The sequence below is a fragment of the Enterobacter sp. DSM 30060 genome (assembly GCF_013375955.1).
GTDB lineage: Bacteria > Pseudomonadota > Gammaproteobacteria > Enterobacterales > Enterobacteriaceae > Enterobacter > Enterobacter intestinihominis.
Map to the genome: position 1 here is coordinate 4,233,069 of NZ_CP056118.1, position 115,343 is coordinate 4,348,411.

Here is a 115,343-nt window from a genome sequence, read left to right on the forward strand (position 1 = left end):
CTACCGTCTTCCAGAGGATTGTTTGTTGCAAGCTTACCCTCCCGGAAGAAATAATAATTTGCTGAGATAATGATATTCTTTCTTTCTTTGAAACTTTTTATAATATTCCATCTACGCTTATTAACTTCAACGCATTCTGGTACATTACCAAACCAAAAATCATTTACGAAAGGGCATTGCTCATAAGTTAATGACATAAGCCCATGTCCTTTTTCTAAAAGTACCTTACTCAAATAAAAGTCTAAAGTACCTGCGTAACTATCACCAATTGTAACCCACGAACTATCACCGTTAGAACAGGCATCATAGGGATCTCTCAAGAAACATGACTCGCTTATTATTCCACTCCTCAAGTTCGCACCAGGGTTGCCCTTAAGCCTACGAAACTCAGGCTCTGAAAAGTTCATATATATATTTTGGGCTTGTATGGACAACCTTGATATATCCCCATTAGTTGCATGAATATAATAGGAAAAAGTCATTATCATGATAAACGATGTAGTTGCCAGTATTTTCTTGTATAAATTATAACCACCCTTCCTGAAAGGTTTTTCTATAAAATAATATGATATCACTGCGACTAATATGGAAACAAAAATCAACGCCAAGCCAGTGAAAGTGTTTATTTCATAAAATCTTATTCTATAGAAGGCAAAGATTGGTTGATGCCATAAATACAAAGAGTATGAAATCATCCCTATAAATACAACAGGCTTGATCGAAAGTGTTTTACCACAAATGTCTTTGCTGTGATGTGCGAATATTATAAAAAGACACGTACCAATCACAGGAATCAGTGTTAAAAATGAAGGATGGTCTATTTTATCACTCATGAAAGTCAGTGAAAAAATTACCATAGCCATTCCTAGAAATGATAAGTATTTATTACTTCTCCTACCTATAATTGCTACCAAACAACCAGAAAGCAATTCCCAAGATCTTGAAGGTAGCAAATAAAATGCAGCATTTATATTATATTTGGCTTGATAAACAGAAACAGCAAAAGAAATAAACCACATTAAAAATACAATCCAAATGACTCTTTTTTTGAATAATTTTAACATTAAAAAAAGAATCGCAGGAAATATTAAATAAAATTGCCATTCTACAGACAAACTCCATGTATGCAAAAGTGGTTTTAAATCACTTGACTCGGAGACATAGGCATCCTCGCCAAAAAAGTAAACGTTTGATACAAATAGAGCCGAAGCTATTAGGGTTTTACCATAAATTAAAAAGGCATCTGGAAGTAATATTCCGTATGCAGCATAAGAAGCTACAATCAGCATAGCAAATAATGCTGGAAAAATCCTTTTTGCTCTGCTGTTATAAAACCCCCAAAAACTAAAACTATTTGATGCTTCTGAATTAAGAATAATTGAAGAAATTAAGTAACCAGAAAGCACAAAAAAAACATCAACCCCTAAAAACCCTCCAGGTAAAAGGAACGCGCCATTGAAACTTAATTTGGCATGATATATTAGAACAGCAAGTACTGCAATGGTTCTCAGCCCATCTAATTCAGGTCTGTAATTTATTTTGTGTTTCATTAATTTTATGCGTAAAGTAGTGTGTGTAGTGAAACCTCACGAGTATCATTATTATTAAAGAACAGTCAAGTATTTCATATAGTTTTTGTAGGGTTTATCCCAATTCTTTAACATTTCCATAAGAACTTCTGTGCGACGTCGGTACGTAATTTAATCAAAAGCCAATCAATCAGCTCAAAAAACGCACAAATCCTCGAGGCTGAGTACCCATCTTTATTACTGAAAATCTCAAGCTCTCAGAATATTTAAAACATGAGCCCAACGTGTCCCCCCCACCAAAACAATCGCATTTATTTTTGAGCAATTATTTATAAAGTCACTTCAGTCTTAAATCATTTTAGCACCATCTATGCATATTCCATTTCACCTTTAAATAAAATTTAATTTCTCATCGCGTTTTCAAGATCATCCAGCCTTCTGAGAAGCTGCTTAACCACGGGAACAAGATAAGCGGCACCAACTTCCCCAGGATCGATAATTTTTCCATCCTCGAATGTCTTGCTTTCACCGCTTACTGGGTCAATTACGGTCAGTGCTGATACCGAGATTAACTCCGAATCGAGAGTCTCAATATTTTGTGCGCTATACCCTACCTTTATCTTTTCAGGAGCCCATTTGAAGGTATATCTAATAGGTTTTAGTCCTGATATGAAGTCAACCGCCTCCTCTTCGGTAATCTCTCTTATTATGTTTTTAACGCGCTCGTCAGAAGCTGACGGAATTATGTCACCATTTGCCGTGCTAATAACGCCAGACGAGTTTCTGAAAAGCCATCTATTTTGTTGTGAACCTGTACTTGCCAGCGCTGGCCCACTGCTACCAATGCTGTTAGCATCAATCCAGTAACCAAAGGATGCACTGGCCGCATAAGTAGATGTTGCCACAATGGATGTAGTGGCTCGCACTATGGCACCGACTGTAGTCCCGGTGTAACTTACCAGCGTACCTGTGGAATAATCGGTGTCAGTCCACAATTGGGCGCGCCCCTTCAACCCACGTATCAAAGTGATATCTTCGTTCTCTCCAGATTTTGCCGCGTAAAGATTAGTGCGAGCGATATCGGCATCAGTTGCCCCGGTTCCGCCGTCCGAAACTCCAACCGCCCCATTGCTCCGTTTCTGGACCAGTTTGCCGATCGCCGGAATGGTTACACGAGCACCGTTGATGGTAACGGTGATGTTCTGGTTTGCTGAGGTGGTGGCGAACGTCTCCCAGGCGCCGATGTTCTCGTCATAATCGTTGATCAGCTGAGACATGCTCTGCGCCAGGCCGTCGACCGAGAGACTATCAGTAACAAGAATGCCGTACTTCTGGCCGCTCAGCGCCGGAGACGCGGCGGGTGTAATCGTCAGTGACGTCGCACTGTTGATGGCCGTGATCTGAAACATCTGTACCGGGTTAGAGAGAACAAACAACGTCTGGCCAACCCGAATCTGGCTGGCCGGTGCCGTCCAGTTCGTGCCGGTGCCGGTGGCTGTATTTCCGTTAATGGCAATGGTGCCAGTGTTATAAAGCATATTTTCTCCAGGCAATAAAAAACCCCGCCGGAGCGAGGTTGATTAAAAAGACAGTTTATTCAGACGTACATATCGGGAAGAACGGGAAGATTCAACGGCGTTACAGTGTCATTACCAAAAATTGCATAACGCTCGCGCCCAAGATATTTCCCCCCTGAACTGAAGCAATGCCGTTCTGTATTTTTATTCCGAACATTCGATACACGTACATGCCATTCACTTCGTGAGCCATCAGCCCGAATCTCCCCAGCGGAACATAGCCGCTACCGATGCTCACGGCGCTTGTCGAAGGGTTCCAGAGTTGGTTCAGATATACGAATGGCCGTTTTGTGGTTGAAAACGTACAGGCACCGGCAGCATTGAAAATATTGAGGCCGGTACCAGGCTGCGGCGCTACGCCGCTGGCGAAGATAACGATGTCTATCGTACCTGTTGCGGGGGCGTCATCATTCGTGGACGGAGGGCTGAAGAACCTGACCGTATTTCCGTCGAAGTCAATCGTATTGCCGCTGTTGCAGCGTCCAAAAACGATATATTTCGACTTGTCATAACCTGCTATCGAGGGAACCGCCCAACCCCCGGTCGGAACATTAACGGTACCCTTCCAGATACACTGGCCTGACTGTGTGGCATTGGTTATCGAGGTGAAGTCTGTACTGTTGCTGATGAGCAAGCCCACCCCACTTCGCTGACCTGTCGGGAATATCTGCCATAGGCTTCCCGGAAACGTGTAAGTGCTGTCCCGTTCGCTGATGCGGTTGTCTTTCATCGTTGAGTTCTGCGTGACGCGGCCCCCCGATATGGTGACCGAGTTCATCTTATGAAGCAGCCCTGAATCAAGGTAAGCCGTAGCGTGCGGGATAAACAGCACCTGCGCCCCGGAAACATAACCAGTGATGTCCACATACTTTGCTTTCTGGTAGCCAGTATCAAAGCTGCCACCAAAAGACGGGCATCTCAGACCCGCCGTTATCTCCATGCGCTTTCCGCCGTCATTAAGTTCTATCAATAATCCTGTCGGCATCTTATGTCCATGTCCCCAGTACGATCCGGCCACCACCAGGAATGTTGACGGTTAAACCGTTGCCATTAATCACTGTTGTGTTGCCGGAGCCATTGAAAGAAAAATTACCGTTTGTGGCGTAAATCGAGCCGCGAACGGTCACGTTGTTGAACGTCGCGTAGCCTGACTTGTTGATGTGCCAGCCAACGTTCCCCGTGCCGTCCCAGGTTGTGGACTGGATGTAGCTGCCGATTTTGGTGTTGTCGATAGTCCCTTCACCAATCACAGTATTTCGGATAAAGGTCTGCCCGTTCTGGATCACGAACGGAAGCGTAACGGTCGCTCCTGCCTGGTGCGTTACCGCGAAGCGGTCAGCCAGGAAGATAACCTGCGACTGCATGCCGGAAGGCGTGTTCTCCACGCCGATCCCCATCCCCGCGGCATAATACTGTCCGTTGCTGGACATCCCGACTTTGATGCTGTACATCGCCTTCAGGTCGCCGTTGACGTTCGCAATAGCCTGCGCGTTGGTGGTGATCGCAGAAGTGTGGCCATTAACGGTCGCCGTGATGCTGTTTACCTGCGTGGCCATAGCCTGCTGGTAATCCGAGAAGGTCTGATTCAGGTTGTTGATGGATGCTTTGTTGCCGTTAACGTCCGTCTGCAGGCTCAGCAGAGAGCGCGCCGTTGCCTCCTTCTCGTTGACAATCACCTCATCAATGCGGTCCAGCTGTGCGCTGTTACCGGCGACCGTTGCGGATAACCTTTTGCGTGTGGCCACCTGCGCCAGCCCGTTCTGGATAATGGCAATAGCTGAGTTCTTCACCCCGCCCGTAATGCCGTCCATAGACACGCTAATGCTGTCGATTCGCTGGCCCAGCGCGGTATCAGCAGTCGCAACGGTCTGCTCAAGCTCTGAGAGAGAAGACGACACATCCCCAACCGTGCTGGAAAGCTCATTAACGCTGGTCTGAACCTTCCCGATGTCCTGCGCGTTTTTTGCGATTTCCTGCGCCTGCAGCTCAAGTTCGTCGTTGGCCTGTTTGATGTCGTCAGCCATGCCAGCAATTTTTTCATTGCTGTCCACCGCATTCTCGATCAGGTCTTTGAACGTATCGGAGTCTTTAATTTCCTCCAGAATCACATCTGTGATGTCGGAAACATCGATGCTGGCCTGTCCTCGTACCCATTCTATGTAACCTGATTCGTTGCCGCTGCGGTCCACCAGCTGCGCGCGGTACCAGAAAATCTGCCCAGCCTTAAGGCCCATCTGCTGATATTTGCGCTGCGGGTAAGGCACATCGGCCAGCAGCATCGCATCGTCCTCGGTACCGGTCAGGCTGTACTGAATTTCCGTCTTCAGCGTGTCGTCGGTATTCGCCGGGAATCCCCAGTTCAGCTCGATGCCGAAAACCACATTTTCAGAAGCGATGAAGCCAACCGGCTTCGGTGGGTTGCCCACTTTACCCGTCAGCGTTTTCTCTTCTGAATAGCCCCATCCGGACGAGATTTCTGCGGCATTGATTGAGCGCACGCGCACCAGGTAGCGCCCGGCATAAATCCCCGGGACGTCGAATGATGTGGTGGAGCTGCGCGGCACGTTGACCCAGTTCCCGTCGTTGCGGCGCCATTGCGCTTCATAGGCGATAGCGTTCTGCGCCTGGTCCCAGCTCACGCGCATCGTTTCGACGCTGATATTTTGCTGCACCACAGAAAACGAGCTGATCACGATGTTCGCAGGCGGCGACTGGTTGCCCGGCGGGATCACGCTCACCGGCCGCTGGTCAATGATGGCTCCGGTATCAATGCGATCGAATTTATCCGGATCGTGATTTGCACCGACGATTGTGAACGTGCCGTCATTATTATCAGTTACCGTAATAACGCGATACTGCTGTGCGTAGAGCTCATCAGACTCAATGACCCATACGGCCTCAGCCACAGGCGTTTCGCTGTAAGCGGTCGTAACGGTCACTTTATTGCCCGTAATCGACTGAATGGTGCGTGACTGAGAAACACCCGATGGAAGATTGACAATCATCCTGTCGGCTGCCGAAGCATCCGGCGCCCTGTCCAGCGTCAGCACGCGACCATTCACCGCAGAGATACGGCCGCCCAGGTCGCGCCCGGATAGATTTCGGTCCGCTATAGCGATTACATAGCCAGGCTGTGGAATGTTGCCATCTTCCCCTACATTGAAAGTCACAACGCGATCTTTGTTGTTGGTGAGGATCCCCCATCGCCCTTTCCGATTCGCTTCCGACTGACGGGTACAACCGATCGCAGTTATCTCAAGTTGATTAAACCCATAACGCGCAACCAGCGCCTGCTCAAAAACAGGCTCCATCGCATCAGAATAAGCGTTATCAGGATCAGACCAGGACACCAGCGCGTTGGTGTAACGGTTCTTTGTGGTGCTGCTGGAATAGGTAAAGCGCCCATCAATAACGTTCGCATGCGTGTATGTAAAATCAACATCTCTCGGCATGTCCGCCAGCGCCACAATCTGGTCGTCGCCCCAGTAGGTCATCCCACGGAAGATTGCAGCAAAATCACGCAGGACTGTATAAGCGTCGTTGCGTTCCTGAATATACACGTTGCAGGTATAACGTGGTTCGGTACCACTTCCGCCTTTGCCATCCGGTACCATTTGATCGCAATACTGCGCAACCTGGTAGAGCGTCCATTTATCTATGTTGGCCGTTGTAAGACGATCCCCAAGTCCGAAACGGTCGCTAACCACCAGGTCGTAGAAAATCCAGGCTGGGTTATCGGTCCAGACCCATTTAAATGTCCCAGTCCACGTACCGCTATAAGTGCGGGTGTCGGGGTCGTAAGTATCCGGAACGCGGATAACGCGGCCGCGGGGCTCGCAGGAGATCTGCGGGATTGAGCCGTTAAACTGGCTGGAATCGAATTCGATATAAAGCAGCGCTGTGTTTGGATAGCGTAATTTGGCGTCAATTACCTCGGTGAAGCTCTGCAGCATCATCGTGTCGCCGATCTTCGCACTGTTGGCATCAGACGTAATCTTACGCAGTCGGATTGTCCAGGTGCTGCCAGCCTGAGGTAAATCAATACGGTGGCTGCGCTCGTAACCTGACGTCGTTTTGCCGGTCACGCTGGTATTGAGTACCGTCTGCCATGTGCCGCCGTCCGTCTGCAGGTCAATCGCATAATTAACCGAGTAACCGACCAGATCGCCGTCGTCCTCCTGTTTGAAAAGCGATGGCCATTTCAGACGCAGGCGAACTGCTGAAAGCTGTGTATTGGTAAACGTGCGCGTCCACGCTGTAGCGCTCGATACCTCAGTTCCCACGTTGATTTCGTTTTCGGTACCGGGTATGCCCTGAATATATTTTTGCGCCTGAGTTCCAGCGCGAAAATCCCACGTAACGCCGCTGAAGTTTTGAGAGCCGTCAGCATTCTCCAAAGCCGTTCCGTCCAGGTAGATATCTTTCGCCGTCAGCTGCCCTGCAAATTCCCCCTCTCCTAGTGCAATGAGGATTTTTGCCTTTGCTACAGATTGCAGATCATCAGGCTGTTCGGTAGGGGTTCGGGAACTTGAGCTGCCGCCCTTGCGGCCTTTTATAGCGATTGCAGTTGCCATATTGCGCCCATAAAAAAAGCCACCCGAAGGTGGCCTGAAAGAAGGTATTTATTTATTGCTGATCTTCGACATAAATCCCGGCAGAAATAATCGCGCCACCGATTCGCCGGCGGCCATAAAGAAGTGGTACCGGATTTCCCTGGGCTGTCGTGTTTGTTACTCCACCAAAGGCGTAGCTGGCTTGGTTATCCGCAGATTGCTTACTGGCGAGCCCGGTTGTCTGTGGAGAAAGCATCTGGACTACGCCGCCGATCGCCATTGATGCCCCAATCCCCGCCACAGCGCCCCATCCACCAGCGAAAGCGGTACCACCAATCCCGATCGCGGCCCCTCCCGTAACGAACGCAGCAACAGCGACAAGGGCAACCCCGAGGATTGTCTGAAAAACCCCGGCTCGCTTACTGCCGATGATCACCGGCGCGATGCGGATTTCCTCTGCGCTCCTGTCCATACAGAGTTCATCGTTTATGAGGTTTCGTTTCCCACTGAATACCGCATAAGTTAAACCTCGTTGCTTACTGGTATTCAGGAAACGCTCAAATCCCGGTACGATGACGCTCAGGGCGCGGATGGCCTCTTTTGGTGAAGCTACTGATAAACGATATTCACGCCCGAAGGTAGCACCTAGCACACCATAAAGGCGAACGGTTCTGAGCTGTTCCATATCAAGTGAAATGGCCATAATTACTCCATAAAAAAACCCGCCGAAGCGGGTTTATATTTGACTGTAATTAGAATAGTTTTCGAAGGTCTACACCGTACACTGCAAGCCATGCCGCGCGAGGCCAGGACTTAACGCTACCGAAGCGAGGATCTTCCACATCGTGTGGGGTAGCGTCATTCTCCCGGCACCACTTGCGCAAAGGTTGCCATTTAAATTTTTGCCCAAGCTTCTTTTCCACGGGAATAATGGCGGCATAATTCTTACCCTCACCTACGCGCTCAGCCAGTTTATTTTTGGCTCTCACTGCTGCAGATGCTGTAGCCATCGCGGTTACTTCTCGTTTTTCAGAGATCCAAAGCTTCTCTTTTACTGCTCGGTCACGCTGCTGTGTGATGATGCGGTTTTCCTTTACCTTTGACAGCAGATCTTCCAGCGCTGCCTCATAGGTCAGTGGAATGCCAACAGAGGGGTTAGGACGAAAATACGAATCCTCAAGTCGCTCAAAGAAAGACCATGCTGCATTAGTGTCGACAATCTTAGACATGCGGGCAGAGCCCTTCTCTGTCCACAGAGTCAGAGAGCGAGTTCGCTTTTTAACAGAGTAATTATCATTTACTCTGTTCTTAAATTCCTTTAATTCTGAACCAGTTAGAATGAAGTAATGAAATCCTTCAATGAATCTGTCTTTATTATTGCTTAAGTTCATACGGATATTTACGTCATCCGTACCATAACCTGAAGCCAGCGTTTCAGTCGTAACAACACGCAAACCCTTCCATTCAATAACCGGCAGCGGCTGGGGATCGACATTTCGCTCTTGAACTGCTAAATTTAATGAAGTCATTGGTTGGTCCCTTATGACAGATTTATGGATAGCCGGCAGCTCGTAACTGTCGGCTTTTCTATTTGCATCACTGCAACGTTTCCTGACGCAGGTGTGGTAATACCCTGCTCCAGTTATCATCCTTCCATTGATGAAATTCGATATGCGCCGTTTCGCGCTTAATCAGATCACGCGCCTTGTTAATCGAACGCGGCAACTCATGCCCAATTGAGTGAAAGTGCCCGGCATGTCTATGCTCTGCCACTTTCAGCAGCGGCGTAACGCTATCGCAGGCTTTGAGCATGATGTCACCGGCCCGCCACAGCCACGCAAGAGAGCAAAGCTCATCGTCAGTGAATTGCTTAGTAATCGGCGAGTTGTGCACCTCCCGATCCAGAATATCCAACACCCATCGGCGGAACTCTTTGGCCTTATCTGTAGTGGCAAACATCGCGATTAGATGGCAACCACGGAGAGAGAACACGCGCACCGATTTCTCACGTAAGTTGTTGTTTATTCCATTGGTCTTCATTTTGATGACCATTGACATGCTGCTAGTGAACTCATCAGAATTGCGCGAGTAAATGGTAGAAACGCTCTTACTTGAAGCATATCCAAGCGCTTTGGCGATGTCTGAGGAAGTTAGCCAGATACCATCAACTATTGGTGCTGGTTGCAATGCGACGTTATGGAAAGTTAACTTATTGTTCTGTACACTATTCATGTCGATATTTCCTTCGCTGGAATTGTTCGATAAGAGGCCCAGAGTGTTAGCGCACTTCTGGGCTTCGCTATTTTTACTGGATGACAACATCGCCCTTCTCCTCAAGCTTAATCAACAACTCCATGCGATATGAAATCTCTGCCTGAATAGAACGGTGACAACGCTTGGCGGATTCACGAATATGGGAATCTACCTTCTCAACAAAACGGACCTGGCGCGGCTTGATAGTGGAAATGTTTTCAGACATTATGAACTCCTCTAGTTTTCTCTGCATAAAAACTCATATGAACTTGTAGAGATATTAGTATGAATTATTCATATGTCAATATGTCTTTAATGGTGAAATTGTGAACTTTGACTCCCTGTTTCATGAACGGGTCTCCACGCTGAGAAAATCTCTGGGTCTAACTCAGACTGAGCTTGCTAAGCAAGTAGGCATCGTGCAGCGTCAGATTGCCGCATACGAAGGTGGTGAATCTAAGCCACGTGACCCTGTTTTATTGAGGCTTGCATCAGCACTCGGAACAACTCCAGGCTGGCTTGCTTCGGGGGATGGGCAGGAACCCAATCTGAGAAATTTCATCCCATATACTTCTGTTCGGCAGATCCCGCTTTTAACCATGGGACCGTTCGCTGACAGGCTTGATGAAGTTTTAAAATCGGCTACCACATTTCACCCCTGTGGCGTGGCTGTGAGCGATAGTGCTTTCGCCCTTAAAATTGTTGGTGAGTCAATGAGAGGATCTGGAGGATTCAGTTTCCCTCCTGGATGTATTGTTACTTTCGATCCTAGCGTTGAACCACAACAAGGCAGCTTTGTTTTATATGGTTATGAAGAGGAAATGACCTTTAAACAGTACTTCTCCGATCTCTTTCAGGTGACACTTAAGGCTTTGAATAAAAACTATGGCGACCTGGTAATTAATAAAGGTAATGGCTTTGTTATAGCTACCGCTGTTTACGCTGAGGTGGATCTTATTCAAAGCCAGACGATGTTATATGGTGTTTATCAGCAAGTTGTGACAAAAGCTGATTACCCTAGCCTTCGCAAAGACTCTGATAGCCATAAAAAAAATTGAGTTCATGATACAAATTTGTATCACCAGATAGCCCACCAAAGTGGGCTCTATCGCTATCAACATGGCTAATGATTGATAGCAAACCTAATTGTTAAAGAGCACTTACTGGCGTGATGAAAACGCTGGTAGGTGCACAAAAGTAGGGAGTTAGACATGAACAAATTTGATAGAAAACTCCAGCTGGAGGTAATGAAAAAGCTTTTAGATATCTACCCAGGAAGGATTGGTGTACAAGAATTCAACTTTATCTCTAACCTCTTCAATGATGAAGAAAAAATGATTGCCAATCTCCTTTATCTTGAAGGTCATGGTCTAATCAGCAGCGGGTTAGTGGCAGGTTCAAGTTCATATTCAATCAATTTTGGTAGTCTTTCAATAACTGTCCGAGGTATAGATTTCATGCAAGATGACGGTGGACTGTCAGCCATTCTTAACGTTCAAACGATAAAGTTTCACCGGGACGCCGTCGTAGTGCTTGAAGACCTTATTGCCATATCAAATATGAACGAGGCAGAGAAGGATAAAGCCAAATCAACACTAGGTGAGTTGTCTACTGAGGCGCTAAAAACTGTAGTCCAAACAGCCACTACCGCCCTTCTTGCATTGTGATGTAGCCCACCATAGAGGGCTACATCAAAGCTTTATACCGTAAAACCTTCATTGTTCGCTCTCGCCAGTAGCCTCCGTATGGCACACGCTGGCTCAGATGACCATAAAGGTGATGCAGTAGCATGTTGCCTTCCAGCAGAATCCCCGCATGATTCCACTTATCAGCCTGAACCTGCATGATCACCATATCGCCAGGTTTTGGCGGCCCGTCGAATTCACGGAATCCGCACTCATACCAGCAATCCTGATAGAAGTTGTCCGGGTAGTCGTTTTCCCACCAGGGATAATCGACCCGGTAATCGTGAAGCTCTATCCCGTGCGTTTGCCGGTAATAGCTCATCACCAGACCCCAGCAGTCGAAGTGACCAAGCACAAACGGGCGCTCCAGAAGCGGCAGTTCTCCACGCGGCTGGATGGTTCGTAAATCCCCCTCCGGCCAGCTCACGATATGCCAGGGTAAAAGGGTTGCATCGCATTGCGCTTTATCCAGCTCGCTCGGTTGCGTCGTTGCATCCGGGTGACTGTGAGCGATGGCGATCACCTTCCCCCAGTCTTCTGCAGCTGCATAGTCTTCGGGGCAAAGTACAAAATTGTCCTCCGGCGCCGAGGCAAGATTCCGGCACGGGAAATAACGTTCAACACGGCTTTTCTGCGCCACCACGCCGCAACACTCGCGAGGATACTCAGCTGCAGCATGGGCCATAATCGCATCGATGGTTTTCTGACGCATATTAGCTCCTAATCAAAGATGTGCCAGGGAACCCACCGAACGGCAGTTCGTTGCCGTCTCCATGCCGGAGCTTACAGGCCGTAAGCGTGCCGTTGCATTCGTCCAGAGAGGGGTCACTCACCGGGTTGTTGTTTTTATCGAAATAGCGGGTTCCGGCATAGTCGCAGCCGTCGCCAGTGCGATATTTATTCCGGATACACCAGGTACACAGAGAATGAAGTTGACGTGTAGGGATCATCTTTCCCTGTAACGACATCGGGCTATCGAGTACGAATTCGATACTCTCGCCCGGAATTTCGCTGGCTTTGCTATCAATGTAAAAAACTCGTTTTCTGACCTGTTGCGGATCAGCTGTTGCGTTACCTGCAGGGAAGTTCTTCGCATCGAGATAGTGCGAATAAGTGTCATGGATAGTGACTTTCGCCTGCAGCATATCGTCATAGGCAAGGCACAGCGCTGTAATCTTGCTTTCGATATCTGCAACCGTCAGCGTTGGCTGGGCGCTATTGCCTTCTGTGGATGCTTCAATCCCTTCAATTTGATACGGCCAGGCGGCATATTCTTCCCCCTGCCACCAGATGCTTTTCGCCTCCAGCTTTGATTCATCACCACCAGCGGCGGCGATTTCCTCTTCCGTGTGCGGGAGGTTGTAGGCGTGAAATCGCAGTACATCATCCACGCCGAACGTAGAGCCATCAACTTCGATAAGCCGGACTTTGTTGCCAGGCTCAAGGCTTTGATAGTCTTCTGTGATCATGGTGCGTACGCCTGTTTGAATGTTGCGGAAATGGTCAGAGCGTTGCTGGATAAGGGCTGTGACTTGATTGAATCGGCCTCAATCCGGTAGAGCCCAGTTTCGCCAACTGGCGATGTCCAGATGAATGATTTGGTGACGTGAGAACGAAAGAACTTCAGGGCCTGAAGCATGTCCGCCTTTTTCCCCGTGAGTGTGACAGGCCATGACTGTTTTTCAGGGTTAATGCCTTCCCCGGCGATCTGCTCATAGCCGTCGCCAAAGGTTGCAGAGCGCGTTTTAAGGCTGAACGACCCTTCCATTCCTGCCTGTATCTGGGTTCGCCAAGTGAATGTTTGGATCGCCACTTATCCTCCGGGCATAAAAAACCCGCAGAAGCGGGTTATTCTCAAGTGTGCATACGAGGTATTAAAACGTTTCTATGGTCGAAATTCGGTAGACATAAGGGCCACGCTGCATTCCGTCCTCGTCAGTTTCGTTATATGTAATGACACCGTCTACATTCAGGGGGATATCAAGAATATCAATTGTTGCGGTGTTTTTTTGGATTGTTGAACCCCAATCCAGAAGAGCTAACCCATCCCCAAATTCTTCCATTACGAATGGGTAACGCTCAACTCCCCATGTCTCAAAGTTTTCTACAAAACCAAAACCGAAGGCAGCAGAGTCATAATTTAGTTTTTTGTCATTCAGGACTGGAGAAACGAATGAAATGCTTGATTTTCCATCCCCTATCCATAGGGCTGTCACTTTAATTGAAGCCATTCAAAAACCCTTAACGTATTAAGTTCAAGGAGATAATCATAACACCTCAGTATGAGAATGGTCTGTATTCTTGATACAATTACCAAAAATAGGGGTACTAGAAATGAGAGTTCCTGTTAATTATCTAGATTTCGTTGCATTCCAGATTAGCCCCCCAGGTTGCAACTGTTTGGCAATCCCAGCACGAACAGATTGATCGATGGTCTGTTTGTAAGCCCGTGAAATAGCGTCGTTGCTACCTGAAGTCTGCTGCTGAGAGTTCTGGTTTTGAACGACTACAGACGTTTGAACATTTACGCCACCAGCAGCAGGAGATTGCAGGCCATACATTGGTGCCCGACCAACGTAACCACCATCTGCATACCCTTGTGCCCCCCGCATAAGCGCATAGAGATTGCCGACACCTAATGCACTTGTCGCTTCCTTCGTAAACACAAACTCACCGCCGTGTACCACGCCTTTCGGTTGGTACTTACCACCATCACCGGTGTAGCCACCGCTATCGAATCCCGGCACCAGACCGCCACCAGAGAAACCAAAGAAGGCACCGATACCCGTTCCACCAAAGGCTGACTTCATTCCATTAACCAGAGCCAGTTGCGTCAGCATCTGGGCGATGCCCTTCAGGAGGGTAGTCAGAAAATCTGAGAAGTTAGATTTACCTGTGGTGAAGAAATCAGTCAGGGTGCTGGCCATCCCGGTGAACGCATTGCTGGTAATCGTCTGCACCTGCGAGTAAACATTGGTCGCGCTGTCCTCAAATTCAGCCCAGCCCTTTTTCGCGCCGGTCAGCCAGTCGCCACGCAACCTGTCCTCTGCATCATAGTAACCATTCGCCGCTTTCAGCTGCTTCTGATAGCCCTCGTCGTCAAGCGAACCTCCAGCATTCTTCCAGCCAGCGGCAAGCTGACTTTTCGCGAGTTCACGTTGTGCCTGACGGTCACTCATCCCGGCACCGTTCACTAATGCAGCCTGCTTCTCTGCCATCTGAGTGACGTATTTCTGCGAGGTATCCATTCGCTTGTTCAGCTGTTCCTGTGCGGTAATCTGATCACCTAACAGAGCTTTCTGCCGTGCCAATTGAAGCACCTGGTCTTTACTCGCCAGCAGGGATTTCTCCTGCTTTGTCAGTGAACGTGAACGCGAGGCCTCCTCCAGCACCTGAAATTTCGCTTCAGTCGTCCACAGATCTTTGCGCTGCTGGCTGATAGTGTCGTTCAGCCCTTTATGCTGCTGCAGCGCGCGTAACTGTGCCTGAAGCGCCAGTAATTCGGCCTGGGCAGCATCCGTGCTGCGATCGCCAGCCGATAAAGTGCCCTGCTTTCCGGTTTTGGTCTTTTTGCCAAAAGCAGCGACTCCTTCCCGATCCTTCTGGGTGGTTGCGGTACTTATCTTTCTGGTCGTATCGAGGTATTTACCTGCACTGATATCAGCCGCATCCCAGTCTTTTTTCAGCTGCGAGACGCTGTCACCATATGCGCCGGCCATTTGTTCGTTGTAGTCCTGCCATCCCTGCAAAGTATCTGTTTTCGCCCAGTCGGGAACGAGATTAATCGCGGCAGCGATAGAGGAAGAAAAAATCTGGTTCAGCTTCTGGAAAACGATCGCAACGCTGTAATAAATTGCGTTGAATTCCTTCAGTGTGTTTGATGCCAGTTCAGCTACCCACTGACCGATGCTCTGCATGGCCTCAGACGCCCAGCCCTTGATATCCAGCCACAGGCGACCAAACGGCGTCAGCGAGTCGTAAGCCTGCTCCCCACGTTTTGCCATCGTATTGCCAAACAGGTCCATAGCCTGCGTAACGGCCGCGGTCTGGTCCTTTTGCTTTATCAGATCGTTAACATGCTTAAGTTGTGAAACGGTCAGGAAATTATATTGTTCGTTGAGCCTCTGCAGCGCTTTAACAGGGTCTTTTTCTATGTCCTTATAGGCTTTGGTGATGTCCTGCGCCGAGACTATACCGGTCTGAACCGCCAGCGCCGTGGAGCCCGCTGCTTTTTCAAGTTGCTGCTGTGTCAGCGATCCCATGCCAACCAGCTCAGTCATCAAACTCTGAACGGTTCCTACAGTAGCGCCAGTAGAGGCAGCAATAGACTGGGAGGAAGCCATGATCTGGAGCGCTGACGTGCCGGCAATGTTGCCAGTCCTGATAATGGCCTTGTTGATTTCGTCGTAGGCGGTGAAGTAGTCCGATCCCGCTTTGGCCGCAATCAGAACAGCACCGGCCAGGCCACCAATGGCCACTCGGGCAGGAGTCACCATCGACAACATCGCTTTCAGAGCATTGCCTACACCGCCAAACGAGTCACGGAGCTGCCCGCCCTGCTGAATAGCAACCATATAAACCGGCATACCGGAAGCCAGTGAAGTCACAATGTCGGTCATTTGCATCGGGAGATAACGCATAGCATTGCGATATTGGCCCGCGCTGATAGCCCCAGACTTCCATGCTTCTTCCTGCTCTTTCAGCTTTGCGATCATTGGTGCAGCACGATCGGATACGCCGAGTTGGGCAGCTTTTAGCTCTAACAGTTCTGCGCGCGTTTTTCCGATTGCTGTGACCTGCTCCTCCAGCGAATCGATAAAGGTTTTGCCCGCTGCAGCTGCCCGCTGCGCTGCCTGAGCCTGCTCAATGCGAGCCCGCCCCTCTGCGGTCTCAGACTCCATTACCTGTGCCAGTTTTGCCCGCGTCGTCTCAAGCACGCTGTTGTAACGAGTAAAGTCCTCGTCTCCCACCAGCCCTTTACCGCGAAATTTCGCCAGGCTCTCCTGGATAGTGTCCAGTTCATCCAGCGCCTTGTTTACCGGGCTGATTTTATTCAGCAGGTTCTGCAGTTCCTGACGCTGCTGCTTCAGGCTTTCGCTGTTTTTCTTCTGGTTATCGATACCGGTGCGGAACGTGCTGTTCAGGTCATCCGCTTTACCTGCCGCGGCGGACGCGGTCTCCTGAAAGCGATCCAGTGCCTGGTTACCGCGCTCCAGCTCACTGGTATTCACGCGCAGGGAAATAGTGGCGATGTCGTTACTCATTCCGCCCTCTCTTTATGCATAACTTTTAGTGCGGCGCTCTCCATGATTCGGATGTCCGAAAGCGCGGTTGCCTCGTCGTCGACGTGGTGCAGGCGCATCACCCAGGGCAGCACGTTGTAATCAAGCCCTGATGCGCCTCCCATGCCCGTGCGCCACTGCGTGCTGATAGCCTGAAACACCAGGAATGAAGGCCATACATCTGGCCAGACGTCGATGTATTGATCTTCGTAGTCATCCGGCGTAAGCCCATAGGGCGCCAGGTCTGCCGCTGTGGGTTCAGGCGTATAGAATGCAGAGGCAACCGCTATCAGTTTTTTTCGCGCTGCCCCATCAGTTCGCGATAGTAGGTTTCAGGGATAGCCTTCATTGCAGCCGGATAGTTTTCCAGCAGCACCGAGAGATTTTCCGCGTTGAATGTATCGGGGAGCGCCCAGCCAGAAATAATTTCCATCAGAAAATCAGTGGCGGTTTTGCCTTCCAGTTTTTCCAGATCAGCAAGCTCTTTAAATGGCTTATGATTGAACGTGAAGGTCAGTACGCCATCCTCATCGCCGGCGCGCGGGATCGAGACGTTGGCCTTAAAAGTTGGTTTGGGCTGGAGGGTGAATTTGGTAGCCATATTTTTCCCGTAGAGTTGTGGCCCCGTGTGGGGCCCGTATTAATTTGCAGCAGTAACGGTGACATCACAGGTCGCGGTTTTCGCGCCATCGGCGGTCGTACCTGTGACAGTGGCATTGCCTTCCGCAACACCACTGACCTTGCCAGAAGCATCAACCGTTGCGATCGACTCATCTGAAGATGTCCAGATCACCGTTTTATTGGTGGCGTTAGATGGTTCGACAGTAGCGATCAGCGTGGCGGTTGCCCCTTGTTTAATGCTCAGGGTTGGCCGATCCAGGCTGACGCCGGTTACCGCTACTGTCTCAGCTTTTCCCGAGTCGACCTTGTAGAAGGTCATTGCAGGCGATTGCAGGTTCAGCACGACGCTTACCGTTTCGACTTCGTTCACCGCCGTGGCCGGCGTGTCGTCAAAAGATGCCGTGGCCGCCCAGTAACGGTTCTCCTTCGCCTTCGGCACGTACATGTACGCCGCCACAGTCTCTTCGTCTTCGTCCAGCTGGCGCAGCAGCGGATAAACCGGGAGAGTTGAGTCGTGAGCAATCGAGTAAGTCTGAGAGACAGCGGATTTATAGGTATTCAGGTTGCGCTGGCGATCATCGCTGAGGAACTGAATCTGCGTGGTGTTCTGATCACCACCAGATTTCGATACCTCAGTGATTTGTGGCAGCTCGGTCCATTCTTCAATTTTGCGAATAGAGCCGGAACCGCCACCAGCAGCATATTTGTTTTTGTTGGTGGTGTTGATGTTGCGAAGAGTGACAGCATTCTCCGCAATCGCGTCGATTTTCGCGATAACGTTATCAATACCCGACCAGTTGCAGTTCACGTGAACGATATCGCCGACCGCTATATCGTCTGCGGCGCTAACTGTGATCACCGCGTGCTCAGCATTCGTCGCGCCGGTGAAAGTAATGGCCGGGCCGTAGCCCGATGCCAGATAGACATGAGCGCCGTTAGGCAATGCAAAGCCCATAATGGTTACTCCTTTAGAAACGGGAAAACCGGCTCAAGGCCGGTCACTTGTGGGACATCACGGAGGGAATCAGTTGATAATGTCTGCCCGATAATTCAGGCTGACAGGAACGGTGTAGGACACAGGTGAAGGGACGCCGCGGAATATGGCAGGCGCGCTGCTAATCCAGCAGGTAAAGTCTTTGCCTGCAATTTCCTGCCCCTCGGGGAACAATTCAGCTACTCTGCCCGCCAGGGCAACGACGGAGGTACGGCCGGAGCCGGCTGGCGCCACGACATTAATCTGGTACACGCCTGAATAAGTCCGGCAGCGCAATCCGAGATCGATTGTTCGCGGCGTAACGGGCATATCGTGAACGGCCAGGTACATCTCATTAGCAGGAGGTGTAAACGGCACGTTATCCCATGCAACTGAAATGCCCTCGGCATCGGCCCAGGCACCCAGTCTGGCGGCCAGTGCAGATGCAATATCAGGAATCACTTAGTCACCTCCCTGACAGCTTCCTCAAAGAAGCGTTGAAACTCAGCTGCCGTTATGCGGACCATACCGCCCGGAGCCTGTGTGGAATGCCCCATTTCAAGCGGGTAGGCATAGGGCACGTTGTTGCAGAAATAAATCGCCTTCATCCCGACTTTGAAGAGCGACAGCGTGTAGTTCCCGGCCGCTTTTGTCAGATCACCTGTCTTATCAACCCGGCCTGTCTCGTCAGTCGTTGGCGCATCAAAGGTCACCTGCCAGTTACCGCGAAAGCGTCCGCCCGTATACCCCGGCGGTGCTTTGATATCCATCCCATCCACCACCCGGGCTTTTTTCTTCAGTCGCCCGGTTTTGGTCAGGTTATCGGGATTGGCCCGCTGCGCCTCGTTGTGGTCGTAAACAGCGCGATTATAGGAAACGGCTGTCTGGTTAACTTCCCACAACTCCGGGTTGCCCACTGGGGACATCAACACCAGTTGGTTAAGAATTTTGATTCCGACGGCGCGCACCACTGCTTCCTGATTCGTTTTCGCCTTATTAACGAAAGCCGTGATTTCAGCCAGGAAAGCCGCGTTCTCGCCCATGCTAAGCCCTCAGTTGCGCTTTGTAGCAGAGCACCAGCACGGCAGGTTTTGCCGGGTTCGGTTTGACAACACGGTAGGCTGTGCCGTCAATATCAACCACATCGCCGATTTCAATTTCCTGCTCTGACGTAAAAACAATCTGCACGTCGCCGTTAACGATGACCGTTCCATCAATTTCGCCTGGCGCGTATTCGGTCTTCACGCCCACAGCAGTAAAACGGACCGCTTCAGTTTTATGCTCAATGCCGCCGATAACCGTTACCGAGCCTTTACGGGTGACGTTGTACGTCACGCCGTTCTGCCTGAGCATGCGGGTCGTTCTGGCCTGCATACGTTGGTAATCTATCGCCATATCAGGCCCTCTCAGCAAATGCATTGATGGCGTAACCACGACCACCAGCGAGGTCGCCCAGCAGCGCCATAACGGCAGGATAGGACGGCGTGAAGACTTCACCATCTGAGACCGCATAGGTCATGGTGACAGCACCTTCCACACGTTCAGTTTTCACAGCGGCTTCGCGCACGCTGGAGAGTAAATCGCCGTCGATTGCCTCTACCGCCAGCATGCACTGTGCGGTTATAACCTGCCGTGGAACTTCATCCGGCGGGAAATCATGTTCATCCAGAATGACATTCACGCGTGGCCATGCCAGCGGCTGGCGTGGGTCTGTTTTTGAGCCAACCCAGTCCAGACCTTCCAGGTAATCCATGGCCTTAATCAACAACGGTGTGAGCTTGTCAGGCAGTTCAATGCCGCGTATTTCCGCAAATGAGGCAAGATCCTCTTCACTGGCGTAGCTGTTGGCATCAGGAGAGGTGATATCGGTATTGACCATCGAATCATCCTGTTTATGGGGCTTTCGCCCCATTCGTTATTCCCCGGAAGGCTCAGTGAAGGTGATCTCTTCAGTGGTTTTCGACACTCCATCTACAGTACCGGTTACCGTGAAGGTTCCAGCTGCATCTGATGTGAGTTTCACCGTTGCACCACCAGCTGATCCAGTCTGAGAACTGGCCGTGCTAAGCGCGCCACCTGTGGACGTCCACGCGACGGTTTTACCGGATACACCGGAGCCATTCAGCGTGTACTTCAGAGAAACAGTTACCGCGTCTGTGCTGTCAGCAGTTGCGGAGGTTTTATCCGCTGACAGCGTTACTCCCCCACAGCGGATTCCAGCTTAATCAGCACGCCTGCCGTAGATTTGTTGCTGGTGAAGTGTTTCTTCCAGTTGCCCGCAGTGCCGATGGCGGTCAGGTCAGGGTTATCACCTTTAGCGGTATCCCAGCTGTAGCCCAGCAGATCAACGTTCACCACGCCTTCAGCGCGATAGCCAACCGCAAGGTTTTCCTGATCGTTGATATCGTAGGAACGGAAGCCCGGCGCCTGAGACTCGGTGACGGTAACCGCACCAGCTACCAGCCCAAGGATCGCATCAGCGTCCATGGTGTCGGTCACCAGCACAGGTTTACCCAGCGTGCCTGGCTGCCCGCCGTAAACCACCACGCCCGCTTCTTCGTAGATTTTGTTGGCAATCGCCTCATCAACAATGTCGAAGTAGGTGGCAGAGTGCATCACGAAGAGCACCACACGGTTGAACTTGTCGCCGTATTTACGCAGGCCGCGCGTCAGGGTCTTTTTACCGTCGGTCTCAATATCGGCGGTTACGACCATGTCGGCGTTAGCACCAATAGCAGCCGTCAGCGCCTTCAGACCGTATTTCACGTAGCCTTCCAGCGTCGCGTCAGCCACATCAACGCCGATAACTTCGGAGAACTCATCAACGGAGCGGCCACGGCGTTTAAAGGCCTCTTCCGTGGTTTCATACGGGCCGTATTTCCACGGTGCTTTAACGGATACCGCTTCACCGGCACCGATTTTTTTTCCTGTGACTTTATCGACAGAGTTCACATTGCGCGATTCAATAGAGCCGCCCACCTTGTAGAACGCTCGCTTGCGGAAATCGCCTTCAATCAGCTCGTTATCCAGAAGGATCGCTCCGTTGGAGGACGCGTTGAAAATTGCCAAGTTGTCCTGGCGGCGCTCGAGGAAAGCGGTCTGCGCCAGATCGTCATAAATAATCAGGTCACTATTAACAGTGGTAGACATGGGTTAATCCCTTATTTCGGAAGTTTGAGGAAGGCCTGTTGGCCATGCTTGCGGATGTAGTCCGCTTTGTCGCTGGCGCTCATTTCGGAACGTTTCAGGCTGCCACCGCTGTTTGATTTGTGTCCGCCTGCGCCGGTGCCTTCGGCGCGCGGGAACAGGTGCGGAGCCGTCTCCTTAAGAGACTCCGCCCACTCAAGCGGGCTTAGTGGGGTTTTGCCGTCTTTACCGAACAGAACATCGCCATTTGCATCAACTGCTACGGCCTCGCCTTCGTCGTTGAGCTGGAATGTGCCTTTTGCACGCAGGATCAGATCGTCTGATGCTTCCGGCAGCGCGCCAGCTTTTGACGCTGCTGCACGGATTGCATCGCCCAGAACTCGATCCCGGAATTTGTTGGAGAACGCTTCGGCTTTGTCCGCGCGTTCATTTGCGGCTTTAATCTGCTTATCAACGTCAGCACGCAGACGCTCGGTGCGCTTATTGAGCACCTCATCGATTTTTCCGGCGGCAATCAGCTTTGCCTCTTCGTCGTCGGAAAAACGCTGGAGAATGCCGCGCACAGCGTCTGGATCGATACCTTCAAAGCGGGACAGGTTTTCTTTCTGCTGTTTAATGGTGCCCAGCAGTTCACTATTTTTCGTTTTGAGGCCAGTGACTTCGCTGGTCACGCGCTCATCAATCAGCTTCTGGATTTCAGGAGTGATTTCGATACCACCGCCACCGCCGCCCTCACCGCCGCTTTCAGGTGCGTAATATTTCAGAAGCATGTTTCGGATTAACATAATTTCCCCTCGGGATTTTGCCGGGCCTCGCCCATAAAAAAGCCCCGGCGGATGCCAGGGCGTGAAGTAAGATGTGATTATTAGTTGTCTGTGCCTGAGAGCTGCTTCAGACGTTCCAGGCTAATCCATTCGCCTTTGTCAGTGAACATATCAGCCAGGTCGATTTCACCCGCGCGGAACAGACGGCCACGCTCGGCACCCAGAACCTGATCCTGGCGTTGTGCCGACTGGCGTGCGAGCCATTCCAGATACGAGGTTTTCCCCGGTACCTGTCCATCCATGCTGGCACGAGTCTCCTCGTCCATCTCGTCGATATCGATGCCGAGTTCGCGCCACGATTTAAGGATCAGGGTTTCGGTAGAACGACAGCAAAAATGGATTTTCCCGGGTCCCTGCAGGTAAGGCACCTTATGCCCGACCGGTTTGTTATCCAGTGTGTAGCGCAGCAGGTCACGAATAATGCAGTCGTGGCTGGTTTTATTGTCCAGCGTAGATAGCCACTGTTTGCCTTTTACGATATCGCTGTTGGCCCTGGTGAAGCTGTTGCGTGCTGTGGCAGCCAGATGATTCACGGCTGTTTTAACGATGCTGGCGGCGTTTGCCCTGCTCATCTGCAGCGCGCCGTCGCGATAGTCTTTGTTGGCGTGACCGCGAACACTGCGTGCGATTGTTTCTACCGTGTCGCCGGCAAGATACCCCCTGCGGACGGCGTTCACTATCCGCGCCAGCCTGTCCGATTCCAGATTCTCCGCCCACTCACTCAGCAGCCTCCCTTGAAAGGGCTGCGCCATCGCCGCGGCATACACCATATCGGCGGTGATGCCCTGCAGCGGATAGTGAGACAGGACCTGTGAAGGCAGAAGTGAATCGAACAGGCTCATCTGATAACTGGCCTCGTTCTTTGCCAGCGCCACCAGCTCACTCTCGAGTCCTGCCTGCATGGTGGCTACGGCCTGATGGTTAAGATCGCGCACGCTGCCCAGTAAACTCTGCAGACGGCTAACGGTGAAGCTCTCAGGAGGCAATCTGTCGAGCGCATCGAGCAGGCGTGCCGACAGGTCTGCGTCCGTCTCGTTGAGCAACTTCACCATCCGGTTTGCCACGCCGGTGGCGTAGCGGCTTAACCAGACGGAATGTGCGATTGATTCATCGCGCAAGCTTTCGTTTACTGTTGCCATATCAGCCACCGGTCAATGTGGGGGCTTGGTTGCGAAGTGCATCAATCACTTCGTCCGGGCTGTCGGCCGGGTCGATAAGGTCAAGCTTCTGCAGTGCGCGAATCATATCGCTGTCGCGCAGAGCACCGGACTGCCAGGCGTTGACGATTGCCGTCACCATGCCCGACTCGGCAACCTTCGCTATGAATTCCTGGTTGATGGTGTAGGCTGGCTCATCGCCTTTAATTCCCAGATATTTTGCGCACCAGCCCAGCGCCAGCGTATAGGCCTCTGAAACGTTTGAAACGCAGATACCCAGCACAGAAGTTGATGCGCTCTGTTCACCGCTTGCCTGTGTTGCCGTCTTCGCCGTGGCGTTCTGCTCAATCAGCCGCGCGCCAAGCTGCACCATGTAATCGCGCTTACTGTCCATGGCCTCTTTAGCCAGCATGTTCGGCTGCGCCTGGGCATAGCCAAACGAGCCCTCCTTGGGAAGCAAAAGCGGTGATCGGGAACCAATTTTCACGCCCTTCTTCTCGAGGTGATCGCGCCAGCCGGTATCGAGCCCAGTCATGTACGGCTGCACCTGGCCACAGAACCACACGCTGTCCTCATAATCAGCGCTGTTTCGGTAATGTCCGTGGTTTATCTCTACCAGCGCAGCCAGCGGTGAATCATCAATGGTAGGATCGTTGTTCTGGGCGCCGACAAAGGTGAACGGGATTTCATCCCAGAAGTCATTTCCTTTCGGCTTAGGGTGGTACTCACTATCAACGGTGTAGGTTCCGCTTGCGGTGCCACCAGCCCGGCGCCATACGCGGCATATGAACCGCCCTTCTTCCAGCGCCAGCTCGCGGTACTGTATTTCATCCTTGTAAGCATAACCATCCGGCTCTTCTACGCATTCGCGCAGGACCACCAGCACCAGTTGATCGCGCCCGTTGATACGCTTCGTCCGCCAGTTAATGATGTTCTCTGCCGGGTAGCGGAGGATAATCGCTTCGTCGGACTCTGCAGCGTAATCGACGTAAATGCCCTCTCGCGCAACCTCCAGCACGTTCTCGGCCACCAGCTGCGACTGCTGATAGATACTGGTACCAGCCCCGTCAGCATTGTCCAACAGGTATTTGAGCTTTTCAGGACCGTTAAACGTGGGGTCCTTTCGATACGCCATCCCAAGCATGCCGATCTTTGTATTACCTGCAATGGCGTAGAACACCGCACGGCTTAGATAGTCTTCATTGCGCTTGCGATTGCGTGTGGATTTATCGGTTGGGTCGAAATAAGGCAGATACTTATTACCCGCCGCTTTTACGGCCTCAACTCCTTTGCAGAAGTCCCTGTATTTCCGCCAGGCAGCAGAAGCCGCCCGATGTTCTGGTCGAACCCAGGTGATGTCGTCGTTTGCCATATCAGAAAGTGGTGTCCATGGTGATTGAGTATGCCGGCTTCACGATCGGGTAATCCTTCACGATGAAGTACCCACCAGCATCATTGGGGTGATCGTTATCAGCTGATTTGTCCGGTTCGCCATTGGCCGCCCAGATTTGCTGCTCGAGGCTTTCGGTATAAACCGGGCAGTTTTGCACATTAACCAAATAGCGGCGCTCGCCGTTGGCGTTGCAGAACATGGCGTTCATCGAGTTGATGCGGTCTTTAACTGGCGGGTTGGCATCATCAACAATGACGCTGAACCCGGCATCGTTGAGCTGAGCGATATCGGTCTTGCTGGCGTTCTGGGATTTGCGGGAGTCGCCAGAAGCATCCGGATAGATATAAATCTCCCGGCTTTTCACGTAGCGACCATCCTCGTAGCGCCAGAACTCTTCCTGAATGCGCTTAATCATCGCTGGCGTGTCGTAGACCTTCACCAGCTCGCGAACCGCGCGCGGCAGCCCGTTACGCTTTACGTGAACAATCGCGGCCATTTTTCCCACGTTGAAGTCCATACCAATGAACAGCGGATCCCCGTCCTGAATCTCGTCAGAACAGTTATTCAGCTTACGGTTGAAGGTGTGGTAGATGGTCCCGCTGTTGAGGTTCGTGAACTTCCCTCGCAGATACGCCTGAATCAGCTCGTCAGGGTAAGAACTCAGCAGCGATGGGATGTAATCAGGCGGTAGATTCTTAGCATTGTCGAATGTGCTGGCCTGAATCAGCCCATACAGAGCATCCAGCTGGGGCTTTTCACGTACGGCCTTCACGAACTGCTGATAGACGAATTTGAACCCTTCCGGCGTGGTCGTAACGTCAATACCGTTTCGCAGCCCATCAACCTTGTAACGCATACGAGCGATGATTTTTCGCCAGGCCTGTTGCGCTTTGGCTGCCGCCATGACGTCCAGCTCATCCACCATCGCATTACCAATTTTGAAGCCAACTATCGAGCCGGGCTTCTCCATTGAGCGGCAGATTGTGGTCCCGCGGAACCGTAGCCCCTCGTAGAAGTGAACCTCTTTGTTCCCCTCGTTGATTTTGACGTTCAAGCCCCAGTCAAAGGCCACCTCTTCAATCGTCGGGTAGAAGATGTCACGGATCTGCGGGTACGTCGGCGCGAAATAACCCTGGTTGATTTTAGGGTGCTCCCACATCCCCTTACAGATGCCGCCACAACCCACCCATGTTTTACCGGAACCGAACCCGGCAACGTAGGCTTTGAATTTGTGCTGCATCGCAAGGAAGCGCGCCTGAGGAATGTTAAGTGTCGGGCTGATCCCCATCGTCTGCCCTCGCATCCACTACGTTGATATTGATCTGCACTGGGGTAGGTTCATCGTCCTCACCATCACCGGCCAGCTCTTTACGGAGTTTTTCCACCTCCAGCTGCCGACGTTCGATTTCAATCTGCTGCAGGCGCTGCGCAAACTCGCTATCGGCCAGGCCAAGGCGCTTCATAACAGCTTCAAACATGCGCTCACGGCTGATGGCTGTGATTTCAACGCCGTTCTTGCCGACCTTTACGCCGGAGTATGCGAGCCTCGAAGCAGCCGGAAGTTTGCGAGTGTCTGGGAAGTAAGGTTGACCAACACCATCGCCATTGCAGCGCGGGCATTTAGGGTTAGGCTCTCGGGTGTGGTCGTAGCCATAGCCGCCTGTGTCTTCTGGTTGCCTAGCTCCCTCCCTTCCCTCAGCCTTTGCTGTTTCCTCTTCAAACTCAACTGCATCGCGCCATTGGTAGTGATGGCCAAAGCCCCAGCAATAACGACAAGCGCCGCGGCGATACTGCGAAAGATGGTTTGCATCGAAGGTGGCAAGCTGCCACATCTGCGCGAGGACTTCATCGGCACAGCCAAGCGTGCGCGCAATGGAGGCTTTCTGCTGCTGCGCAATGGCCTGCGCAACCATAACATTTGATAACAGACGACTTGATTGCTCCTGCGCGGTCTTCTTGCTGTACCCGGCACGGATAGCAGACTGAGTGGCGTTATTGTCCTTCAGGTACTCCGCGACAAATAAGCACTGCTGAGCGGTAAGTCCATCATCATCCACCAGCTCATTTGCGCTTTTATCTTCCTGCGCAGTGCGCTTTTTTTTCTGCGCAGTTTTTTGCGCCGTTTGTGCAGAAGGTTTTTTGATATATCGACGGGCGGTAGCGTAATTCAGTCCCTGCGCTTCACACCATTCCTTTGGTGATACGCCGGTTGCGGCATGCTCGGCCAGGAACCGTCGCTGAAGCTCGCCCCAGTCCGGTTTTGCCATGAATATCATCTCAAATTGTGATACTTATCAAAAGTTATTGGGTTGAATTTATAGCGACTATCCCAATATTTTCATTGGCACTTTGCCGTTTACATTAAGGACTCAGAGAATGGCTCAATCTCCACAACAGCAAAAGAACCCTGTCTATAAAATTGGCGACCAAGTAGTTATCAAATCTGGTGGTCCAGTGATGACTATCGAAAAACCAGTCAGAAATATCGATCAGATATTTGTTGGTACGTATAAATGCCAATGGTTCGCGGGTAAAAAGTTGGATACTGGAACTTTTCCTGAAGCCTCACTCGAACCATACATCCCAAAGCCTTAAACCCGAACAAGTATTTGCTCTCTGTTAATGATGTATGCATCTGGATGCAGGCCTGTATGCAACAGAATGGATGTTTATATCAACAAGATGTTGTTGACTACCTCGTTAGAAATGGTAACGAGCAACACTTGAAGGAAAATGCAGATGGCAATCATGCACTATCACCAAAGATTATTGCTAAATTTAGGGTCGATAGCGGCAAAGATGTTGTTTGGGTAAAGCCAGATATGTATTGGAGATATCGCGTTCCCGAGGACGAACCAGGACGTGAAGCGCGTGGTTAAGACAGGGCGATAATCGCCCTTAACCAGTATTGATGCCCAAAATCATATAGATTCGAAAGCTATCAATATCAATGACATAGTTAAAATCAAGAAGAAAATACGAAGCTTATTTTGAAATTTAATTGGTCAACGCTTTATCAGTCTTTCTATTCTCAACGCCATCCTCAATATATGGCTTTGAACAACCATGGCAATATGATTCAAAATGCTCTAAATAGTAATCTATCTCACTGAATGTATAGTCTTTTTGTGGCGGATATTTAACTTCAAATCTATTATAAATGTGTGAGATTAGGCTCATTCCGTAGTCTACACAAGCCTGACATTTCTCTGCCCTCTCATCATCAGTAAAGCTACTTTTTCTCTCAGAATCAAGGGTAGCTGCTGAAGAAAAATCAGCCAGAAATTCATTATCAATTCGAATGTCTCTGTTGGCTAAGATGTTGAAAAAATCGCCAATCTGAGTAGATTTCGCACTTACCGCAAGAGAAAATTTAAGTGACTCTTTACGTTCATCGTCATCTTTTTTCATCCAAAAAGTTACGCTTAAGTCTATTATTTCATTGCACAATTTTATCAAGTGGTCTGTAATCGACTTGCTTTCTGTACGTGTGGATATCTTCTTTGCGTTGCGATACACAACCTTCCAACCAATAAAGACTGCTCCCAGGCTACTCAAACTTATAATCCAAGCATAGCTTTGAACATCACTTAAACTCATTTTGATTCCTAAATCTGAAGTGGCTACTTAGGCTTCTTTAAGTTGAGGCGTTGCCGCTTTGATAAACTTTCTAATTTGAATTTCGTAGATAGGCGTTCTTGCCTTAATAACCAGACGATTCAATATGTTAGATTTTTCCAAGTTTTCTAATCGTACCAATCCTCCAAACGCCTCTTCTAAGAATGATGAACCGATAACTAGAGCAATACCATCAAAATCAACTAACACTTGTTCAGAATCGCTACCACAAAACGCAGAGACAAGATGGTCCTTGCGGAATTTTTCACCATTGTTAGGACCATCCGACGAAAATCGCCCAAACGGTGTTTTAGAAAAATCTTTAGCAACATTAATGAATTTCATAACCCTACCCCCTGTTAGGTGTTAGTGCCCAAAGTATGATAGTGCCAGGAATTCTAGGTCTCAGTGTATCAATTCTGGCTCGAGTCTCCGATAAATCTGAATCCATTTCGTACAGACTTCCACCAGAGAACACCATAAGCTTTTCATACTTAGTAGTACCTAGCGCAATAGGACGCTTGATATCCTCTGACCCGTTACCTCGATTGGGCTCACGAAATCTTGACCTACCACTAGTTAGAGCTTCAGAAACGAGGTTTTGTTCAAGTATAAACTGTGCAACAGAATCTATCTCTTCACCTTGATAGGATTGAGCTATACCCATGCCGAGATCACATATGATGAAAACCACTCTATCCTGCTCAGGATCAAACCATGCGCATTGCCACCAGCGCTTCCCGCCCATTAACTCGACACCCTTAGTATAGAAATCATGTTCGTAAGCATGATTTCTAACGTTCAACATAGCCTCATTCATCCCCATCATGAGCAATGTTGCTTGAGTTTCATCCAAAACGGCAGCTTTCTGCAGCATTGTCATCGTCGTTGAAAGCGCCAATTCGGGGGTGACAGAGGACTGAAAATACCTCTCCTGCTGCACCAACGCATCGAGTTTTTCATGGGTATTCGCAACCAAAGCTCTTGCTAAACCTGTTCTGACTATACATCTATGCCCTTGCGGGTTCGTCTCTTTTTTAGGAAAAGTAAATCGAACGCGCAACCTTTGTCCTATAACAAAATATGCTCTATTCAACACAGCAAAAAGCAATACAGATGCTGCTGCACTTGCATATTTTATTTGAGAGAGATCAATATGCACAGCTAAACGCTTCGTATGAAGGCTATCGATGATATCCCTTATGTAGCAAAGCGAGTCTTCACGGTATGTGCTATCTGTGATGCACAGCATTTCCGGAGGAGTTAGAGTTTTGAACAATTATCGACTCCTTAATAATCTGCACTATACCTAACATGAATGCATCTTACTATGAAATCATTTATTTAAAAACAACCATTTACAGATACTGCAGCAGCTTTGACAAAATGAAAACGTTGCGTAACAATTCGAATTTGAATCATACCTGCTAAAACCTGATTTCATTGGCTCATTGCCAAATACGGTCGAGAACTTAAGTCAGACTAGCCCCAGCGGCACGATATTATCCAAAACTCCTCTCGACTGCCTTAAGGCAAGCAATAACTTCCCTTTGAGGGCTGTAATAATAAAAATGATATTTTTCAATAAATTAAGTGGCTAACACTGAATAACATCGGCAAAATCTGCCAAAAGCAGCGCAATATACTCAAACTAAACATCAGTTTAGCGAGCTTTTCCGTATCAGCAGTTCTTACCGACGCTTTCCCAATCTCGAGACGTGCATTAACCGCATGTAAGCGCCGAGCCCTCTGATTAGCTTCTTCTGTTTTACTGGTTTTAACAAAATAGTTTTCTATCATGACAACCTCCTTTTGCTAAGGAGGTCGCAGGCAGTTCTTGGGATTTGTCTGATGAATCTTTGTTGAACCCTCAGCCTAAAGCTTCTACAACACTCCGCCTCATTGCCTTTACTCTTATAAGTCAGCAAGCGCAAATTTGCGTCGGCTATAACCTATTAGCACTCACCGAAACCAGTCAGTTAAGGCATTGCTCTTTGATGTAGTCCTGCAGATAACCGATCTGCTTCGTCACTGTGACGATTCTTTCTCTGAGGGTGAAATAATCCCGTTCAGCGGAGTCAGTAAGTCGGGGGCTGGAAGCATCGCCCATGCCGCCGGTGCTGGTCGCTCTGTTCGCGGGACATCTGGCGTTGACGTGCAGCCCACACTTGCCAGTGCTAACGCAACGCTGCAGATCTTCAAGCTGAGATTTCGCATCGGCTAATTCCTTCGTGTATTTGGCATCCAGCGCAGCGACATCACGCTGCCGGGTTTGCATGTCTTTGATGCTAACGATCGCCAGGCTCAGTTGTTCGGTAGCTTTATCGCGCTGGTCTTTATAAGTGATGGCGTTATATCGAAAGTGGTTTACCGCCCAGGTCAAGGAAACCAGCAGACAGATAATGACAGCGCAGATGATTGCAGTTAACCGGCTCATTTCTGGCCCCACTCGCAGACTTCACGCTCAATCTCTCGGCGGGTGATAAGCCCCTTCCACTGTTTGCCACCGGCATACGTCCAGCGCTGCAGTTCTTTGCATGCGCCAGGAACATCACCGGAATTTAACTTCTTCAACAGCGTCGATCTGCTAAACGCTCCAGCTCCCACGTTGTAAGTGAAAGAGTAAAGTGCGGCACGAGTGGTTTCGGGAACATGGACCTTTATCAGCAGGTCGATAGATGTAGCAACTTTGCGCAGATCGGATTGCAGCAAGGCATCACATTCTTTATCGGTGTATCGGTGACCACGGCGAACGTCAGCGCCGGTGTGACCATCGCAAACAGTCCAGACACCGACGACATCCTGATAAGCGTAATAACGACGCCCTTCCAGCCCATCCGCATTACCCAGCATGACAGCTGCAATTGAGATTGCTCCGGATCCGCCAACAATGACGCCCACCAGCTTATTTCTGAGTGTCGGGTTCATCTCGGCTCCTGCTGCGGCGGTTGTCTTCGCGGATTTTGAAATAGAGATTCGTCAGATACGTCAGTACAGCGATGATGATGCCCACCAGCACGCCGATAGCGTTCCACTGCTCGGGACTGTAGGCATTCAGCATGCCGTTTAGGATGCTGCCGGCTGAAGCGCCGTAAGCAGCACCGGTGGTTAGTTTGTCCATGCGATACATACTCTCACCTCGCGTAGTTAGCGGGTGCTGTGTGTTTGAAAAGGGTCAGTCCGTCGGGACGATTAACAAGAAGGCGTGTCGATGATGGTACCCGGAGCGTGAAATCAAAAAGCCAGCGACAGGCTGGCAATCTGAGGGTAAGGCAATGAGCAGGGTATTATTTAGAAGCAAGAGACCTTTAAGCTAGCTAAACAGATGGCATTTGTGTAAAAAGATGGCATCAATCAGCAGGTGTTCATCGTGAAATACATTCGGCTAATATTAAAGCTCATAACAGTATCACTTTATGTGTTTCTGGTTGTTTTTGGCTCTGGATTTGTAGGTTCGAGTACAGCCAATGCAATTAATCTTGAGACACTTAACCTAAATTACTCATTAATAGCAAAGGACTCGGCGGTATACGCACTCTGCGCAACTGGTGCGACATTAGTTGTTCCACCTGTCCTATATTTAATCCAACATTATGTCTGGCCAGTTTTGAAGTTTATCGGCTTGAAGATTCGCTTCTTCTTCCATGGATACTAAAAGGCTCGCAGCTGGCGAAGCATCGCTTATTATTCCTTTACAGCGCTAGCTCCTCAATAATTCATAAATCGCCAGAAACAAAAAGCCCCACGGGGTTAACCGCAGGGCTTTAAACGAAGGCAATAACCCATCGTTAGAGCAAAATTACCACAGATTAGGGAAAAGTAAATAGCTCACCATAAATTCACGCCCTATTTTGTTATCTGCTTCAGCTGCGCATCAGCCCACGCCTCTTCGATATCAAACTTCGTGATGAGCTGATCGTAAAATGGCTTAACAGACTTCTTCCAGGTATCGAGACTGATTGCTTTCGTTATCTGGCACACCGCGGCGTAAGCCTCAGTGGAAGGGATACGCTCATACCCACGACCACTGCAGCGCTTACAGTCTGCCAGAACCGGAACGCCCTGCTGTTCTGTAAGAGCCTGATTAATAGCTTTCCCGCGTCCATGACAGTCATTACAGGCACAGCTAACAACCTTCTTGCCCTTACACTGAGGGCAGAGAACGCGGGCTATATCCCTGACCTGCCTACGCACCTCATACTCAGAAGGTCGAATATTCTCGACACCCATGTGCAAAGACATCTCCACGACCTTCTTCTCTTTTGCCGGAGTGTGAGACTTCATGCTGAATACCTCAGCGTCAATAAACCCTTCCCCATTGCAGCCATCGCACTGCTTCACGCTGGCGGCGCTGCGGGAATAATCCTCGAAAGCGAAGCTGGCCAACCGATGCATCACCAGTGGCTTAACCCCGGCATCCAGTTTGCGCAGCGCAGCAACCCGATCGCACTTAGTCAACGCGTACTGGGCCAGCAACTCAATCGCCCTCTCCCGGTCATTGTTGCTGATACCAATCTTCCCGAGAAAGGCGCTATAACCCAAGGCTGCCCGTTCCTGCGTCATGCCCATAGCGGCCATGATATCCGTTCCGGTTAATGAGTCTGACGCAGTAGCACGCGGAGAGTCGCTAATCATTGTCGATTTGGCGAAGTGATATTTGAGGGTGTTTTCAAGATTCATGCGGTCTCCAGCTCGGTAATGGTGAGTTCTAACTTTCCGCCCTTAACGACAGGCATTTTCACAACGCGATAGTCAATAACCTGGCAGTCGTCCAGCCAGAACCCCGCCTTGGTTAAAGCGTCGAATGCAGCCTTCTGCAGGTTATCCAGATCGCGGCGCCGGCGGTCGGGCATGTGACAATCGATACGGATTTTGAGTGGAGCGGCCGTGCGAATATTAAGCCGGGCACTTCGAATGACACTGGCAACCGCGTAGCGGTACGCTACGCCATCAGCGCTAATGTGCGTGCGCCCGCGGTTGTGCCGGTAATACCGGTTGCTGCTCGGCGGCCAGGGCAAAGTGATTTGATATGTCTTCACGTTTACCCCCACATCCGGTTTCGCCAGCGACTGTCCGGGCGCGCTGGTGTATTTGAGGTCGGCAGGAATGCACTGACAGTCCAGGTCACGTAATCCTGGTTTAGGCTGCGTTCAACTCGCACGCCGCGCGCTTTGTAACGCTTTACTAGTTCGTCGGCCTGTTCGGTGCTGCAGTCGGTATGATGGAACCAGGTCTTCTTCATCCCCATCACCCCGCGAAGCCAAGCAGCTGCGCGGCGACATTTTCGGCCTCATCGCGACTGCGGAATGAACGGGACAGGACCCAGCGCCAGAGGACATCGAGTGCAGCTTTATAGAGCTGCTGGAACTCGAGTTCGTCCATGTGGGCGAATGAGATGCTACGAGGATGTTTTTTTAGTGTTCCGTCAGGTAGCTGAATGGCATCAAAGTGCCCTGCCTCGACGATCACCCATGAGCGATAAGCATCGAAGGATTTGCACAGGCTGATTCCATTTGTGACCCGGCGGTATGCAACCAGCTCAAGATACTGCTCAGCAGCATCGATAAGCGCACCCTCATTCCCGCCATATGAAGCCAGGAACTTGGCGTAGCCGGTAATCAGCTTCCGCTCGTTACTCGAGATAGTCCCGCCGGTTGGTTCCCAGTATTCAAAACCGAGATTGAGAAGCGCGAAAAAGCGCCGGTGGAATGCTGGGTTTCGTACTCGCCTGAACTCGGCAACAAGAACATCGCCGAGTCGGGTTTTGGATTGCAGGATATCGCTGGTCTCGGGCGTAGCCGGGATCAGTATTCCTGAGTGGTGTTTTATAAGTTGTAATTCTAGCGCCATGGTTCTCTCCGTGGCGCATCAGGTATAGGTTGTTCAGGCCTATGAAAGAATAATATCAGACGGTGGTGTAACTCGGTACCCCAGCCGTTTTGCAAATTGCATAAACCCGTTGAAAGTGAAGATTTCTTCCTCTTCAAGTAACGGTCGTAATGAAACTATTCCATTTACTCGATAAACCAGATATCTCCCTTCCGCCGGGAAGCTATAGATAACTGCTTTATCGGCCCTTCTGACCACGTCGTACCATTGATCATCTGCATTAAAGGCATCTGCACAACACACTATTTCCCCCAGAGCGACTTATTGACGCGGTAAACAGTAATCGGGAACAGCCAGGGGAACGCGAACAGCGATACTCTTTGAAACTGCTCCAGTGAAATTCACACGATTAATAAAACCACTCGTCCGCGCTCTCCCAGGTCTCCTGTACGATATGTTCGACCTCTTTCTTGTCGCCTCCGAAAACAGTCAGCCCATCATTGCTGGCACGCTTAATCGTAATCTGGCAATCATCGAACTGTTTACTGAGCCTTTTGAGCAGTTCTGACTCCATGGCAGATATAGCTCCATCAGGAAGTTTCTTCATGCGATCAATGGTTAGCTCGATTTTCATTTTCCCTCCACAATGAATTACTGTATGCATGTACAGTATATTTATAAACGTATCTCACGGATTTTGCAACGTTTTATGAGATCACAATGTATCGCACGGAGAATGTGTCCCCCCAAAACAAGCAAGAGGTAACTTCTAGCGTGAAAACTTGGAGTTTCTGTGGTTTGAGTGTTTTAAAGCGGAAGCATGAATGAACATTTGGATATGTATCATGACTCACAAGCAACATGTCATGACAACTCTCTCCAGCGAGAACCTGCCTTGTAGATTCGCGCTGTGAGATTATCGTTCAAGTCCCCGTTGCATAATGTTCCCATCATTTGAATTAAAGATTTTACAGCAATTGCCGATACTACACTGGTCCTTGCTTGTGACGCGTTCAGTGTTCAGTGCTGTTTGCTTTGGCCATCCGGACTGATTACATACCGCCTCATAAAAGCCAATCCTTAATATAAAGGGAACTTATGAGATTAAAATATGCAGCACTCATACTCGCCGTTGCCATTACAGGCTGTGATGACAAAAAAGACGTGATCGGTTGTTCTTCTGAAATGACCCAGTCAGCGCTCATGGATTTATTAAAAAAATCTGCTTATGAAGGACTCTCTGAACAGGTCGACAAATATCCTGACGTCACAAATCAGACCAAACGAAGCGCCTTGGACCAGATAAAACTGGTCATCTCTGAAATCTCCACAACCTCAAGTGACACGGGTAGCACAATGAAAACGTGTGAAGGTACTGTGACAATGACCCTACCTGCGAATGAGTACGCTCAACTTTCTGATGCTTACAGAAAAAACTTTAACCGTAATCTCGATAAGCAAATGGAAAGCCTGTCTTTAGATAACAACGCAAACAGCTTTTCAAAACGCATTTCCTACACAGCACAGGCTACCGACGATCAGAAAAACGTTTTCGTAAAAGCCTCCTCTGATAATCCGATATCTGTGGGTGCCGCTGCACTTACATCGCTTTCAATCATCAACCCTATCGTTGAACAGCAGAAGATCCAACAGGCTAAGGATGCCCAGCAGAGCCAAATTGAAGCGCAACAGCAGGCTCAACTCAGGGCACAGCAACAGGCCCAGTACGAGGCAGAGCAGCAAATTGAGAGACAGACACAGCTGCAGGCACAAGAAAATGCAGAACAGCAGGCCCAACAGCAAACCACTGGGAGCCTTGATCAGTCCCGAATGGCCTTTGCGAATGCCGACTCTGATTTGAATACCGCCTGGAGCACATTAACATCGGCGAAGAAAAAAGAGTTACTGCCTTCTCAGCGCCAGTGGATCAAAACAAAGGATGCTATGTGTGGCAAAGTTTCAATGCAGGGAACTGATTCAGAAGTTAAGAAAATGGTCGACTGTCAGACGCAAATGACCCTTTCAAGGACTGCTTTCATCAGAACACAATAACTGAAGCTCCTTTCAGGCTGGTGGCCAGAAATGAGCTGGCCCCAGCGTAATGCTTGAAAATATCTGCCGTGTCCTCTGACTTTTACCATCATGACACACATGTGACACGTCATAACCAGAGAGCAACAAGCTCACCTGATGACAGTTAAGGACCTGAAGCGGGATGAGATGTCAGCTTTGTGCCATAAGCAGAAATTTTGAGCCTCAAGATTTGTTAATCAATCGAGACAACTACTTATTTATATCAATCCACATGAAATATTGTACAATGCATCATTGAATTATTACTAGATAAGCGCTATTTTGGTAAAGTGGAAGTCATAGAATACATACCGCTATTTGTTGGCGTTATAGGCTATATTTAGATTATCTAACCACTGTGGCCTCTGTTTACCAAACAGCTTGGATTTCTTTGCATGCAAGTCTGTAATATCGAGTGTAACCAAACGGAATGTATATTGCCCCCAAACTGCAGCGTATCGCGTTACGCTATCCAAGGTTATTCCAACATGAGCCCCCTTATATGGCACGAAAATTAATAATATTCGGTAACGGTCTCGGCATGGCTTTAGATCCTACTCACTTCTCCTTAGACAGGGCGTTGGCAGAAATTTGGTATCGTCCCAATTTTTTAACCGATATCCACAAGCAACTTGTCGAGCGTTGTCTTCAGCGGCAAGGTCCACCAGCAGGGGAACATGAGCTGGATACCCTTCACCAAGCAATCACATATTGTAAAGCACTCGCTCAAATTGGAGAAGGAAACGTGCATTGGCTTACTGAAGATGGCCTAAGTTTCCCCGAAATCACCGCCACTTATATCCACAAAGTTGCAACCAAGTTGCATAATTACGATGAAGGTTTGCCGCAAATATTCGAAAATGCGCTTGTGGAATTTGTAAAAACTACACGTACTCATATTGCAACATTAAACTATGACAAATTATTATACAACTCATTCATAGATAATGATATATTCAGCGGGTATGATGGGTATTTAGTTGATGGGATGTTAGGTCACGGATTTTCCTCTGCAGCGCTCGAACGGAAATATGATCGTAGGTTTGGTTATTATTTGCATTTACATGGCTCACCACTATTTATTAATCAGGGTGAAAATGTTTTAAAACTTTCACGCTCTCAACTTACGGTTGACAGGGATGAACCTAGCCAACATATTGTGTTAACTCATATAAAAAGAAAACCGTCAGTTATAGCAGCATCCAATGTTCTTTCTACGTACTGGGACTATTTGCAGTTTGCATTATTTGAGTCAGAGGAAATAATACTATTTGGTTATTCTGGTCTCGACATTCACCTAAACATGCTTATTCGGCCTTACCTAACCTCTAAGCCTTTAAGAGTAGTTGAGTGGAGCGGTGCAGGTGAACAAAACGCCCGTGAAACATACTGGAGAAGTTTGTTGGGACGGGCAGTAATTGTAACAAGGTTGGATAACATCACTGATTTTATCGATTGGTAGCGCATTGCGAAGTTTGTATCGAGAATATACGATTCTAACTTCGCAGTGCTGAAATGGATTCATTTTTACTTATGGTATATATATATATTCTGGTTATGTATTTTCACATATGGAGATATATAACAAATTTAACTGCAAGTCCATGGTGTCTGAGTTGCGGATAAAGCGACAGATAACGAGAAAAGATGAATCTAGCATAATGGATCTATAGATACCTATGAAAACAGAATTTGAAGAGAAAGATTTTGAGGCTCCTTTATACAATGAGTTAAGGTTTGGAAGTCATCGAATTGCTACTCCCGGACAAGTGTTTGAAGGAAAATTTGGAATTGATGCAGCACTGGAGGCTGAACATCCTTTATTTTGGGATTTGTTTGGTTTTCATGATGTTCCAAAGGGTGTAATACTTGAAGATCTTAGATGGGGATTCATGTGGCGTCAGCTTAGAAGAAAACGTAAATTACCCACTTTCAACACAAATTTATTGATCCAAGCAAAGCGTCCAACCCCAATGAATAGACCGTCATCTATCCTAAAAGGCTATGGTTTTTCTAGCAAGTTTTGGCGATTTGATATAACAGTACATCAGCAAGAAATTCTTGAAAGAGTATCGCGAAATTTGCGTAGAAAGGCTCTTGTTGTATACGCTTCACCTGCATTTCATTCTCTAGATGAACTTTATGAGTTTACTGAGAGTCAGTTGGTAATGGAAAATACTAATTTTGTCAAGGTTGAACGATTACATAATCATAAACAGTGGAACTACTATCAACCAGGTACAAGGGGTGTTGCGCATTCGACACCTGAGTTCATAGACGATGTTCCATTCGGCTCAATGCTTAGACAAGCAGTTGAGCTTAATAATGAAGATGGAAATGTTTCTGAAAATCTTAGTTTCCTTCATGAAAGGACAATTGAAGCATGCAAAGATATTCAGGACCACAATCCAATAGCAAGATATTATCTACGACTTCAAGACCGAATTATGGGTTTGGGGGAAATATATGAACTCAAGGAAACACTACACTATGTTTCTTTTAATTTGTTTTGCAATGTTGCGAAGTTGAGATGGCTAGTCCTATAGGGATACATTTATCTTGCAGAACAGTAGACATCCTAAATAATATATATTTTCGCGGTAAATGGCGGAATTTTAATTAAAAACCTGATGTTACTCATGACTATAAATTATTGTTGTTTTTCTGTTTTGCCCTAACCTATGGTGATTTCCGCTTAAACGAAAATCAGTCGTTAGGAGTGTTAAATTGTTTAGTGGGCATCCGTCATAACTTTGTCATTAGATTCGTACAGAACAATGAACGGATCGGTAATCTTCACAAAGTTGGGCACATCCATCCTGGAGTTAGGATTTTAGACATGCCGGTAATAATGATGTAACATTTGAAATGGCACATTCTTCCGTAGTTCCATTTCACTTGACTGACACAGTGACATTATTTGTCTTCATTGAGTATTAATCCGGCGTCCCCTTCAGAGTCCGCTCCTCGCTCTTAGCAGACCACACGACACTTCAAATGGTTCTCGTACTACTATATGCGGACATTGTTATCTCTAACATGGAAAGCTCATTCCGCTATATAGGCAGAAACCGGTGATGAGATAGATATCTCTGAGTTGTTTGAAATTTAAGGTTGTCAGGGCTACAACAGTAGCCCTGTACAAATGACAGGAGTTAAGAACCCTGATGAAATAGAACACTAATCATTGGATCTTATTCTCCCTTAATATTTAAAAAATGAGAGAATAGCTTGTCTAATTTTGTTAATTTAAAAACATTATCTAAATCATCATCGATGATATGCAAGAGTGATATGATGGATGATTGTCTTTCAGCGCTTAAGGTCAATTCACTAAGGTAGTTATAGTCTGTGGAATATTCGGACTCATCACTGAATTTAAGAAATTGGGGCATTGCATCCGGGCTGTAATCAGGTTGCCTCATTGCCCATATCATTCCAGCTAACAATGATGACTTTACAGTATAATATTCAAGACCTCGGCTAACAGATTGACGATAATCTTGGTATATATCATTATCCAATTCCCAACTCATCACAGAGAAATATAGGGCATGTACAAATTTGTTTCGAATTACAGGGTGAGGGTGGGTAACTTTAACGCTATCTAAATCCGTATATTCACCCTCAGATAATTTATAGAACACATTAAACATTGAGGTTTGGACATATAAAAGCAAAAAAGTGTTTGGTGGTGTTAAAGTATCATTTCTAACCATCATTCTCATTGTTAAGTACATGCCTTCGAGGTCTGCAAGTATCTCTCGAGCATGCTGGTCAATGTTCTTTTTGATGACACTGGGAGTTACCTCAGAATTGGAATTATTAATGTTACTTGAGTAATCTAGTTCGTGATAAGTAACCGATTCTTTTATTTCATTTTTTATCTTGTAATGACCTTGAACGTGATGTGCAAGTTCATGAAAAAATATCCACGCAATCATTAATTCAAACATTGTAAAACGGCAAATTAATTCTTCATCAGTCCACATGGCATTTCTGTTGTTAGGTATATATTTGTATAGTTCTACCATATGAGCGACCGTTTCAGAGGCTCTGACTCTTGGGGGGATACCACCTTCGAATAAAAACTCAGCATCACGAAAGGGTTCATCAAGAGCGTTGAAATGCCAATTCGAACTTTCTAGATTTTTAATGTAACCTGGATAGGTAAATGACTGAATGTAGATTTCCTGAACCATCCCAAGGTTTATTTTAATATGGGCTCGATAGCGTGAATCATGATAACTTGTACAAGCTGCATTGATACTTTCATCAAGAGGCAATTCATAAGTTAAACACCCAGAGTGTGATGAATATATATTATCATTTGCCCATATAGCTAAATCATCTAAGACCAATCGAGCTAATGGATCAATAAATTCTATTGGAGCGCAATTTCTCTCAAGTTCTTTTAACGCGCTATTCATAACCCCACCTTAAATATGTTGAAATAATTGTATTTTACCTTTTTAGGTATCGATAGTCTAGTGATGCACGGCGGGTTGTGCTGCAATATTTCAAAGATGAAAGCCTTTTAATTCCGCGATGCTATAAGCTTCACCACGAAATAATTTTCACTTTGATAAGTTATTAACAAATCCTTCATTATAAAACGAATTATTTTTATAGACACAAACCACAATTTCTTCTTATAAATTAAAATATAAAAATCTTCTTTTCGCTGGATTTTATCTTAAAAAAAGGATCATAATTCTCTATTCAGTCACACAATCTGTTCTTTACTCAAAGCGGACCATTTCATCCCTATGCCCTGCCACCAGCTTTCAAGCGAGCATATTTGGCTTTCAATAGCTCAGCAGGTGTCGGCCCCTTTGGCGATACCGGCGCCGCCAACGCCCTCCGAACGGGCGGGATCGGCTTCCCGGCCAGCACCCGCTTTTCCCACATAGCCAGAATTTCTCCAGCTTCACGCTCGAGCTCTTTCTGACACAAATGACCATCAGTTCCGCGGCGGCGCAGCTCAATGCAGATGTGGTAAAAAACCGGCTTTGGCCACGGATACTGCTCACTGCTCGGGTAGCGGAACACCAGCTTGCGCCACTTCCAGTACTCAGCCATGACGTCTGCGGTGGTGATCCCCAGTACGCAGCGCCCTTCCCTGCACCACTTGATGAACTGGCCAGGCGACGGCAGGAATGGACGCTCCTGGCGACGCACTATACGCATGCCAGCTTCAACCTGCTCCAGAGTGGTTATCCCATTTTCTTTGAAGGCCAGCACCCACTGGCGGCGGATCTCGTTCACGTCCTCCTGACTACGATTAACCAGGCTTGCCGGGAACGCAGCGGCCAGCTGAACGAATAGCCCGTTGATAATCTGCGCCACCTGCTGCGTATGCTCGCGTTCGGTGTACTGCTCAGGCATGTTGTGCGCCACACGGCAAGCCTGTTCCCGGTCAAAATTGCGAATGCTCTCGGCAAGATTTTTCATTCCAGCACCCCGTCAATCCAGTCGGTGTTATGCAGGTCAATACCGCCCCGCGATGGCTTTTCCGTTCCGGTAGCGCGTAGCCGTTTGGTAGTGAGCTGATCCCACTGCTTGCGCAGACTCGAGGGGCTCAGGATGTTGTCTTTCCAGAATTCGTCCCGGTTGGCCCACTGGAACAGGCCACAGATTTCGTAGTGAGTACGCTTGTCCTGGACGCGCATCAGCCTGATGGTGTTTGCCCATTCAGCCCAGTTGGGTTCGGATAGCGATGCGTTGACGGTGAGAAGCCTGTCGTAAATCCAGCGAGCGGCCTTGAGGTCGTCAGCGGATCCCCATGATTTACCTGCCGGGGTGTATATCCCGGCGGCAGCTTCTGGATGGCGAGAGAGAAACTTTTGAGTTTTCTGGTTTCGGGATTCGTCAGAATTCCGAGACGAGGATATTTTAATATTGTTCTTGTTATAGTCTTGGGTGTCTACCGTTTCCGGGAAGGTTTTTCCCGATTTCGGTAACACTTTTCCCGTTTTCGGGAAGACTTTTCCCGTTTTCGGTTTGTCTAAAATCCAGGCTGAAAGGTCAGTATTTATACCGACCGTTTTCATCACGCCCTGCTTTTGACTGAAGATAATTTTGCGTTCTGCGAGTGATTTGAGCGCATCAGAAACATGCGAATCACTCAGCCCTGTAAGCTCAGCAATCACCGTGTTCGTAACGCGATCCTGCTTCTTGTTCCAGCCGTAGGTAAGCCAGATCACCGCTTCAAAACACTGCCACTCCCGGCCTGACATTCTCAGACGAGGCTTGAGTTGCTGGATCTCGTTAGCGACCTTGGTATACCCGTTCGACAGGTCGGCCATACGACCTCCCGGTTGTTCGGTTCTGTGGGGGAAATTGATAATTTCAGCTGTGTTTGACATACTTAGCTCCGCAATTACACTCCGTTTTTGCACCTGAAAGTCGGTTCTGTTCGCGCAGACCGGCTTTCGCCTTTTCTGATGTCTTCACATTGCCCCCAACATGGTTGTGACCATCGCCAGCAGCGGCGCTGTGAGATCCGGATCGACTCTGAACATTTCGAAAATCCCCTCGCCTAACTCCTTCAGCTTTTCCTTCTTCGGTGCATCGAGCATCAGAGCTTGCTTCGCCTCACTCACCTCTTTTTCCAGCCTGGCCATTCGATAAGCAAACGAGTCATTCTTTACGACGCGGTCGCGGTACCGAAGCGGTAATACAGACATGATCGCGGGCACCAACCGTTCGACGTTCTTTCGGTACGATGCGGAGTCTTCTTTGTTGTCGAGCCAGCGGAACAGCTTCACGTTCCAGACATCGGCCTGGCCTGAGAAATCCACGCCATCAATTTGAAGTTCTTCCGCCGCTTCTTGGATTTGAAGTGCTACAGCTACGCGCCCTTCTGCTGCCGCCCACGCCCGGACCGCAGAGCAGAGATCACGATGAGCAATATCCTGCGCTGTAGATTCGCTTTGATGACACGGGAATATCATTGGATTAGAGGAAGCTCTGTTACTCTGTTGAAATGAAACAGTTTGCATTGTTAAGGCTCCTGTTTAGGTAAACCGTCACTTGGGTTTGGGTAGAGATCTGGGCGCAGTTCATGGGGGGTTACGCCTGTCATTTTGAAAATTGGGAAGATATAGCTTGGCGGGACGATCCCTTGGTCACGATTTTTCCAATGACTTACAGACATACTCGTCACACCAAGCGCGATGCTGAGCTTTCTGGCAGAGCCAGCGGCTTTAATTGCTTTATCGAGTGCGGACATGTGCTTCTCCTGCTAATTGGCAGCAGAAGTAAACCACAGATTTATATTACATGCAAATCCTGGATTTATTGTGTGTATAAACCAAATATTTACAATGACTCTATGAAAAAAGAAGAACCCAACCTCGTTCTGGTTGAACGCCTTACTGAGATCAATGATCGCGGCGTTACCAAAGCAGATATGGCACGGATAGCTGGAGTCACCCCTCAGGCCGTAAATGGCTGGTTCAAAAAGGGCGTGATTAGTAAGAGATCGGCACTGGCCATAGCCGACGCTGTAGGCATCTCTGTCGCCTGGTTACTCGGTGAGGACGTTGGCGAGAAAGATGGTCTGAAGCCTGACGAAAAACGCTTGCTGGAGCTTTACCGTCAGTTACCAGAAGAAGAACAGAAAAATATGTTGCGGATTGTATCGCTACGCTTGAAGGAACTTGACGAATTGTATGCTAAGTACATGGGCCGGCGTATCAAGGGTGATGATTAACGTTCTAAATCGACATAACTCATAGATCGTTATTGGCTTACGTTTTCCGATTACACATGGAGTAAACATGGACAGCTTAAAGTATGAGAAATTTTCTGATTTTGATCACAACGACCCTTTCTTTGACTCCTTAAAAGAGGATTATAAGGAGTTTCCTGACTGGCTCAGGAAGAAAGCTGATGCAAATGAATCCGCATATGTTCTTTATGATGAGCATCGCAAAATTGAAGGATTTATGTATCTCAAAGAGAATGACGATGCCGAAGATATTAAACCCAAACTGCCTGAAGGACGCCACTTAAAGATTGGGACTTTTAAGTTTGAGTCAAAAGGTACGCTCAGAGGCCAGAGATTCTTAAAAAAGGCTTTTGACCATGCCTTCTCATCAGGTTCTGATGATATGTATGTTACTGTTTTTGATAAACACGCTCATCTTATAAAATTATTTCAGACGTACGGATTTTACGTACATGGTGAAAAAGAAACTCAAAATGGTAAAGAATATGTATATGCTCGTTCTTTACATGACGTGTACGGCGATATACTTTTAGATTATCCAAGGATATTAATCGGCGACTCCAATAAATACTTGTTAGCCATTTATCCTGAATACCATACTAGGTTATTTCCAGATTCAAAATTAATAAATGAGTCCCCTGATATCGTTAAGGATATCTCTCACGCAAACAGTATTCATAAGATCTATATTTGCGGGATGCCGACCGTAAATCGCATGGCCAGAGGTGACATCATCGTAATTTACCGCACTGGTGATGGCAATGGACCTGCACATTATCGCGCCGTTGCCACAACAATTTGCGTCGTCGAATCAGTAAGAAATATAAATGACTTTAGAGATGAAGATAGTTTTGTAGAATATTGCCTTCGCTTTAGCGTCTTTTCCGAAGAAGAACTTAGAGGTTATTATAGGGATAAGCGCTATCCATATGTAATCCGCTTTTCTTATAACATATCTTTACCGAAACGCCCTAATCGTGCTACCCTAATAGATCAGGTTGGTTTAAATGGAACTCGTGGTTTTAGATGGAGTCATTTTGAACTTACCGAAGAGCAGTTTTCCAAGATCATACAGTTAGGTCACGTAAATGAAAGTTTTATTGTCCATTAAACCAGAATTCGCTGAAAAAATTTTGGACGGGACCAAGCGATTTGAATTTCGCAAAGGGATCTTCAAAAATCAAGAAATCAGTATTGTTGTGATCTATGCGACAATGCCCCTTGGTAAAGTAGTAGGCCAATTCCAGATTGAATCGATACTTTCCGGTGAGCCTGAGTCGCTTTGGAAAGAAACAAAAAAATATGCCGGCATTTCGAAGCAGTTTTTTGATAGCTACTACTCAGGAAGAGACAAGGCGTACGCAATAAAAATCGGAGAAGTTGAGCGCTATCAAGAGCCCATTCCGATTTCAGATTTAGGGTGTAACATCAAACCACCGCAATCCTATCTTTATCTACCTGCGTGAACATTCCAAGTAACCCGGCCACCGCGCCGGGATTTTTATACCCTCACCCACCAGCTCATCCGCCAAACTAACGCCCAGAACTCCCCCGTCCCGACCTTGGCGTCGGTTTTTTTTTGCCTGCGATTCGGGAGGCGCGCCACAAAATCCAGCTATATAAACCTAAGATTTACAATCAACATTAACCATTAGTTGACATCAATATAAACCAGTGATTTAATCTAACTCACCAAGACGCATCACGTTCCACCAAGGCAGGATGCCCACGAAGTAGCCGCCGACGGCATATGAACAGTCGGATGAGGTGGAGAGATTAACGCGCATCAGGTGTAAACGTTCCGCTGGCCGGCGATAAGGCAAACGAGGGTGAGAATGATTGATTTCGCACGCAAACCAGGACGGCAGCAAGCCGTAAAACTGAACTTCTTCGAGGTGATTCTTCGCCGCTTGTGCTACCTACTGGCGCAAAAGGGGAATCCAGATGTGTAACTCAAAGAAATGTGGGTACTGCGGGAAGCCGGTTAAGCCGGAGGAAGTAGTTAAAAGTACCCTTCTCTATCGCAACGGCTCACAGCTGGCGCGCAAAGAAAAAGAATACTGCTCTGAACGTTGTGCCTCGTACGACCAGATGGCCCACGAGGCATAACGTAAAAGCCGCGCAAGGCGGCCCGTACGTCCGGTGCTCCCGACCAAAGTTACACCGGAAAACTACTTAAAAAACCAAAGTTCACCCAATGGGCGCTATCTCTGGCCCGGGGATCTTACATCCAAAAAAGAGGATCTCACATGGAATTTTTCTATGTAGTGAAGGCTACGCAGAAATCTGGCAAAGAAGACGCAGTGATTTGGTTCACTGCGAAATCTGAAGCCCGTGCAAACCTGCAGCTCGATGTTGAGCTGGAAGATGCAGGTATTGAAACCGGTCGCGGTAAGGATTACGTCAAACCGGTTCGCACCGATTTCCCTGTTTACAACGATCTGCCTGAAGAAAGCACCGTGGATTACACCTGGTGCAAACGCTATACACTGCAGGACGATGGACGCACATGGCTGCCAAAGGCTGGTGCTGAGCCTACTGGCCCCGTGGACAACTTTGCCGCACCGGAAACTACCGTTAAAGTCGAAACTACCGTCGAGAGTGTCCCGCTTGAAAACCGCACTCCAGCGGTACGTTTTGCCGTCCACCTGACCAGCAACAAATACCAGTCACACATTACTAAAGAACAGCAACTGGCTGCCAGCGAAATGTCACTGGATGAAGGCAACACATATCTCCAGAACCTGCTGCTGGCGAAGAACGACATCCCTGAAGTTGCCGAACTCAGCCTGAACGCTGAGTGGAAACTGGTCCAGGCGATTAAGCAGGTATTCGCGCCAAATGAAACGCAGGAAGCTGAAATTATCGCTGCATTCATGGCTGACTGGGTGAGAGCAGATGCCAGCGATCGCAATCAGTTAGTTGAAGAGTGGAGAAGCGGAAAACTAAATCTTCTCAAATCAGAAAGCACCAGCATCGAAGACGTTGCAATTGCTCAGGATTTAAAACCTGATAACGGTATCCAGATTGACGAGAATGATGACGAAACCACGCGTTATCCAGTCGTTCGTATGCCCTTCCGCAAGCAGCTACTAGCCCAGTTCACTGGCGAAGAACTGCGCCACCACTTAACCCGCGAAGAATACGAAGGTATCAGCGCGCTGGAGATGGACACTGACAACAGCTATGTTCAGAACCTGGTGCTGGCGGCAGAAAACTGCGAAGAGGTTAAGGGTTACGATACCAAAGACCTGTGGCGCTATACCGACGCCATTCGCAAGGTGTTCAGCCAGGAGAAGCGTCACGAACTCGCTTTGGTTCTCCGATTCACCAGAATCTGGGCGGCGACTGATTACATTGACCGCGGCCCCCTGGTGCGCGAATGGGCAGATGGTAATCGCATTTCTGAAGTAGGCTCTCCTGCACCTTTAGAACCAGCAAAGCCAGAAACTACCAAATCCTATAAACGCGCGGTTGCCCAGAACATGGCGAATCTGAGCATTGAGATCGCGATAGCTCAGCTGTACCCAGATGCAGTACCGGGACAAATCAACCGTACGCAACTCCTGGCCGCCAAAGAACTAGCTGACAAAAAAGATGAGTCGCACGCCAAGGCGCTCAAGGTTCTTGGTAAAACCACCGACATCCTCGACTACGACGCCAACAGTATTTTTGGCGTTACCCGCGCTATTTCATGGTCTGGGGAAGAAAGCATAACCGAACTGCGTAGCCAGGTGCGCGAGTGGTTTACGGCGAACGGCATCTATGAAAGCGGGGAGCGCTCTAAAGGCTATCCAGAATGGAGTGAAGACTCCCGCAAGGTTCGTCATTCCACAGTGGAAGAACAAATTACATCCCGCCAACCACAGGTTGCCAGCTTTGGTGGCGGCGTGGTCTCCATCGATGGCCTGATTGGTGGAAATACCGATCCGGTCATCAATACCTCCTCAAATGAAGTCGAAAAAACGGAAAACACAGCGGAGACCACCAGCGATGTGCAGATGGAAACGGCTAAGTCAAAGAAAGACGAAGATGTTGATTCGGTACCACCGGGCAAAAGCACTGATGCAGATAATTCGCAAACAGATTCCATAGCGCCGGAAGAGCGGCAAGCAGAACCGGTAATTGAATACCCAGCTTACTTCGAGCCTGGCCGCTATGAAGGTCTGCCGAATGATGTTTATCACGCAGCAAAATGTATTAGCTCAACCCAGGTGAAAGATGCCAGGGTCAGCCTGATGTATTTCAATGCGCGCCATGTGGCTAAAACCATCCCGCGCACAGCATCCAAAGTGCTGGATATGGGAAACCTGGTGCACGCCCTTGCACTGCAGCCGGAAAACCTCGAAGCAGAGTTCAGCGTAGAACCTGAGATCCCTGAGGGTGCTTTCACCACCACCGCAACTCTGCGTGAGTTCATCGACGCGTACAACGCCAGCCTGCCGGCGCTGCTAAGCGCTGACGAGATTAAAGCGTTGCTTGAAGAACATAACGCATCCCTTTCCGCTCAAGTGCCGCTTGGCGCCAGCCTGGAAGAAACGGCTCAAAGCTATATGGCTCTCCCAGCTGAGTACCAGCGTATTGAACAAGGCCAGAAGCAAACGGCAACGGCAATGAAAGCGTGCATCAAAGAGTACAACGCCACTCTGCCCGTGCCGGTTAAAACCAGCGGCAGCCGTGATGCGTTACTTGAGCAATTAGCAATCATCAATCCAGACCTGGTGGCGCAGGAAGCGCAGAAACCGACGCCGCTGAAAGTCTCCGGCAGCAAAGCAGACATGATCCAGGCGGTTAAATCAGTTATGCCCGATGCCGTATTCGCAGACGAGCTGCTGGATGCCTGGCGCGACAACCCTGGCGAAAAGATTCTGGTTACCCGCCAGCAGCTGGCCACAGCTCGGGCAATTCAGTCCGCACTACTGGCGCACCCGACCGCCGGCATGTTGCTGACACATCCAAGCCGAGCCGTTGAAGTGAGCTATTTCGGTTTCGACGACGAAACCGGATTAGAAGTGCGTGTTCGCCCTGACCTCGAGATTGAACTGGACGGCGTGCGCATCGGTGCTGACCTGAAAACCATCAGCATGTGGAATGTGAAGCAGGAAAGCCTGCGCGCCAGGCTGCACCGGGAAATCATAGACCGTGACTATCACCTCAGCGCGGCTATGTATTGCGAGACCGCGGCGCTGGACCAGTTCTTCTGGATTTTCGTCAACAAAGACGAGAACTACCACTGGATCGCCATCATTGAGGCATCCACCGAACTGCTGGAATTGGGCATGCTCGAGTACCGCAAAACAATGCGCGCCATCGCATACGGATTCGACACGGGCGAATGGCCAGCGCCGATCACTACCGATTACACCGATGAACTGAACGACTTCGAACTGCGCCGCCTCGAAGCGCTGCGCGCTCAGGCTTAAGGGGGATTTATGCATAACACTAACGTTACCGTTGCTGACCAGAACACCGTTATTAACTCCAACGTGGCTTTGTTCGATTCCCAGTATCTGAACGCCATCAGCACGTTCGCGCAGATTATGGCGCAGGGCACTGCCACTGTTCCTAAACACCTGCAGGGCAACCAGGCCGACTGCATGGCAGTTGCGATGCAAGCGGCACAGTGGCAGATGAATCCCTTTGCCGTGGCGCAGAAGACGCACCTGATTAACGGTGTGCTCGGGTATGAAGCGCAGCTGGTTAATGCCGTCATTTCACGCAGCGGCGTGCTGGCCAGCCGTTTTGAATATGAGTGGTACGGGCCATGGGAAAAGGTTGTTGGGAAATTCCATATCCGTAAAGGCGACAAAGGCGAGTACCGCGTCCCGGGCTGGACCATGTCTGACGAGGCCGGGATCGGCATCATTATCCGCGCAACGCTTAAAGGTGAAGATCAGCCGAGAGAACTCGATTTGCTGCTGGCACAGGCACGAACCCGAAACTCTACCCTCTGGGCTGACGATCCCCGCCAGCAGATGGCGTACCTGGCAGTCAAACGCTGGGCCAGACTGTTCTGCCCGGATGTGATTCTGGGCGTTTACACCCCTGATGAACTGGATGATCGCCGAGAAGAACGAGAGGTAAACCCGGCACCGGCGCAGCACGTTAGCCTTGCAGACATTTCAGGTGACAACGTCACTTCCACTCAAACGGCTCAGGAATCAGCTCAAAATATTGATGTACTTGCTGATGATTTCCGTGACCGCATCGAGGCGGCTCAGGATGTGGATAGCGCTAAAGCTCTGCGCGCAGATATTGAAACCGTGAAAGCAACACTGGGTTCTGCCCTGTTCACTGAGCTGAAAAACAAGGCCGTGAAGCGTTATTACCTGGTTGATGCACGGAACAAAGTCGAAGCAGCCATCAATTCCTTGCCACCTTCAGATGAACCCGATGCAGCTGCGCGGTTCGCGGAAGTAGAGCGCGTTCTTGCTTCGTCGAAACGACATCTGGGCGACGAATTGCATGGTCAGTTCAGCATCACCCTGGCGGATATGAAACCGGAATACGTGGACTAACGAGATCGGGAGGGGAAACCCTCCCTCAAGGAGAAGAAATGCGACTGATTAATCGAGGCAGTAAGCAATCCCCTTTAGCTCGCCAGGCATGTGAAATCGCACTCGCAGCCCACCAGCAAAGATATGGTGATTATGGGCGCAGCAAGATGAAAGAGACTTATACGGTGAGAGTGGAAGGCGTGAAGGTCTGGGTTGAAGTGGTCAACTGCAAGGCAAGCTACGTGGCCACAGCAATGACCGGCATGCGCCGACTGCGTTCCCTGCCCGGCCAGGCAAACTGAAACTGAAATATCAACGACTACAGACCGGCATATCTATACTCATGCCGGTTACCTGAGGTGAACCATGTCGCAGGTAATTTTTAACGAAGAATGGGTTGTTGGCGCAAGACTCACAGAAAAAACAGGCCTGACCGAACGACAGATTGAGAAGTATCGCCAGGGCTGTTGGGTGGAAGGTGTCCATTTTAAACGGGTTTCTCCTTCCGGAGAAAAAACCTTGCGTGGCACAACCTGGTACAACTATCCGAGAATTAATCAGTTAATAAGGGATGCGTAAGATGGCAGCTTTGCCTACAGGTGTCGAAATCAGAAACAATAAGATTTGTATCTGGTTTATGTACCGGGGAAAGCGTTGCCGCGAAATTCTCAAAGGTTGGATTAACACCCCGGCGAACATCAAAAAAGCCGGGAACCTTCGGGCTGTGATCGTTAGCGAAATCAACCTTGGAGAGTTTGATTACCACCAGCGCTTTCCTTCATCATCCAGAGCAAAAAAAACCGTAACCACTGTTTCAGTTCAAACCTTTTCAGAGCTGTGTGAACTGTGGACGAGCATTAAAGAAACCGAAATTAGCGCGAACACGATGCGTAAGACGCGCTCACAACTCGGTACGTTAATGCACATCATCAACGGAGATACGCCTGTTTCAACTATACGCCACAGCGACATTCTGAAATACAGGAAGGAGCTGTTGAACGGTGAGACACTTTACCTGGCAAATCCCAGAAGTAACAAACAAGGACGCACTGTGCGTACCGTGAACAACTATATATCGCTTCTGTGCTCCCTTCTTCGGTTTGCACACAAATCTGGCTTTATCAGTGGCAAACCCTTTGAAGGGATCAAGAAACTACACAAAGGGAAAGTAAAACCGGATCCTTTAACGAAGCAAGAGTTTAGTTTGCTTGCGGAATCCGAGCGTGGCCAAAGCCTCAATATGTGGACGTTCGCAGTTTATACTGGTGTCCGTCATGGAGAGCTTGCAGCTCTTGCCTGGGAAGATATCGACTGGGAAAAAGGTACGGCTCATATACAGCGCAACCTTAATGCGCTAGGAATGTTCGTCCCACCAAAAACCGATGCAGGTGATCGAGTTATCACGCTATTAGAGCCAGCACTAGAGGCCTTGAAGGCACAGCGTACGCTGACTTCGTTACAGCCCAAAACCGAGATTGTTTTTCATCACCGTGAGTATGGTGCGATGGAATATCAAAACCTGCGATTTGTTTTCATGCCCAGGATGCGCAAGGGCATACAGAAGGCCTACTACTCTTTATCGAGTATCGGCTCCAGATTTAACGCAGCTGTAAAACGTGCTGGTATTCGCCGCCGGAATCCGTACCATACGCGGCATACTTTTGCCTGCTGGCTTTTATCTGCCGGCGCTAACCCGTCTTTCATAGCCAGCCAGATGGGGCATGAAAACGCGCAAATGGTTTATGAAGTCTACGGTGCGTGGATTGAAGAAATGAATGGCGAACAGGTGCTGATGCTTAACGATAAGCTCGCACGCTGAAAAATTTTTGCCCCTATTATGCCCCTATCGGCTCCGAAGGTAGTAATAAATGCAAGAAAATCAATCAAATACAAAGAAAGAGCAATACAACCTGAATAAACTGCAAAAGCGACTGCGCCGTAACGTGGGCGAAGCCATTGCAGACTTCAACATGATTGAAGAAGGCGATCGCATCATGGTCTGCCTGTCGGGCGGTAAAGACAGCTACACCATGCTGGAGATCCTGCGCAATCTACAGCAAAGCGCACCGGTGAACTTTTCCCTGGTCGCGGTTAACCTCGATCAGAAACAGCCAGGATTCCCGGAGCATATCCTGCCGGAGTACCTTGAGAACCTGGGCGTTGAGTACAAAATCGTAGAAGAGAATACCTACGGCATTGTAAAAGAGAAGATCCCTGAGGGCAAAACGACCTGCTCGCTTTGCTCACGTTTGCGTCGCGGCATTCTGTACCGCACCGCAACCGAACTGGGCGCCACCAAGATTGCGCTGGGTCATCACCGGGACGACATTCTGCAAACGCTGTTTTTGAATATGTTCTACGGCGGCAAAATGAAGGGAATGCCACCGAAGCTGATGAGTGACGACGGCAAACACATCGTGATCCGCCCACTCGCCTACTGCCGCGAGAAAGACATTGAGCGTTTCTCTCAGGCCAAAGCCTTCCCTATCATTCCGTGCAATCTGTGCGGTTCACAGCCGAACCTGCAACGTCAGGTCATTGGCGACATGCTGCGTGACTGGGATAAACGCTATCCGGGCCGCATCGAAACCATGTTCAGCGCCATGCAGAACGTGGTGCCTTCGCACCTCGCCGATGTTGAACTTTTCGATTTCAAAGGGATTAACCACGGTTCAGAGGTGGTGAATGGCGGGGATCTGGCGTTTGACCGCGAAGAGATCCCGATGCAGCCTGCTGGCTGGCAGCCAGAGGAAGAGGATGCGCAATTCGATGAACTGCGCCTGAACGTGGTGGAAGTGAAATAACCTGACTGCGTCTCAGACAGTGCTTCTGAGACGCTTTTTTCCCTTACTTCAGCAGCCGAACGCGGCAGGTTTTCCCTTTAATCTTCCCGCCCTGCAACTGTTTCCAGGCCTTATGCGCAACCGACTGGCGAACCGCTACATAGACATGTGCAGGATGGACCGTGATCTTGCCAATATCTGCCCCGTCGAGACCAATATCCCCTGTTAACGCCCCCAGAACGTCACCGGGACGCATTTTGGCTTTTTTTCCGCCGTCGATGCACAGGGTGGCCATTTCCGCCGCCAGCGGAGCGATGCTGATATTACCGGGGGCATTCACCCAGTTGAGTTTCAGTTGCAGCATTTCCGCAAGAATATTAGCGCGCTGCGCCTCTTCAGGCGCGCAGAAGCTGATGGCGAGACCGCTGTTACCCGCACGCGCGGTACGCCCGATGCGGTGGACATGCACTTCCGGATCCCATGCCAGTTCGAAATTCACCACCAGTTCAAGCGATTTAATATCCAGGCCACGAGCCGCCACATCCGTTGCAACCAGCACGCGAGCGCTGCCGTTAGCGAAACGCACCAGCGTCTGATCGCGATCGCGCTGCTCCAGATCGCCATGCAGCGATAATGCGCTCTGTCCGGCATCATTCAGGGCATCGCACACCGCCTGACAATCTTTTTTGGTATTACAGAACACCACGCAGGACGCTGGCTGGTGTTGGCTAAGCAATTTTTGCAGCAGTGGAATTTTGCCCTGCTGCGACGTCTCGAAGAACTGCTGCTCAATCGCTGGCAATGCATCGACAGTATCGATTTCAATGGTCAGCGGGTTCTTCTGCACGCGCCCGCTGATCGCCGCAATCGCCTCTGGCCAGGTGGCAGAAAAAAGCAGCGTCTGACGCGTGGCTGGCGCAAATCGGATCACTTCGTCAATCGCATCGCTGAAGCCCATATCCAGCATGCGGTCAGCTTCATCCATCACCAGCGTTTGCAGTGCATCGAGTGAAACGGTGCCTTTTTGCAGGTGATCAAGCAGACGGCCCGGCGTTGCCACAATGATATGCGGCGCGTGTTGAAGGGAATCGCGCTGCGCACCGAACGGTTGTCCGCCGCAGAGCGTTAAAATTTTAGTGTTAGGCAAAAAACGCGCCAGACGACGCAGCTCACCCGCGACCTGGTCGGCCAGCTCGCGCGTCGGGCAGAGTATCAGGGACTGGGTCTGAAACAGGGTTGCATCAATATGCTGCAACAGGCCGAGTCCAAATGCAGCCGTTTTTCCACTACCGGTTTTCGCCTGCACGCGCACATCCCGGCCTTCAAGGATAGCCGGCAGCGCGGCGGCCTGGACAGGGGTCATAGTGAGGTAGCCCAACTCATTCAGGTTAGTCAGTTGGGCTTCAGGCAGAACGTTCAGCGTGGAAAAAGCGGTCACAATATACTCTCATGGTAATGATTGCAGTCAGATGGCGCGTATCCTCGCAGATCTCCGCTAACGATGCGACAATTTAATCGGTTCTTCGTCCGGTGGCGGATCCGGCATCGGCTGCGGACGCGGGATGGGATCGGGAATTGGGGTCGGATCGGTGGGCACCGGATCGGACTGCCATGTGTTCAGGCGTTGCAGGGCAAGTAGCATACTCATCTTTTCCTCCAGATTAGGGTGCTTACCCCTAAAGGGTAGACGCAGATAAACAGGAGGCAAAAAAAAGCCGACTATGAAGTCGGCGTCGTACGAATCAATTGTGCTATGCAGTAATTCAAAAAAAGGAAGTAAGACAATATGGAGCGCAACGCCCATCGCTTGACGTTGCATTCACCTGCGGGAGTAATATTGCACCTAACATGGTCTAAGTTTATTGACTTCGCTCAATTAAAATGTCGTTTTGAAGCAGTCGCAGCATTAGAAAATGCGTAAATTTACAGCCATTTACTACGATGCAACCACCATGCAACACCCCCAATCAAAACCACTAACATGACGCAAAACGTGGTGAAGCCATAGTGATATTCACCGCCGGGGATCCCCCCAAGATTGACGCCAAACAACCCGGTTAAGAACGTACTTGGCAAAAAGACCATCGCCATCAGCGACATGGTATAGGTTCTCCTGGCTAATGACTCCTGCATTACCTGTGCTATCTCATCCGCCATGACCGCCGTTCTGGCGATACACGAATCAATTTCGTCCAGACCACGTCCCAGCCGGTCAGCAATATCCTGCATTCTGCGACGCTGATCGTCATTCATCCAGCTCATGCGTTCGCTGGCCAGTCTCGCATAGACGTCGCGCTGCGGGGTCATATAGCGGCGCATAACAATAAGCTGTTTTCGCAACAACGCCAGAAAACCACGTGGGGGAATTTGCTGATCGAGCAGGTTGTCTTCCAGATCGATGATTTTATCGTGGAGCTCTTCAATAAACTCGCTGGCATGATCGGTCAGCGCATCACATACATCCACCAGCCAGCTTCCGCAATCCGTAGGCCCCGTGCCCTCTTTCAGATCGTTAATGACGTCATCCAGCGCCAGCACTTTTCGCTGACGGGTGGAAACAATCAATCGTTCATTCATGTAGACACGCATTGCCACCAGCTGATCCGGACGCTCATCCGTACTGCCGTTTATGCAACGCAGTGTTATTAACGTCCCCTCACCCATCCGGCTGACGCGAGGTCTGAGACTTTCTCCCGCCAGCGCATCCCGAACGTTGTTGGGCAATAGCGGCGTGGACGCGAGCCACTCGGCGCTGTCCGGGTGCGTGTAGTTGAGGTGCAGCCAGCATGGGTGTTCGTTGTCGATGTGATCCTGATCTTCAAGCGGCCTTGCGCCCCCGCGCCCATCAAGTACCCATGCAAAAACCGCGTCAGGTACGTTAACTTCAGACCCTTTAATGCTCTCCACAGCGCCTCCACCGATTTATCTCTTTCGGTGTCAGTCTAGCTTTCGTCGAGGGTTAAGCAATAATTATGTGAGGCATCATCCTGAATATGCTCAGGAATTCACCACCCATTCGCGGCTTATTAACGCATTATCAGCCTGGTACTCGTTCTTCAGACGGAAATTACGTGTTCGTGTCTGAAGTTCAATCACCTGATTGCGCAACACATCTGACGAACCGTTGAGTTCTTCAACCATCGACACATTGCTCTGTGTTACGCGTTCCAGCTCTGACAATGCCAGCGTGATTTGTGAAATCCCTTTTTCTTGTTCCGATGTTGAGGCGGAAATTTCATCCATCAGTCGGCTCACGTTGCCCGAGCCGGTAACGATGTCGTGCATGTTTTTTTCAGCTTCAGAGACTACGTTAACGCCCTGCGTCACGTTATGGCTGGTGACTTCAATCAATGACTTAATATTTTTTGCCGCTTCGGCGCTACGATGCGCCAGGCTTCTGACCTCACCAGCGACCACTGAAAATCCTTTTCCATGGTCGCCCGCTCTTGCCGCTTCAACGGCGGCGTTAAGCGCCAGAATATTGGTCTGAAAAGCGATACCGTCAATCAGCGAGATAATCTCTGTCATTTTCTGGGCGCAGTCGGTAATTGATTGCATATTGTTCGCGACCTGCCCCATTAACTCTCCGCCTTTACGCGCCTGCAACGTCGCGATATTCGCCTGTTCGCTGGCTAAACGGGTATTGTCGGCATTATTTTTTGTACTTGCAGCCATCTCTTCCATGCTTGCTGCCGTTTGCACCAGCGAAGCTGACTGCTGTTCTGTTTTAACGGAAAGCTGCGCGCTGCGTGAAGAAAGCTGATCTGACAGGGTCATCGCGGTTTGCGAGGAGGCGCGGATCTCACGGACCAGCGTTGCAATGTTGCTGAAGAGACTATTAATGCCCGGGATCAGTCGTCCCGCACAGTTGTTGCCGAATTCAGGGATCGACACGCCGAGATTGCCTGACGTCACTTCTTCAATACTTTTTTTCACAGTATTGATCGGCGTCACAAGATATTTTGTCATATACGCCCAGAGTAAAATTAAGGCGATACATTGTACGATAATGACTGCAATAAAAAGCGAAAAACTCCCTGAAAATAGCGCTATAACTCCATCACTTACCAAAAACACACATAAAAGGAAATAGACAATGAAGGTTCTGACACTAATATTTCTAAGCATAGTTTTTCCTACGACTTTATATTTTTGTGGGCACTAAGGTTTATAGCATTGCCACAGTATTTTGTCCTCACGTTCGTCGTTGGTTTGTTCTTTTGCAGTTTGATTTGAGCAGTTTCGCTTAAGGCAGATAAAAAGCATGATATACGGTAAATATCCAGCTTGTAGTTTGGTTACCGCCCCCCTTAAATATTAGCGCTTACCTATTTAAGAAGGAGTACCGTAGGGCAACATTGTTTAGTCATGCTTAATAAGTTAACGTAGTTAATATATATCAACTACGTTACAGGCTGGCTTACGTTCAGGCCAGACAGTCGACTGACTGGAAAAAATAGTCCTCCGTCATGAGAACATTCTCTTTAACACTTTGATGTCCGCGACGAATATACCAGCCTGTTTCAGGCGCCATGCTTAAATGGTATATCCTCTCCCCCGATATACTGCCGGGGGCATTAATGCACATTGTCATACACCCCTTCTCTGATCCCCTGATGATCTGTTCTGGCATAATGCTGACGCTGCGATCTCCATTTCGCAGAATGACAGTCGTGATGACATAACGACATATACTGCTACTGAGGCTGTAGCCGACCGTACTCAAATCGGTGATATGCTTTTGGGATAACAGGACTTCAATACCAGAACCCTCAAACCAAACAATAATTTGCTGTGCAAGATCATCCATCCGCTGACAAAAAGCCCTGACTTCGGCTTCAGCCGTATTAATATGAATCGGTTTATTTACGTTATTCTGCTGCACTTTCTTAAAAAAACGCTCTCTTGCTGACATGTTAACTCCGTGTTTTTCGCCAGTCTTATTGTTCTTTTTTGTGCTTCAGCAGGGCGTAGCTAACAATCAACTGCTGAAGATGTTGTTCGACCTTGTTTTGCTGCGCTGCTGACCGGGGTTGCCCGGCAGGTAGAGTGGAAAGCAGACGAAGCTGCTCCTCAAGCGGTAGGGTTTGGCTAAATGACTGCGACATGGCAAAAACGTCTGATTTTAGTTCACTCACCGTCATGTACTTCCCCTTCTGTTCATCCAGTGCGTTCAGCTTGTTCGTCAACTGCTGCAACTGCGCCATACCCTGATGCCATCCATTCAGATCTAAATCTGCTAGCGCAGCGATACTCATCTGTTTCTGCCAATGTTGCGCCAGGGGTTTGGCCTCTTCCGGCCACAGCGTCAGCGCCTGCTGCACCAGACGGTCGCCGAAGCTCACTGCCCAGTCTGGTTTCAACTGTAAAAGCTGCGCTAACAGCTGTTGTGTCCTGCCAATCCCCGGTTCCGGTGACGGTGACGTTTGTTGCAGCGCCTCTAATTGCCCTGTAGATAGCCCTTGAGGTAGAGGAGCCAGAGCCGCGGCTAGCTGCGCTTGTGCCGAATCTGGCGCATGCAACATCTGCCATCCTCCTGCGACGACACTGGCTGCCACCAGCATGGTCAACATACCAGCAGCAAATGGCTTCCAGGGTTTCATCGACACCGGAGGTTCTTTAACCACCCCAACGTTCAGCACCGGCTCGGGCTCAACCACATAAACCCATTTACTACGCTCAGTCGGTTCGACGAGGTGAATTTCCGTAGCACCCAATGCGTCACCGTGCAGACTCATGTCCGTATTTTCGCTCTTTTCCAGACGCACTGCTGCGTTCTGCATCATCGTGCGCAGAGCATCAAGCTGAGTAGCATGCTTGAGTTCCATACGCTGCAAGACGTCCCCCAAAGCGCTCAGATGCTCTTCAGACTGATACAGCTGCCCTAAGTCAGCGTACGTCAGCGATAGCGTTCGTACTACCTGTTGCAGTCGCTTGCTGAGTGCACTAAGGATTTCGATTCGCGCATGGACAGGCTGTGGCCAGAGGTTTCCCCACTGGCGGGCTACCAGCGCAGCAAGTACCGCAAGCCCCTCATTCATACCGTACAATCCGGCCAGATGCGTACGGGCGAGCGTATACCAGGCAGCCGTTTGTAGCTCCACACCGTTATGCCCGAACAGTGACAGACAGAGCGTTTCCGCGTGTTGCCAGTTCACATCCGGACGTGCCGGATGGGTGAGCTTGTTCATTTCTTCGCGCAAGGCAGCGTAATCCGCAAGCGTGCGCGGATCCCCGCCGGTTTTAAGTTGGCGTTCAGAATTTATTGTCATAACTGTTTTAACCTGAGTAATAACTAGATGGCGGCTCGTGCATCGAGGTATTGCTGTTGTTTCAGATGACGGATTAATACCCTGCCCTCCGGCATAAATTCCGTACCATATCGAACTAACCCGACCCCCTTCAGCTCCGCGTCAATGGCGTAGCGAAGCTCACCGGCCTGAATCTGTTCCTGCATCACCACGTTAATTCGATTCAGGCGCGGCTCATATTTCAGCAACACGGCCGACAGTGTGGTGATCAGCTGATGGGCGGTACCGGGCATCCCCTGGAGGATTTTTGTCATATCCGGCAGGCCGTAGTCTGGCAGGTGAGCCAGCGTACCAGCGCGGCAGTTGAGGATGCGCTGCATGTTATCGAGTACTGATAAAATCACCTGATTCTGTTCGCTGACCTGGTTGAGGTTCAGGCCACCTGAGAAATTGCCGCTCAGCATTTCATACAGCGATGGCGTATTATGTCCCTTTGGCATCAGTCATCCTTCAATGGCTGTAACGTCAGGTGGTTATTCCCGGCCTCCAGAATGCGCGGCTTATCCGGATCGAGATCTTCACGTTTTAGAACCTGCTTCCAGGTATTGTTGTCCAGGTCCGGGTGACGAAACAGGCCGACTACCGCGACAAACTGCGTTTCTTCTTCCATTGGCATATCAAGATTTGTATCACCACCCGGTTTTACGACCACATCTCGGGTCGCCAGCAGGTCGGCTTTCAGGATGGTTTCGCCATCTTTCAGGAGTTGCTGGTAAACCGTTTTATCGAAGATTTTACGGTCTTTCAGTTGATAGACGCGGACTACCACCGGCTCGGAGAGTGAGTTATTTTCGCGGGAATCGGTGTTTAACGCTTCACGCGCCGTGAAATCCAGGTGCAGCATCTTAATTTTTTTGTAGAACACGGAGTTAAATGCCGATTTGGTGCCATCAGTGATGCCCTGCGTCACCCCGCACCCCGTCAGGCTGAATGCCAGCAGAGCAGGCAGCAAGCTCGCATGTTTAATTGAACTTGTACGTAACACGTCGGTTTCCTTGTTGTGATATTGCCGGCTTCAGGCCGGTGTAATAGCCCAGTTCCGTCGTAAAGGTCGGTGGGATATCGTCTGTAAACTCCCCCTCATCAGCCCCCAGCACGCCGTTCATCCCGAGCCAGAAAGGGCCTTCACCAAGCGGCGGAACGGCAAGAAGTCGGGTCCGGGTGGTCAGGGTGAGTTTTGCCTTAAAACGCCAACCGAGCCAGACACGAAGCATCACCATAAAGTCCTGATACAGCAGACCGTCCGGCTTCCAGCCCAGTGCCTCCTGTTCATTATCCGTCCTAAGCGCAACCAGCAGTTGGCTACCCGCATCCATCGCTTCGTCACCCAGTGGCGTGTTGCCGTCCAACAGAAAATCGTCATCACCGTAAAAGCCCAGTGGCTGACCAATTTCCACCGGCCGCAGGCAGTACGGGCTAACCTTCACGGTGGTTTCCGGGGCCAGCAAAGTCACCAGCGCCTGCATCCCCTCCTGCGTTTTGCCCGGTTGCTGTAGGACACCCAGCAAAGCCAGAAAACGGGATACCGGTGTGGCAATGTGGTCTGCTGTGCCGGGAATACCCAGCCCCACCAGGCCCAGCAGTGACTGCGAGATGCTGTCTGTACCACCGGGTTCAAAGGTGGCAGGATAAGAGTATTTACGCCAGATACGGTAAAACTGCGTCAGAATGCGATGGCTGAAGATATCCAGAAAACCCTGTAGTGCATCATGCCCTTCCCGACGCTGAGCGATGTCATCGAGATACGCCGTCGGCAAGGGTGAGTCGACACCGTACATTCCCATAAAGGTCGTGCGGATGAGTGGTGGCCGGCTGTCATCCTCCTCATCATATTCCACGGCTTTCATCTCACTGGCCGGAAATCCCATCCCCGGATGTGGGGCAAAGCGTACCGGATCATCTCCCGGGTGACTGGTCGAGCCCATCAGCGGCCTGCCCGGGTTACGCTTCTCCAGTAACTGGCATAAACGGTAAAAGTTCATACGATGCAGGTCGGCTTCCAGCCGTGGGCTCAGCCGGGAATACGGCGATTGTGCTTCTCTTCCCATTCCAGGCGCTCTCCGGTAGGTTGCAGGATGATAATCAGTCGGTTAAACAGATAAATGTCGGTGTAGAGCGCAAAGAAACGACTCAGCATCTCGCCAAACAGGCAGATGTCACCGCGCCCGGCAAAGCCATGGCTGTCCAGGGTCACCTCAATCTGCACGCCGCGCACCAGATAGCCCTGCTCAAAGCGTTCGGTTTCACTGTGCTTCACGTCAATGATGGCTTCCAGGCGGCGACGGTTCATCTCGCTGTCGGTCCATTCATACAGCGCCAGGGTACCGCGCAGCACGTCGGCATTATCCATCATCGACAGAAATCCGCTGCCAAGGTGACTCAGCACGCGCCAGTGGAAACGGTCCTGCGCCGGTGGGTAACAAGGTAGCGTCGGCGCGCACAGGTTGCGCACGGCAATGCTGACCGAAGTGGTTTTCATCACCGTATCAAGCACGGTGCTTTGCAGCGCACGTCGTGGCAGTTGACCGTTTGTGCCGGTGAGCGTCAGCGACAGGCTTTCGTCTTCCGGGACGGTATGATTATCAAATGCTTCGCCGCCAAGAATGAGCCAGGTGTTATGCAGGCCGGACGGACCGCGGCGCACGCGGGTGTGGTAGTAATATTCCGGTGCTTCATGACGCATCATTCCTCCCTTATGACGGAAGCTCGAAAACGGCACGTAGGTATGCTGACTCGACGACATCACCGAATCCACGGTATATATCTCGGTATGGCCATCCTGCACGCGCATCGGGCGCAGCATGTATTCGGTTTGCAGAGAATTGAGCGTCAGCGGATCGGATTCCAGCGGAAACAGGTTAATGACCGGCACGCAATTCAGGCGCAGGTGCTTTTCGGTAAAGCTGAAGTCATGCTCCCAGCGTTCCGCCAGCACCACGTCGATTTCAAACCAAGAAAGCTCAGAAGGAAAGATCACGGCCTCCAGCCCGCGCAGCCCCATGAACATAAATTTCTCGCGGAAGGTGAAGTACTCCAGCAGCAACTGGTAACCGCTGAAACTGCTGTCCCCCTTCGGCCACAGCCTGTCATCATCACCAAACCCCAGTGCGGTGAAATACCCGTCCATCGGCCTTCTGTCTACGTCACCTGGCATGCGCAGCCACAGACGCGCCGTATTCATGGTAAAAGCTTCATGCATAGCGCAGGCCAGCGGTGCGTCAGCATTGAAATAGAACGGGATCTGGCTGAGATCGACACGGCTCCAGTCAGCAAGATGGCTACAACTGAAGCGCAGGCTGATGACAGAGCGCCCGTCAGGATCAGTCGACAGGCGGGCATGCTCCAACGCCAGTGGCTGAAGGGTTATCTCTTTAGTTGTGGTGTAGCGACAACGCGTGCCTTTTTCACCGATCGGCCGCGAATTGACCTCGAAACCTCTGGCGATACGCATCGGTTCTTTCATCTCACGCCAGACAGGAGTGAACTCCACCACCGACATCGAGGGAATGGTGCGCAGGTAATGCGGCCACAACAGGCTGACCAGCCCTTCGGTCAGTTCCGGCAGATCGTCGTCAAGCTTCTCGCGCAGGCGGCCCATCAGGAAGGCAAAGCCCTCGAACAGGCGCTCCACGTACGGGTCGCGCGCGCCCGCCTTATCGAGATTGAGCATTGCAGCCTGCTCAGGGTGAGCGCGGGCAAATTCTTCGCCGGCTTCCAGCAGGTAGCGCATTTCAGCGTCGTAATAACGCAGGGTTAAATCATCCATAAGAACCTGAATAAATGTGTTTTAAAGGTATGTCAGTCGCTTTACCCGCAAAGCACCGCACAGCCTGCCGGGTCAAGCGCAATCAGGCCCGCCAGAAGCTGGTCCATCTCTGGCTGAAGCCGTGACTTATCGGTTTCGCTGCGGGCGGCTTTCATGCGCAGCAGCCTGAGGCGGCGCGATTTCACTTCAAACATCAATGCTGGCGTCCATTGCGTGAGGGTGATGGCCTGTGCTGCACCGTCAAGCTCACCCAGCAGATGAAGAGCCAGCTCATTCTTACCCTTCTGCTCCGCCACGCGGGCCATTAGCAGACGCACCAACCATTTGTCTTTTGTGGTGTCGGTGCCCGGGCGCGTTTGCAGCCAGTGGAGTGTGGCATCCAGACCATCCGTGTCAGCTTTCTCCAAAGCTTCCGGTTCAAGGGCCAGAATATCGTTGCCAGTTTCACTCAAGGCATTGACAGGCTCATCCCGCCAGTTGGACATCTCGTCCTGCACGCTCTGGTTTATCCAGTTCAGCGTGACCTCATCAGCAAAGGGTGTGCCGTCATTGAAGGCCAGCGTTTCAAGTCCGGGAAGGCGCCGCAGCAGCCCTTTCAGGTCAGCGATAATGATATCGGCCAGCACATCCTGGCCTGATTTAATCAGGGCCTGATGGATGTACCACTGCAAATCTAGCCAGAGATGATTGGCGCCACGCGAGAAAGTGCTGTCCGCTTGTTCCAGTATCTCCAGCCAGCTCTGTTGCAAATACAGCCGTTTGAGCATTGCCCGCTGGTCAGCCCTCGGCGGTTCGATGCGCGTTTTCCCTTCGGCATCCGGTGCCGGGATCGATCGCAGCGTGTCGTGACGCAGACTTTTCATCAGTCGGTGTGCGGCAAGCCAGCCATCGGGTTGCTCACGCAGATATCCCGTCAGGGTTCGGGCCTGAGCCAGCAAATCCTGACCTGACGTGATGTGGCTCAGCACTGGCGCGTCCTGTTCTGCCGCGTGAGATGCCCACTGCGCGCGTGTTTTACTGCTGGCGTTCTGGGGTATTACCGCATCCACGCCACCGGCTTTCATCAGGCGGGAACCCAGCGCGCTGTACAGGGCACTCAGATCTGGACGTGACGCTTCAGGCTCAGTTTCAAGACTGTCTCGGATGAGAAGCAACGCACCGGTCGTACGCTGGGCATCGTCGCGTACCACTTCTGGCCAGAGTAACAGGCTGTCAAGCAGACGAGAGCCTGCGAGCCACTCCAGTGCTGGTTTACGGCTTCGCTCTCGCTGTGGGTGAAGCTGCTTTCCATAGCGCGTTAGTAATCCCGCAAGTAGCTCAAGCCCTTCAGCAAACCCGGTTTCACCGTCCTGGTGCAAGCGCGCCCAACAATAGTAAGTAGCAACCCGGACATCTTTGGCCACAGTGTTCAACACCTTTTCAGCCAGCTGGCAAATCAGCCCGGTATCAATACTGGAAAGTTTATTGACCTCCTCCCGGATACGCTGGAAATCATCGTCATAACCCGGGTCTTCTCCTGTAGGATTGTTCTCACTGATCGGGGTAAGCCAGCGCTGCCAGCTTTCGGAATGTGACTGCGCCTGCTGTCGCAGCAGGGTTTCATCTGCCTGGCAGGCAACAACCAGATTCTGCAAAGCGTCCATTATTCGACTCCGTCCATGTCACTGTTTTCTGTATTGGTCATCAGCGCCTGCGCCATAGCCGCGCTATCTACGCTAAATATTTGATCTGGCAGCGTGAAGCCCCGCAGTGCCAGTAACGCCAGCGGCCCACTGCCCAGTTGTGAACGCAGTACCCACTGTAGGGTACGACCATCCGGCGCGGTAAAACTCATCATCCACTGACTGCGGTCAAGCTGCTCTCGTTTACTCTCATCCAGCCAGCGAATAAAGCCCCAGGTTCCGCTGTAATCACCAAACAGACGTGCACCCGCATTGACGGTGGTCCATGTCAGCATGGTTCCGGGCTTGTAGGTGTCACCAGGCCAGCGGAAGCTCTGCCAGTCTGCCATCTGGTTGAAGTAGTGTAGCTTTTGTCCATCAATAGTTAGTTGAGTTTCTACCACCTGCGGTACCGGACGCGCCTGTAGTTCAAAGCTGATGCCCTGACTGCCGTCGGTAAACAAGATATCCGATAGCTGGCTGAGCTGATTAATCGCCCGCAGGAAGGCTGGGTTAAAGTTCAGTCCCTGGCTGTTGACCTTATCCGGTACCCACTGGCTGCCCTCCTTATGCAGCACACCGCCGAGTTCCGTGGTCAGGAAGCGCTCAATGCGTCCGCTGTCCTTACGCACAAACTCAGCCAGCATTGGCAGAGAGGAATCACTCTTGCTGACAGCAAATGGGAAACGTCCGTCAAATGCCGTATGCCAGTTCGCCACCACGGAACGACTCCATTTGTCATTCAGGCTCGCTGCCGATGGCTGAAGCACAGTTTCCCAGGCCTGGGTCAGCGGCTGCACAAACATGGTGCTGCCAAAACCACTCCACTCTTCGCCCAGGCTTGCAGCAATCAGGCTGCCGTACTGCTGGGTGTCGGTCAGGTCCACGCTTTTGCCCTGGAATACGGTCTGCGCCAGGCTCTGCATCATTTCCTGAGGGTCAGAGGCGCTGGCGACCTGTTGCAGACGCAGACGCACACGGGTGATACGGGTAAGATACGTTTGCAGGCTCAGTGAATTGTCAGCCGACATAACGTTGCTGCCGTTGTTTTTACCCATAAGTGTTAGCAACGGTCCAAAGGTTTCATCCAGTGGGCCCTGCGGGCCTGAGGCTGACTGGTCAATTACCGGTTTGTCCTTCCCGCCTACCAGGTCTTTAGCCGATTTGATGATGGAGTCCGATAGGCCTTCACTCTTCTGGCCGGCCTGCCCCTGCCAGGCGAGGGTGTTCATCAGGGCAATCAGCGGTGACTGGCGAACATCACTCATCAGCGTCAGCTGGTCAGTGACGTCTGCAATATTGTTTGCCGGATTAAGTTGCAGGCTGTTGAGGAAGCTCAGCCAGCTACCGGCAAAGTCGGTGAAGTAGCGTTCCGTCAGACGTGCTTTCAGTGCTTCCGGCGACAGGTCTGAGGAAACGGTTTTCCGGCTGTCGCTCAGTACCCAGTCGATTTCATCGCGGCGGGAGTTTGCCGCTTTCTCAATGGCCTGCTGAATCCCTCCCTCCCAGGCCTGACGGGTGAACATGCCCGGCACCACCTCATCGGTGGTAAACAGGCGACGGGCATCGGTACCGCCAGTCATGTCCTCCAGAGACACATCGGCAAAGTTACGACGTACGGATTTGAGCATGTTCTCGTACAGCGTACTTTCCGCGTTGCGCCGTCCTATCTGCTGCAACAACACCTGGCGGCTCTGGCTGACCAGTTGCGCATCCGGTGTGGTTTTCCACAGTGGCTGCTTAGGCAGTTCGGTGATGTAGAAGGCCCACAAATCCGGTGACAGGCTTTGCCACAGGCCAGTTGAGATACCTAAACGCGTCGGCTGCACGGTTTTCATGGTTTGCGCGTAGAATGCACCATCAGCTTTATCCGGACGGGACATCATCAGCCAGGCTTTCAGCTGGTCATAACCTGGTTTCGCCATCTGTGTCCGCTGGTCGCTGTTGGGTGCCGAATTGACCAGCGCAATGAGCTTCTGCTTAAGCGCTTCATTTGCCGGATCACGTATCAGACGGTTGTTCGCCACCCCGTACCAGGGCAGCAATGCGTCAAGCAACTGCTGATCATGGTTAAGACCAAAGCGCTGATACCATGGCGCGCCGTCCTGAATATGGTGCAGCAGGCGACCGGCATCATTACGCAAAGCATGCAGGGCCGTCAGCTGGTAATCCGATACAGAAGGGTGCTCCACCAGAGCATGAGCCTGCTGTGCAACAGAAACTATTTGTGACCGGTTGACCGCAAACGACAGCAGCATCCCTCCCCCCCAGACACTGATGATGGCCATCAGTGACCAGGCCAGCGCTCGTTCCCACGGCATACCGACACGACGGCCACGTACGCGGGTGCAGTCGTCAACAATACCCTGCCAGGTTGCTGGCAGAGTCAAGGCATGACGCTGTGATCCATAATTCTCAGCGTCGGCTGTTCCCGCTGACATTCCGGCAGGTTTCTTCTCCGACAGGCTGAACATCAGACCACGCAGCGGGACGCGCTGCTGAGAAACAAAGAACCATGGCTGCAACTGCTGAGCCCAGCGGGCAATAGCACCGTCGTTCAGGTGCTGGCTCAGGCGCAGCAGGAAGTCGTGGCTGCTGTTTTCCGCGACCTGACTCATCCCCTGCGCCCGCAGGGCCGGCAGCATCAGTTCCAGCTGGCGGATTACATCATCTTCTTTTGCGCGTGGTGGAAAGCTTGCGCCTACCGCCTGCTCAGGACGCGTACCCTGCGACCAGTGACTGCTGCACAGTTGCCACAGCCAGACCGGAGCGGAATAACGCAGCAGTTCGCTGATTTTTTCCAGGCCGCGTAAATCGCTGTCGCTGATATGTGGGGTCAACTTAGGCGACTCAGGCAGTACACGGATAATCCCGTCCAGCGGGCGCCCGCGGCGTAGTTTACGCAGCGCGGTGTATTTTTCGCGGTCAGGCTCCGATGCCAGGCTGCCGCCGTAAATCAGCACGGTGCGGTTGCCTTCAAGCCACTGCTGCTGTTGCAGGCCGGGTACCAGTTGTTCAATCGCGGCTTCATCGCCGGTGATTAATAATAACCGGACTTTGCGACGCCAAAAGACTCTATAACGAAGATTAAGGTGCTGTTTTAAATCTGTATAATCTGTGATTGTTGTCATCACATCAGGATTTGTTTTAGTTTCAGCCCCCGAGGAATCCGGTGGTAAATAATTGCGTTGTTTTTTTCTTTGCTTCCTCCGCCAATAAAAAGGAGAGCAAACAGTGCCTAAAAATAAAAAACAAAACACACCACCCCATACAGACATAATTTGGCGATATGCCAGACCATACTTAAGCAAGGCATCCTGATTAATAAACAGCAAAAACGCAGTTATACCAGCAAGGCCAATAATCAAAATAAAATACCCCCAAAATCCATAACGTGCCGACTGCAATTCCTTTTTCTGGGTCATAAGTAATGTTTCCGAGTAATCAAACAAAGCAGCCTGGACTGAGGTGATGCCTGGATAATTAATAATTGATTAGCTTCAGTATTTTGAGCTGCGTCAACCAACAATGCGAGTGAAACAGGGAATGTCATTTCACCGGGAGGACCAAAAGAAAAATCAATTAAATAAAAAGGATGTTTCTCTGGAAGTTTCCACTGAAATCGATCGGCATACTGCATCAATTTTGAAGTAATATCAGCAGTTATGCCAGAAAGCCAAACATGACGTACATCACTCTTATCTATTCGATTGTATTCAAAAAGCATTTCTAAAGCTTTTTCAAGGTTATCATTATCCAGATGCATAACACGGCCTAATCCGGCAAGTACCGGTATAGCATGTCGTTTGGAAAAAGTTGATGATGATATAAGCTGAGCAGAGACCATTTCGCTGGATTGTTTCGGTATACCTGTCAACCAGCATTGGAAGCTAAGAACTAATATCAAACCATCTAAATTAACATTGTCGTGAAATTTTTCAATACACTCAACGGAATAATTCACTTCGGGAAGTAAATCCCATTGTGAAAGAATAATCTGGCTAACGTTATTTTTGTCCCAACTGGAGGGTTGTAATACATAAACAGTATGCAAATATTTCCGATAACCCGGATACTGTTGCTCCAACTGTTTGTCGATCATATCAGATAAAACACGGATGGAACCCCAGGAATGCGACAGCGGTCTAACTTTATCCGGATATGCTGGAATATCAGACAAAGGCCCAAGCAAACTCTCAGCCCCTTTGTCCTCAGGAGTAAGGATAACATTTCCAACCACTGACAACTGTTGTCGACTCCAGTGCTGCCATAATGCCTTTGTTCGTTCAGTTTCCTCTTTCCAGGCAGAAAGAGCAATGCTTGACTGTTCATAACGATTCAGCGCTGCGCCAAAAAGACATAACCATATGAAAAATGCCGGAAGCAGAAGGGAAAACTCTATTTTCTTATATTCATCACCCCCCATAAAGAAAAACCTAAAAGAGCACAAACTATTAACATAGAAATAAGAACAATCCCCCATCGCTTGTATGACAAGTTGGCAATTGTACTTTTTTCGGGTACTTTGGGGATAGGCCACATAATGTTAAGACTCAATAGTATTTTCGATGTGAGAACTAATGACTTTGCATCCACAGGCACAAGCACAGTTATTAACAACAACATTTAACCCATTTTCTGATGCTCTTGAATCTCCTTCTTTTATCTGATTGACTCCGTGTATTGGGCAAGAAACTAAATCACCGACGAGGGCAACCTGAATACCATTGATAAACATTGTCGACGACGCGGCAATAACCTTTCCACCATGAGTGGTATCATCACCCAGGCAAACAATTCCAGACATATCACTCCTCTCTATAAAATCAATTTGCAACACTATGATGACTTGTTACAAAAATATCCTTTCATTTTATTATCGATATGTTTTTAATTTCCGCCGTGTAAAAATATAAACTCAAAACGCGCCGGGACGCACGCGTACGCTACGACTGATCGTGTCCCAGAAGGCGATAATTTCCTCCTTGCTGTAGGAGGTTGGCGGCATGGAATCATTCTCCAGGGTCAGAATAAAATTGGGAGTCTTGTAGCTGGCTGTCATTTCATTGATGAACATATCAAAGCCGTAACGCGGCTCGTCCTGAGATGCCTGTAAACCTGTTGCCAGAAACTCCTGGGCCTGCAGCCCGTTAACACTAAAGGCCCCTTTTCTTTCTACATGACCACGGTACAAGTTACTCTCTATCTCACCTGCTCTCTCCAGCACCGTGTCTTTTTCTCGGGTGAGGTTATCGGTAGAAAGAATAACTCTGATATGTTCCAGTGTCTTACTTTCAAGCCCAACGGAGATATCTTCCTGTTCCCTTGCCGTCGGGTCGGTGGCAATAAACGCATGGGTGATACAGGAACCTGGTTTGGTCGGAATGACGTCATTATCCCTGCCGCTAATTCTCGCCATCAGCGTCTTCATCTGGCTGACATCACTTGCGACATAATTTTGAATTGGATCGCCATTGCGTTGTCTTTCATAACGTGAAGCTGAATCATTGACCGTTTGCTTCTGAAACTTGATAACCACACCATTGGTATAGAGATATCCTTCCAGGATGCGCATTGCGTCCGCAGCACCTCCGTTTTCATTCCGTTCAAAAATAACACCATCCATACCAGTGGGTAACGGCCAGACTTTTTTTAAAAACGGCATATCCCGGGCGTCTATGGTTTTACTGTTTTGTAGCGCCTTTTCACGTAAAGCGATTAACTGCACAAAAGCTGGGTGGTACATTTTCTTTGTCGCCAGGTAGGTTTTATATATATCCTCAGGCCTTGAAATCACCGCCGCCCAGATATTGTTATCCAGCGGTGCAGCGTCATTATAAGCTGTAAAGGAGGATGGCAGGTCGAGCATATAGCGCCCGGCGCAGTAAGGTTTCATTTCAGCGTTTATCTTGTTCATGGCTACCTGCTGTGATGACGTCAGTGTTTGTGGCGATGGGTCATAAGGGCGAAAATAATGACATACCCCAAATCCCAGTGCGAACAAAACAACAAAAATAATGACTTTCCGTTTTATTTTATCCATTGTGGAGCCTCCCTATCATTTATCCGTTATCCTTTCCGGCTGGTCAAAATGCGCCGGGACGCACGCGTACGCTACGGCTGATCGTGTCCCAGAAGGCAATAATTTCCTCCTTGCTGTAGGAGGTTGGCGGCATGCGTTGATTATCAAGGGTCAGTATAAAACCCGGAGTCTTATAACTGGCCGTCATTTCATTAATATACATTTCAAAATTATATCGTGGTTCATCGTTGTCTTCCTGCAAGCCCGTCGCCAGAAACTCCTGGACCTGCAGTCCGTTCACACTAAAGGCCCCTTTTCTTTCTATGCCGCCCCGTGAACGGGAAATATTACTTGTTATTTCTCCCATTCTGTCCAGCACCGTGTTTTCTTCACGCGTAAAGTTATCAGTGGAAACCGCAACGCGTATATTGTCGAAAGTACGACTGATGAGTCCTATGTTAATATCCTCCTGATCCCTTGCCGTCGGGTCGGTGGCAATAAACGCATGGGTGATACAGGAACCTGGTTTGGTCGGAATGACGTCATTATCCCTGCCGCTAATTCTCGCCATCAGCGTCTTCATCTGGCTGACGTCACTTGCGACATAGTTTCTGGCAGGTCGCCCCCTTCGTTGCTCATTATATACAGGGCTAGAATCATTAATGGTCTGCTTCTGAAATTTAATAACTACGCCGTTAGTATATAAATAGCCTTCCAGTATCCGCATTGCGTCCGCAACACTTTCGTTTTCATTTCTTTCAAAAATCACACCATCCATACCAGTGGGTAACGACCAGATTTTTTTAAAAAGGGCATATCCCGGGCGTCTATGGTTTTACTTTCGCGCAATTCTTTTTCCCGTCTAGCTAGCAACTGCACAAAACCTGGATGGTACATCTTCTTTGTCGCCAGGTAGGTTTTATATATATCCTCAGGCCTTGAAATCACCGCCGCCCAGATATTGTTATCCAGCGGTGCAGCGTCATTATAAGCTGTAAAGGAGGATGGCAGGTCGAGCATATAGCGCCCGGCGCAGTAAGGTTTCATTTCAGCGTTTATCTTGTTCATGGCTACCTGCTGTGATGACGTCAGTGTTTGTGGCGATGGGTCATAAGGGCGAAAATAATGACATACCCCAAATCCCAGTGCGAACAAAACAACAAAAATAATGACTTTCCGTTTTATTTTATCCATTGTGGAGCCTCCCTATCATTTATCCGTTATCCTTTCCGGCTGGTCAAAATGCGCCGGGACGCACGCGTACGCTACGGCTGATCGTGTCCCAGAAGGCAATAATTTCCTCCTTGCTGTAGGAGGTTGGCGGCATGGAATCATTCTCCAGGGTCAGAATAAAATTGGGAGTCTTGTAGCTGGCTGTCATTTCATTGATGAACATATCAAAGCCGTAACGCGGCTCGTCCTGAGATGCCTGTAAACCTGTTGCCAGAAACTCCTGGGCCTGCAGCCCGTTAACACTAAAGACCCCTTTTCTTTCCACATGGCCACGGTATAAGTTACTCTCTATCTCACCTGCTCTCTCCAGCACCGTGTCTTTTTCTCGGGTGAAGTTATCGGTGGAAAGAATAACTCTGATATGTTCCAGTGTCTTACTTTCAAGCCCAACGGAGATATCTTCCCGTTCCCTTGCCGTCGGGTCGGTGGCAATAAACGCATGGGTGATACAGGAACCTGGTTTCCTCGGAATGACGTCATTATCCCTGCCGCTAATTCTCGCCATCAGCGACTGCATCTGGCTGACATCACTTGAGACATAGTTTCTGGCGGGTCGCCCCCTTCGTTGCTCATTATATACAGGGCTAGAATCATTAATGGTCTGCTTCTGAAATTTAATAACTACGCCGTTAGTATATAAATAGCCTTCGAGTATGCGAATAAAATCTGCGGTACCCTCATTATCATTCCGTTCAAAAATAACACCATCCATACCAGTGGGTAACGGCCAGACTTTTTTTTAAAACGGCATATCCCGGGCGTCTATGGTTTTACTGTTTTGTAGCGCCTTTTCACGTAAAGCGATTAACTGCACAAAACCTGGGTGGTACATTTTCTTTGTCGCCAGGTAGGTTTTATATATATCCTCAGGCCGTGAAATCACCGCCGCCCAGATATTGTTATCCAGCGGTGCAGCATCATTATAAGCCGTAAAGGAGGATGGCAGGTCGAGCATATAGCGCCCGACGCAGTAAGGTTTCATTTCAGCGTTTATCTTGTCATAGCTACCTGCTGTGATGACGTCAGTGTTTGTGGCGATGGGTCATAAGGGCGAAAATATTGATACAATCCATATCCCGCTACAATGAAGGCGACCAGGATCATTGCTTTTTGTTTTATCTTATTCATGATAAGCAAGCCCCGTATTTTTAACCTGCTGTGCAATTCTTATAATTGATCGAAGAGTAAACCAGCGCGCATCCATGGTGTTGTCAGATTTGTATGCCCCCTCGTGGTCAACGCCCACACCGAGCTGGGCCTTTAATTTCGGAGAATTAATTACTGCCGCTCTGACCGGTACAGTGCCGTCACCGTCGTCCACAGGAGGTAATAATTCATATTTGCGGCTAACATACCCCTGGTCCGGTGTTTCCAGCGTGGTATAGCGAATGGTCTGGTTAAATTTGTCCGCCGGGTAGAATATTTCTCCCTGTTCGCTGACCAGCGAGCGGTAGGCTTCCGGGGTATGTTTTCCGCTTACGTCCTTCCAGTGTAGTTCAGCATAAGAGGGGTAATTCTTCCCGTCATTGCCATAAAAGGCATAGGTATGTTCATGGTAAAACCCATCAAGCCCCTCAATAAATTTTCTGACTTTACCATCAATAATGTCCACATATGATTGCCAGTCCTGCTCCAGTTGGACTTTATTTATATTTTTATTTTCAGTATTAATAAAGCGTTCCTCACATAACCCCCACCACACCGATCGCTGGGTATAGATTTCCCTATAGGGATTTGTCTGGGGTAAAGGCTGCTTAAGGCCTTCAACATGAAACCAACCCATACCGTATCCCTTACCAGGCAGTAGCTGTAAAGGCCCCGGCGCTTGCGCCAGCACGGCAGTCATTTCAGCGCCATTACCACCAATTACTAAACCGGTTATTCCTGCTTCACCCGCTTTCATGCGCTTATAGGCCATCGGGGCCCCCCGATCCGGCATCACCCCGTGTACAATACCCAGGATTTTTTTCTGTCCGAATTCTCCGTCCAACAATTCCGAATAGTAACGGGCAACCAGCCCTCCCATTGAGTGGGTCACCAGGATCACCTTTTCGCATTTGCGTCCGCTGGCTTTGTAATCGCCAATAATCTTTTCAATACGATCGGCTAGTGCTTGTGCAGAATCCATATTTGACTGTAGCCAGTTATAGCCCACTGCATGAACCGGAAAGAGGTACTGATAGCTTAAAGCCACTTCCTCAGTGGTCAGGGGGCTCTCACCCGTTTCGGCTCCCAAAGGTTTATCCATTAGCCTCTCACGCAAGGTCAGGCAACCATTTTTGCTGGTCTTATTTGTTAACATTATCTGGTTATCGTTCAGTGCTTCCTGGAGCCAGGGGAGGAAAGTGCCATAGCTCATCGCCCCGACTTCCCCCCAGCCCCTGTCCCTGCGCGATGAAAATAACAGCCGCTCTTCTGGGCTTTCAGTCTCGATTGTCCCGCTGGGATCAACCACGGTTTTGGTGGGATCCAGTAATTTTTTTCTTTCCTCGGCGCCCCGCACTAACCAGGATTTCATGCTCCATGTTCCATCTACTTTCCAGATAGACTTGCCGTCAGGACTCATTAAATTACTCCCCATCACCCCCGGTAAAAATACAACCGGGATGACTCTGTCCGGCATCTTATAAAGTTTGAGCCATTGCTCCTTGTCTTTCGGCGTGGCAATGGCCTTGTAGAGGGGATGACCAAACTTGTCGTATCCCAGCAGAACACAATTGCTTTCAGTGGCTTCAATCATCGGTTAGTCCTCATCCTTCAGGTTTATCTGCACTGATGCAGGATCCACCAAGTTTTGCTTCTCCCCACGGCCGTCCGCAGAAGTCTTTAACTCCTGCACGGTACCATCACTGTGCGTCAGGCTGATTTTCTGACCCGCTACGGGTGTCTCAGAATAGGGCCACAGCACTTCAGGTCCCATTTCAAATGCGCTGCTTTCCCACTTCTGGACCGCCTGACTAAAGCTCTGTCCACCAAACTTCTGCCACACCGCCCCGCGCTCGATGATTTTGTCCGGCGCCGCACACTCCACCGTTCCGTCCGCTATCCGGATATATCCTCCGCCGCTCGTCAGCACTATCTCCTGCTTCGCGCTGATGATGAGTTTTCCCTCACTGCTGCTGATGCGGATATCCTTCAGCGCATCCAGCGTCATCTCATCTCCCTGCGCCTGGATCTCCACCTTTCCTTTGCCGGCAAACATTTTGATGCCCAGCTTTTGCGCAAACAGACTTACCCGCTCCCCGGCCGCCACGGTGAATCTTTTCAGTGCGCTGAAATCTGTGTGCCCGCCGCTGGTGCTGATGATGTTGTCTCCCGCCGACTGCTGCAGGCTTTTCCCTGTCACCTGCGCTATCCCTTCCGGGGCTGAGACCAGCAACGCCGCTTTCTTTAAATCCGTCAGCGCCTCTGACAGCAGCGCCTTCTGCGTCTGCACATCTGCCAGCTCAGCCCTCGCCGCCTCTGCCGCGCTGCGTAACGCTTCAGCCAGTGACCGCGCCTGCTCCAGCTGGCTCATCGCCGCCTGCATTTCCAGCACCTGCCCCTGCGCCCTGGCCTGGCCGTCGGCACTGATAAATATCCCTTTCTGCGCCCGTATCGCACCCCAGCTGTCCGTCCTGAGCTCAAATCCCTCACCGCGCTGCTGTTTCTCGCTGTCGACCAGGTGGCCGAGGTTCAGCTGGCTCTTGCCGCCGTATTCCGTGCTGACCTTGATATGCTCTTTCCCGCGCTCGTCATCGAGGCGGATTTTGTTGTTCGCTGGCGTGCGCAGGACGTTGCGTTTGTAGTTCCGGATGGTGACATGGTCGCCGTGCGCCGAGTCGTGCAGCACACCGGCAATATACGGCCGGTCCGGGTTGCCGTCCTCAAAACCAATCGCCACCTCGGTGCCTGCCAGCAGCGGCAGGTGCAGGCCGTAGGTGTCCCCCGCATACGGGCGGGACTGACGGACCCACAGGCTCTCGAACCCGGTCTCCCAGTTCTCACGGTCAAACAGCATATTGACGCGATAGCGACCGTCCTTGTCGATATGCCCGTAGGTGTCATTTTCGGTGGTGCTGGTGACGCGTGCCGGTAAGGTACCGGCCATCACCGGGCGGCGGCCTGGCGCCGGGCGGAAGCAAAAATCCGCGCTGTCCGGGATACCGTCAAACCTGACGCAAAAGTCGGCATCACGCCGGGCATGGCTGTGCATCGCCGTGACCACGACGCCCTGGGTAAACACCTCCGCCACTTCGTACCCGCCGGTGACTTTCAGCCGCATACCCGGTGAAAGGGCCGGGCAGCTGGTGAAGGCAACGGTCTGCGTCTGGCCATTCAGGTAGCGCTCATGCCGGATGCGGGCGTAAAACGCCCCGGACTCCGCTGCCGGGTTGCGGTCATACGCGCTGCCCGGCGTCAGGTAGTTATCCGCCCAGTGGTAGGCATCACCGTACGTGGTGGTATCCCCGCCGGTCGCGTCAACCCGGGTGTTCATGTCCTGCGTGGCCTGACGGTAGTTGTAGTCCAGGGTGCTGACCTGCTTCTGCACCACATTGTGATGGCATTCCATTCCCCAGACTGAATCCACGCCTTTTGAATGCTGGCCCGATGGCGGTACAGACGGCAGCGTCAGGCCTTTCTCATACCCCTGCTGGCTGTCATAAAACTCCACCACGTCAATGCTGAGGCGCGTGTCGGTGGTGAAGCGGAACCATATACCGACCTCACCCAGCAGGCGGGTGATAAAGTGCAGGTCGTCCTCAGCGTACTGCATCACCTGCTCACGGCGTGGATACTCTTTACTCAGTGAGAACAGGAAGTCCTGGCCGCGCATGCCGTGACGTTCGCGCAGGATTTTTTCCACGATTTGCGGAACCGACATGTCCTGGTAAATCGCGTTCTGGTGCGAGCGGTCGAGCAGCGCCAGACGCGGCTCAAGCGTCAGGGCGTAGCGGGTTTCATCTTTTGACGTGCTGAGGCGTTCAAAACCGGTCACCACGCCCTGAATCACCCGCACCGGCTGCTGTATTTTGATACCGTAACCCTGGTCTACCGGGGCCTGTAGCGTCAGGGAAGCCGCTTTCATCAGCATCATCTCTTTGCTGATGGCATGATCCGCGCTGGTGAATTCAGTACGGTAGCTGAACGGTGTGCTCAGGGCTTCATCGCCCTCAAAAGCCAGCACATCAAGCCCTGCATCGCAGCCCTTCACCGAAAGCAGGTGATGGCTGTGGCTGAATCGTAAGGGAAGATTACTGCTCATGCATGCTCACCTTCTGTCCGGTCAAACTCGAGCACTATGCCCTCTTCCTCATCCCAGCCAAGCGTCAGGGTATGCGGCTTCCTTCCCGCCGCCATCTGGCTCAGCAGCTGCTGGCTCAGGACCGGCAGAATCTGCTGGTTCAGCAGGCTGTCGATATTGCGCGCCCCGGTGTCCGGCAGCAGGCAGGCATCGGTCAGCGCATCAGACAGGCTGTCTGCTATAGCGGTTTTCATGCCGTAATGCCGGGCCAGGCGCTGACTCACCTGGCCGAGCTTCATGCCGACAATCGTACGCATCGCTGCCTGTGCCAGCTGACGGTAAATCACCGTCTGGAAGCGCGCCAGCAGCGCGGGCTGGAAGTGGTCCCGCAGGACAGGACGCAGCAGTTCATGCAGTTCGCCTTCGGTGGCGACCGGATTTTCATCCAGCATCTGCATGATAAGGTCGCTGCCAAGGTTCGAGGTCATCAGTATCACCGTGTTGCGGAAGTCAATTTCCCGCCCCTCGCCGTCGCGCATGAAGCCCCGGTCAAACACCTGGTAGAACAGGTTCATCACGTCCCGGTGTGCCTTTTCCACTTCATCCAGCAACACCACGCTGTACGGGCGCTTACGGACGGCTTCGGTCAGAATGCCGCCCTGACCGTAACCCACGTAGCCCGGCGGTGAGCCCTTGAGCTGCGAGACGGTGTGTGGCTCCTGGTATTCCGAGAGGTTGATAGTAATAAGGGACTTCTCGCCGCCGAACAGTTCATCGGCCAGCGCCAGGGCGGTTTCGGTCTTGCCGGTGCCGCTCGGGCCCACAAGCAGGAACACGCCCTGCGGGCCGTTCTCCGGTGCCAGACCGGTTTTGCTGGCGCGCAGGCGCTGCGCAATGGCATTCAGCGCACTGTCCTGACCGACAACGCGTTTCGCCAGACTGTGCTCAAGACTCAGCAGTTCCGTCTGCTCGTCCTTCATCAGGGAAGAGAGCGGTACGCCGGTCCAGTCGGCGATAACGGTGGCGACGGTACGCGCGTCCACATCCAGCCCCAGCAGCGGGGTATTCTGCTGCACGGCAGTAAGCTGCATCTGAAGGTCCGCAATTTCCCCCTGACGGGAGATATCCGTGCGGCAGGCAAGCAGTTCTTCCGTGAGTTTCAGTTCCTGGCCGTACCGGGTTTCCCGTTCATCGAGCTGCAAAATGATGCCGACTTCTTCCTCTCCGATGGCGGCCAGACGTTCGCCGTGGGCGGTATTGCCCACCGCGATATCCTCCAGCAGCGCCTGTTTCTCCATGGCCAGTGCCGTGAGCTGCGCCTTCATCCTGGTCAGCGGCTCCGGCACCGTATCCAGGCTCATGCGGACACGGGCCGAAGCGGTGTCCAGCAGGTCAACCGCCTTGTCCGGCAGCTGGCGTCCGGTCAGATAGCGTCTGGAGAGCGTGACGGCGGCTTTAACCGCCTCATCCGTAATATGCACACCGTGATGCTGCGCGTAGCGTGACTTGAGTCCCCGCAGCATCAGGCAGGCGGTGTCGTCGTCCGGTTCGTCAACTTTCACCATCTGGAAACGACGCTCCAGCGCGGCGTCGCGCTCAAAGTACTGCTTGTATTCGCTCCAGGTGGTGGCGGCGATGGTTCTGAGCTCACCGCGGGCCAGTGCCGGTTTCAGCAGGTTGGCCGCATCGGCGCCCCCCGCCTGGTTGCCCGCACCGATAATGGTGTGCGCCTCGTCAATGAAGAGCAGAACCGGCAGGGGTGACTGCTGCACCGCGTCGATGATGTTTTTCAGGCGCTGTTCAAACTCACCCTTCACGCCTGCACCCGCCTGTAACAGGCCGAGGTCAAGGGTGCGTACCGAGACCGGCTTCAGCGCGTCCGGCACATTGCCTTCGGCGATGCGCAGCGCCAGTCCTTCCACGAGCGCGGTCTTGCCGACTCCCGGTTCGCCCACCAGAATCGGGTTGTTCTTGCGGCGCCGGGAAAGAATGTCCACCATCTGGCGGATTTCATTGTCGCGGCCATAGACCGGGTCGATTCTGCCCTCACGGGCGCGGGCGGTGACGTCGAGGGTGAACCTGTCCAGCGCATTCTGCAACGCCGGGTTCAGCTCTCCTTTTATATCCGCATTCACCGGACGGCCGACAAACTCCACCTCATCGCCCTGCCTAAGCTCCGCTTCCTGCTGCACCTCCGGGCGTTCGTCCGACTGCACATCCAGAAGCCCCCGCAGGTGCTCAAGCTGGCTCTGCGCCAGCGTCAGCAGCGGCCACAGGCCGTCGCAGCGCACCAGTTTCGGTTTGTCCACCAGGGCCATCAGGAGGTGAATGCTGCGGATGTGCTCTTCCCCCGACAGCGAGGCTCGCAGCCAGGCGTCCTGCATCAGTGCCCGGACATTGTCCGACAGCTGCGGACGGCTGCGCACCGAACGTGGCAGGCTGTCCAGAAAACCCAGCATATCCTGCCATATCGTATCCATATCCCATTCGTAGCGCCGCGCCAGCACCGTCAGGTCGCCCTCACCCTGCTCCAGCAGCTTCAGCAGCCAGTGCTCGGGCAGGATTTCGGCATGGGCGCGGGTCTGGCACAGGGAAGCGGCCCCTTCCATCGCGCGGGCACAGTAAGGGTTAAGACGGCGTAACAGGATGGCTGGATTTTCCATGAGACTCTCTCTTTATCAGTTCCGGACACGCTACCGCCCGTCGCTGTTCCCTGTTATTCAGGAACCCAAAGCGCATCAGGTCGGGCAGGCAGATTGTGTTTTTCTTTGCACAGCGTCCGTGCATACAGACGCTGTGCAAAAAACTGCGGACAGGGCCCTGTCCGCATGCGACTTACGCGGTGGCGCGTTCGTTCCAGGAATCGGAATGAATGATGTTGCCGTCCTTGTAGGTCCAGGTGATTTTTTCGTAGCGCAGTTCAATCTGCTCGAGGTGGTTGTGCTTCTCGAACGCCGGATCCTTGATGTCGTGCATCTTCGGATTCACTTTCACCAGCTTCACGTTCTCAAGCTTCGTGTTGAAGTACTCCACTTCCTGGCCCGCGTCATTGATTCTGTACCACTTAAATTCCGCAGACTTCAGGGTCTGGCCGGTGGTCACCGCCTTGTACAGGTACGGGCTGGACGAATCGATTTCCTTGGTGAACAGGAACGGGGTGTGGATACGGGTACCGGTCAGCTTGCCGGTGTTATTGTCGGTCGGGATGTACAGGTTGTGCTCCTGGGCCACCACCTCGATGCTGCCTTCACGATCCTGAACGTCCACAGACCCTTTGATGTCCGCGCCGCCGTCGTCCTTCAGCCACAGATAGACTGGTATTGCCATGTTAATTACTCCGTTAAGTTGTTATCAGCGCCATCATCCTGCGATGACGCGGGGGTGTTGCCCGGCAGCTGGCAGGCGTTCGCCTGCGGCACCAGACTGATTTCGACACGGCGGTTCAGCGCCCGGCCTTCCGCCGTGTCGTTGGTGGCGACAGGTCGGCTTTCACCGTAGCCCTGCACCGCAAAACAGCTCTCCGGCACATCGCCGGTGTCCCGCATCCAGTCGCGCACCGACTCCGCACGCTTCAGCGACAGGACCTGGTTGGACTGGTCATCCCCGGTGCTGTCGGTATGGCCTGCGACCACAATCAGCCAGCCGGGCTTCGCCTTAATGCCCACCAGTGAGTTCACCAGCAGCTTTGTTGAGGCGGGTTTCAGCGCCCATTTGCCGGTATCGAACAGCGACATGCTGTCGAGGCGGATGATTTTCGGCGCGACCTTTTCCACAGGCTTTGGTGGAGGAGGTGGTGGCACATATGAGCGGATCGCTTCCAGCACCGGTATTCGCAGACGTTCCCCCCGATAAAGCCCCAGACCCAGCCGGGCCGGTACACCATTGCGTGCATGCTCATCCAGCAGCGCCGCATCCTCGCGCAGCACCTGTACGGCGCTGGCTTTAGGACCGTAATCATCCATGGCGATGCTGTTGTAACGGACAATATCGAAGCTAACGCGTTGCAGCAGCTGGCGGTTGTTCCAGCCACTGCTGAGCAGTGCAGCAATGGTCGCCAACGTGAAGATTCCGAGCGCACCGCGCCAGGTTCGTCCATGCGGTGTCAGGCCTCGTCCTTCTGGCAGTAAAGGGAGGACAAAATTCGGGAACAGGGAAATAACCGTACTGTCCGTTCCCGCCGGCTGCCAGCCCGACACCTGCTGCATCGCAGTATGGCGGGACAACCACGCTGTCCAGACAGAGGTGGCCATGCTTCCGGCCAGGATCGGGCCCAATCCCCACAGAACCGCAACAGGTTCAATGACAGGAATATCGGGGTTTTCATCCATAAGGACAGCGTGGACGTGCTGTTGGAACCAGCTCATCAGGCTGTTCATAAGCACCTGTTGATGCATCGCAGGCGTTCCGCCAGTATTAACCCATTCAGCAACTGAGCCAGGCGCTGAAGTCCCACTCCAGACCTTTACCCCTTCCCCCAGGATCGCCGTCTGCCAGAGCATGTCATTCATCATCGCACTGCCGACCTGTCCATTCAGAACCAGTGGCACAGAATGGCCGGTTGCTTTACGCAACCGACTAATCTGCCAGCGCAGGGCAAGCAAACGACTGGTAAGGCGTTCACTGTCAGGGTGCTGCTGCGGACAAACACTGACCATCACTGACAGCTGACGTCCCCAGTCGGGGCGCAACCACAGTACCTGACGGGCGGCCTGCTCCAGTTCCAGATGATCCTCCACACGGATCCAGCAGCCCTGCGTGACAGTAAGTACCGGTGACTGATGCGGCCAGGCAAGCGGCAGATCGCCACAGACCAGTACCACGGGCTGGCAATAACTGGTTTCAGGCAGGTCCTCCAGACACAGGGTGAAATCGTGCTGCACGCGACGGCAGGCGACAGCCCAGAACGCCATGATTAGCCCCAGTACCGCCAGCAGGACGAGAACGGAAACCAGCCGGGATGCTGGCAGAAACCACAGGCAGACCACTGCACTCAGCAGGGCAGCCCAGAGCGCAAGCCCGCGCTGTTGTGCAGGGCTCATTTCACGGCTCCCGGCAGCAGGGTAAGCAGTGTCTGATCCAGCCAGCAATCCAGTCCCCACCATAATGCGGTGACCACCACCACACTCAGGCCAATGCGCATGGGCCATGAAGCAAGCCAACCCCCTATCCCCCGTCCGGCATGGCTTTCCGCCAGAACGGGATGGGGTTGTGAATAGCTGAACGGCGCAACATGTTCATTAAGTGCATTCATGAGTTTCTGCCGCTCAGGATCGTTCAGGGAGCGGAAGTTGCCGAGGAATCCGAGCATCATGACCCGCTGGAAGCAGGTCACGACAGCGTGGTCAGGAGCCGGTTCACGCAGCACATCGCGCATCCGATCGCACAGCGTGTCACCGGCGTCCATGGTGCCAAGGAAGTGCCCCTGCAGGGGAATGTCATACCACTGCACGCAGGCATCATCCTCCACACCGCGACTCTTAACCGCCTCATCCAGCAGCGCACATTGTGCGGTGAGAATATGCCGGCAGCTGGCTTCATCAAGTTCGCCCGCTTTCAGCTCACGCTGCACACGTTCGACATCAGCAATGCAACGCTCCCACAGCGTGCGCCCTTCTCCATCCTGAAATTTCGGACCGTGACGCAGGCTGATCACCTGCAGCCAGGTATCCTGCAGCAGGGCATCAATATCAATGGCCGCGGCAGCGCCGCGTTTACGCTCACTCATGTTCTCAGCACCGCAAAGAGTTCGAGCTCAGGCTCGCCGAGCATGCCCGGAACGTAAAACATGCAGGTGCCGCCCTGGAGCATTTCAGTGGCCTGAGGATGAGAGACATCAAGACTGAAATACTGATTTTCCAGACGTAACGGAATGGCTGCCGGCACATGGCGCAGCGGGGTCAGCGGCACGCCCACCCGCGATGAATTGACGATACTTCTGACATGATCGGGGCTGCCAACCTTGCACTGGCGCGGGAACTGCTCCTGCAGCTGAGCCACCGGCACCATTGAACGCACGGAGAGGTAGTAATCCGCCCCTTCACGCAGACGCGGATCATGCAGACGGGCCTGCCAGAAGTGCAGCCGGGCATCGTGCTCAAGCTCAATCGCCACCACCCGCGATGGCAGACTGGCTTCCAGAAGGTCCCCCAGTAAATCAAACAGCGACGGAAATACGTTATTCAGTTGCTCGTGCTGCCAGACCGGGATCGCACTCACCTGGTGCTCCAGCGAGAAGGTCAGCAGGCTGCCCGCCAGGCGGGCCAGCTCCGGATACAGGCGTTCAGGCGGACTTTGCGGATGGCGCTGAAATTGCCCCAGCACGGGCTCAGCGCTGTTGAGGGCATTCAGCAACCAGAACAGCGACACGTCGGCCACGGCAAAGTCTGCCATGCGCTCATTACTTTCCCGTCGCATGGCCATCAGTCGGCTCAGGCGTACACGTAGCTGGATCATCAGCTGTTCGAGCTGGGTTAACAGCCAGCGGCTGCCCTGGATGGCCAGGAGCGGGGGGAGAAACGTCTCATCAGGCTGCCACGCCCCCTGCAGATCCTGCTGCAGGCGGGCAACCGGACAGGTCAGGTAATCGCTGTTGTTCTGATGTGCAAACCGCAGCGTCAGCTCAGGACGCATTACCGCAATCTGGCGGGTATCGTCCCCGAAGGTATTGCGGATATCCTGCCAACGCTGGCGATAGCGAACAGGACGCCCGGCTACCTCATCGGGCTTAAGACAGTTGCCACCATTCGCGCGCAGCAGCGGAAGCGCGAGCATCACTACCACCTCATTTGATTCACTCTCCAGCGCCAGAACCGGTGGCAGATCGTCAGCATTATCCGTGTCGATAAGCGTCCCGTCGGGGAAACGGATGTGCAGATGGCGGGCCTGCAGGCGGCCCAGTTTCAGTGCATCCGGTTCGAAAGTGGCTTCAATCACTCCCCAGGGATGGGAGAGACCTAACCGGGCGATGCATTCCGCAGACCAGGCCGCATACGCGGCCTGTTGCTGGAAGTGCTGGGGAGAGACCATCTGGCCCCTGCCCCATAACGGTTGTTCCGTTTTCATGCTTCCTGCCTTACGTTACGCTTTCGCTTTCGGCATCTGGCTCACCAGAGACAGGTTCACATCCATGCCTTCCACCTGGAAGTGCGGCACCGCAAACAGCTTCACGCGGAAGAAGCCCGGGTTGTCTTCGATATCTTCCACCACCACCTTCGCGTCACGCAGCGGATGAGAAGCCTGCAACTCATCGCCCGGATCGGTCATTTCCGTCACCAGACTACGCACCCAGGTATTCAGCTCCAGCTCCAGCAGACGGCGGTCCTTGGTGGTGCCGATGTTCTCGCGCTGGATGAGCTTCAGATAGTGCGCAATACGCGACAGCAGGAAGATGTACGGCAGACGGGCATTGATGCGGCTGTTGGCCGTGGCATCTGCGGTGTCGTACAGCGCCGGTTTCTGCGCGGAGTTCGCTGAGAAGAAGCAGGCATAGTCGCGGTTTTTGTAATACGAGAGCGGAATAAAGCCGAGGTTGGCAAACTCAAACTCGCGGGTCTCCGGGATCATCACCTCAGACGGGATTTTCACCTGGTTGCCGGTACCCAAATCGTACAGATGAATAGGCAGATCTTTCACCGCCCCGCCCGCCTGCGGGCCACGGATCTGCACGCACCAGCCGTTATTGATGAAGCTCTTCACCATGTTTGACGCGAAGGAGAACGACGCGCTGGTCCACAGGTATTTCTCGTGATCCGGGCCTTTCACCTGCTCAACGTAGTTAAAGCTGCGTACAGGTACGGTGTCCGGGCCATACGGCAGACGCCCCAGCACGCGCGGCATCACGAGGCCGATGTAGCGGGCGTCGTCAGTATCGCGGAAGGATTTCCACTTGATGTATTCAGCGCGGTCGAAGTAGTTGCCGATATCCTTAATCGCAGCAACCTCTTCCATAGAGTCTTTCAGGAAGAATTTCGGCCCGACAGAGCCAATAAACGGCATATGTGCGGCAGCTGACACTTTAGAGATGTTGCGCAGCAGCGCCACATCCTGGGGACTGGCGTCAAATTCATAGGATGAAATCACTGAGCCAATCGGCTCGCCGCCCGGGGGGTCGTATTCGGCGGTATAGGTGTGCCAGTAGAGGCCGCTCTGGATCAGTTCCGGTGCATCCTCAAAATCCTGGCGCAGGTCGTCCTTGGAGACGTCCAGAATCTCGGTTTTCACATTCTGGCGGTAGTCGGTGTTGTCCACCAGCTGCTTCAGGCCGCGCCACAGGGACTCCACCTTCTGGAACGCCTGGTGATGCATTACGGCATCCAGCTGACGGCTGATCTGGAAATCCAGTTCGGCGATATGGTGGTCAATCAGCGTTTTGTCGAGCTTCTCCACGGGCTGACCGGATTTGCGGATGCAGTCCATAAACACCTGCATCGCCGCCGTCAGGCGTTCACCCGCCGGCGCGTCAGAAAGCGCGGCATCATCCAGAAACGCATTGATATCACCCAGGCTCGAGGCCGGAGTCAGGTTGATTTTTTCAAACAGGGAGGCGTAAACGCCCTCTTTTTCCAGTACGATGGTCTGCCCCTGCGCGGAGGCGGTTTCACTATTCACAGACATCAGCATATTCCCGGTTAATCCATTAAATTACACATGCCGCTTATTTCGGGGCCAGTGCACTCATTTCGTCACGTAATTCCTGAGACAGCGCCGGGTCTTTAAGAATTTTCTCGAGTTCTTTTCTGAAAGTGGCGTTATCAAGAAGATTGGATTTGAGGTCGCGTAATAAATTACGCATGGCCAGCATGGCGCGGAGCTGGGGGATCTGGCGGGCAACCTGTTCAGGTTCGAAATCCTTAATATCGGAGAAATTCAGTTTTATACTTTCCTCCGAACCATCGACAGCCATGGTGTTAGGCACCGTCAGATTAACCTCCGGGTTAAATTCCGAAAGTACGCTATTAAAGTTATTTTTGTTGACGTTGATTTTCTTCCTTTCGGACAATGGACGATTCTCTTTTCCATTACTGAAATCACCGACAGTGAGAAGTTTAAGCGGCAGTTCGACTTTCTTCTGCGCGCCGCCTGTATGCAGCGCCAGTTTTAAATTTATGCGTGCCTTGGGCACCTCATTCTGAAATGAATCGGCCATAGCAGTCCCTTTCTTTGCAAGAAATACGAGTTAAGTGAGTGACGGGTCTTTACAAAACCATATTAGAGCAAAAGCCCATTCATGATCAACTTTTCAGATCAAAGATCTGTATATGGATTTTTCTTAAGAATTTTCCACTAATCAGTAGTATTTATAAATTCCAGATATAAGTGGCACGCAGAAAGTATTAACCATTTATTCACAATAGATTAGCAGGAACGTCTGCCTTGATAGAGAATATTGAATTCATTGCCACCTGTCGTTGAATAATTGATTTATATCAATGCTGATTTAAGCATCAGCTGCAAAATCGCAGAGACATATCATCTTATTCAATAAACCTCCTGAATATGGAAAAATCCTAAATCGGACAAAAGTCAGGTTTTAAATAGCAGGAATTAAGCTATTACATGGAGGATGTATAAATGCTTGCACGCTTTTCAATAAACTGGAAAAGAGATGTCGTTCGAAGCATTCATCAAAAGAATAAATGATTTTTTATGAAAGGAATTTTGATAATAACTAGCCTGTAGGTACCATGAACCGTGTGTTCAGGCGCTTAAGCGATGTATAGCTATTTGCCAAAACCACTTAAGCGCCTTTCCTGTTTTTTAATGCTTTTCAATATACATTGTACGACTGTACGCAACATCCTCTGGGTTATTTATCGGATACCCTTTAACCCAGGGCTTAATGAGGCGGCCATTGGTGTATTGATAAATAGGGGCTATCGGCGCTTTCTCGGCGAGGATCTTCTCGGCCATGTTGTAGTCTGCATTACGCGCTTTTTCAGTGGTTTCGAGCGTCGCCTGATGAATAATCTTATCGTAAGCAGGGTCGTTGAACCGTGAGATGTTGCCGGTGTGAGAGGACGTCAGCAGCGACAGGAATGTCGACGGCTCATTGTAATCCCCTACCCACGACGCACGGATCACGTCGAAATTCCCGGTATTGCGGCTGTCGATGTAGGTCTTCCATTCCTGATTCTGCAACTTAACGTCAACACCCAGATTTTTCTTCCACATAGATGCGACGGCAATGGCGATTTTCTGGTGGTTTTCAGACGTGTTGTACAGCAGCGTTAATTTCAGCGGGCGCTGGGGACCATAGCCTGCCGCCTGTAATAACGTTTTCGCCTGAGCATTTAGCTCCTGCTGCGACATCTGCTCAAATGGCGAGATTTCCGGTGTAAAACCGGCAGTGACATCGGGAGTGAAATGCCAGGCCGGTTTCTCACCGGTTCCCAGGACTTTTTCAGCCATAATACGTCTGTCGATAGTCATGCTGAGCGCCAGACGTACGCGGGCATCCGCAGTTGGGCCTTTTTGTGTGTTAAACGCGTAGTAATAGGTCCCAAGCTGTGGCGGTGTATAAACCTGTCCCGGAATATCTTTAAGCAGCTTCTGGTACATGTTTTTCGGAAACGATTCTGTAATATCGATATCGCCCGCCAGATAGCGTTTGGTCGCTGAGGACTCCTGGTTGATTGGCACAAAGGTGACTTTTTTAAGCACCGTGTTGGCGTTATCCCAGTAGTGAGTATTCGGCTCAACCACCAGTTTTTCATTCACCACGCGATCTTTCAGCACATACGCACCGTTGCCGATGAGCGCGCCAGGGCGCGTCCATTCTTTACCGCTTTCCACGTTTGCCTTTTGAACAGGATAGAACGCAAAGCTAGCCGTGAGGTTGCTGAACCATGGCAGCGGTTTATCCAGCTGCACGCGCAGAGTTTTAGCATCGACTGCCGTCACGCCGAGCGTTTCCGGTGCAGCTTTACCATCAATAATGGCCTGCGCATTATTAATACCCGCCAGCGCTGCAAACCAGGCGAAAGGTGACGTAGTTTTAGGATCAACCAGACGACGCCAGCTGTAGACAAAATCTTGTGCCGTCACAGGGGTACCGTCAGACCACTTCGCGTTATCCCGCAACGTAAACGTCCAGACACGGTTATCGTTGCTCTGCCAGCGCGTCGCCACGCCGGGAACCAGCTCCCCTTTTTCGTTCTGATTCACCAGCCCTTCATAAAGGTCGCGGATCACCTGTATCTCGGGTAAACCCACCGCTTTTGCCGGATCGAGCGAGGCGGGTTCATCTTTAATGTGTCGAACCAGCTCCTGCTTTTGCGCCAGCACCGTTCCCCTGGGAACCTCCGCGGCATATGAAAGTGAAGAAAACCCGCACAGCCACAGCGCAGTGCAAAGAAGCGAAACAGGATGCTTCATACGATCCCCTTAATGATGTCAGGTAACAGGCAGATGCGTAATTATTTGTTTCGAAACGGAGAAATGCAAATGCTTCCTCAGGAAAGTTGATGTCAGGCAATTTTACACACAGACGGAAACTATTTGATTAAGCGCGGGTTTTGCACAACACTGCCAGAAGCGACTTCATCATCAGGGTTTATTATGGCAACCACCCGACCAAGAACGGAACGCGGCGCCTTCCCGCCCGGGACTGAACATTATGGCCGCTCATTTTTAGGCGCCCCACTGATCTGGTTTCCGGCTCCCGAGCCCGATCGCACTAGCGGCTTAATCATTGCGGGCACACATGGCGATGAAAACTCGTCCATAGTGACGCTTTCGTGCGCGCTACGTACGCTGGCCCCCGATTTACGACGACATCATGTGATTTTGACCGTCAACCCGGACGGATGCCAGCTTGGATTACGGGCGAATGCACGAGGCGTTGACCTTAACAGGAACTTTCCGGCAGCAAACTGGCGTGCCGGTGAAACGGTGTATCGCTGGAACAGTTCGGCGCAGGAACGAGATGTGGTCCTGCTTACGGGAGAAAAACCGGGTTCCGAGCCCGAAACCCAGGCTCTGTGCCAGCTTATTCATAAGATCCACCCGGCCTGGGTTGTCTCTTTCCACGATCCCCTCGCCTGTATTGAAGATCCTCGTCATACGGCGCTCGGGCAGTGGCTGGCGGATGCGTTTGCTCTACCTCTGGTAACCAGCGTCGGGTATGAAACGCCCGGGTCGTTTGGCAGCTGGTGCGCGGACCTCAGTCTTCACTGTATCACCGCAGAGTTTCCGCCTATTTCCTCGGATGAAGCGAGTGAAAAATACCTCAGAGCGATGACAGATCTTCTGCGCTGGCAGCCTCAAAGATGAAGTACGCCGGAGGTAAAACTCAGGGCGGGTGAAACGTCAACCGCCAGCCAAGTTGGGCCATCCAGATCGGCAAAACGCACGCTGTTCACCAGCGGGAGTGCAGCACTGATCGCTCTGGACGTGCACAACATACAGCCCAGCATCAGGGAAAAGCCTTGCGCCTGGGCATCTTGTGCCAGTGCCAGGGCCTCGGTTAACCCACCCGTTTTATCCAGCTTGATGTTCACCATCTCGTAGCGGCCCTTGAGGGCTGACAGGCTCTCACGGGTATGACAGCTTTCGTCTGCACAGACGGGAAGCGGATGAATAAAATTCGCCAGCGCGGCATCGTCTTCTGCCGGGAGAGGCTGCTCCAGCATGGCAACGCCCAGATCGGCAAGCAGCTGACAACGGGCTGCCAGCCCTTCGCTGTGCCATGATTCGTTCGCATCGACGATAAGGGTGGCATCAGGTACCGCCGCACGAATGGCGACCATGCGTTCGCTAATCAGACGATCGTCGAGCTTCACCTTTAATAAGGTTGCACCGGTTGCATATAGCGCCTGGGCGCTGGCCGCCATTTGCTCTGGTTCACCGATGACGACCGTTTGCGCGGTGACGATCGATTGCGGCAGCGTAACGTCCAGCAGCGAAGGTAGCGGTTTTTGTTGTTTCGCCGCTTCCAGACTCCAGAGTGCGCAGTCAATCGCGTTACGTGCCGCTCCGGCCGGCAACCTCTGCTGAAGAGCCTCACGCGTCAGGCCCGCCTGCAACTCGGGCACCACCGTCATAATTTGCGCCATGACTGACGCCAGGCTTTCTCCGTAGCGAGGATAAGGGGTACATTCCCCGACGCCTTTTACGCCGTCCTCTTCACATTCAACCACGACCACGCAGGCCTCATTACGGCTGCCGCGCGAGATCACAAACGGGGTGTGCAATGGCCAGGCTTCTTCATAGACCTTAACGCTTCTCATCACTGACTCCTTGCAGGCCGGAAAGGCAGAAAATTGGTTTGCCGTGCTAACTGTGGATGACATACACTAGCCACGACGTTAACTATTTGTAAACAGGAAGATATCTATGTCACAACTCGTTCATTTCCAGGGCAACCCGGTTGCTGTTGCAGGTTCCATTCCACAGTCTGGCAGCAAAGCACAGCCTTTTACTCTGGTGGCTAAAGATCTGTCTGACGTCACGCTGAGCCAGTTTGCTGGCAAACGTAAAGTCCTGAACATTTTCCCAAGCATCGATACGGGCGTTTGTGCTGCATCAGTGCGTAAATTCAACCAGCTGGCGACCGAAATGGACAACACCGTAGTGCTGTGCATTTCTGCTGACCTGCCGTTTGCCCAGTCCCGCTTCTGCGGCGCTGAAGGCCTGAGCAACGTCATCACCCTTTCCACTCTGCGCAGCCCGGATTTCCTGGAAAAATACGGTGTTGCCATTTCCGAAGGCGCGCTGAAGGGTCTGGCTGCTCGTGCGGTGCTGGTGATCGACGAAAACGACAACGTTGTTTTCAGTGAGCTGGTTAACGAAATCACTACCGAACCGGATTACACCGCTGCACTTGAGGCACTTAAAGCCTAAACGTAAAAAAGCCTCTGCAAAGAGGCTTTTTTATTTATTCGTCACCCTTCTTCTGATTTAACCCATACTCGCGCAGCTTATTCGCAATCGCGGTATGTGACACCCCAAGACGTTTAGCCAGCTTGCGCGTGCTCGGATAGCTGCGATAAAGCTGCGTTAACACCGAACGCTCGAAACGGCTGGTGATGTCATCCAGCGAGCCTTCCATTGCCTCTTCGCCTACCGAGACCGTCCCGGCATCGTAATCCGGCAAGAGAATATCCTGAGGACGCAGTTCATACCCTTCAAGCTGAGTTAATGCGCGATAGACCGCATTTTTTAGCTGACGAATATTGCCCGGCCAGCCGTAACGCGTCAGCACGGTACCCAGGTCGGCAGAGAGCTTCGGACGCGGCACGCCCTGCTCGTCGGCAAAACGGGCGACGAAGAGTTCCGTCAACGGCATGATGTCCTGCGGGCAATCGCGCAGCGGCGGAATATTGAGCGTCAGAACGTTGAGACGATAGTAGAGATCTTCGCGGAATACCCCTTTCTGCACCAGCTCCACCAGGTTTTTCTGGGTGGCACAGATGACGCGTACATCCACGTGCACTTCATGATCTTCCCCCACGCGGCGGAACGTGCCGTCATTGAGGAAACGCAGCAGTTTCGCCTGCATGCGTGGCGACATTTCACCAATCTCGTCCAGCAACACCGAGCCGCCATTCGCCTGTTCAAAGAAGCCTTTTTTGCCTTCCGGCGCATGCCCGAACAGTTCACTTTCCACCGCATCTTCAGGAATAGACGCGCAGTTCAGCGCCAGATACGGTTTTGCCGCACGCGGGCTGGCCATGTGCACAGCATGCGCCAGCAGATCTTTCCCCGTACCGGTATCCCCGGTAATAAGCAGCGGTGCCGTAAGATTTGCCAGCTTGCGCGCCTGGTCGAGCACGTGACGCATCTTCGGGCTCACCGCAATAATCTGGCTGAATGCGCCGACGTCCTGGCTGGAAAGGTTCTGTAACTGGCGTCCCATGCGCACCGTGGAGCGCAGCATGATTACCGCGCCGGTGAGCACCCGCGCGGCATTTTCACCTTTCAGGTAGACCGGCGTGATCTCCATCAGGAAATTCTGTCCATTGATGACGACGTGCTCGCTATGGGTATTTTGCGGGTTGCTGTCCAGCCAGCGCTGGAAATTAAAACCTGGGATCAATTGCGTGGCGTAATGACCGATAAGCTTTTCCTGAGTCTGCGCAAACAGCTGGCAACTGGCCTGGTTAACGCGCTCGACTTTGTTTTTCAGATCGAGAGAGAGAAACGGCTCCGGCATTGCTTCCAGCAGTGCGCTCAGCGCAAGGTGTTCCCGCTCGGATGGCATCCAGGGGATGGTGCGTACATCCGTAACGCCAGCGATACGGCGGATTTCGGCCATCAGGCTACTGAAGGTATTAAATTCAATTTCGGCAAAATTGAGGTAAATTCGCCCGACAGGGTCGATCTCTATGCCACGTAAATCAATGCTACGTAAAACAAGAAGATCGAGTAACTCGCGGGTCAGACCGAGACGGTCCTCACAAAAGACTTCCAGACGCATGGGAAATTCACCGTTTAAGCCAATAACAGTAAAATGATATGTCAGATCACGGTATTCGGGAAGGTGGCTGTCAACAAATATTGACAGCCCGCACGATTAGTAAACGAAACCTCACTGAGCAGGTTTTTTATTGAGCGTCTCTTTAAGCTGACCAATCAATTCGCGACGGAAATCCCCCAGCCGCGGCTTATCGCCATCGATCCAGGGGAGTGGACGACAAACCTCCATCGCTTTGATTCCTAAGCGTGCCGTCAGCAGACCGGCACCAATCCCCTGCGCCGCCCGGGCAGAGAGACGCGCCGCAAGATCCTGCGACATCCAGTCCATCCCGACCTCCCGCACCAGTTCGCTTGCCCCGGCGAAGGCGATATTCAGCAACACCAGTTTGAACAGGCGCAGTCGGCTGTAATAGCCAAGCTCAATGCCATACAGTCTGGCGATGCGGTTGATCAGGCGCAGGTTGCGCCAGGCGATAAAGGCCATGTCCACCATCGCCAGCGGACTGACGGCAATCATCAGGGTGGATTCCGCCGCCGAGCGGCTGATCTCACGACGAGCCTGCGCATCCAGTACCGGCTGAACAATGTGCGCATAGAGCGTGACCACTTCCTGGTCATTCTGGGTTTCGTGGATCGCCGCATACCAGCGCTGAAGCGCCGGGTGAGAGTGATCTATCCCGGCCTGAGCCGCAAGCTTTTCACAAAAAGCACGCCCTTTTCCGGTGCCGTGGCTGTGCAGCAGATCCCGCGCTTCATCGCGTTCGTGCGCACGCTGACGCAGACGCCAGAGGCGACGCCACTCGGTCACGACCGAGCCGACGCCCGCACCAACGATCAACGCCCCAGCGGCGCATCCCCCCAGCGCTACCCAGTCCTGGGTTTGCCAGGCATTGACGCCCCACTGCACGCCCTGACCAATTACGCTCACGCCAAAAAGGGCTAACCCGGCGGTCACCATCTTACGCCACAGGCTGCGTTTCGGGCGCAGTGCCGCATCAACGACCGCTTCCGCCTGCCCCTCTTCAACCAACGGCTCCTCTGCCAGCACGGGAGCAAAGTTGTCGGCCTGCGGACCGCTGAAGGTTTGCGCTGTTTTAAACGCCTCATGCGGGGACTGCTCAAGCTGGCCGGTAAAATCAATGCGGGGCTTTAACGGTTCCGTCATCGTAATTTATCTCCAATTAAAAACTCCAGCGCGGCATCCAGACGGATATGCGGCAATGGCTGGTCAACGTTCATGCTCTGCGGACGGAAATCTTCGAACTGAAAACCCTGGCTTTGCCAGAAAGCCTGGCCCGGCAGACGTGGGGGAACTTCGCCCGGATAGACCGTGAGCGGCTCACCGTCGCTGAGTCGGTTGCCCCGCAGGGCCGGAATTTTCTCGCCATTCACGTCAATCAACCCACTCTGCGTAGCCTGTACGGACGCCAGACCCAGACAATCCATACTAATCCCTTCGAACGCCGCGTTCTGCCAGGCATCCTGTACCAGCTGTTGCAGTAGGGATACCATGTTGGCGTGCTGATCGACCGTCACATGATCAGCTTTTGTGGCGGCAAACAGCAGCTTGTCGATGACCGGCGAGAATAAACGGCGAAACAGCGTACGCTGGCCATAATGAAAACTTTGCATCAGCTGCGTCAGCGCCAGCCGCATATCATTGAACGCCTGCGGCCCGCTGTTGAGGGGTTGCAGGCAGTCCACCAGCACGATCTGGCGGTCAAAGCGTAAAAAATGATTTTTATAAAAACCCTTAACCACCTTCTCACAGTAATAATTGTATCGCTCGCGGAGCATACCGGCGTTGGTGGTCTTGTCTGCCTGTGCCAGCTTCGATTCGCCGATGCGGTCAACGTCCGGCCACGGGAAAAACTGTAGCGCGGGAGCACCGGCCAGATCTCCCGGCAGAACAAAACGGCCCGGCTGAATAAAATGCAGCCCCTCCTGCTTGCACTGATGCAGGTAATCCGTCCAGGCCTGGGCTATCACGGCCAGACGGTTTTCATCCGCCGGCGCCAGCGGATCCAGCCCTTCGCAAAGCTGGCGCCATTTGGTCGACCACTCTGCCCGCTGCCCCTGCAACAGACCGGTCATCTGTCGGGACCAGCTCAGGTAATCCTGCGCCAGCATCGGTAAATCGAGCAGCCATTCTCCCGGATAATCCACAATTTCGAGATACAGCGTGGACGTTTCTTTAAAGTGACGCATCAGGGATTCATTCGAGCGAAAACGAAGCGCAAGGCGAATTTCGCTCACGCCACGCGTCGGGGTGGGCCAGGCGGGAGGCTCCCCGTATAACTGTGCCAGACCTTCATCATAGGTGAAACGGGGGATGCCAAAATCACGTTGCGGTACGCGTTTTACGCCTAACAATCGCTCCTCGCGCACCGCGCTAAGCAGTGGCAGGCGCGCCCCAGCATGCAGGTTCAACAGCTGATTGACCATCGCCGTAATGAATGCCGTCTTACCGCTGCGGCTCAGCCCGGTAACGGCAAGACGCAGATGGCGATCAACGCCACGGTTCACCAGAGAATTGAATTCGTTTTTAAGTCGCTTCATCGCCGTCCTTCATTGTCTGGAACCCTGAACAAAGTCACTTCAGAATACAGTAAATTGGGGCAGATCGTTGATTATCAATTCTTAATTATTGCTATTGCCGTTTTCTCTCCAGTAAGATGGACGCAATTGCTGTCCGTCTGGAGTGAGTAAGGTGTATGTCACCCACCATCTATGATATTGCCCGCGTTGCTGGCGTTTCGAAATCAACCGTGTCACGCGTTCTGAATAAACAAACGAATATTTCTCCTGAAGCGCGTGAAAAGGTGTTGAAGGCGATAGATGAGTTAAATTACCAACCTAATAAACTTGCCCGCGCACTCACCTCTTCTGGCTTCGACGCCATTATGGTTATTTCGACCCGCTCAACCAAGACCACTGCAGGAAATCCCTTTTTCTCAGATGTACTGCATGCCATTACGGCAAAAGCAGAAGAAGAAGGTTTTGATGTTATTTTACAAACGTCTAAAAGCAGTGAAGATGATCTGCAAAAATGCGTGGGTAAAATAAAGCAGAAGATGATCAAAGGCATCATCATGCTAAGCTCGCCGGCGAACGAGTCGTTTTTCTCGACGCTGGATGAATACGGTGTGCCCGTGGTCGTCATTGGTAAAGTGGAAGGAAATTACCAGAATATCTATTCTGTCGACACGGATAATTTCCGCGACAGCGCCATATTAACAGACTCGTTTATCACGCATGGCCGCACCAAAATTGCCTGCCTGCATGCCCCGCTCGATTATCACGTCTCTATCGATCGCCTGGCGGGTTATAAATTCAGCCTTGAGAAACACGGCATCGAAATTAACCCGACCTGGGTTATCGATGGCGGCTATACCCATGAAAGCGCGCTTCAGGCGGCCTGCCAGCTACTCTCCTCAGACAACCCGCCCGATGCGGTTTTTGCGACTGACAGCATGAAATTGCTGAGTCTTTATCGTGCCGCGGATGCGCTAAATCTGGCGATCCCGGAACAGGTCGCAATGGCAGGATACAGCGACCCGATGCTATCTCTCATTTTAACCCCTGCACCAGGCGGCTTTGATATCCCCACGAAAAAGCTTGGCGAAGAGAGCTGCGATTTGTTGTTCAGGTGCATTGCGGATAAACCTGCGCCGCATAAGGTATTGGTTGAAACACATTTTTCAGATGCAGCTTCGTTACGCTAAAAACCAGGGGCAAACGCCCCTGGTATAACGTCATCAGAACGCGTAATTGACGCCGACACCCGCATAGTGGAAGCGGTCGCTCTCGCCTTCGTCATGATTTTCCCATTCGTAGGCATACTCGAGCGTCATTGAAAGGCCATTCGCAAAGTCATAAGCATAGAGCAGACCCAGTCGATTGAAGTCATGCCCTTCACGAGTTGGATCGTCCTGCCAGTCCCAGTTTGACCAGCGATCGAGCCCCAGACGGGTGTAAGGTGTAAGCGTTGTCTGGCCTAATGAAACAGGCAGGTAGGCACGAATCTCCTGGGTGGAGAATTCACCGTTATTACGTGAACTGTCCATATTGAAGCCACGCTCTAAATAGTAGTTAACTTTTGCAGAGACGGTTTCGTTTATTGTCCAGGTAAATCCGGTTTCCGTTTCGACGCGGCTGTCAGAATAACCGGTTTTTCCCAGGTCATTCGCAAACTGGTACATGGCAAACCAACCGCCAAAACGCCAGTCATCTGTTAATTTCACATCCCAGTCAGGCTGAATTTTATAGCGCTGCATATTAGCACTACCGTCTTTCGCACCGTGCTCATCTTTAAAATGATATCCATAATTACGGAAACCGCCCGTAAGACCCAGCGTAAAATCCTCTGTGCCAATGAAGCGATACCGTAATTCAAATTCAGGACGATCGAAATAGGTGCCGCGCGTCATGCTGCTGTAATCAACCGGACCTTCCTGATACATCGCCAGTGAAATTGTCCACGCATCATACGTGGCGTTAAACCACACGGAAGGTTCATATAATCCATCTTTATCGTCGCCCTGACCTTCGACGTTTTCAATTTCATACATGGCACCAATATTAAATTCCCACTGTTTGGTTGACTCTGTTGCTTGCGCGCAGCTTACCCCTGCGCACAGAACGAGCGCAGCACTTCTTAGTAGAGTACTCATTAAAATATTCCTTTATAATTAACATACAAAAAAACCGGAAACTTTCATTTCCGGCGAATACCTTTCTTATCTAATAGCTGCTTCAGTATCAGCATCGAAGAAATGGCACTTACTCATATCGAACTGGATGCCGATATTATCTCCTGCAACGTAATCATCCGCCGCTCCCGCACGGACAACCAGTTCATGCCCGCCCACGTTGGCATAAAGCATAAATTCTGCCCCAGTCAGCTCAGCGACGCTGATCTTCGCCGCGATGTTTTCACCGCTGCGCTGTAGCGTGAGAATGTCTTCCGGACGGATCCCAAAGACGACCGCTTTGCGCTGGTAACCTTGCGCATTCAGTACGGCCAGCTTCTCCTCCGGGATCTCCAGACGCAGCGTTTCCGTCACGAAGTATCGGTCGTCGATCGCGCCACGAATGAAGTTCATCGCAGGTGAACCAATAAAGCCTGCAACGAACATATTCGCCGGCTCGTTGTAAACCTGCTTCGGCGCGCCCACCTGCTGAATGATGCCGTCTTTTAAAATCACAATACGGGTCGCCATCGTCATGGCTTCCGTCTGATCGTGCGTCACGTAAATCATGGTGGTGTTGAGCTTCTGGTGCAGCTTGCTGATTTCAGCGCGCATCTGTACACGAAGCTTGGCATCGAGGTTTGACAGCGGTTCATCCATCAGGAAGACCCCTGCTTCACGCACTATCGCCCTGCCTAACGCCACGCGCTGACGCTGACCACCTGACAATGCGCCAGGTTTACGCTGGAGATAGTCGCGTAAACCCAGGATCTGGGCCGCCCAGCTAACACGTTCTTCGATGATGGAAGGTGCTATTTTTTGCATCTTCAGGCCAAACGCCATGTTGTCGTAGACCGTCATATGCGGATAGAGCGCATAGTTCTGGAAGACCATTGCGATATCACGGGACTTGGCGGGAACATCATTCATACAAACCCCGTCAATAATCAGTTCACCTGCGCTGATCTCCTCAAGGCCGGCAATCATTCGCAGCGTCGTGGATTTCCCACAGCCCGATGGACCGACGAAGACGATAAATTCTTTATCTTCAATCTCGAGATTGAAATCCTTAACCACGTGGACCTGGTTATCATAGATTTTCTGAATGTGTTTCAGAGACAGTTGAGCCATTATTAATTCCTTATCAATACGCCCGGGATGCCCAGAACGCCGTCAGGCGTTCCCAGGTCAGTTCCTGCGTTGAATGAAGTTGTAATACCGCATGGTTCAGGCCAGGCCCAATCCCGACCGACAGCATTCCTGCGGCGTTGATCGCATCTACCCCTGCGGCGGCATCTTCGATACCAATGGCCTCTTCAGGACGCACGTTCAGTCCTTTACAGGCTGCAAGGAAGATCTCCGGGTCCGGCTTTGAGCGGCAAATGCGCGAAGCATCGGCGCAAAAATCGAAAGCCTGATGAATACCCAACGCGTGCAAAATCCCAGGGGCATTAAGCGATACGGATGCCAGCCCAATTTTGACCTTCGCGGCGCGAATATCCGCCAGCACGTCGCGAATACCCGGGAGCAGCGAATCCTGCGTCAGTGATGCCAGCGACTGGACGTAAAGCGCGTTTTTTTTCGTTGCCAGCGCCAGGCGCTGCTCGTCACTGAACATCCCCTCTTTCCCGCCATGTTTCAGAATACGCTGGAGGGAGTCCATTCGGCTTATTCCCTTCAGCTGTTCGTTAAATACTTCATCGAAGGTAATACCAATCTCCTCCGCCACGGCGCGCCAGGCCAGAAAGTGAAGATGCGCGGTATCGGTGATCACCCCGTCCAGATCGAATACAACAGCGTTAAGCGTCATGGCGCCCCTCCGTGGTAGCGGTCCCATTAACAGGTGCAAGAAAGTCCTTATGCGCGCAGACTTTTCGCCCTGATACATGCAGCGTTTTACCCCACAGCGTCAACGTGACAGGTGCGGTAGTCTCAATGGTTAACTGGTCATTTTCACAGGTAATGTGCATTGTTGCGTCCCGCCACCGCAGCGGGAAGGCGAGTTTCTGCCAGTGAACAGGCAGTTTCGGTGAAAGATGCAGCTCCCCTTCGCTAATGTGCAGGCCAGCAAACCCCTGAATAGCGCCCAACCAGATCGCACCGGTGGCGGCAGCATGAATACCGTCATCACTGCTGTGTGGGTCGTCCCCCAGGTCGATGGCGATACCGTCACGCCAGAAGGCATACGCCCCCTCGGTGTCACCGCAGCGTGCGAGCACAATGCCGTGAATCGCTTTACTCAGGGATGAATCATGAATCGTACGTGGCTCGTAGAACGCCAGATTGGCGGCACATTGCTGCGGCGTAAACCGTTCCGGCAGCAGGTAGTTAAGCATCACCACATCGGCCTGCTTCAGGATCTGCATCTCGTTCACTTCCGCGCGAGAGTAATCAAGCAGAATGGTTTGCTTACCCGCTTTGGCTTTATAGCGGCTCAGATCGATGGCAGGTTTTGCCATGAAGGTATCATCCTGCGGGATCACACCGTCTGCGTCGGCCTCTGGCAGCCACAGGCGCGCCAGGAACTTCCCGGCATTCTCCGTAAAACGCGCATCTTCACGGCCAAACATCGCCATAAACTGACGCGCGCAGGCAACGTTGTGCCAGGCCAGATAGTTGGTGTAGGCGTTGTTGTTGACATGCTCGGTGTATTCATCCGGTCCGATCACGTCATGGATCTCAAGACGACCATTGATTTCCGTCGCGCGTCCCATCCAGAACGAAGCGGTTTCCATCAGTAGCGTCAGCCCCTCATTCCGCATAAAGGCATCGTCGTGTGTTGCCTGCCAGTAAGCGACCACGGCCCAGGCGATATCAGCCACGATGTGATGTTCAGCGAGTGCGGAAGCCACCTTCTGGCGAACCCCGGTGCGGATGTTAATGGCCGCGAATTCTGGCGTCTCTTCCTGTCCGCTGGCCGCACTTTCCCACGGGAACAATGCACCCGGCCAACCGTTACGGCGCGCTTTTTCCCGTGCGCCTGCCAGATTAAGCCAACGATAGCGTAGCAGGCTGCGGGCAATCTGCGGGCGGGTAAACAGATGGAACGGCAGCAGGAAAATTTCGGTATCCCAGAAGACGTGCCCCTTGTACCCCTCACCCGTCAGCCCTTTCGCCGCAATACTGCTTCGCTCATCATGAGCAGGCGTCATTGTCGTCAGATGCCAGACGGCGTAATCCAGCGCCTGCTGATCCTGTTGCTCTGTGGAAGTCACTTCCACACGTGCGTCGCGCCAGACATCTTTCCAGGCATACGCTGAGCTTTCAAGCAACGCCTCATAACCTCTTGCCGCACAGACTTTAAGATCGGCCAGCGCGTTGCGCGCGAATGACTCCTGCGACAGCGCTTTCTCGCTACGATGAGCCACCCAGACGATCTTCTCAAGCGTGACAGTGTCACCCCGAACAATCGTCAGCGAATGATGCACGCTGAGACGGCGGTTTTTGGCGGTGAAACAGCTGTCGCTTTTCGTCGAGAGCTGGCAATACGCCGAAACCACAACCTCAGATGCACGGTCCTGCGTTTCATACACGCCCTGCATGTAGTGCTGGTCAAAGATCCTGACCGAGATTTCATCCAGATGCTGTCTGCCGCTGTTCGTTTGTGTCGCATCTATGCCGGTTTTCAGCACGGCCTGAGCGTCGCCATCAAGCGGTGTGATCGAGAACTGCATTGCCACTAAGGGCAACTGGTCCAGCGAAACAAAACGACGGCTCTCCAGCCGATAACGTTTCCCGTCGGGTGCACGCCAGACAACGTTGCGATGCAGTTCGCCGTTAGCAAAGGCCAGCTCGCGCTGCCATTCAAGAATTTCGCCTGACAGGAGCGTGAAATTGACGCCATCAAGCTCAACATCAATACCGGTGATATCCGGCAGATTGACCAGCTCAGTAGTCTCGTTGCGACCCGCGCAATGATAAAGCCCCGCGAGATACATGCCTCTGGTCTGCTGGGTGTAATCTTCTTCATGCGTAGCGCGAATGCCCATGTAGCCATTCCCGCATGTCATGACAGAGGCATATTTGTTCAGGCTGTGAGGACAAAAGCCCGGATCGTTTAATACAGACACGTTCAGCATAATGTCACGCTTTCCCCTGTTTCTGCTGATTCATAAAGCGCGGCAACAAGCTGTTGTATAACCAGACCCTGTTCTGCGTCAGCGATCATAACGTGCTCTCCCAGCACATGACGCACGAAGGCATCCATACTGCGCAGATGGCGCTGATCGTCCGCCTCTTCACGATGGATAAGGGTTTCTAAAACACCGGCTTCGTCGTTATAGATATGCGCCGGGAACAGCGTTGCGCCTGCCTTATCACCGCAGAAAGAGACGTTCATGATGGACTGCTCGCGGATGTTAAGCGCAAAGGAGGTGTCCAGACGCAGAACGCCGCCGTTGCAGAATTCAATCGTGCCAAACAGGGCATCTTCCACGGTAAACTGCGTAGGATCCCATTCGCCAAACTGACCGGTGTGTTTCCGGTTCCCCAGTCTCTGGAAGCTGTGCGCGGTTACCCGCTTCACAGCCGGGAAGCCCAACACGTACATCGCAGCATCCAGCATATGAATGCCGATATCGATAAGCGGCCCGCCACCCTGGAGCGATTTATTGGTGAAAACGCCCCACCCCGGCACACCGCAGCGACGCAGCGCCTGCGCGGAAGTGAAGTAAATTTCACCGAGTGTGCCGTTCATTACCGCATCGCGCAGGAGCTGGGTATCCAGCGCAAAGCGATGGTGAAAATCGTACGCGAGGACTTTTCCGGCCTTGCGCGCCGCGATGCGCATCTGGTCGGCCTGTTCAGGCGTCATTGCCGGCGGCTTTTCACACATCACATGGCAACCCGCTTCGAGAGCCGCCATCACATGTTCAAAATGGAACCGGTTAGGCGAACAGACGCTCACCACATCCGGTTTTATTTTCTGCAACATCTCGTGAGCGTCCTGCCATGCCGATGGAATGGCATAACGTTCCGCGAACGCCTGTGCCTGCTCAAGGCGGCTGTCCATGACAGCCACCATTTGAACATCACTGCGCGTGGCGTAATACGAGGCATGCACTTTGTCTGCAACCTGCCCGGCGCCAATGATGGCGACGCGCAGAGGCAAAGGTGTAGAAGCACTCATCACGCTCGTCATCCTTAGCATTCACGCAGGTAATTGAGTGAGTCCTGATAGGCTTGAGCCGGGTCGTCGGCACGAACCCGGCACTCGTACACCACATAACCCTGATAGTTATCAGCACGCAGCTGACCGAACAGGCTGGCGAAATCGAGGCTGCCGCTGCCCGGCTGATAGCGGTGGTTATCAGCAATGTGCACATGACCCAGCAGGTCGCGGTTGTGATGCAGCGCTTCCGTCAGTGAGTCTTCTTCAATGTTCATGTGGTAGAAATCACCGATGATCTGCACGTGCTTCAGGCCGTTCTCTTCGATATAACGACGCGCGTCGGCCAGGGTGTTGATCATATGATCCTGATAGCGGTTCAGCGGCTCCAGGTAGACGGTAGTACCGGTGCGCGCTGCTACCTCATCCAGCCAGCGCAGGGAAGCGCTGACCGCTTTGCGATCGCCGTCCAGGCTACGTGGCGAAGTCATTGGCGGCAGACGGAAGGTAAACATCCCCCAGGCAGCCGGAACAATAATCCCCTTGCCGCCCACTTCTGCCAGCGCTTCCAGAATGCGTTCAATCTGCTGGAGACCGTTCAGGCGGCGTTCTTCGATGAAATCCCCGATCCAGCCATCGTATCCGCCACACGCCGTCGTGACCGGCAGACCGGTGGCTTTGATAGCGGCTTTCACTTCGTCGAGATGTTCAACCAGCAGCCGGCCATCTATTTCGTAGCCATCAAATCCCATCGCTTTGATGTATTTGAATTTTTCCATGATAGCGGTCGGGAAAAAGGCCTGGTTTTGTGTTGCGATTTTCATGATTTGCTGTCCTTAGCTTAAAAAGTAACGCCCATTTTGATACTGAGTTCCGGGTGCTGATCGACATACTTCATGTAGCTTTCCGGGCTGGTGGTGAAGGTGACGACCGGGTCGATCAGATCTTCACAATTGAGATAACCGTTCATCAGCAATTCCCAGCAGGTCTCTTCAATACGCTTGCGACTCCAGCGTGGATAATCCGGGTTGGGTTCACTGCATGCGCGGGAGAAGACAATCTTCGCGTTGTTGAAGTGTGCTTCGCGGCCCAGGTTGAAGCCTGCCGCAAAAGGTTTGGCGAAAGCCACGTAAGAGATCGTGCCGCCGTAGGCGAGTCCGCGCAGCGCAGATTGCAGCGCATCTGCAAAGCCGCTGGTTTCGATGATCACATCAGCGCCCTGCTTGCCGGTCAGTTTCTTAATTTCAAGACCGACATCGGTACCGATTGGGTTCAGGCAGTGGTCTGCACCGTGACGGCGGGCGATCTCACAGCGATGTTCAATAGGATCGACACCAATAACCACTGACGCGCCAGCTTTTTTCGCCAGCTGAATCGCAATCTGGCCAATAGCGCCCAGCCCGACAACTACAACGAAATCCCCTACGCGGACGTTAGCATCACGCACGCCGCTCATGGCGAACTGAGCCGGATCGTAACAAACAGCGTTTTTCCAGGATGCGCCCTGCGGCATTTTGCGCAGCTTATAGTTGTTCACCGCGTTGACGATGACCGTTTCCTGCAATGGGCCGTAGCAGCAAACGCTGTCGCCGATCTGGTATTCCGTTACGTCCGCACCACATTCGATGATGTCGCCGACGATCATGTTTCCCAGCTGGAATTTACCAAATTCGATGCCGCGTGCTGCCCCCTCTTCACGTGGGGTAAACATCTGCCACTCGGCGTTAAACTCTTCATCAATGAACGGGCTTGCCGCGCGGAAATCCACAACTTCGGTGCCGTGTTTCGGGGCGCCATAACGGGCACGAATCTTCACTTCATGTGCTGCAACAGGACGATCTTCGTATTCCACCAGCGCCGCTACACGAGGCGCTGTCGCAACTAATTTTTTCATGACTCACTCCTTGTTAAAATCGGCCGCCTCAGCCCTTTACGCCGCCGGCGGTCAAACCACTTTTAATAAAACGTTCAGACAGGGCATACATAATGACAACGGGCAGTGCCGTCACCAGCGATGCCGCCATCATGCGACCCCAGATGTAATCTGGCGTACTGAAGAGCGTGTTCAGCCCCACCGGCAACGTGATGTTGCTGGCGCTGGACAGGAAAATGGAGGCGAACAGGTAGTCATTCCACGCCACCATGAAGCAGTAAACGAAGACTGACACCAGACCCGAGATCGCCAGCGGCACGGTGATGCGGAAGATGATTTGCAGGCGGTTCAGGCCGTCCATCATCGCGGCTTCTTCTATCTCATCCGGGATAGTGTCGAAATAGCTGCGCAGCATAAAGACCGCAGTCGGCAACGTCTGCGTCACCATGGTGATGATCAGCGCCAGTTCGGTGTCATAAATGCCGAGCGCGGTGATGATTTTGAACAGCGGCACCACCAGCAGGATCCCGGAGAACATATAGACGGTGTAGAAGCTCGCATTGATCGTCGTGCGCCCTTTAAAGCGCAGTTTGGATAACGCATACGCGCCCAGCGTGCCGAGAAACACCGCAATGACCGAGGAGGTCAGCGACACCACCATGCTGTTACGGAAGTAATCCACAAACGGGAAAATCAGCGGGTTAAAGATGTCGATGTAGTGCTGTAGCGTCCACTCCTGCGGCAGAATGGTCGGGTGCAGCGAGATCGCCTCTTTCGCGCTTTTGAACGACGTCATCAACATCACAAAAAACGGAAACAGCGTGATAATCAGAAATAGCGCCAGTCCCAGATAAAAACCGATACGGCCCAGAACGCGTTTATTTGTTGCCATTGAGGTTTACCCTTTTTCTGGTCAGCAGAATGACCGCGAAGATGATCACAAACAGCACAACGGAAATGGCGGCTGCTTTACCCAGGTCATTGAACGCAAAGGCGGTTTTGTAGAGATATACGCCCAGAATGTCGACCTTGGTGGTGAGCAGATACACATCCGCAAACATGTAGAACATCCATATGGTTCGCAGCGTGACCACCGTAGCCAGCACCGGCATGATGGCGGGCAACGTCACGATACGAAAACGCTGCCAGGCATTCGCTCCGTCCATCTCTGCCGCTTCGTACAATGATTTATCAATGGTCTGCAAAATTGCGAGGAACGAGATAAAGGCGTACGGGAAGTAACGCCAGATGGCGAACAGCACAACCAGGACAAAACTGCTGCCAGGATTATCGAACCACAGCGGCGCCTGATCGTAGAGATGCAGCAGATCAACGCCAAGATAGTTCACAATTCCGTAGCCGTTGTTGAACATGTATTTCCAGGCAAATACCAGTGAAATAGACGGCGTCACATAGGACAGTATCACCAGTGAACGTGCCGTTTTCCGCATGCGGAATTCACGGTTAAAGAAGATCGCTACGGCCAGCCCCAGTCCGGTGCTGCCAATCACCACCAGCGCCGTATACCAGAACGTCATCCACAGGGAGTGCCAGAACGCAGCATCGCCCAGGATGCGAATGTAGTTATCCAGACCGACGAACACCGCATCAATACGCGGATTCAGCGGTAAACGTAAAAAACTGATTTCAATGTTTGAAATCATTGGCCAGGCCACCAGGCCCCCCAGCAAAATCAGGCTGGGGGCCAACAGCAGCATGGCGAAAGGCATATCTGAACGACCAGAAAACAACGTCTTCATAATTCCCTTCGCAAAGCGCTCCTATCGTTGTGATATCAGGTCAGTCAGTTTCTTCTGGCTGTTGCTTAACGTCGCATTGAGATCTTTTTGTCCCACCGTCACGTTATGCACCATGGAACTGATAATGCCGGACCCGGTAACATCTCCCATGCGGGTAAAGTTCTTGTCGCCCACGGCACCAAACACCTGGACGTTCGGGAACTGCGCAATCAGCTCGTAAGGCAGTTGACCAAAGGCCTTGATAACGTCGTTGTTTTTCCAGGAATCTGTGCCCACCACGAGTTTATTGACCGGTAGCGCGGCGCCCGGAGACATCATGACCCAATCAGAGGCGTTCTGAGCCTGCTCCATCCAGGTGACAAATTGCTCGGCGGCCTGCGTTTCCTCTTCGGTCTGGCCGGTAGTGATCGTCAACGAAGTGATCATGCCGTACACGGCTGATGATTTTTCCGTCGGGACCACGAACCCCAGGTTGGCCGGATTGCCATCTTTGAAGACCGCGGGCAGGATATAGGTAGAGTAAACGGCCATAGGCGCAGAACCGTTCATGAAGGCGTCTTTGATCTCCATGACATCATTCGAGCCCGGCATGGTGTTCGCGGCCAGTGCCCTATAAAACTCCAGCGCTTTCGACATCTCAGGGGTATCGATTTTCACGCTGCCGTTTGCATCAAAGACGTTGGCCCCTCCTGACAAAGCAAATTGCGAGAAAGCCTGCTCCGTCATAACGCTTTCTGCGGTTGGAAGCGCGATACCGTAATGTTTTTTAGCCGGATCGTTGAGCGCCTGACTGGCTTTCAGCAGTTGCTCCCAGTTGTGCGGCTCTTCAATACCCGCTGCCCCGAGCGCATCTTTGTGATACCAGATGCCGGACAGCCAGGCGCTAACCGGCACCCCCGTCCATGCGTTGCCATCTTCCGTGCGAACCACGCGTAAAATGCCGTCGTAAAATGTCTCCTCGCCCACCGCCTTGATGGCGCGGCCGATGGCGTCACGATCCAGTAGCTGCTCTTTATCCATGACTTTGGCGTAGTCATGGCTGATCTCAATCACCTCCGGCAGCGCATCGGTACGAGCCAGGGTAATTACCTTGGTGTTGTAGGCATCTTCTTCAACGGGTACCTGCTTCACCGTAATCGACGGGTTCTCTTTCTCGAATTTTTCAATCAATTTCGTGATAACGGCCTGACGCTCCTGTTCTACCGACGAGTGCATAAACTCAATGGTGACCTGAGATGCTTTATCGTCCTTACAGCCTGATAACAGGGCGCACGAAACCAGTGCTGATAACAGCACAATTTTTGGCATTTTCATTTTAGGGTCCTTTTTAGTTTTCTTTAATCCACATTACCTGCCATGGATTGAGGATCAGCTCCGTACCGCTAATATCCTGTCCTGATAATAACTCCTTACCAGAAAGCGTTTGTTCATAAACGGTCTGCATTTTATTGCTAAAATTAAATAATGCTGTAATTCGCTCGCCATTTTCAGCAACACGAATAATTTTAAGAATTTGTTTACCCACTGCGTCGAAAGCAGCCTGACTATCCGGATGGAACGCCCTCTCGCCGCGACGAATAGCGATAAGCTCACTCAAACGAGAATAAATTTGATAACGAATACTCTTCTTATTATTCAGTTCGCTATCAAGCTGCCCCGCCGTGTATTTTTTCCGGTTAATCGCGCGGTTATATCCGAGGCGTTCGACGCCTTCATAATCGTTCCGCGACCCAAGAATGCTCTGAATATAAACAGCCGGGACGCCTGGGAAACTTAACAACACAGCATGCGCGAGGAGGAACCGTGCAATACGTTCCTCATCTGAACTGTCTTGTAAACTTAACGCATCAAGATAGGTGACATTAATTTCATAAGGGCTTCGCGTTCCGTCAGGATTATTTTTCCAGTTGACCAGCGCGCCTTCCTGCTGAAGATTTTCGACCAACGAGAGGATCTCTGATTCCGGAAGAATGCCGCGCAGCGGATTCAAACCGATACCATCATGCGAGGCCAGGAAATTAAACCATGTAGTGTGTGAAGAAGGCAGTGCCAGCGACCCCGCCCATTGGCAAAGTGCTTTCACATCCTGACGATGAACGGCATGCAGCACCAGCGGAGGTAAGGAAAACTGATAGACCATCTGGGCTTCGTTTTCACCATCACCGAAGTAAGAGATGTTGTCTTTGTGCGGAACATTTGTCTCAGTAATGATCACCGTTCCAGGTGCCACGGCGTCCGTAATGGCGCGGAACAGCTGAATAAGGCAATGGGTTTGTTCCAGATGGATGCAGGTTGTTCCCGGGATTTTCCACATAAACCCGACCGCATCCAGACGAATATAACGCGCCCCTTCCATGAGGTAATGGAGCAGAACGTCAACCATTGCAATCAGCACCTGCGGCGAGGCGAAATTGAGATCGATCTGGTCATCGCTGAATGTAGTCCATAAATGACGAACGCTGCCATCATTAAGCGTAAACGGCGTCAACAGCGGTAAAGCGCGTGGGCGCGTCACCGCGGATAAATCGGTTTCCGGGTCGACAGAAATAAAGAAATCTTCATAACCAGGCTTCTGCGCCAGATAATTAGCAAACCATTCGCTTTTCGCTGACATATGATTGCAAACGAAATCAAACATTAAGCTGGCTGACTGTTTTAATTCCGCGACATCGCGCCAGTTTCCCGTTTCAGGTGCAACGGTATGATAATCAATAACGGAAAAACCATCATCTGATGACCACGGATAGAAAGGTAAAAGATGGACATGAGAAAAAGCACGAGAAAGCCACTCATTATAGAACCGGGTAAATACCGGCAATGCTTTCTCCCCTTTCGTGGAGATCTGATCGGCATAGGTAATCAGAACAACATCTTTTTCATCCCAGCCTGACTTACGCTTCTCCGTAATATTAACCGCCGCCTGTTGAAGCTTAGTTAATAACACGTCAAGGTGTGCATCTGAAAATGATTCACCATAAATATGATTGATAAGGTATTTAATTTTTGCGTTCACATTATTTTCCATGGTAGCGGTCCCACGGAGTGGCAATCTACTCCCATGAAAAATATCTGTCAACGGACCTGGGGGCTGAAAAAGGCATTCTCAAAGCAGCGCAACGCAGTAATGTGAGCTGCCGCAAAGAAAGAGAAAAAGCAGAGGGGGAATTCATGCCCTCTCTCAGCGCGAGAAAGGGCTTATATGAGCGGGATTAGCGTGAAAAGTAGCGACGTGAAACGCGTTTTGCCAGTTTTTGTAACAACGGCTCCAGGGCGACCGCCAGCAACATTCTGACCGGCTTACGGGCAACAGACTTGATCGCCCAGCCCGCCACACCAGCCGGACCATAACGTAACGCCGTCATCAGAACCAGTTTGCCTGCGATTTTCAGGCCGGGTTTTACCTTCTGACCGGCCTGTTGCCAGTTTTGTTTCATGTAAGTTCTCTCTTAAAGCTGACGGAAACGACTTCTCAGCGTAAAGGTATCGGAGGTGACATAACGTTCCATCTCGCGCAATCGCTTCTCCCCTGCGCTCAGCTGTTCATCCACCGCGTTAAGAAGATCGCTGCTGGTTGGCGTGTTTTCCGCATCCAGCTCACCCTCCGGCATCGGATCAAGTACAAACGACAGAATGATGTAAGCCACCAGTGTAATAAAGGCCAGGCCAAAGAAAATCGACAATACAGTGACCACACGTACCAGTTTTACCGGGACATCCAGATAGTGTGCCAGCCCGGCGCAAACGCCCCGAACCATGCCCTGCTGCGGGATGCGCCACAGTTTTTTATTCAGATTTAGTCCAGCCATTAACGCTCCCTCCAGTTCGGGTGTTCCGCATCCAGGATGGCTTCCAGCGCCTGAATACGTTCGCGCATTTTGTTTGCCTCAGAAGAGAGCTGCGCCAGCCGCTGTTGCTCGCTTTGCGACAGCTCCCCGCGAGAAGAGCGGTTGCTGTAGTGCAGCCATAACCAGATGGGCAGAACAAACAGCACGAAAATTGTCAGGGGTATTGCCAGAAAAAGCGCGCTCATGTGTACTCCTTGTCTTGCGATGCGGCACGCTCAGGTGCCGCAGGATTTATTATTGGTGGTCTTGCTTCATTTTGGCTTTCAGCGCCGCCAGCTGCTCGCTAATTTCATCATCGGCTTTCAGGTCAGCAAACTGCTGATCCAGGGTTTTCTGCTTACCGATGCTGTGGCTTTCGGCTTCCGCTTCCATGTGGTCGATACGACGTTCGAACGATTCGAAACGCGCCATCGCTTCATCCAGTTTGCCGCTGTCCAGCTGGCGACGCACGTCGCGGGACGAACTTGCAGCCTGGTGGCGCAGCGCCAGCGCCTGTTGACGTGCACGGGTTTCGCTGAGTTTATTTTCAAGCTCACCAATCTCTTTCTTCATACGCGTCAGAGTATCATCCACCAGCGTCACTTCATGTTCCAGCGTGGCCACCATGTCGGTCAGCTTCTGCTTCTCAATCAGCGCAGCGCGGGCCAGATCTTCTTTATCTTTGCGCAGCGCCAGTTCAGCTTTTTCCTGCCACTCGTTAAGCTGGGCAGTCGCCTGCTCGATACGACGCGTTAACTGCTTCTTCTCTGCCAGCGCGCGGGCGGAGGTGGAGCGTACTTCAACCAGCGTGTCTTCCATCTCCTGAATCATCAGGCGCACCAGCTTCTGCGGATCTTCTGCTTTCTCCAGCAGCGAGTTGATGTTGGCGTTCACGATGTCGGCAAAACGAGAAAAAATACCCATAATTCAATCCTCATAGTTCTGTTATCGGGCGATGCCCTGCTGAGTAGTTAATACAAATCCCATGCCAACTTTTTATCTTATTGATTTTACTGGGTGTCATTGATATTTATCCATCCAGCGGCTATTCTCACCTGGTGAATATCACTAAGGAGTGGTTAATTTCATCATGGCTGAATATAAAGACAATTTGCTTGGCGAGGCAAACAGCTTCCTGGAAGTGCTTGAGCAGGTATCGCGCCTGGCGCCGCTGAATAAACCGGTGCTCATTATCGGTGAGCGCGGAACGGGTAAAGAACTTATCGCTAACCGTCTGCACTTTCTGTCTGGCCGCTGGGACGGGCCTTTTATTTCGCTTAACTGCGCGGCGCTGAATGAAAATCTGCTCGACACGGAGCTTTTCGGTCATGAAGCCGGCGCGTTTACTGGCGCACAAAAACGGCACCCCGGTCGTTTTGAACGTGCCGATGGCGGAACGCTCTTTCTCGACGAGCTGGCGACCGCGCCAATGCTGGTACAGGAAAAGCTGCTGCGCGTCATTGAGTATGGCGAACTGGAACGCGTTGGCGGAAGTCAGCCGCTTCAGGTTAACGTTCGCCTGGTGTGCGCCACTAACGCCGATCTGCCCGCGATGGTTGCAGAAGATAAATTCCGCGCCGACCTGCTGGACCGGCTGGCTTTCGATGTCGTCCAGTTGCCGCCGCTGCGTGAGCGACGCAGCGATATCATGCTGCTGGCCGATCAATTTGCCATTCAGATGTGCCGGGAACTGGGCCTGCCGCTCTTTCCGGGCTTCAGCGAACAGGCCACCGAGACCCTGCTCGGTTACCACTGGCCGGGGAATATCCGTGAACTGAAAAACGTGGTGGAACGGTCTGTTTACCGTCATGGCAGCAGCGAGACCGAACTGGACAACATTATTCTCGATCCGTTTCGGCGCGAGGTTAAACAGCCCCTTGCTCCGGCGGCGCGCCAGCATGATCCGGCGTTGCCGCTCGATTTACGCCAGTTCCAGCATCAGCAGGAGCAGCAACTGCTGGAACGGAGCCTGAAAGAGGCGAAATATAACCAGAAACGGGCAGCTGAACTGCTGGGTCTGACCTACCATCAATTAAGGGCATTGCTCAAAAAACATCAAATGCGCTGACATTATCAGCACTTACCCCCAGACATTTTTACGAAGCAGGCGTAAGTGCGATACACTTTGCAGATCGAATCTAAAAACCTTAAAAACTATGCGCCTGGTTTTATCATCCCTGTTTGCACTCGGTCTGTTCAGCAATCTGGCCTTTGCTGCGCCCGATCGTACTGCGCCTCCTGATATTCGTGATAGTGGTTTCGTCTATTGCGTCAGCGGGCAAGTTGATACCTTTAACCCGCAAAAGGCGGGGAGCGGCGTGATTGTTGATACGCTGGCCGCACAGATTTACGATCGCCTGCTCGACGTCGATCCTTATACCTATCGGCTGGTTCCGGAGCTTGCTGAAAGTTGGGAAGTGCTTGATAACGGCGCCACGTACCGCTTCCGTCTACGCGATGAGGTGGCTTTTCAGCACACCCCGTGGTTTACCCCAACCCGCAAGCTCAACGCGGATGACGTGGTTTTCACCTTCCAGCGCATCTTTAACCGCAACCATCCGTGGCATAACGTCAACGGCGGAAACTTCCCCTACTTCGACAGTCTGCAATTCGCGGACACGGTCAAAAGCGTTCGTAAGCTGGATAACCGCACGGTTGAGTTTCGCCTGACGCGCCCGGACGCCTCCTTCCTCTGGCACCTGGCGACGCACTACGCGTCCGTCATGTCAGCCGAATACGCGGATCAGCTGACGAAAAAGGATCGTCAGGAACGTCTCGATCGTGAGCCTGTGGGCACAGGACCCTTCCAGTTAGCTGAGTACCGCGCCGGACAATACATTCGCCTGCAACGACACGATCATTTCTGGCGCGGCAAACCGCTGATGCCGCAGGTTATTGTCGATCTGGGTTCAGGTGGAACAGGCCGCCTCTCCAAACTGCTGACCGGTGAGTGCGACGTCCTTGCGTGGCCTGCGGCCAGCCAGTTGACTATTTTGCGCGACGACCCCCGCCTGCGCCTGACCCTACGCCCGGGAATGAACATCGCCTATCTGGCGTTTAACACCGATAAGCCACCGCTGAATAATCCGGCCGTGCGCCATGCGCTGGCGTTAGCGATCAACAATCAGCGTCTGATGCAGTCGATTTATTACGGCACCGCGGAAACCGCCGCCTCTATTCTGCCCCGCGCCTCCTGGGCCTATGACGGCGAGGCGAAGATCACGGAATATAATCCGGCGAAAGCGCGCGAACAGCTTAAAGCACTGGGGGCAGAAAACCTGACGCTTCAGCTGTGGGTACCCACCAGCTCTCAGGCGTGGAACCCTAGCCCGCTGAAAACCGCCGAACTGTTGCAGGCAGATATGGCCCAGGTGGGCGTGAAGGTGATCATCGTTCCTGTCGAAGGCCGTTTCCAGGAGGCGCGTCTGATGGACATGAATCACGACTTAACGCTGGCTGGCTGGTCTACCGACAGTAACGACCCGGACAGCTTCTTCCGTCCGCTGCTGAGCTGTGCGGCGATCAACTCCCAGACCAACTACGCGCACTGGTGTAACCGGGAATTTGATGCTGTGCTGCAAAAAGCCCTCTCATCTCAACAGCTTGCTTCACGCATTGAGGCCTACGATGAAGCGCAAAATATTCTGGCCAGAGAGCTTCCCGTGTTGCCGCTTGCCTCTTCCCTGCGCCTTCAGGCCTACCGTTACGATATAAAAGGGCTGGTACTCAGCCCGTTTGGTAACGCCTCCTTCGCGGGCGTGACTCGTGAGAAAGAACAAGAGGTGAAAAAACCATGATTATATTTACCTTGCGGCGGCTGCTGTTACTGCTGGTCACCCTGTTCTTCCTGACCTTTGTCGGCTTTAGCCTTAGCTACTTTACGCCGCACGCCCCGCTTCAGGGCTCATCCCTCTGGGACGCCTGGCTGTTCTGGTTTAACGGCCTGTTGCACTGGGATTTTGGCGTGTCCAGCATCAACGGACAGCTCATCTCTGAGCAGCTGAAGATGGTTTTCCCGGCCACCATGGAGCTGTGTATACTCGCCTTTGGCTTTGCCCTCATGGTGGGGATCCCGGTGGGGATGCTGGCGGGAATTTATCGCAATAAATGGCAGGATAAATTCATCAGCGCGCTTGCCTTAATTGGCTTTTCCATCCCTGTTTTCTGGCTGGCGCTGCTGCTTACCCTCTTCTTCTCACTGACGTTAGGCTGGCTTCCGGTGTCTGGCCGTTTCGACCTGCTGTATAACGTGCAAACGGTGAGCGGCTTCGCCATCGTTGACGCCTGGCTTTCCGATTCAGTCTGGCGCGACGAAATGATCGTGAGCGCCCTGCGCCATATGGTGCTGCCAGTGCTCACGCTGGCCGTCGCACCGACGACCGAAGTGATCCGCCTGATGCGCATCAGCACTATCGAAGTCTTCGATCAAAACTATGTGAAAGCCGCCGCCACACGCGGACTGTCTCGCCTGACGATTCTACGTCGCCATGTGCTGCACAATGCGTTGCCGCCGGTAATCCCACGGCTTGGGCTGCAATTCTCAACCATGCTGACGCTGGCGATGATCACCGAGATGGTTTTCAGCTGGCCGGGCCTTGGACGCTGGATGATCAACGCCATTCGCCAGCAGGATTACGCTGCGATCTCCGCCGGAGTGATGGTGATTGGCTCGCTGGTTATTATTGTTAACGTTGTTTCCGATATTTTGGGTGCCATGGCCAACCCGTTGAAGCATAAGGAATGGTATGCCTTACGATAACGTCTACAGCGAAAAGCGCACGCCTGGTGCGCTACGCACCGTGTGGCGTAATTTCTACGGCGACACCACGGCGATGATCGGCTTTTACGGCTGCATTGGCCTCGTGTTGCTGTGTGTTTTGGGTTCGTGGTTTGCGCCGTATGGCATCGATCAGCAGTTCCTTGGTTAT

General features: G+C 51.5%; 114 protein-coding genes and 3 pseudogenes (2 of these 117 cut by a window edge). 25 read left to right on the forward strand and 92 right to left on the reverse strand.

Annotation, left to right across the window (positions count from 1 at the left end; genetic code table 11):
• The 8 genes from HWQ15_RS20200 to HWQ15_RS20235 all read right to left on the reverse strand — a co-directional run.
• Nucleotides 1-1,550, reverse strand: the 5' portion of a protein-coding gene (locus tag HWQ15_RS20200; protein ID WP_063850147.1) for an acyltransferase family protein. The gene continues 430 nt to the left of window position 1, outside the view; the window shows 1,550 of its 1,980 coding nt (coding positions 1-1,550); its start codon is at nt 1,548-1,550; its stop codon lies beyond the left edge, outside the window.
• A gap of 380 nt (nt 1,551-1,930) precedes the next feature.
• A complete protein-coding gene (locus HWQ15_RS20205) occupies nt 1,931-3,067 on the reverse strand; it encodes a tail fiber domain-containing protein (protein ID WP_139154051.1) in 1,137 nt (378 codons plus the stop codon).
• 100 nt (nt 3,068-3,167) lie between these two features.
• Nucleotides 3,168-4,091, reverse strand: coding sequence for a DUF6453 family protein (locus tag HWQ15_RS20210; protein ID WP_255319031.1), 924 nt, complete (start codon nt 4,089-4,091; stop codon nt 3,168-3,170).
• Between the two features lies 1 nt (nt 4,092).
• Nucleotides 4,093-7,680: a host specificity protein J gene (locus HWQ15_RS20215; RefSeq protein ID WP_063215934.1), complete on the reverse strand. Its 3,588-nt coding sequence runs from the start codon at nt 7,678-7,680 to the stop codon at nt 4,093-4,095.
• 52 nt (nt 7,681-7,732) lie between these two features.
• Nucleotides 7,733-8,362, reverse strand: a complete 630-nt coding sequence (locus tag HWQ15_RS20220; RefSeq protein ID WP_063149541.1) for a tail assembly protein — start codon at nt 8,360-8,362, stop codon at nt 7,733-7,735.
• A gap of 49 nt (nt 8,363-8,411) precedes the next feature.
• Complete coding sequence (locus HWQ15_RS20225) at nt 8,412-9,188, reverse strand: ORF6N domain-containing protein (RefSeq protein WP_063149542.1); 777 nt, start codon at nt 9,186-9,188, stop codon at nt 8,412-8,414.
• A gap of 67 nt (nt 9,189-9,255) precedes the next feature.
• On the reverse strand, nt 9,256-9,981 hold the full coding sequence (locus HWQ15_RS20230; protein ID WP_063149543.1) for a P22AR C-terminal domain-containing protein: 726 nt from the start codon (nt 9,979-9,981) through the stop codon (nt 9,256-9,258).
• Complete coding sequence (locus HWQ15_RS20235; protein WP_154815980.1) at nt 9,965-10,138, reverse strand: hypothetical protein; 174 nt, start codon at nt 10,136-10,138, stop codon at nt 9,965-9,967. Before HWQ15_RS20235 ends, HWQ15_RS20230 begins: the two co-directional genes overlap by 17 nt.
• Before the next feature lie 100 nt (nt 10,139-10,238).
• On the opposite strand from HWQ15_RS20235, the gene HWQ15_RS20240 reads away from it, so the two are divergent.
• Entirely contained in the window at nt 10,239-10,970 is a 732-nt protein-coding gene (locus HWQ15_RS20240; protein ID WP_063149544.1) for a LexA family transcriptional regulator, read from the forward strand.
• Between the two features lie 153 nt (nt 10,971-11,123).
• Entirely contained in the window at nt 11,124-11,579 is a 456-nt protein-coding gene (locus HWQ15_RS20245; RefSeq protein ID WP_063149545.1) for a hypothetical protein, read from the forward strand.
• Between the two features lie 19 nt (nt 11,580-11,598).
• On the opposite strand, the gene HWQ15_RS20250 is transcribed toward HWQ15_RS20245, so the two are convergent.
• From HWQ15_RS20250 to HWQ15_RS20340, 19 genes are all read right to left on the reverse strand, one after another.
• Nucleotides 11,599-12,309, reverse strand: a complete 711-nt coding sequence (locus HWQ15_RS20250; protein ID WP_063149546.1) for a C40 family peptidase — start codon at nt 12,307-12,309, stop codon at nt 11,599-11,601.
• Nucleotide 12,310: 1 nt separating this feature from the next.
• Nucleotides 12,311-13,066, reverse strand: coding sequence for a phage minor tail protein L (locus HWQ15_RS20255; protein WP_063149547.1), 756 nt, complete (start codon nt 13,064-13,066; stop codon nt 12,311-12,313).
• Entirely contained in the window at nt 13,063-13,410 is a 348-nt protein-coding gene (locus HWQ15_RS20260; RefSeq protein ID WP_063149548.1) for a phage tail protein, read from the reverse strand. The genes HWQ15_RS20255 and HWQ15_RS20260 overlap by 4 nt, the downstream gene beginning before the upstream one ends.
• 61 nt (nt 13,411-13,471) lie before the next feature.
• A complete protein-coding gene (locus HWQ15_RS20265; protein ID WP_063149549.1) occupies nt 13,472-13,828 on the reverse strand; it encodes a hypothetical protein in 357 nt (118 codons plus the stop codon).
• Nucleotides 13,829-13,948: 120 nt separating this feature from the next.
• A complete protein-coding gene (locus tag HWQ15_RS20270; protein ID WP_063215935.1) occupies nt 13,949-16,861 on the reverse strand; it encodes a phage tail tape measure protein in 2,913 nt (970 codons plus the stop codon).
• Nucleotides 16,858-17,172 (reverse strand): DUF1799 domain-containing protein, encoded by a 315-nt coding sequence (locus HWQ15_RS20275; RefSeq protein ID WP_080465070.1) that lies wholly within the window; start codon nt 17,170-17,172, stop codon nt 16,858-16,860. The genes HWQ15_RS20270 and HWQ15_RS20275 overlap by 4 nt, the downstream gene beginning before the upstream one ends.
• The gene (locus HWQ15_RS20280; RefSeq protein WP_063149552.1) at nt 17,169-17,480 is read right to left on the reverse strand and encodes a phage tail assembly chaperone; all 312 of its coding nucleotides are present in this window, start codon (nt 17,478-17,480) and stop codon (nt 17,169-17,171) included. Before HWQ15_RS20280 ends, HWQ15_RS20275 begins: the two co-directional genes overlap by 4 nt.
• Nucleotides 17,481-17,519: 39 nt before the next feature.
• Nucleotides 17,520-18,455 (reverse strand): phage tail tube protein, encoded by a 936-nt coding sequence (locus tag HWQ15_RS20285; RefSeq protein WP_063149553.1) that lies wholly within the window; start codon nt 18,453-18,455, stop codon nt 17,520-17,522.
• Nucleotides 18,456-18,524: 69 nt separating this feature from the next.
• Nucleotides 18,525-18,935, reverse strand: a complete 411-nt coding sequence (locus tag HWQ15_RS20290; protein WP_063149554.1) for a DUF4128 domain-containing protein — start codon at nt 18,933-18,935, stop codon at nt 18,525-18,527.
• On the reverse strand, nt 18,932-19,516 hold the full coding sequence (locus HWQ15_RS20295) for a hypothetical protein (RefSeq protein ID WP_063149555.1): 585 nt from the start codon (nt 19,514-19,516) through the stop codon (nt 18,932-18,934). The genes HWQ15_RS20290 and HWQ15_RS20295 overlap by 4 nt, the downstream gene beginning before the upstream one ends.
• Nucleotide 19,517: 1 nt before the next feature.
• On the reverse strand, nt 19,518-19,868 hold the full coding sequence (locus tag HWQ15_RS20300) for a hypothetical protein (RefSeq protein ID WP_063149556.1): 351 nt from the start codon (nt 19,866-19,868) through the stop codon (nt 19,518-19,520).
• Between the two features lies 1 nt (nt 19,869).
• Complete coding sequence (locus HWQ15_RS20305) at nt 19,870-20,352, reverse strand: DnaT-like ssDNA-binding protein (protein WP_058652911.1); 483 nt, start codon at nt 20,350-20,352, stop codon at nt 19,870-19,872.
• Nucleotides 20,353-20,388: 36 nt separating this feature from the next.
• A complete protein-coding gene (locus HWQ15_RS23495) occupies nt 20,389-20,688 on the reverse strand; it encodes an Ig-like domain-containing protein (RefSeq protein ID WP_159426098.1) in 300 nt (99 codons plus the stop codon).
• Nucleotides 20,670-21,623 carry a major capsid protein gene (locus HWQ15_RS20315; RefSeq protein ID WP_063149557.1) on the reverse strand — a complete coding sequence of 318 codons (954 nt, stop codon included), beginning with the start codon at nt 21,621-21,623 and terminating at the stop codon, nt 20,670-20,672. The genes HWQ15_RS23495 and HWQ15_RS20315 overlap by 19 nt, the downstream gene beginning before the upstream one ends.
• Before the next feature lie 11 nt (nt 21,624-21,634).
• The gene (locus tag HWQ15_RS20320) at nt 21,635-22,405 is read right to left on the reverse strand and encodes a hypothetical protein (protein WP_063149558.1); all 771 of its coding nucleotides are present in this window, start codon (nt 22,403-22,405) and stop codon (nt 21,635-21,637) included.
• 80 nt (nt 22,406-22,485) lie between these two features.
• Nucleotides 22,486-23,583, reverse strand: coding sequence for a hypothetical protein (locus tag HWQ15_RS20325; protein WP_063149559.1), 1,098 nt, complete (start codon nt 23,581-23,583; stop codon nt 22,486-22,488).
• A 1-nt stretch (nt 23,584) separates the two neighbouring features.
• Nucleotides 23,585-24,973, reverse strand: coding sequence for a DUF4055 domain-containing protein (locus HWQ15_RS20330; RefSeq protein ID WP_063149560.1), 1,389 nt, complete (start codon nt 24,971-24,973; stop codon nt 23,585-23,587).
• Between the two features lies 1 nt (nt 24,974).
• The gene (locus HWQ15_RS20335) at nt 24,975-26,282 is read right to left on the reverse strand and encodes a terminase large subunit domain-containing protein (protein ID WP_063149561.1); all 1,308 of its coding nucleotides are present in this window, start codon (nt 26,280-26,282) and stop codon (nt 24,975-24,977) included.
• On the reverse strand, nt 26,260-27,261 hold the full coding sequence (locus tag HWQ15_RS20340; RefSeq protein ID WP_063149562.1) for a terminase small subunit: 1,002 nt from the start codon (nt 27,259-27,261) through the stop codon (nt 26,260-26,262). Before HWQ15_RS20340 ends, HWQ15_RS20335 begins: the two co-directional genes overlap by 23 nt.
• 109 nt (nt 27,262-27,370) lie before the next feature.
• On the opposite strand from HWQ15_RS20340, the gene HWQ15_RS20345 reads away from it, so the two are divergent.
• Together HWQ15_RS20345 and HWQ15_RS20350 are read left to right on the forward strand one after the other, a co-directional pair.
• Nucleotides 27,371-27,589 (forward strand): YodC family protein, encoded by a 219-nt coding sequence (locus tag HWQ15_RS20345; protein WP_063149563.1) that lies wholly within the window; start codon nt 27,371-27,373, stop codon nt 27,587-27,589.
• Between the two features lie 56 nt (nt 27,590-27,645).
• Nucleotides 27,646-27,873, forward strand: coding sequence for an ATP-dependent RNA helicase HrpA (locus HWQ15_RS20350; RefSeq protein ID WP_223862006.1), 228 nt, complete (start codon nt 27,646-27,648; stop codon nt 27,871-27,873).
• A 118-nt stretch (nt 27,874-27,991) separates the two neighbouring features.
• Here HWQ15_RS20350 and HWQ15_RS20355 read toward each other — a convergent pair whose 3' ends face one another.
• From HWQ15_RS20355 to HWQ15_RS20410, 12 genes are all read right to left on the reverse strand, one after another.
• Nucleotides 27,992-28,594: a hypothetical protein gene (locus tag HWQ15_RS20355; RefSeq protein ID WP_063149564.1), complete on the reverse strand. Its 603-nt coding sequence runs from the start codon at nt 28,592-28,594 to the stop codon at nt 27,992-27,994.
• Nucleotides 28,595-28,621: 27 nt separating this feature from the next.
• The gene (locus HWQ15_RS20360) at nt 28,622-28,957 is read right to left on the reverse strand and encodes an STAS-like domain-containing protein (protein ID WP_063149565.1); all 336 of its coding nucleotides are present in this window, start codon (nt 28,955-28,957) and stop codon (nt 28,622-28,624) included.
• Nucleotides 28,958-28,961: 4 nt separating this feature from the next.
• Complete coding sequence (locus HWQ15_RS20365) at nt 28,962-29,891, reverse strand: hypothetical protein (RefSeq protein ID WP_139154050.1); 930 nt, start codon at nt 29,889-29,891, stop codon at nt 28,962-28,964.
• A gap of 302 nt (nt 29,892-30,193) precedes the next feature.
• Nucleotides 30,194-30,412: a hypothetical protein gene (locus HWQ15_RS20370; protein WP_063149566.1), complete on the reverse strand. Its 219-nt coding sequence runs from the start codon at nt 30,410-30,412 to the stop codon at nt 30,194-30,196.
• A gap of 175 nt (nt 30,413-30,587) precedes the next feature.
• Nucleotides 30,588-31,049: a lysis protein gene (locus HWQ15_RS20375; RefSeq protein WP_063149567.1), complete on the reverse strand. Its 462-nt coding sequence runs from the start codon at nt 31,047-31,049 to the stop codon at nt 30,588-30,590.
• Entirely contained in the window at nt 31,046-31,540 is a 495-nt protein-coding gene (locus tag HWQ15_RS20380; RefSeq protein WP_063149568.1) for a lysozyme, read from the reverse strand. Before HWQ15_RS20380 ends, HWQ15_RS20375 begins: the two co-directional genes overlap by 4 nt.
• The gene (locus tag HWQ15_RS20385; protein ID WP_046092045.1) at nt 31,518-31,742 is read right to left on the reverse strand and encodes a class II holin family protein; all 225 of its coding nucleotides are present in this window, start codon (nt 31,740-31,742) and stop codon (nt 31,518-31,520) included. The genes HWQ15_RS20380 and HWQ15_RS20385 overlap by 23 nt, the downstream gene beginning before the upstream one ends.
• A gap of 716 nt (nt 31,743-32,458) precedes the next feature.
• Nucleotides 32,459-33,292 carry an antitermination protein gene (locus HWQ15_RS20390; protein WP_063149570.1) on the reverse strand — a complete coding sequence of 278 codons (834 nt, stop codon included), beginning with the start codon at nt 33,290-33,292 and terminating at the stop codon, nt 32,459-32,461.
• Nucleotides 33,289-33,651, reverse strand: coding sequence for a crossover junction endodeoxyribonuclease RusA (gene rusA / locus HWQ15_RS20395; protein WP_059357705.1), 363 nt, complete (start codon nt 33,649-33,651; stop codon nt 33,289-33,291). The genes HWQ15_RS20390 and rusA overlap by 4 nt, the downstream gene beginning before the upstream one ends.
• Nucleotides 33,652-33,653: 2 nt before the next feature.
• Nucleotides 33,654-33,860: a hypothetical protein gene (locus tag HWQ15_RS20400; RefSeq protein WP_063149571.1), complete on the reverse strand. Its 207-nt coding sequence runs from the start codon at nt 33,858-33,860 to the stop codon at nt 33,654-33,656.
• A complete protein-coding gene (locus HWQ15_RS20405; protein ID WP_063149572.1) occupies nt 33,860-34,462 on the reverse strand; it encodes a DUF1367 family protein in 603 nt (200 codons plus the stop codon). Before HWQ15_RS20405 ends, HWQ15_RS20400 begins: the two co-directional genes overlap by 1 nt.
• A gap of 388 nt (nt 34,463-34,850) precedes the next feature.
• Entirely contained in the window at nt 34,851-35,075 is a 225-nt protein-coding gene (locus HWQ15_RS20410) for a DinI family protein (protein ID WP_063149573.1), read from the reverse strand.
• 464 nt (nt 35,076-35,539) lie between these two features.
• Between HWQ15_RS20410 and HWQ15_RS20415 the strand changes: the two genes are divergently transcribed.
• From HWQ15_RS20415 to HWQ15_RS20425, 3 genes are all read left to right on the forward strand, one after another.
• Nucleotides 35,540-36,493: a hypothetical protein gene (locus tag HWQ15_RS20415; RefSeq protein WP_063149574.1), complete on the forward strand. Its 954-nt coding sequence runs from the start codon at nt 35,540-35,542 to the stop codon at nt 36,491-36,493.
• Nucleotides 36,494-37,016: 523 nt separating this feature from the next.
• Entirely contained in the window at nt 37,017-37,976 is a 960-nt protein-coding gene (locus HWQ15_RS20420; RefSeq protein WP_063149575.1) for a hypothetical protein, read from the forward strand.
• A gap of 217 nt (nt 37,977-38,193) precedes the next feature.
• Nucleotides 38,194-39,060, forward strand: a complete 867-nt coding sequence (locus tag HWQ15_RS20425) for a hypothetical protein (RefSeq protein WP_063868678.1) — start codon at nt 38,194-38,196, stop codon at nt 39,058-39,060.
• 648 nt (nt 39,061-39,708) lie between these two features.
• Here the strand turns inward: HWQ15_RS20425 and HWQ15_RS20430 are convergent.
• The 5 genes from HWQ15_RS20430 to HWQ15_RS20450 form a co-directional block, all read right to left on the reverse strand.
• A complete protein-coding gene (locus tag HWQ15_RS20430) occupies nt 39,709-40,944 on the reverse strand; it encodes a hypothetical protein (protein WP_139154064.1) in 1,236 nt (411 codons plus the stop codon).
• 337 nt (nt 40,945-41,281) lie between these two features.
• Entirely contained in the window at nt 41,282-41,968 is a 687-nt protein-coding gene (locus HWQ15_RS20435) for a replication protein P (RefSeq protein ID WP_063149577.1), read from the reverse strand.
• The gene (locus tag HWQ15_RS20440) at nt 41,965-42,882 is read right to left on the reverse strand and encodes a replication protein (RefSeq protein WP_063149578.1); all 918 of its coding nucleotides are present in this window, start codon (nt 42,880-42,882) and stop codon (nt 41,965-41,967) included. The genes HWQ15_RS20435 and HWQ15_RS20440 overlap by 4 nt, the downstream gene beginning before the upstream one ends.
• A gap of 84 nt (nt 42,883-42,966) precedes the next feature.
• Nucleotides 42,967-43,518, reverse strand: a complete 552-nt coding sequence (locus tag HWQ15_RS20445; protein WP_063149579.1) for a toxin YdaT family protein — start codon at nt 43,516-43,518, stop codon at nt 42,967-42,969.
• A 2-nt stretch (nt 43,519-43,520) separates the two neighbouring features.
• Nucleotides 43,521-43,748 carry a YdaS family helix-turn-helix protein gene (locus HWQ15_RS20450; protein WP_046887735.1) on the reverse strand — a complete coding sequence of 76 codons (228 nt, stop codon included), beginning with the start codon at nt 43,746-43,748 and terminating at the stop codon, nt 43,521-43,523.
• Between the two features lie 72 nt (nt 43,749-43,820).
• On the opposite strand from HWQ15_RS20450, the gene HWQ15_RS20455 reads away from it, so the two are divergent.
• The 11 genes and pseudogenes from HWQ15_RS20455 (at nt 43,821) to ttcA (ending at nt 53,550) form a co-directional block, all read left to right on the forward strand.
• Nucleotides 43,821-44,231, forward strand: a complete 411-nt coding sequence (locus HWQ15_RS20455; protein WP_063149580.1) for a helix-turn-helix domain-containing protein — start codon at nt 43,821-43,823, stop codon at nt 44,229-44,231.
• A gap of 67 nt (nt 44,232-44,298) precedes the next feature.
• Nucleotides 44,299-45,360: a hypothetical protein gene (locus tag HWQ15_RS20460; RefSeq protein ID WP_046887733.1), complete on the forward strand. Its 1,062-nt coding sequence runs from the start codon at nt 44,299-44,301 to the stop codon at nt 45,358-45,360.
• Nucleotides 45,338-45,715, forward strand: coding sequence for an ASCH domain-containing protein (locus HWQ15_RS20465; RefSeq protein WP_046887732.1), 378 nt, complete (start codon nt 45,338-45,340; stop codon nt 45,713-45,715). The genes HWQ15_RS20460 and HWQ15_RS20465 overlap by 23 nt, the downstream gene beginning before the upstream one ends.
• A gap of 330 nt (nt 45,716-46,045) precedes the next feature.
• Nucleotides 46,046-46,201, forward strand: a pseudogene (locus tag HWQ15_RS23350) (hypothetical protein); the annotation flags it as partial.
• On the forward strand, nt 46,194-46,358 hold the full coding sequence (locus HWQ15_RS23355; protein ID WP_063149581.1) for a YdaE family protein: 165 nt from the start codon (nt 46,194-46,196) through the stop codon (nt 46,356-46,358). The pseudogene HWQ15_RS23350 and the gene HWQ15_RS23355, both read left to right, overlap by 8 nt.
• 140 nt (nt 46,359-46,498) lie before the next feature.
• Nucleotides 46,499-49,672, forward strand: coding sequence for a RecE family exodeoxyribonuclease (locus HWQ15_RS20470; RefSeq protein WP_063149582.1), 3,174 nt, complete (start codon nt 46,499-46,501; stop codon nt 49,670-49,672).
• A gap of 9 nt (nt 49,673-49,681) precedes the next feature.
• Entirely contained in the window at nt 49,682-50,767 is a 1,086-nt protein-coding gene (locus HWQ15_RS20475) for a RecT family recombinase (protein ID WP_063149583.1), read from the forward strand.
• Between the two features lie 38 nt (nt 50,768-50,805).
• Nucleotides 50,806-51,048, forward strand: coding sequence for a DUF4060 family protein (locus HWQ15_RS20480; RefSeq protein WP_020882485.1), 243 nt, complete (start codon nt 50,806-50,808; stop codon nt 51,046-51,048).
• Nucleotides 51,049-51,112: 64 nt separating this feature from the next.
• Nucleotides 51,113-51,325 carry an excisionase family protein gene (gene xisR / locus HWQ15_RS20485; RefSeq protein WP_014884030.1) on the forward strand — a complete coding sequence of 71 codons (213 nt, stop codon included), beginning with the start codon at nt 51,113-51,115 and terminating at the stop codon, nt 51,323-51,325.
• A gap of 1 nt (nt 51,326) precedes the next feature.
• Nucleotides 51,327-52,565 (forward strand): site-specific integrase, encoded by a 1,239-nt coding sequence (locus tag HWQ15_RS20490; RefSeq protein ID WP_063149584.1) that lies wholly within the window; start codon nt 51,327-51,329, stop codon nt 52,563-52,565.
• A 49-nt stretch (nt 52,566-52,614) separates the two neighbouring features.
• Nucleotides 52,615-53,550: a tRNA 2-thiocytidine(32) synthetase TtcA gene (gene ttcA, locus HWQ15_RS20495; RefSeq protein ID WP_032609308.1), complete on the forward strand. Its 936-nt coding sequence runs from the start codon at nt 52,615-52,617 to the stop codon at nt 53,548-53,550.
• A gap of 43 nt (nt 53,551-53,593) precedes the next feature.
• Here the strand turns inward: ttcA and dbpA are convergent, their stop codons facing one another.
• The 29 genes and pseudogenes from dbpA to HWQ15_RS20630 all read right to left on the reverse strand — a co-directional run bounded on the left by dbpA (nt 53,594) and on the right by HWQ15_RS20630 (nt 89,119).
• Complete coding sequence (dbpA, locus tag HWQ15_RS20500; protein WP_022648261.1) at nt 53,594-54,967, reverse strand: ATP-dependent RNA helicase DbpA; 1,374 nt, start codon at nt 54,965-54,967, stop codon at nt 53,594-53,596.
• Between the two features lie 57 nt (nt 54,968-55,024).
• Nucleotides 55,025-55,171, reverse strand: coding sequence for a hypothetical protein (locus tag HWQ15_RS20505; RefSeq protein WP_369702450.1), 147 nt, complete (start codon nt 55,169-55,171; stop codon nt 55,025-55,027).
• Nucleotides 55,172-55,452: 281 nt separating this feature from the next.
• Nucleotides 55,453-56,436, reverse strand: coding sequence for a zinc transporter ZntB (gene zntB / locus HWQ15_RS20510; protein WP_032624170.1), 984 nt, complete (start codon nt 56,434-56,436; stop codon nt 55,453-55,455).
• 90 nt (nt 56,437-56,526) lie between these two features.
• On the reverse strand, nt 56,527-57,657 hold the full coding sequence (locus HWQ15_RS20515; RefSeq protein WP_080454251.1) for a methyl-accepting chemotaxis protein: 1,131 nt from the start codon (nt 57,655-57,657) through the stop codon (nt 56,527-56,529).
• Between the two features lie 298 nt (nt 57,658-57,955).
• Nucleotides 57,956-58,444 (reverse strand): hypothetical protein, encoded by a 489-nt coding sequence (locus HWQ15_RS20520; RefSeq protein WP_022648265.1) that lies wholly within the window; start codon nt 58,442-58,444, stop codon nt 57,956-57,958.
• A gap of 25 nt (nt 58,445-58,469) precedes the next feature.
• Nucleotides 58,470-59,801 carry a VasL domain-containing protein gene (locus HWQ15_RS20525; protein ID WP_063149586.1) on the reverse strand — a complete coding sequence of 444 codons (1,332 nt, stop codon included), beginning with the start codon at nt 59,799-59,801 and terminating at the stop codon, nt 58,470-58,472.
• Nucleotides 59,802-59,824: 23 nt separating this feature from the next.
• A complete protein-coding gene (gene tssE, locus HWQ15_RS20530) occupies nt 59,825-60,280 on the reverse strand; it encodes a type VI secretion system baseplate subunit TssE (protein WP_022648267.1) in 456 nt (151 codons plus the stop codon).
• Entirely contained in the window at nt 60,280-60,825 is a 546-nt protein-coding gene (gene tssJ, locus HWQ15_RS20535) for a type VI secretion system lipoprotein TssJ (RefSeq protein ID WP_032624166.1), read from the reverse strand. The genes tssE and tssJ overlap by 1 nt, the downstream gene beginning before the upstream one ends.
• Nucleotides 60,803-61,888 (reverse strand): type VI secretion system baseplate subunit TssG, encoded by a 1,086-nt coding sequence (gene tssG / locus HWQ15_RS20540; protein WP_063149587.1) that lies wholly within the window; start codon nt 61,886-61,888, stop codon nt 60,803-60,805. The genes tssJ and tssG overlap by 23 nt, the downstream gene beginning before the upstream one ends.
• Nucleotides 61,852-63,606 carry a type VI secretion system baseplate subunit TssF gene (tssF, locus tag HWQ15_RS20545; protein WP_063149588.1) on the reverse strand — a complete coding sequence of 585 codons (1,755 nt, stop codon included), beginning with the start codon at nt 63,604-63,606 and terminating at the stop codon, nt 61,852-61,854. The genes tssG and tssF overlap by 37 nt, the downstream gene beginning before the upstream one ends.
• A 41-nt stretch (nt 63,607-63,647) precedes the next feature.
• Complete coding sequence (gene tssA / locus HWQ15_RS20550) at nt 63,648-65,249, reverse strand: type VI secretion system protein TssA (protein WP_022648271.1); 1,602 nt, start codon at nt 65,247-65,249, stop codon at nt 63,648-63,650.
• Nucleotides 65,249-68,692 (reverse strand): ImcF-related family protein, encoded by a 3,444-nt coding sequence (locus HWQ15_RS20555; protein ID WP_080454252.1) that lies wholly within the window; start codon nt 68,690-68,692, stop codon nt 65,249-65,251. Before HWQ15_RS20555 ends, tssA begins: the two co-directional genes overlap by 1 nt.
• Nucleotides 68,689-69,693: a hypothetical protein gene (locus tag HWQ15_RS20560; RefSeq protein ID WP_255319033.1), complete on the reverse strand. Its 1,005-nt coding sequence runs from the start codon at nt 69,691-69,693 to the stop codon at nt 68,689-68,691. The genes HWQ15_RS20555 and HWQ15_RS20560 overlap by 4 nt, the downstream gene beginning before the upstream one ends.
• Nucleotides 69,694-69,813: 120 nt before the next feature.
• Nucleotides 69,814-70,074, reverse strand: a complete 261-nt coding sequence (locus HWQ15_RS20565; RefSeq protein ID WP_072049838.1) for a PAAR domain-containing protein — start codon at nt 70,072-70,074, stop codon at nt 69,814-69,816.
• 111 nt (nt 70,075-70,185) lie between these two features.
• The gene (locus HWQ15_RS20570) at nt 70,186-71,310 is read right to left on the reverse strand and encodes a T6SS immunity protein Tli4 family protein (protein ID WP_063216465.1); all 1,125 of its coding nucleotides are present in this window, start codon (nt 71,308-71,310) and stop codon (nt 70,186-70,188) included.
• A 43-nt stretch (nt 71,311-71,353) separates the two neighbouring features.
• On the reverse strand, nt 71,354-71,872 hold the full coding sequence (locus HWQ15_RS23360) for a T6SS immunity protein Tli4 family protein (protein ID WP_369806306.1): 519 nt from the start codon (nt 71,870-71,872) through the stop codon (nt 71,354-71,356).
• 27 nt (nt 71,873-71,899) lie between these two features.
• A pseudogene (locus HWQ15_RS23365) lies at nt 71,900-72,483 on the reverse strand (hypothetical protein); the annotation flags it as partial.
• A gap of 43 nt (nt 72,484-72,526) precedes the next feature.
• Nucleotides 72,527-73,039, reverse strand: coding sequence for a T6SS immunity protein Tli4 family protein (locus tag HWQ15_RS23370; RefSeq protein WP_311831710.1), 513 nt, complete (start codon nt 73,037-73,039; stop codon nt 72,527-72,529).
• Between the two features lie 27 nt (nt 73,040-73,066).
• Nucleotides 73,067-73,504 (reverse strand): annotated as a pseudogene (locus HWQ15_RS23375) (hypothetical protein); the annotation flags it as partial.
• Between the two features lie 138 nt (nt 73,505-73,642).
• Nucleotides 73,643-75,262: a hypothetical protein gene (locus tag HWQ15_RS20585; protein WP_063216467.1), complete on the reverse strand. Its 1,620-nt coding sequence runs from the start codon at nt 75,260-75,262 to the stop codon at nt 73,643-73,645.
• Nucleotides 75,263-75,265: 3 nt separating this feature from the next.
• On the reverse strand, nt 75,266-77,767 hold the full coding sequence (locus tag HWQ15_RS20590; protein WP_063149692.1) for a type VI secretion system Vgr family protein: 2,502 nt from the start codon (nt 77,765-77,767) through the stop codon (nt 75,266-75,268).
• Nucleotides 77,764-80,409: a type VI secretion system ATPase TssH gene (gene tssH, locus HWQ15_RS20595; RefSeq protein WP_063149693.1), complete on the reverse strand. Its 2,646-nt coding sequence runs from the start codon at nt 80,407-80,409 to the stop codon at nt 77,764-77,766. The genes HWQ15_RS20590 and tssH overlap by 4 nt, the downstream gene beginning before the upstream one ends.
• A 172-nt stretch (nt 80,410-80,581) precedes the next feature.
• Complete coding sequence (gene hcp / locus HWQ15_RS20600) at nt 80,582-81,073, reverse strand: type VI secretion system effector Hcp (protein ID WP_009653685.1); 492 nt, start codon at nt 81,071-81,073, stop codon at nt 80,582-80,584.
• A 5-nt stretch (nt 81,074-81,078) separates the two neighbouring features.
• Nucleotides 81,079-82,785: an OmpA family protein gene (locus tag HWQ15_RS20605; RefSeq protein WP_038416146.1), complete on the reverse strand. Its 1,707-nt coding sequence runs from the start codon at nt 82,783-82,785 to the stop codon at nt 81,079-81,081.
• Nucleotides 82,782-83,471, reverse strand: coding sequence for a type VI secretion system protein TssL, short form (tssL, locus tag HWQ15_RS20610; RefSeq protein ID WP_023300235.1), 690 nt, complete (start codon nt 83,469-83,471; stop codon nt 82,782-82,784). Before tssL ends, HWQ15_RS20605 begins: the two co-directional genes overlap by 4 nt.
• Nucleotides 83,468-84,808, reverse strand: coding sequence for a type VI secretion system baseplate subunit TssK (gene tssK / locus HWQ15_RS20615; protein WP_063149698.1), 1,341 nt, complete (start codon nt 84,806-84,808; stop codon nt 83,468-83,470). The genes tssL and tssK overlap by 4 nt, the downstream gene beginning before the upstream one ends.
• A gap of 15 nt (nt 84,809-84,823) precedes the next feature.
• Nucleotides 84,824-86,365 (reverse strand): type VI secretion system contractile sheath large subunit, encoded by a 1,542-nt coding sequence (gene tssC / locus HWQ15_RS20620; RefSeq protein WP_074184509.1) that lies wholly within the window; start codon nt 86,363-86,365, stop codon nt 84,824-84,826.
• Between the two features lie 34 nt (nt 86,366-86,399).
• Nucleotides 86,400-86,891 carry a type VI secretion system contractile sheath small subunit gene (tssB, locus tag HWQ15_RS20625; protein WP_023300236.1) on the reverse strand — a complete coding sequence of 164 codons (492 nt, stop codon included), beginning with the start codon at nt 86,889-86,891 and terminating at the stop codon, nt 86,400-86,402.
• A 611-nt stretch (nt 86,892-87,502) separates the two neighbouring features.
• Nucleotides 87,503-89,119 (reverse strand): ABC transporter substrate-binding protein, encoded by a 1,617-nt coding sequence (locus tag HWQ15_RS20630; RefSeq protein WP_023300237.1) that lies wholly within the window; start codon nt 89,117-89,119, stop codon nt 87,503-87,505.
• Nucleotides 89,120-89,302: 183 nt separating this feature from the next.
• Between HWQ15_RS20630 and mpaA the strand changes: the two genes are divergently transcribed.
• Nucleotides 89,303-90,016 carry a murein tripeptide amidase MpaA gene (gene mpaA / locus HWQ15_RS20635; protein WP_022648287.1) on the forward strand — a complete coding sequence of 238 codons (714 nt, stop codon included), beginning with the start codon at nt 89,303-89,305 and terminating at the stop codon, nt 90,014-90,016.
• Here the strand turns inward: mpaA and ycjG are convergent.
• The gene (gene ycjG, locus HWQ15_RS20640) at nt 90,007-90,972 is read right to left on the reverse strand and encodes an L-Ala-D/L-Glu epimerase (protein ID WP_063149441.1); all 966 of its coding nucleotides are present in this window, start codon (nt 90,970-90,972) and stop codon (nt 90,007-90,009) included. The genes mpaA and ycjG overlap by 10 nt on opposite strands.
• A 106-nt stretch (nt 90,973-91,078) precedes the next feature.
• Here ycjG and tpx point away from each other — a divergent pair, with 106 nt between their 5' ends.
• Nucleotides 91,079-91,585, forward strand: coding sequence for a thiol peroxidase (gene tpx, locus HWQ15_RS20645; protein ID WP_003856889.1), 507 nt, complete (start codon nt 91,079-91,081; stop codon nt 91,583-91,585).
• Between the two features lie 34 nt (nt 91,586-91,619).
• On the opposite strand, the gene tyrR is transcribed toward tpx, so the two are convergent.
• The 3 genes from tyrR to HWQ15_RS20660 form a co-directional block, all read right to left on the reverse strand.
• Nucleotides 91,620-93,161, reverse strand: a complete 1,542-nt coding sequence (tyrR, locus tag HWQ15_RS20650) for a transcriptional regulator TyrR (protein ID WP_022648289.1) — start codon at nt 93,159-93,161, stop codon at nt 91,620-91,622.
• 111 nt (nt 93,162-93,272) lie between these two features.
• Complete coding sequence (locus tag HWQ15_RS20655; protein ID WP_023306373.1) at nt 93,273-94,325, reverse strand: YcjF family protein; 1,053 nt, start codon at nt 94,323-94,325, stop codon at nt 93,273-93,275.
• Nucleotides 94,322-95,719 (reverse strand): YcjX family protein, encoded by a 1,398-nt coding sequence (locus HWQ15_RS20660; protein WP_022648291.1) that lies wholly within the window; start codon nt 95,717-95,719, stop codon nt 94,322-94,324. Before HWQ15_RS20660 ends, HWQ15_RS20655 begins: the two co-directional genes overlap by 4 nt.
• A 155-nt stretch (nt 95,720-95,874) precedes the next feature.
• Here HWQ15_RS20660 and HWQ15_RS20665 point away from each other — a divergent pair, with 155 nt between their 5' ends.
• Nucleotides 95,875-96,885 carry a LacI family DNA-binding transcriptional regulator gene (locus HWQ15_RS20665; protein ID WP_022648292.1) on the forward strand — a complete coding sequence of 337 codons (1,011 nt, stop codon included), beginning with the start codon at nt 95,875-95,877 and terminating at the stop codon, nt 96,883-96,885.
• 33 nt (nt 96,886-96,918) lie between these two features.
• On the opposite strand, the gene HWQ15_RS20670 is transcribed toward HWQ15_RS20665, so the two are convergent.
• The 15 genes from HWQ15_RS20670 to pspA all read right to left on the reverse strand — a co-directional run bounded on the left by HWQ15_RS20670 (nt 96,919) and on the right by pspA (nt 111,339).
• Nucleotides 96,919-97,833: an OmpG family monomeric porin gene (locus HWQ15_RS20670; protein WP_023300241.1), complete on the reverse strand. Its 915-nt coding sequence runs from the start codon at nt 97,831-97,833 to the stop codon at nt 96,919-96,921.
• Nucleotides 97,834-97,899: 66 nt separating this feature from the next.
• A complete protein-coding gene (locus HWQ15_RS20675; protein WP_022648294.1) occupies nt 97,900-98,982 on the reverse strand; it encodes an ABC transporter ATP-binding protein in 1,083 nt (360 codons plus the stop codon).
• A gap of 13 nt (nt 98,983-98,995) precedes the next feature.
• Complete coding sequence (gene pgmB / locus HWQ15_RS20680; RefSeq protein WP_063149438.1) at nt 98,996-99,661, reverse strand: beta-phosphoglucomutase; 666 nt, start codon at nt 99,659-99,661, stop codon at nt 98,996-98,998.
• A complete protein-coding gene (locus HWQ15_RS20685; protein WP_063149437.1) occupies nt 99,651-101,930 on the reverse strand; it encodes a glycoside hydrolase family 65 protein in 2,280 nt (759 codons plus the stop codon). The genes pgmB and HWQ15_RS20685 overlap by 11 nt, the downstream gene beginning before the upstream one ends.
• On the reverse strand, nt 101,924-102,982 hold the full coding sequence (locus HWQ15_RS20690; protein WP_139153392.1) for a Gfo/Idh/MocA family protein: 1,059 nt from the start codon (nt 102,980-102,982) through the stop codon (nt 101,924-101,926). Before HWQ15_RS20690 ends, HWQ15_RS20685 begins: the two co-directional genes overlap by 7 nt.
• A gap of 11 nt (nt 102,983-102,993) precedes the next feature.
• Nucleotides 102,994-103,782, reverse strand: a complete 789-nt coding sequence (locus HWQ15_RS20695; protein ID WP_023306377.1) for a sugar phosphate isomerase/epimerase — start codon at nt 103,780-103,782, stop codon at nt 102,994-102,996.
• A gap of 17 nt (nt 103,783-103,799) precedes the next feature.
• Nucleotides 103,800-104,852, reverse strand: a complete 1,053-nt coding sequence (locus HWQ15_RS20700) for a zinc-binding alcohol dehydrogenase (protein WP_015570403.1) — start codon at nt 104,850-104,852, stop codon at nt 103,800-103,802.
• Nucleotides 104,853-104,880: 28 nt separating this feature from the next.
• On the reverse strand, nt 104,881-105,723 hold the full coding sequence (locus tag HWQ15_RS20705) for a carbohydrate ABC transporter permease (protein WP_063149436.1): 843 nt from the start codon (nt 105,721-105,723) through the stop codon (nt 104,881-104,883).
• Nucleotides 105,710-106,591: a carbohydrate ABC transporter permease gene (locus tag HWQ15_RS20710; protein WP_022648300.1), complete on the reverse strand. Its 882-nt coding sequence runs from the start codon at nt 106,589-106,591 to the stop codon at nt 105,710-105,712. The genes HWQ15_RS20705 and HWQ15_RS20710 overlap by 14 nt, the downstream gene beginning before the upstream one ends.
• Before the next feature lie 21 nt (nt 106,592-106,612).
• On the reverse strand, nt 106,613-107,905 hold the full coding sequence (locus HWQ15_RS20715; RefSeq protein ID WP_063216139.1) for an ABC transporter substrate-binding protein: 1,293 nt from the start codon (nt 107,903-107,905) through the stop codon (nt 106,613-106,615).
• Between the two features lie 13 nt (nt 107,906-107,918).
• On the reverse strand, nt 107,919-109,616 hold the full coding sequence (locus HWQ15_RS20720; RefSeq protein WP_063149434.1) for a sugar phosphorylase: 1,698 nt from the start codon (nt 109,614-109,616) through the stop codon (nt 107,919-107,921).
• Between the two features lie 184 nt (nt 109,617-109,800).
• The gene (gene pspD / locus HWQ15_RS20725; RefSeq protein WP_006810818.1) at nt 109,801-110,025 is read right to left on the reverse strand and encodes a phage shock protein PspD; all 225 of its coding nucleotides are present in this window, start codon (nt 110,023-110,025) and stop codon (nt 109,801-109,803) included.
• A gap of 12 nt (nt 110,026-110,037) precedes the next feature.
• On the reverse strand, nt 110,038-110,397 hold the full coding sequence (gene pspC / locus HWQ15_RS20730; RefSeq protein ID WP_006810819.1) for an envelope stress response membrane protein PspC: 360 nt from the start codon (nt 110,395-110,397) through the stop codon (nt 110,038-110,040).
• Nucleotides 110,397-110,621 carry an envelope stress response membrane protein PspB gene (gene pspB, locus HWQ15_RS20735; protein ID WP_022648304.1) on the reverse strand — a complete coding sequence of 75 codons (225 nt, stop codon included), beginning with the start codon at nt 110,619-110,621 and terminating at the stop codon, nt 110,397-110,399. Before pspB ends, pspC begins: the two co-directional genes overlap by 1 nt.
• A 49-nt stretch (nt 110,622-110,670) precedes the next feature.
• The gene (gene pspA, locus HWQ15_RS20740; RefSeq protein WP_022648305.1) at nt 110,671-111,339 is read right to left on the reverse strand and encodes a phage shock protein PspA; all 669 of its coding nucleotides are present in this window, start codon (nt 111,337-111,339) and stop codon (nt 110,671-110,673) included.
• Nucleotides 111,340-111,490: 151 nt separating this feature from the next.
• Between pspA and pspF the strand changes: the two genes are divergently transcribed.
• From pspF to sapC, 4 genes are all read left to right on the forward strand, one after another.
• On the forward strand, nt 111,491-112,483 hold the full coding sequence (pspF, locus tag HWQ15_RS20745) for a phage shock protein operon transcriptional activator (protein ID WP_162882544.1): 993 nt from the start codon (nt 111,491-111,493) through the stop codon (nt 112,481-112,483).
• An 88-nt stretch (nt 112,484-112,571) separates the two neighbouring features.
• Entirely contained in the window at nt 112,572-114,212 is a 1,641-nt protein-coding gene (gene sapA / locus HWQ15_RS20750) for an ABC transporter substrate-binding protein SapA (RefSeq protein WP_063149433.1), read from the forward strand.
• Nucleotides 114,209-115,174, forward strand: coding sequence for a putrescine export ABC transporter permease SapB (gene sapB, locus HWQ15_RS20755; protein WP_022648308.1), 966 nt, complete (start codon nt 114,209-114,211; stop codon nt 115,172-115,174). The genes sapA and sapB overlap by 4 nt, the downstream gene beginning before the upstream one ends.
• Nucleotides 115,161-115,343: the 5' portion of a putrescine export ABC transporter permease SapC gene (gene sapC, locus HWQ15_RS20760; RefSeq protein ID WP_003856843.1), read on the forward strand. It continues 708 nt past the right edge of the window; the window shows 183 of its 891 coding nt (coding positions 1-183); the start codon lies at nt 115,161-115,163; the stop codon falls past the right edge of the window. Before sapB ends, sapC begins: the two co-directional genes overlap by 14 nt.

Coding starts and splice junctions, on each gene's coding strand:
- HWQ15_RS20205 (WP_139154051.1), bottom strand. CDS start 3,067: ATGCTTTATAACACTGGCACCATTGCCATTAACGGAAATACAGCCACC.
- HWQ15_RS20210 (WP_255319031.1), bottom strand. CDS start 4,091: ATGCCGACAGGATTATTGATAGAACTTAATGACGGCGGAAAGCGCATG.
- HWQ15_RS20215 (WP_063215934.1), bottom strand. CDS start 7,680: ATGGCAACTGCAATCGCTATAAAAGGCCGCAAGGGCGGCAGCTCAAGT.
- HWQ15_RS20220 (WP_063149541.1), bottom strand. CDS start 8,362: ATGGCCATTTCACTTGATATGGAACAGCTCAGAACCGTTCGCCTTTAT.
- HWQ15_RS20225 (WP_063149542.1), bottom strand. CDS start 9,188: ATGACTTCATTAAATTTAGCAGTTCAAGAGCGAAATGTCGATCCCCAG.
- HWQ15_RS20230 (WP_063149543.1), bottom strand. CDS start 9,981: ATGTTGTCATCCAGTAAAAATAGCGAAGCCCAGAAGTGCGCTAACACT.
- HWQ15_RS20235 (WP_154815980.1), bottom strand. CDS start 10,138: ATGTCTGAAAACATTTCCACTATCAAGCCGCGCCAGGTCCGTTTTGTT.
- HWQ15_RS20245 (WP_063149545.1), top strand. CDS start 11,124: ATGAACAAATTTGATAGAAAACTCCAGCTGGAGGTAATGAAAAAGCTT.
- HWQ15_RS20250 (WP_063149546.1), bottom strand. CDS start 12,309: ATGCGTCAGAAAACCATCGATGCGATTATGGCCCATGCTGCAGCTGAG.
- HWQ15_RS20255 (WP_063149547.1), bottom strand. CDS start 13,066: ATGATCACAGAAGACTATCAAAGCCTTGAGCCTGGCAACAAAGTCCGG.
- HWQ15_RS20265 (WP_063149549.1), bottom strand. CDS start 13,828: ATGGCTTCAATTAAAGTGACAGCCCTATGGATAGGGGATGGAAAATCA.
- HWQ15_RS20270 (WP_063215935.1), bottom strand. CDS start 16,861: ATGAGTAACGACATCGCCACTATTTCCCTGCGCGTGAATACCAGTGAG.
- HWQ15_RS20280 (WP_063149552.1), bottom strand. CDS start 17,480: ATGGCTACCAAATTCACCCTCCAGCCCAAACCAACTTTTAAGGCCAAC.
- HWQ15_RS20285 (WP_063149553.1), bottom strand. CDS start 18,455: ATGGGCTTTGCATTGCCTAACGGCGCTCATGTCTATCTGGCATCGGGC.
- HWQ15_RS20295 (WP_063149555.1), bottom strand. CDS start 19,516: ATGGGCGAGAACGCGGCTTTCCTGGCTGAAATCACGGCTTTCGTTAAT.
- HWQ15_RS20300 (WP_063149556.1), bottom strand. CDS start 19,868: ATGGCGATAGATTACCAACGTATGCAGGCCAGAACGACCCGCATGCTC.
- HWQ15_RS20305 (WP_058652911.1), bottom strand. CDS start 20,352: ATGGTCAATACCGATATCACCTCTCCTGATGCCAACAGCTACGCCAGT.
- HWQ15_RS20315 (WP_063149557.1), bottom strand. CDS start 21,623: ATGTCTACCACTGTTAATAGTGACCTGATTATTTATGACGATCTGGCG.
- HWQ15_RS20320 (WP_063149558.1), bottom strand. CDS start 22,405: ATGTTAATCCGAAACATGCTTCTGAAATATTACGCACCTGAAAGCGGC.
- HWQ15_RS20325 (WP_063149559.1), bottom strand. CDS start 23,583: ATGGCAACAGTAAACGAAAGCTTGCGCGATGAATCAATCGCACATTCC.
- HWQ15_RS20330 (WP_063149560.1), bottom strand. CDS start 24,973: ATGGCAAACGACGACATCACCTGGGTTCGACCAGAACATCGGGCGGCT.
- HWQ15_RS20335 (WP_063149561.1), bottom strand. CDS start 26,282: ATGGGGATCAGCCCGACACTTAACATTCCTCAGGCGCGCTTCCTTGCG.
- HWQ15_RS20340 (WP_063149562.1), bottom strand. CDS start 27,261: ATGGCAAAACCGGACTGGGGCGAGCTTCAGCGACGGTTCCTGGCCGAG.
- HWQ15_RS20345 (WP_063149563.1), top strand. CDS start 27,371: ATGGCTCAATCTCCACAACAGCAAAAGAACCCTGTCTATAAAATTGGC.
- HWQ15_RS20350 (WP_223862006.1), top strand. CDS start 27,646: ATGCAACAGAATGGATGTTTATATCAACAAGATGTTGTTGACTACCTC.
- HWQ15_RS20355 (WP_063149564.1), bottom strand. CDS start 28,594: ATGAGTTTAAGTGATGTTCAAAGCTATGCTTGGATTATAAGTTTGAGT.
- HWQ15_RS20360 (WP_063149565.1), bottom strand. CDS start 28,957: ATGAAATTCATTAATGTTGCTAAAGATTTTTCTAAAACACCGTTTGGG.
- HWQ15_RS20370 (WP_063149566.1), bottom strand. CDS start 30,412: ATGATAGAAAACTATTTTGTTAAAACCAGTAAAACAGAAGAAGCTAAT.
- HWQ15_RS20375 (WP_063149567.1), bottom strand. CDS start 31,049: ATGAGCCGGTTAACTGCAATCATCTGCGCTGTCATTATCTGTCTGCTG.
- HWQ15_RS20380 (WP_063149568.1), bottom strand. CDS start 31,540: ATGAACCCGACACTCAGAAATAAGCTGGTGGGCGTCATTGTTGGCGGA.
- HWQ15_RS20385 (WP_046092045.1), bottom strand. CDS start 31,742: ATGTATCGCATGGACAAACTAACCACCGGTGCTGCTTACGGCGCTTCA.
- HWQ15_RS20390 (WP_063149570.1), bottom strand. CDS start 33,292: ATGAATCTTGAAAACACCCTCAAATATCACTTCGCCAAATCGACAATG.
- HWQ15_RS20400 (WP_063149571.1), bottom strand. CDS start 33,860: ATGGGGATGAAGAAGACCTGGTTCCATCATACCGACTGCAGCACCGAA.
- HWQ15_RS20405 (WP_063149572.1), bottom strand. CDS start 34,462: ATGGCGCTAGAATTACAACTTATAAAACACCACTCAGGAATACTGATC.
- HWQ15_RS20410 (WP_063149573.1), bottom strand. CDS start 35,075: ATGAAAATCGAGCTAACCATTGATCGCATGAAGAAACTTCCTGATGGA.
- HWQ15_RS20415 (WP_063149574.1), top strand. CDS start 35,540: ATGAGATTAAAATATGCAGCACTCATACTCGCCGTTGCCATTACAGGC.
- HWQ15_RS20420 (WP_063149575.1), top strand. CDS start 37,017: ATGGCACGAAAATTAATAATATTCGGTAACGGTCTCGGCATGGCTTTA.
- HWQ15_RS20425 (WP_063868678.1), top strand. CDS start 38,194: ATGAAAACAGAATTTGAAGAGAAAGATTTTGAGGCTCCTTTATACAAT.
- HWQ15_RS20430 (WP_139154064.1), bottom strand. CDS start 40,944: ATGAATAGCGCGTTAAAAGAACTTGAGAGAAATTGCGCTCCAATAGAA.
- HWQ15_RS20435 (WP_063149577.1), bottom strand. CDS start 41,968: ATGAAAAATCTTGCCGAGAGCATTCGCAATTTTGACCGGGAACAGGCT.
- HWQ15_RS20440 (WP_063149578.1), bottom strand. CDS start 42,882: ATGTCAAACACAGCTGAAATTATCAATTTCCCCCACAGAACCGAACAA.
- HWQ15_RS20445 (WP_063149579.1), bottom strand. CDS start 43,518: ATGCAAACTGTTTCATTTCAACAGAGTAACAGAGCTTCCTCTAATCCA.
- HWQ15_RS20450 (WP_046887735.1), bottom strand. CDS start 43,748: ATGTCCGCACTCGATAAAGCAATTAAAGCCGCTGGCTCTGCCAGAAAG.
- HWQ15_RS20460 (WP_046887733.1), top strand. CDS start 44,299: ATGGACAGCTTAAAGTATGAGAAATTTTCTGATTTTGATCACAACGAC.
- HWQ15_RS20465 (WP_046887732.1), top strand. CDS start 45,338: ATGAAAGTTTTATTGTCCATTAAACCAGAATTCGCTGAAAAAATTTTG.
- HWQ15_RS23355 (WP_063149581.1), top strand. CDS start 46,194: ATGTGTAACTCAAAGAAATGTGGGTACTGCGGGAAGCCGGTTAAGCCG.
- HWQ15_RS20470 (WP_063149582.1), top strand. CDS start 46,499: ATGGAATTTTTCTATGTAGTGAAGGCTACGCAGAAATCTGGCAAAGAA.
- HWQ15_RS20475 (WP_063149583.1), top strand. CDS start 49,682: ATGCATAACACTAACGTTACCGTTGCTGACCAGAACACCGTTATTAAC.
- HWQ15_RS20480 (WP_020882485.1), top strand. CDS start 50,806: ATGCGACTGATTAATCGAGGCAGTAAGCAATCCCCTTTAGCTCGCCAG.
- xisR (WP_014884030.1), top strand. CDS start 51,113: ATGTCGCAGGTAATTTTTAACGAAGAATGGGTTGTTGGCGCAAGACTC.
- HWQ15_RS20490 (WP_063149584.1), top strand. CDS start 51,327: ATGGCAGCTTTGCCTACAGGTGTCGAAATCAGAAACAATAAGATTTGT.
- ttcA (WP_032609308.1), top strand. CDS start 52,615: ATGCAAGAAAATCAATCAAATACAAAGAAAGAGCAATACAACCTGAAT.
- HWQ15_RS20505 (WP_369702450.1), bottom strand. CDS start 55,171: ATGCTACTTGCCCTGCAACGCCTGAACACATGGCAGTCCGATCCGGTG.
- HWQ15_RS20515 (WP_080454251.1), bottom strand. CDS start 57,657: ATGCTTAGAAATATTAGTGTCAGAACCTTCATTGTCTATTTCCTTTTA.
- HWQ15_RS20520 (WP_022648265.1), bottom strand. CDS start 58,444: ATGTCAGCAAGAGAGCGTTTTTTTAAGAAAGTGCAGCAGAATAACGTA.
- HWQ15_RS20525 (WP_063149586.1), bottom strand. CDS start 59,801: ATGACAATAAATTCTGAACGCCAACTTAAAACCGGCGGGGATCCGCGC.
- tssE (WP_022648267.1), bottom strand. CDS start 60,280: ATGCCAAAGGGACATAATACGCCATCGCTGTATGAAATGCTGAGCGGC.
- tssG (WP_063149587.1), bottom strand. CDS start 61,888: ATGGGAAGAGAAGCACAATCGCCGTATTCCCGGCTGAGCCCACGGCTG.
- tssF (WP_063149588.1), bottom strand. CDS start 63,606: ATGGATGATTTAACCCTGCGTTATTACGACGCTGAAATGCGCTACCTG.
- tssA (WP_022648271.1), bottom strand. CDS start 65,249: ATGGACGCTTTGCAGAATCTGGTTGTTGCCTGCCAGGCAGATGAAACC.
- HWQ15_RS20555 (WP_080454252.1), bottom strand. CDS start 68,692: ATGACCCAGAAAAAGGAATTGCAGTCGGCACGTTATGGATTTTGGGGG.
- HWQ15_RS20560 (WP_255319033.1), bottom strand. CDS start 69,693: ATGGGGGGTGATGAATATAAGAAAATAGAGTTTTCCCTTCTGCTTCCG.
- HWQ15_RS20565 (WP_072049838.1), bottom strand. CDS start 70,074: ATGTCTGGAATTGTTTGCCTGGGTGATGATACCACTCATGGTGGAAAG.
- HWQ15_RS20570 (WP_063216465.1), bottom strand. CDS start 71,310: ATGGATAAAATAAAACGGAAAGTCATTATTTTTGTTGTTTTGTTCGCA.
- HWQ15_RS23360 (WP_369806306.1), bottom strand. CDS start 71,872: ATGAAGACGCTGATGGCGAGAATTAGCGGCAGGGATAATGACGTCATT.
- HWQ15_RS23370 (WP_311831710.1), bottom strand. CDS start 73,039: ATGCAGTCGCTGATGGCGAGAATTAGCGGCAGGGATAATGACGTCATT.
- HWQ15_RS20585 (WP_063216467.1), bottom strand. CDS start 75,262: ATGATTGAAGCCACTGAAAGCAATTGTGTTCTGCTGGGATACGACAAG.
- HWQ15_RS20590 (WP_063149692.1), bottom strand. CDS start 77,767: ATGAGCAGTAATCTTCCCTTACGATTCAGCCACAGCCATCACCTGCTT.
- tssH (WP_063149693.1), bottom strand. CDS start 80,409: ATGGAAAATCCAGCCATCCTGTTACGCCGTCTTAACCCTTACTGTGCC.
- hcp (WP_009653685.1), bottom strand. CDS start 81,073: ATGGCAATACCAGTCTATCTGTGGCTGAAGGACGACGGCGGCGCGGAC.
- HWQ15_RS20605 (WP_038416146.1), bottom strand. CDS start 82,785: ATGAGCCCTGCACAACAGCGCGGGCTTGCGCTCTGGGCTGCCCTGCTG.
- tssL (WP_023300235.1), bottom strand. CDS start 83,471: ATGAGTGAGCGTAAACGCGGCGCTGCCGCGGCCATTGATATTGATGCC.
- tssK (WP_063149698.1), bottom strand. CDS start 84,808: ATGAAAACGGAACAACCGTTATGGGGCAGGGGCCAGATGGTCTCTCCC.
- tssC (WP_074184509.1), bottom strand. CDS start 86,365: ATGCTGATGTCTGTGAATAGTGAAACCGCCTCCGCGCAGGGGCAGACC.
- tssB (WP_023300236.1), bottom strand. CDS start 86,891: ATGGCCGATTCATTTCAGAATGAGGTGCCCAAGGCACGCATAAATTTA.
- HWQ15_RS20630 (WP_023300237.1), bottom strand. CDS start 89,119: ATGAAGCATCCTGTTTCGCTTCTTTGCACTGCGCTGTGGCTGTGCGGG.
- mpaA (WP_022648287.1), top strand. CDS start 89,303: ATGGCAACCACCCGACCAAGAACGGAACGCGGCGCCTTCCCGCCCGGG.
- ycjG (WP_063149441.1), bottom strand. CDS start 90,972: ATGAGAAGCGTTAAGGTCTATGAAGAAGCCTGGCCATTGCACACCCCG.
- tpx (WP_003856889.1), top strand. CDS start 91,079: ATGTCACAACTCGTTCATTTCCAGGGCAACCCGGTTGCTGTTGCAGGT.
- tyrR (WP_022648289.1), bottom strand. CDS start 93,161: ATGCGTCTGGAAGTCTTTTGTGAGGACCGTCTCGGTCTGACCCGCGAG.
- HWQ15_RS20655 (WP_023306373.1), bottom strand. CDS start 94,325: ATGACGGAACCGTTAAAGCCCCGCATTGATTTTACCGGCCAGCTTGAG.
- HWQ15_RS20660 (WP_022648291.1), bottom strand. CDS start 95,719: ATGAAGCGACTTAAAAACGAATTCAATTCTCTGGTGAACCGTGGCGTT.
- HWQ15_RS20665 (WP_022648292.1), top strand. CDS start 95,875: ATGTCACCCACCATCTATGATATTGCCCGCGTTGCTGGCGTTTCGAAA.
- HWQ15_RS20670 (WP_023300241.1), bottom strand. CDS start 97,833: ATGAGTACTCTACTAAGAAGTGCTGCGCTCGTTCTGTGCGCAGGGGTA.
- HWQ15_RS20675 (WP_022648294.1), bottom strand. CDS start 98,982: ATGGCTCAACTGTCTCTGAAACACATTCAGAAAATCTATGATAACCAG.
- pgmB (WP_063149438.1), bottom strand. CDS start 99,661: ATGACGCTTAACGCTGTTGTATTCGATCTGGACGGGGTGATCACCGAT.
- HWQ15_RS20685 (WP_063149437.1), bottom strand. CDS start 101,930: ATGCTGAACGTGTCTGTATTAAACGATCCGGGCTTTTGTCCTCACAGC.
- HWQ15_RS20695 (WP_023306377.1), bottom strand. CDS start 103,782: ATGAAAATCGCAACACAAAACCAGGCCTTTTTCCCGACCGCTATCATG.
- HWQ15_RS20700 (WP_015570403.1), bottom strand. CDS start 104,852: ATGAAAAAATTAGTTGCGACAGCGCCTCGTGTAGCGGCGCTGGTGGAA.
- HWQ15_RS20705 (WP_063149436.1), bottom strand. CDS start 105,723: ATGGCAACAAATAAACGCGTTCTGGGCCGTATCGGTTTTTATCTGGGA.
- HWQ15_RS20710 (WP_022648300.1), bottom strand. CDS start 106,591: ATGAAGACGTTGTTTTCTGGTCGTTCAGATATGCCTTTCGCCATGCTG.
- HWQ15_RS20715 (WP_063216139.1), bottom strand. CDS start 107,905: ATGAAAATGCCAAAAATTGTGCTGTTATCAGCACTGGTTTCGTGCGCC.
- HWQ15_RS20720 (WP_063149434.1), bottom strand. CDS start 109,616: ATGGAAAATAATGTGAACGCAAAAATTAAATACCTTATCAATCATATT.
- pspD (WP_006810818.1), bottom strand. CDS start 110,025: ATGAAACAAAACTGGCAACAGGCCGGTCAGAAGGTAAAACCCGGCCTG.
- pspC (WP_006810819.1), bottom strand. CDS start 110,397: ATGGCTGGACTAAATCTGAATAAAAAACTGTGGCGCATCCCGCAGCAG.
- pspB (WP_022648304.1), bottom strand. CDS start 110,621: ATGAGCGCGCTTTTTCTGGCAATACCCCTGACAATTTTCGTGCTGTTT.
- pspA (WP_022648305.1), bottom strand. CDS start 111,339: ATGGGTATTTTTTCTCGTTTTGCCGACATCGTGAACGCCAACATCAAC.
- sapA (WP_063149433.1), top strand. CDS start 112,572: ATGCGCCTGGTTTTATCATCCCTGTTTGCACTCGGTCTGTTCAGCAAT.
- sapB (WP_022648308.1), top strand. CDS start 114,209: ATGATTATATTTACCTTGCGGCGGCTGCTGTTACTGCTGGTCACCCTG.